This is a genomic window from Magnetospirillum sp. UT-4 (genome assembly GCF_902729435.1).
In the GTDB taxonomy this organism is placed as follows: domain Bacteria; phylum Pseudomonadota; class Alphaproteobacteria; order Rhodospirillales; family Magnetospirillaceae; genus Magnetospirillum.
Map to the genome: position 1 here is coordinate 1 of NZ_CACVCG010000034.1, position 84,463 is coordinate 84,463.

Here is an 84,463-nt window from a genome sequence, read left to right on the forward strand (position 1 = left end):
GGGCTAGGCGTGCCGAAGGATCGCATCAAGTTGCTGACCGGCGCCGAGGCAAGGAAGCTGGACGTCGAGAAGGCGTTGCTGACCTGGCTCAAGCCCCTCGTGGCCGGCGGCAAGTCGGACGTCTACGTCTTCTTCTCGGGGCATGGCCTGGCCTCGGACGACGGGCGGGACCTCTTCCTGCTGCCGTACGACGGCGACCGCTCGCTCCTCGACCGTTCGGCCATCCGCCGCAAGGAGCTGGTGGACGCCATCGTCGGCGCCGGGGCCGCCTCGGCGACCCTGTTCCTCGACACATGCTACTCGGGCGGCACCCGCAGCGGGGAGACGCTGGTGGCATCGGCGAGGCCCGTCCTGCTGGCCGCCAAGGAGGAGGCCGTGCCGGCGAACGTGACGATCCTGACTGCGGCGGCCAACGACCAGCTCTCCAGCACCCTGCCGGCGACCGGGCACGGCCTGTTCAGCTACTACCTGATGCGTGGGCTTGAAGGGGAAGCTTCGGGCGGTGGGCGAAGCCTCACCGCCTCGGACCTGCTGGGCTACCTCTCCTCCCGTATCCCTCCCGAGGCCGCGAAGCTGGTATTTGTCTCGGTAGCAAGACAGATTTGTAGTTCCAGGTTCGGCGCGGCCGGCCAAGATGTCGAGGTGCGGAAATGCCTTTGGTTTCAGACGGTTACACAAAGTCGGAACTGAGCGCCAAGCCTGGAACGTGGGTTCCAAGTTGGGAAGCCGAACTTGGTAGGCGCCTGGAGCTGGTCGCCTGCAGAATCGGGAAGGACAAATCCGTCCAGCTCGCGGGGCGATCATGGAAGCAGCTCCAGCGGTATTTTTCCGGAAACGATGTTCCGGTAAGTGTGCTGAAGTGCTTCGCAAATTCAGTTGGCGCCACGTCGGACTACGTCATTGATGGCGTCATTATTTCCGCGAATGACATAGAAATTGAGCGCTTGCTCATCGACCGAAAGCTACAGCTGCTTCGAGGCATGCGTAGTTCGGTCGACGTTTCCGACACCGAGAACAATCTGTTGTCATACTCACAGGAATTGGTTGGAAGGCTTATTGACCACAGAGACGTTGCTGCGGCAATTGGCGCGCACGGCACCACCATTGGCGTCGCGGCGCCATCGGCCGATGGTGTCCACATCACCGCGCTCGCCATCGACGACGAGCTGCTGGCCCGCATCGGCGAGGAGATCGCCGAGATGTACCGCCAGGAGAACGCCCGCATCGCCCAGCGCCAGATCGCCCGCCTGCAGGCCCGGCTCTACGGCGACCTGGTCGCCGCCTACCCCGACCCGGCCGAGCGCCTGGTCGGCCTGAAGGGGATGATCCAGCAGCTGCGCCGCGATCTCCGCTCACCCGCCCAGGACACTAGCAAACGCCTGGCCTGAGGGTGGTCAGGGCGCTCCCGCGCGGAGGTTACCCGAAAGACATGTCACCCGGCCCTTCGGCCAATATGACGGATGGACATGCATACAACCGAGCGGCACAATTCAGGTTTTTTATTCCCGGTTTGCCGTTGTCGATAGGAGTGGTCCATGGATTGGAAAAAATGGCTCGTTCGCGGAAGCCTCGGATTTCTTGGCGTAATCGTAGTGTTGGCGATGTTCACCAACAGTCAGGCGGACAAGAAGAGACCGCAGGTGAACTTCACCGTGGACGTAAAAACCGACGCAGTCCCTGCGGAATCAATCAAGGCAGCTATTACCGCCTTCGCGGAGAGCTGCCAGCCTCTTACGACGAAACATTGGGAAAATGTGAAGTCCGCGACGGCCGTGGTCGCTCCGGTCCCCGACTTCGCCAAATACCTGTTGGCCAAGGGGTGGACCTATATGATCGAGGTCGAGATCGCTCTGGCCGACAGGACGGACATACCGGTGACGGAAGAGTACGGCGTGCCCGATGGCCATCATCTCTTCTATACCCTTGGCGGCGGTCCCAACCCCGGCTTCTTCGCGGCCAAGGATGTTTCGCAGGCTCTATGCGGGATGCCGGTCAATCAGAAAGGCGTGAAGGCGTTTCGCGACCTGCCGGCGCTGTCGGTGCTTCCCTGACGAACCGCTCTCAGATGGCTCTGAGAGCCTTTCAAGCGGCCGCCCCTTACCCACACGCCCACTCCAACACCATGTGGCGGCCGGCCCGATTTTTGGACTACCCTCCAAAAACGAAGGGCGCCCCGATTTGGAGCGCCCCGCCGCCCGGAACCCTAGGCATATGGCCGTTGTCCCACGATGTCCCGCCCCATCCCGCCTTATCCCGGTTTCCCCCCAACACCAAGTGTCACCTCACAGCTGGGCCGCTCCCAGACCCCGCAGGTCGTCGGCGACGGCAACAGGGTGATTTCGACATGGTGACATCATGGGAGCCCGGAGGTGGTGGCAACGTGGACGCTCACAAGTTCGCGTTAACCAGTAAAGGATATAGGCAATGCATCCCGCTATTGTGCCAGTCCTCACCCTAATCTTAATGGCCATTGTCTCAAATTCGGCATCGGCAAATTGCGTCTGCCGCTGCGTGAACGGCCAGATGCAACCCCTGTGTTCAAACGTGTTTGATATTCCGCCTATTTGCCCGCCGACCGTGTGCGGCATCGTGCCACCCTCCATACAGCCGATCCAGCCTCCGACGGTACCTCCACTCGGAACCAACAACTGCCGGCCGGCTCAAGTCCAAAACCCGTTCACGGGGCAATACGAATGGCGCACGGTGTGCCGGTGAGCATGCAATTGTAGAAGCTTACGCGATGCTAATTGGAGAAACTGGATGGCTACCTGGGTCTTGCTGGCATTTCTTGCGCATCCCGGTACGGGGGCCGCTACTCTGACGGCCGAGTTCTCCTCGCGTCAGACGTGCGAGGCCGCAGCCAAAGCCATGAACGACCGCCACCGGGGGTTTGGATGGTACGTATGTGCCGAAAAATGAACGGGGGAATCAGTGCCATGCCTCATCGGCTATTGGTCTCCTTCATTGCCGTCGTGATGCTTGTGTCCTGTGCTGGACAAGGCACCGGCATCAAGGAAAACCAGGTCGAGAGACCCAAGGATGGCGGGGTGATTTTCTTCACCCAGTCGAGCGACCGACTCCTGATCTCCAGCGGCACCACCACCATCTACATCGACGGCAAATTTGCGGCAGAGGTGGACACCGACCGCTACGCAAAGCTCAACGTGCCCGAGGGCCAGCACACGATCACGGTGTTGTGGAGCGACCATCCGGGGATGACGCTTGGCATCGGAACGGAGAAGGCGTTCACTTTCCGCCCCATGACGATCTTCGTGAAGAACGCTGATATCCATTTTCTCAACGCAGAGTTCAGGGTCAATCTTCCGCCTCTTGGACATTTCCTCCAAATGCAGTCCTACGAGGAGGGCATCAAGCTTGTGTCAAGGCGAAAGGCAGCCGCTGTCGACTCTGCTTTCTTGACGGAGAGCAGCAGGTCGGTCGCCCAGGTCACTGCCACCCCTCTGGCAGGTCTGGATAAACTGAACGAGGCCGCGGCTTCAGCCGACTCCAACTTCCAGTCACCTCAACCGGCGCAGGCACCTTCGGTTAGGTCGGCCAAGTCCGACATCCCTCCGTCGTTCAGTGTTCCGCCGTCACTCTCCACCACCGACCAATCCGTAGCGGTTTCGGGAAAAGTCGCAGGTAGTGGCCGCATCGTTTCGCTAACCGTGGATGGAAGTGACGCTCCAGTAGCCCCGGACGGGATTTTCTCTTTCCGCCGTCAGGTCATGATCGGCCATAGCGAACTCAGGCTGGGGGCGGTCGACGAGTGGGGGCGGAAGGCCGAGGCCACCGTGAAGGTGACCCGCACCGCCGCCGCGTCGAAGTCTGATACTGCCTACGAACCTCTACGTCCTGATATGATCCGCGGCAAGTTGAGGCCCGATGCCTTGGCCTTGATCATCGGCATCGAACGATACGAGTCCGCACCTCCGGCCGAGTTTGCCGAGCGTGACGCGAGAGCCTTCTACGATTATGCGGTCAACTCGTTGGGGATCGCCCCGTCGAGGATCAAGCTCCTCACTGACGACAAAGCTCGCCGCATCAACATCGACAAGGCCCTGCTGACGTGGCTGAAGCCTCAAGTGGTGAAGGGAAAGACGGACGTCTTCGTATTCTATTCGGGGCACGGGCTGGCATCGGACGACGGCCGAGACCTTTACCTGCTTCCGAGCGACGGCGATGGTGCCTTGCTGAACCGAAGTGCCTTGCGACGTAAGGAAGTCATCGACGTCATCGTTGAAGCCGGGGCACGCTCTGCGACCTTATTCCTGGACACCTGCTACTCGGGCGGCACAAGAGGCAAGGAAACCCTGGTAGCGTCGGCCCGGCCGGTCGTTCTCGTGGGCAAGGACGAAGGTGTCCCGCCGAACGTCAGCATCCTTGCGGCCGCCGCCAATGACCAGCTTTCCAGTTCGCTGCCCGCAGTCCGGCACGGACTGTTCTCGTACTTCCTGATGAAGGGATTGGAAGGGGCAGCCGCCGAAGGCAAGAGCATCACTGTCGGCGGATTGGAATCTTTCATCGCCGGCAAGGTCTCCGTCGAGGCGGCTAAGCAAGGTCGGGCACAGACGCCCCAGCTTGTGGGCGACGGAAGCAAGGTGATCGCGACATGGTGAATGGAGCAACCACCTCGGCTGGAGCTTCGACGCTACGCGGCCTCGCTTTGGCCATCGTAACACTCCTGGCGGCGTGCTCGCAGAACAGCAAGCAGCGGAACGACGACTTCTGGGGGAACGCCATGAACGGTGCCGCGGGGGCAGGCGGCATCGGGGGACTCGTCGGTGTCGCAGTCCTGGCCGCGGCGAAGGCCGCCACCGAGCCGTCCGCCCAGGCCTACCCTACCGTACCCTATAGCCCCAGCCCACAGAGAACGCTGCCGGACAAGAATGGGCTCCTTTTCACAAGCATTTATATGGGAAACCTAGACTACGTGCGTGGCCTTCTCCGGGATGGCGCGAACCCAAATACTAGAGACGACAAAGGATGGACTCCCTTGCATGCCGCTGCGGAAGTCGGAAATGCCCAGGCAACTCGTATTCTTCTCGATGCGAATGCAGACGTAACGCAGAAGAACCGTTATGGTGAGAAAGCTGAATCAGTTGCGATCCGCAAAGGGTATATTGAGATTGCGAAGCTGCTGCATGGAGCCGAAAATTCTCTTTCCAGAGAGACTGGTGCTGCGGCTTCAGCCAACTCCAACTTCCAGTCATCTCAACCGGCGGAGGCACCTTCGGTTAGTTCGGCCAAGTCCGACATCCCTCCGTCGTTCAGTGTTCCGCCGTCACTCTCCACCACCGACCAATCCGTAGCGGTTTCTGGAAAAATCGCAGGTAGTGGCCGTATCGTTTCTCTATCCGTGGATGGAAGTGACGCTCCAGTAGCCCCGGACGGGATTTTCTCTTTCCGCCGTCAGGTCATGATCGGCGACAGCGAACTCAGGCTGGCGGCGATCGACGAGTGGGGGCGGAAGGCGGAGGCCACCGTGAAAGTGACCCGCACCGCCGCCGTGTCGAAGTCCGACACCGCCTACGAACCTCTGCACCCCGATAAGGTCCGCGGCAAGCCGCATCCCGATGCGTTGGCGCTCATCATCGGTATTGAACGTTACGAATCGGCTCCACCCGCCGAGTACGGAGCCAATGACGCGCGAATGTTCTATGACTACGCCGTAAATGCTTTGGGCATTCCGCCTCAGCGGATTACACCCCTTATTGACGATAAGGCTCGTCGGATCGATATCGACAAGGCGCTGCTAACGTGGCTGAAGCCACAGGTAGTGAAAGGCAAAACAGACGTCTTCATCTTTTTTTCGGGCCACGGACTTGCGTCGGACGACGGTCGGGATCTCTACCTGCTTCCGAGCGACGGGGATGGTGCCTTGCTGAGCCGAAGTGCAGTGCGACGCAAGGAAATCATCGACATCATCGTTGAAGCCGGGGCACGCTCTGCGACCTTATTCCTGGACACCTGCTACTCGGGCGGCACAAGAGGCAAGGAAACCCTGGTAGCGTCGGCCCGGCCGGTCGTTCTCGTGGGCAAGGACGAAGGTGTCCCGCCGAACGTCAGCATCCTTGCGGCCGCCGCCAATGACCAGCTTTCCAGTTCGCTGCCCGCAGTCCGGCACGGACTGTTCTCGTACTTCCTGATGAAGGGATTGGAAGGGGCAGCCGCCGAAGGCAAGAGCATCACTGTCGGCGGATTGGAATCTTTCATCGCCGGCAAGGTCTCCGTCGAGGCGGCTAAGCAAGGTCGGGCACAGACGCCCCAGCTTGTGGGCGACGGAAGCAAGGTGATCGCGACATGGTAAGGAAATCCATCTCCATCCTAGCCGCCTTGGCGGTGTCGGCTCTCGGCGCTTGCGTGAGCGCCCCCGAGATCAACAGGGCCACCTACGCCATGGATGCGGAGTGGCAGGTAGAGCTGGAGCGGCTTCGCGAGCAGGACGGAAGCAGGACCTACGGTGTGGGACGGGACGAAGCATTCGCAGCAATGCTCCGAGGCGTCCAGTCGCTCGGGCTGACGGTGTTGAGGAAGGACAAGACCTCGGGAACGGTCAAGGCGGTCGGCATCGGCCCCAAGCCGCTCACCGAGGAGGAGTGGGCACAGGCCGAGGCTGTGGACTCCCCGGCGATGCGACGCATCGTCCAGCGGGAGATCGGTCCCCTATCCAGCGCTCTCTTCTACTTGAAGGCCGATGCCTACCAGATGAACTTCACCGTCGTGGTGTCCGGCGACAGCAGGCAGTCGACCATCAGCCTCGATGCCGATATGGAACGGATCGCCCCGGGCATCTCGGGGGTGAGGTGGCCCAAGGCACCCCCGCCGGAAGCTGCCAAGATCGGACTGGCCAAGATTTGGCGGCATATGGAGCGTGAACTCGCCGCGCATCCGGTCAACGCCGGTCGGCCTGTGGCTCCGTCAGTGGTGCCGGTCGCCGCCGCCATGTCGGGGCCGACTTTGTCGATCGCTTCGGAGATCGAGACGAAGGACACGGTGGCGGTCATCTCGGGCTTCGCACGGAACGCGACCGAAATCTCGGTGGACGGCGAGATCGTGCCCATCCAGCCCAACGGCGCGTTCAGCAAGAGGCTTTATGTCCCTGTCGGTGGCAGCGACGTCCGGATCGTGGCCGTCGGGAAGTCCGGTGCGGTGGAGACCCGCCAGGTATCCGTCGTCCGCCGCATCGAGAAGGCCGAAGCGAGCTATGCCAAGCTCGATCCCAGCAAGGTCTCCGCAAAGCCGCGCCCGAACGCCATCGCCCTGATCATCGGGATCGACAAGTACGAGAACGCCCCTCCTGCCGAGTTCGCGGAGAAGGATGCTCGGCTGTTCTACGACTACGCCGTGAATTCGCTGGGCGTCCCACGGGACCGCATCAGGCTCCTGACCGGTTCGGAGGCTCGGAAGCTCGATGTCGAGAAGGCCCTGCTGAACTGGATGCGTCCGCTGATCGCTAGAGGTCAGACGGATGTCTTCATTTTCTTCTCCGGCCACGGATTGGCCTCGGACGACGGCAAGGACCTCTATCTCGTTCCGCACGACGGGGACCCAAGCCTGCTTGCGAGAAGCGCCTTAAGGCGGAAGGAGATCATCGACATCGTTGCCGAGGCCGGTGCGTCGTCCACGACGATGTTCCTGGATGCCTGCTATTCCGGCGGCACCCGCGGCAAGGGCACCCTTGTCGCCGCCGCACGACCGGTTCTTCTCGCCGCGAAGGATCAAGGCGTTCCCGCCAACGTCACCATTATCTCGGCGGCCGCCAACGACCAGCTATCGAGCGCTCTCATCCCAGCCGGACATGGCCTCTTTTCGTATTGGCTGATGAAGGGGCTGGAAGGGGACGCCGCCGGAGGCGGGCGGACCATCACTGCGGCCAAGCTCACGGGATACCTCGCAAAGAAGGTGCCTCCCGAGGCCGCCAAGCTCGGGCGGGTGCAGACGCCTCAACTGATCGGGGACGGCGACCAAATCGTGTCGAGTTGGTAACTTGAGGGGAACGGATCATGCTGAACAGGCTCCTCGCTGTAATGCTCGTCCTGCTGGCTTCTGGCGGTGCCAGTGCTGACACGATCGTTAACGCGCATTCCGTGGCAGTCATCATCGGCAATCGAATCTATGCCAGCGACCAAATCCCGGCAGTGGAGTACGCCCATCGCGACGCGGACGCCATGAAGCGCTATTTGGTCGAGGTGCTGGGGTATCGCACTGACAACGTCATCGATCTACGCGACGCCACCCAATCCCAGTTAGAATCTGTTCTTGGAAACTCACGCACATTCCAGGGCAAGTTGTGGCAGTTCGTTAAGGCGGGACAGTCCGACATCGTGGTTTACTTCTCTGGTCATGGAGCGCCCGGCATGAAAGACCGCAAGGGCTATCTATTGCCGACGGACGCGGATCCGTCCAGGCCAGAGATTAACGGTTATCCAATCGATCTGCTGATGGACAATCTGGCCAAGATTGACGCCAAATCCCGAATTCTATTCATTGACGCGTGCTTCTCCGGCGCCACACCCAAAGGCTCCCTCGTTGCCTCAGCCTCAGCCATCCACATTGTTCCGAAGGCCCCAGTTGCCACCCCCGGCCTTATCGCACTAACGGCCGGCCAAACTGACCAAATCGCCAGCTGGGACGAAAAGAACCATCACGGGCTCTTTACGGAGCATCTCCTGGATGGCCTTTACGGAAGAGCTGATGCGATGCCTTATGGGAACGCTGATGGCAAGGTGACGGCGTTCGAGGTCAAGGCATACTTGGATGATGTGATGACCTACGCTGCGCGACGCGAACACGGACGAATTCAAGTCGCATCACTCTACGCTATGCAGGACACGATACTTGTGTCCCTTCCAAACAGATCGGCTGTCGAGCGCCCTAGACTCCCGAACGACGCTGAACCTCAGGTTGCTGTTCGAGGCACGCCATCTGGCGGGAATTCAACGACTTCCACCGCGATAACAAATGAACGCGTGATGCGAGGTGGTCGCCTCTACGACAATTGGTACAAAGAACTAGCCGTCTCTCGCCCTAACGACCCACATCCTGCCTACCCGTTATCAGGTAAAGCTCCCAAAAATTCATGGAGGTGCCCTGCTTGCCATGGTTGGGACTATACCGGAGAAAGGGCTGTCGGTTTTCAGGGAGTTGTGAATGCGAAAGGCATGAGCGAGCAAGAGATAGTGAGAATTCTGCGTTCGGCCCCGCACTCCTATCCCATAAACCGAATCTCTGACTCGGATTTGTTGGACCTCGCAGCTTTCATATCGCACGGCCAAATTGACATGTCACTTTTCATCGATTTGCAGCAGAACATAGCGCGAGGACGTGCCGAGCTTGGGAAGGCGCGGTACCTTTCTGAGTGTGTCAGTTGCCACGGTGAAGATGGAAAGCAGCTTCCAGGCGCCTTGCCGTTGGGAATGGCGGCGGATTACCCTGCTGCCTTGCTGCATAAAATTGTCTTCGGGCAACCTGGTGAGACAAATCATTCATTCAACCAGGGAGGAGCGGCACACCTGCTGGCCTACATCAGAACTTTACCTCGTTAAGGGTATCAGGATGAGTCGACTGCTGCCTCGCAGGGAGGGATGCCGGAAATGCGACCGACCATCATTGTGGTCATTCTCTCGGCCAACCTGAGGGCCTGCACAGGAGCGCCACTTGCCTTCAGGATCTCGTCGCCGATGCGTATTGGTGATGGCTGCTAGCCCCAATACAGTTCACTTAACGATAACGATGGCGGCGACGATGTCGAATTCAGGCAGCGGCGGGTCGCCTTTCTTCCGGAGATGGTAGCCGCTCATCTGTAAGCGTCCCCTGACGGCTGCCTTGTGGCCGCTGCTCGGATCGGCGAGGAGATAGGCGTAAGGAGGTCCTTATGCCTATGCCAAAGACTATGGAGATTCTGACGTCGGTGGAGCGCCGTCGTCGCTGGACGAATGACGAGAAACGCCAGTTGGTTCTGGCGACATTGGCGCCCGGCGGTTCGGTTGCGTCGGTGGCCCGCGGTCGCGGGGTGTCGGCCAGCCTGCTGTATGCATGGCGGCGGGAGGTGCTGACCGGTGCGGAGCGCCGCCGGTTCGGCTACCGGCGCCTCGGGCTGTTGCTTTTCAGGGAGGGCGTGGTGATGAACCACAAGAAGCTGCTGCGGCTGTACAGCACCAAAGGGCGTGACGATCCACTCTGCATCGGCGAACGACCAGGTGTCATCGACTTTGCCTGCGGCAAAGCACGGGCTGTTTTCGTATTTCCTAATGCGGGGGCTGCAAGGCGAGGCGGACGGCGACGGCGACCGACGAATCACCGACGCCGAACTCCACGATTTCCTCGGTAGGCATGTGCCTTCGTTGGCGGCCATGCAGGGGCGGTCACAAACGCCACAGATGGTCGGAGCCGCTGCGGACCCGCTGGTTGTCTGGTAGTTCAGCGGCCCGGCATCACGTCTGGTGACTCGGGGGAAAGCGTCGGGGCACCCTGCCTAGCGGCAGGAGCGGCCTCTTCGGCCCCCGCAGGCTTCGGAAGCTGCTTCCTGGTCGGGACGACATCCTCGGACCCTGCGGGCACCATGGCCGGTGGCTCCTTGGCCTTAGGCTGGGCCACCTTCGGAGGCTCGGCCGGGGCCTCCGGCTTCGCGATCAGCGGAGCCTTCGGATCGACGGGGCCTGCCTGACGGCCCATGATCAGGACGGCGGCGAGGGCCGCCAGAGCCAAGCCGATGCCGGCGCCAACCAGTTGCCAGCGTAGCCATGATCCCCGAGACGTTGGCATGGCTGCCTGTCGAGGCTGGGCCGAGCCGATGGCGGCGTTGACCAGATCGGCAGGAGCCGCCGTCCTCTCCGCATCGACGGCCTCCAGGTACGCGGCGACGGAAGCAAGGTCATGCAGTGCTTCGGGGGAGGCAGCGAACACGGCGTCGGCTTCGCCTTGCCGTTCCTTGTCGGAGTGCCCGTCCAGTCTGGCGGCCATCATCTTTGGCGTGGCCTCCGACGGCCGTCCGTCACCGCCGACACGGGCCGACAACTCCGCGACCAGCCGGATACGACCCTCGTCTGCCCTGCTTTCCTCGGCCATCAGCCGCTCGATCAGCGAATGCGGTGTGTCGGTCACGGGGGCGTCTCTCCCTTCCACCACATTAGACGGATGCCCGCCAAAGTTTGACGGCAGGATTTCGTTCGAGGGCGTCACGGAGGCGCCCCATGACACGTTGCTTGAGTTTGTATATCTCTTCCACCGGTCGCCCCATCAATCTTGCCACCTCTCGTGCAGGGAGAGGCTCGCCGGAACCGAGGGCAATGCGCATATAAAGCTGTTCCGCATCGGTAAGTGCGCAGCTTGCCTCCCTCAGGGCTTGCGCAGCAGCCTCCAGCGTCAGCTCGTTTTCCTTTTCGATCATCAGGTCTTCCGCGGTTCCTTCCCCCGAAGCGATATCGGTAGCGCCGTCAATGGGAACGCTGACCATTGCGCTCCGCGGCCCATCCGCTGTACCTGTCACGCCAGACTTCTTCCGTCGGGACGCGGTGCGCCGGATGTGGTCGATGGCGAGCCGGTCTACCGCTTGTAGGATGAAGCCCGTGAAGCTTCCCGAGCCGGAATACGACTTGATACGCTTGAAGCCATCGGCAACCAAAGCCAGGCAGATTTCCTGGTAGGCGTCCCGTCTGATTTCGTCAAACTCCGGACCCGGCATCCGACGTCGAAGTATCCTGTCGATATCACGGCGGAAGAAATGTTCGAAGGCAGCCCACGCCTCCTTATGCCTGCCTTCTGAAATTCTTCGCATCAGCCGTTCCGCGAGAAATTCGCGCGCATGCAAGGCGACAAAAGTGTTGATCGAACCGGTGCCGTCGTATTGCCGAAGGCAACGAAACCCATCCGCGCGCAATGCATCGAAAACGGCTGTAAACGCTTCCCTTGCCTCAGGTTCCTCGCAGCAAGCGATTGAACATGCCGTCCAAGTCGTATCAGCCACGCGCTGCACGAACCCCGCCCATGCCTGCGTGGCATCTGTAAGCACCAGACGGACTAATTCGAGGTCTACGGCAGGACGGTCCTTGGGCATGGCTGGAGAACCACGTTGGGGTGCGGACACAACTCAGCTTCGCATTCCGCTGATGATTGCACGCGGCTATTCCGCGCGAAGACGTGCGCCCGTTCCAGACGAAGGCGCGCAGCTTTGATGTGCGACGCCTTTCGCCTGCCGGCCGCCAACTAGGTTGAATGAGGACATGGTTGTGGGTCAAGGCTCCTTGATTTTGGCGGAGGGAGTGGGGCGCCGGCCCGGGTCTGCCACAGCCGCATAGATTATCGGGGGCGCTCCGCACCCGACGAGTTCGTCCCCGCCGGGACGAAGGCCAGAGCGAGGTCGTTCCCTCCGATGCTGTCCCCGCCACAATCGCGGGACCAACGCGGACACCACACCACATTGACCCGCTCCAGCCATCCAAGGCCATGCTGTGGCGGTGACCCCGACCACGTAGAGAACCATGAGCCCGGCGGTGACGTATGCGAGAGGGCTTGACAGGCGCGATTAGAGAACGTCCGGGGACACGCCCCCGGAAGGCACCGGCTTCCCCCAGGTACAACAACAGCATGAGTTCGGTCCCAATTCGCGCGCACATGGGGCGTTTTGGTGTCGTATCGGACCAAGACGACACCACATCGGCACAACATCGCCCCGTCTTGCCCCCTATGTGCCGGTTTTCGTATCAAGTGGAGAAATGTAGGTGGGCGTAGACCTACGGAATGGAATTTAGTGACGAGGTTGTGCCGTAAAACGCCGCTATGGTCGCGCTATCGGGCTGTGTTTGTGGCAACACGTGCCAATGAAGTGCCGTTGTCGCAACAGCGTGTCGATGTCGGGCGTTATCGCCACAATTGCACACCGCAACGCCACGAATGCGTGCCGGTTCTGCGCCGGTAGCCATTAGTTGCAGTACCCACTGCATGGATGGGCGCCGACACGGCCGACCTACCCATTTTTCTCGGAGATGTCGGGCAAATGTGACAGGGACCGGAAGGAAATCCAGCCGCGCCACCAGGCCGGCGAACGAGCCCTTGCCCTGGGCGGCGATGATGCCGAACTCGGCCAGATGGGCGCGGATGGCGCAGATCAGCATGGTCCGCTGCCCTACCAGCAGATCGCGAGCCCGGTGCAGCATCAATGCCGCCTGTTGGTCGGCGGTCTTCACCGCCACGAACTGCATGTGCGGCCTGGTTACCGCCTCGCAGATTGCCGCCGCGTCCGCCGCGTCGTTCTTCTTGCCAAGCTTCACGTAGGGTTTGACGTGCGCCGGCGGCAAAAGCCGGACCTCATGGCCCAGCACCGCGATCTGCCGCGCCCAGTAATGCGAGGTGGCGCAAGCCTCAAGTCCCACCAGGCATGGCGAAATCTTGGCGAAGAACTTCAGCAATTCCGCCCGGCGGAGCTGACGCCGCACCACCACCGCTCCTTCCGCGTCGATCCCGTGCACCTGGAAGACGTTCTTGGCGATGTCCAAACCGATCGTGATAACCTTGTCCATGGACGGCCCCCTCTATGGTCAGTTTCCAACGACCACTGTGGCGCATTGCGACGCCGGGGAGCAGGGGCCGTCCACCCCATCACCGTAATTCATCACCGTAATTCTGGTCTGCCTTTCTTTGGCGGTCAATCCCATCACCTTTGCATCGATCTTTGAGCCCAGCGCTCGGTGTGGCAACTTAAGGGAGCGAAGCTTGCAAGGGGGGCCCCATGGAAGGGCGCATTATTCTAAAATATGACGGTGCCGCCGCGTCTGATGGCGAAATGGATGCCTACGCGGTAGCCGAAGCCATTCGTTCGTTTTCCGACTTCACCCGTGCCCTGGGAGATGGCGTCTACGGGAAAAACTCTCAGACCAAGGTGAGCGTAAAAGCGTTCAAGCAGGGCTCACATGAAATCGAGTTTTATTACCGGATTGCCGAGGCCTCCGCTGTGGTGGTTTCCGCGATGGGCGGAATGCCATCCCCTAGCGATCTCTGGACTTTGGCGAAAGAATGTTTCGCGTTGATCAAGCATCTTGATGGCGAACCGCCAAGACGTGTCCAAAAGGCTGGAGACGGGGCGGTCATGGTGGAAAACAACCATGGAACGATCAACAACTTCGCCGGAGCGACCGTCAATCTCATCATGCAGCCCCGCGTCAGCCGCGCGGCATCCGGTTTCGTAAAGCGTCCGCTCACGACCAGTGCAACGCGCCTCAGTGCCGCCCGCTTCGCGAGGCATGCGCTGCCGCCGGCATCGTCCCGTCGGTCACCTTCCACGCCTTGCGCCACACCCACGCGTCACACTTGGCGATGCGCGGCACGCCGCTGGTGGTGATCGCCGCTCAGCTCGGCCACAGCGATACCCGCATGGTGGAAAAGCACTACGCCCACTTGGCGCCGTCCTACGTGGCAGAGACGATCCGGAAGGGGTTTCCGAGGCTTGGGTTGCTGACTGCGGGGCTATGACTGAAGTATGTGCTTAGGTTTAACTAACAGGTCGTCATAGGAAAAACGAGGGGTTACGGTGACACTGCACTTAATTCAAAGGTCCTCTTTTCCGCCCCCGCCTCCCGAATTGGGAACCATGGAGCCCGGACAAGCGGCCAGCCTCTCCGGCCTGGCGCCCGTCGCGAGACAGTCGGGGCGGTGGACCGGAAAGGCATTCATCCGTGGCGGCCGCGCCAACGTCCGGCAAGCCCTCTACATGCCCGCCTTGGTCGCCATGCGTTTCAATCCGGACCTGAAGGCCAAATACACCCAGCTCGTCGCAGCCGGGAAGCCGCCCAAGGTCGCCATCACCGCAATCATGCGAAAGCTCATCGTCTTGGCAAACGCCCTGCTCAAGGCAGGGCGTCCATGGATGCCAAAAACCGCTTGATCAACACGGATACTCTAGGGGCCGAGCGGCGCACCGCGTTGGAAATGGGGTGCCGTCCAGCACCAAGAAGGGGGGCTTGGCCGCCATGGACTTGACGGGCGCGGGGAGTGTATATACATAACTGTATGGACAAAGGGGTGGCGGTGCATTGGACCTGGGACCCGGTGAAGGCGGACATGAACATGCGCAAGCATGGGGTCAGTTTTGACCTGGCCGCGCGCTCCCTTGGTGATCCGCTCGCGCTGACGCTGCCGGACCCATATGCCGCACAGGAACGATGGCGGACAATCGGCTCGCCGAGTGCTGCCGGAGCCGTGGTCCTCCTTGTCGTCCACACCTGGCCCGATGACGGCGACATTCCGGGCCGCATCATCAGTGCCCGTGTCGCCACCAGCCACGAAAGGCGCGCCTATGAAGAAGGGTAACCCGCAGCCGTTGACGCCCGAATTGCAGGCGGAGCTTGACGCCCTCGCCGCGCGGCAGGACGGCGGGATCGACACCGGCGACATGCCGGAGGTCACCGACTGGAGCGGTGCCATCCGGGGCGCGTTCTTCCGCCCGATCAAGAAGCCGCTGTCGCTCCGCCTGGATGCCGACGTGATCGCCTGGTTCAAGAAGGATGGCGAGGGCTATCAGACCCGCATCAATGCCGCCTTGCGCGAGTACATGGATCGGCATGGCGCGGATCGGCGCTGAAGAGCGAGAAGCAGGATGGAGTTACGGTGCCGCCGCACTCAACTCAGATGTCCGCATACCTTCCACCACCTCCCAAAGCAGCCCCCTCCCGTCCGTCGCTGCGGGGCATCAGCCCGCTCACGCCGGCCGCCTCTGGCAAGCGCCATGACCGGACAACGGCGCCGTCGTATAGTGGGCTCCGTCACCGCCGGAAAAGGCCCGTCCCATGCTGATCCTCATCCACCCCGACGCCGAGTCCGCCTGTGCCACCGCCGCCCGGCTGCTGGCCGAGCTGATCCGGTCGAAGCCGGATGCCGTGCTCGGGCTGGCGGCGGGGGCGACGCCGCTGCCCGCCTATGACCGGGTGGTGGCCGAGGCGGGGCGGGGGCTGGAGTGTTCGCGCCTGACGGTGTTCGGCCTGGACGAGTACGAGGGGGTGTCGCCCGATCATCCCGCCGCCTGCACGCGGGCCATCCTCGACCGCTTCGTGCGGCCGCTGCGGCTGGGGCCGGAGCGGGTGCATCTGCTGGTCGGCGACGGCGGGGCGGAGGCGCGCTGCGCCGCCCACGAGGCGGCCATCCGCGCCGCCGGCGGCATCGACCTGCAGGTGCTGGGGCTGGGGGTCAACGGCCATGTCGGCTTCAACGAGCCCGGCTGCAGCCTGGCCGGGCCGACCCGGCGGGTGGCCTTGAGCGCCCGCACCCGGGCGGTCAACGGGCCGGGTTTCGGCGGACCCGAGGCCATGCCGGCCACCGCGCTGAGCATGGGGCTGGGCACCATCCTGGCGGCCCGGCGCATCCTGCTGATGGCCACTGGCGGGTCCAAGGCCGAGGCGGTGGCTTCCATGGCCGAGGGGCCGGTGACCGCCATGGTCCCGGCCTCGGCGCTGCAGACCCATGCGGCGGTGGTGGCGGTGGTGGACGAGGCGGCCGCCGCCCGCCTGCGCCTCGGCGACGACTACCGCCGGGCGGCGGCGCTGCTGGCGGCCTCGCCCTGGTAATACCTCTGGCGTAGCCCCATATCCTTTTTCGTGTTTCACTCCTGTAGGGAAGGAAGCCGGCCAGAAGGCCGGGGCACGGGAGGAGATGGGCATGGATAACCTGATCGAGCTGGTCGACGGCGCCAACGCGCTGTTCGGGGCGGTGTTCGTCCTCGGCGTGGGGGCCATCCTGGCGGTGGCGGCGGTGCTCTACGTCATCGACGTCACCCAGACCACCCACGCGGTGCGCCGCAATTATCCGGTGATCGGGCGCTTCCGCTATTTCTTCGAATATCTGGGGGAGTTCTTCCGCCAGTATTTCTTCGCCCAGGACCGCGAGGAGATGCCGTTCAACCGCGCCCAGCGGGCCTGGGTCTACCGCGCCGCCAAGAACCTGGACGCCACCGTGGCGTTCGGCTCGACCCGGGCGATCCGCCAGCCGGGCGAGCTGTTGTTCGTCAACGCGCCCTTTCCCACCCTGGACGAGGAGGCGGTGGCGCCGCGCCTGCTGGAGATCGGTTCCGGCTGCCGCAAGCCCTATGTGCAGGATTCCCTCTTCAACATCTCGGCCATGAGCTTCGGCGCCCTGTCGGTGCCGGCGATCCGGGCGCTGTCCATGGGGGCGGCCAAGGCCGGCTGCTGGCTCAACACCGGCGAGGGCGGCTTGAGCCCGCATCACCTGGAGGGCAATTGCGACCTGGTGTACCAGATCGGCACCGCCAAGTACGGCGTGCGCGATCTCGACGGCCGCCTCGACGAGGGCCGGCTGGCCGAGCTGGCCGAGCTGGAATGCGTGCGCATGTTCGAGATCAAGCTGGCCCAGGGCGCCAAGCCGGGCAAGGGCGGCATCCTGCCGGGCAACAAGGTGACCGCCGAGATCGCCGCCATCCGCGGCATCCCGGTGGGCGAGAATTCCATCAGCCCCAACCGCCACCCCGAGATCGACAGCCCCGACGGCCTGCTCGACATGGTCGAGTATGTCCGGGTGGTGACCGGCAAGCCCACCGGCTTCAAGACGGTGATCGGCGATTTCGCCTGGCTGGACGAACTGATGCGGGCCATCCACAAGCGCGGCCGCGCCTCGGCCCCCGACTTCATCACCGTCGATTCCGCCGATGGCGGCAGCGGCGCGGCGCCGCTGGCGCTGATGGACTATGTCGGCCTGCCGATCCAGGAAAGCCTGCCCGGACTGGTCGACGTGCTCACCCGCTGGGACCTGCGCCAGCGGGTGCGGGTGATCGCCTCGGGCAAGCTGGTCACTCCGGCCGAGGTGGCGTGGGCGCTGTGCGCCGGCGCCGACTACGTCAACTCGGCGCGCGGCTTCATGTTCGCGCTGGGCTGCATCCAGGCCATGCAGTGCAACCGCAACACCTGCCCGACCGGCGTCACCACCCACGATCCCCGGCTGCAGCGCGGCCTGGTGCCCGGGGACAAGGCGCAGCGGGTGGCCTCCTACGTCCGCAACATGACCCACGAGGTCGGCATGATCGCCCATTCCTGCGGCGTGCCCGAGCCGCGGGCGCTGAAGCGCAGCCATTGCCGCATCGTCCAGCCCGACGGACGCTCGCGCTCCATGGCCGAGGTGTTCCCCGAGGCGGAGCGGCTGCCGGGGTTGTAGCGCCGACGCTCAGCGGGTCGGCGTGGCGACCAGGCCGAACCAGTATTCCTGGATGGAATGCACGGCGGAGACGAAGGATTCCAGGTCCACCGGCTTGGTCACGTAGCCGGCGGCGCCGAAGTCGTAGGAAGCCTGGATGTCCTTGTCGTTGCGCGAGGTGGTCAGCATCACCACCGGGATGGTCGCCAGCACCTCGTCGGCCTTCAGCGCCTTCAGGACGTCGGGGCCGCGCATGCGCGGCATGTTGATGTCGAGCAGGACCAGGTCGGGCAGGCCGTGGCCCGGTGTGCCGACCCGTTCACGCAGCATCGCCAGGGCGGCGACGCCGTCATGGGCGACGTCGGTGCCGCAGGCGAAACGCCCCTCGGCGATGGCCGCCTTGATCAGCCCCACATCGCCGGGATCGTCGTCGATGATCAGGATGTGGAAAGATGGCGTCTTGCCCGTCCCCATGGCGCTTTCGCTGTGTCCCCGGTTCTGTGCACATAACTTAGGTCAGGGGTACACCCTTCGACAAACGAAAAACCGGTGATCAGGCCATCATCTTCCACCAGCGCCGCGCATCGGCCGCCGTCCATTCCGGGCCGTGGCCCGAGAACAGCAGCGCCTGGTCGGGCAGCAGGCCGAGCAGGCGGGTGATGGAGGCCCACAGCTTCTCCTCGGAGCCGCCGGGCAGGTCGGTGCGGCCGACCCCCTGGCGGAACAGGGTGTCGCCGGTCAGCACGAAGGCGCCGAAATCGTAGCAGACGCCGCCGGGGGTGTGGCCGGGAGTGTGGATCACCCGCACCGCCTGCCCGGCCAGATCGAGGGTCGGTTCGCCGGTGAAGGGGCGGATCTCGGCCGGGCCTTCCTGGGCCTCGCCGGTAAAGGTGCGGTTGAGGTCGCTGGCCCGCGCGATCACCGGGGTTTCATCGGCATGGGCCAGGGTGGCGAGGCCGAAGGCCTTCTCAAGGGGCCGTGCCGCCCCCAGATGGTCGGGATGGCCGTGGGTCAGCCAGATCGCCCTGGGGCTCGCCTTCTGGTCGGACAGGGCGGCCAGGATGCGGTCGAAATCGCCGCCGGGGTCCACCACCACCGTGTCGCCCGATGGACGGTGGCGGACGATGAAACAGTTCTCGTACCAGGGCGGGCTGGTGACCACCACGGTCAGGCTGAGGTCGCCGAACTCTCCGAGGGTATGGACGCTCATGTTGGTGCCTTCCGCGAAATCCTTCGCCACCGGTATAGACCATGGCCGCGGCAACTTCCAGGCGGCGATCTTTACCGGCCGCTAACCGGCAGGGCCGACAATGACGGACTCGGCCACGCCATCGGGGCATCCCATGACCGAACCCAGCGAATCCGGGGAAGCCGCCCCCTTTCCGACGGCGCGCGAGGAAATCGACAGCAGCCTGTTCCGCGTCGAGGTGGAAACCCCGCAGACCCTGTCACCCGCCTTCAAGCTGGCCTTCGAGGACACCGACTTCCTGCTGCGGCCCGATCTGCGGGCGGTGCGCCTGCAACTGGAGCTGCTGAAGCCCGAGCTGATGCAGCAGGAACAGGGCATCCGCTCGACCATCGCCATGTTCGGCTCGGCCCGCATCGCCGACCCCGACACCGCCCAGGCCGCCCTTGCCGGCGCCGAGGCCGAGGCGCGGGCGCGGCCCAAGGACCGCGATGCCGGGCGCCGGCTGGCGGTGGCCCGGCGCATGCTGGCCAATGCCCGCTATTACGAGGAGGCGCGGCGCCTGGCCACCATCGTCACCAGCAATTGCGTCGACGACCATTGTTCGGACCTGGTGGTCAAGACCGGCGGCGGTCCCGGCATCATGGAGGCGGCCAATCGCGGCGCCGCCGAGGCCGGCGGCAAATCCATCGGGCTCAACATCGTGCTGCCGCTGGAGCAGGCGCCCAACCAGTACGTCACCCCGGATCTGTGCTTCCGCTTCCACTACTTCGCCATCCGCAAGATGCACTTCATGATCCGGGTCAAGGCGCTGGTGGTGTTCCCCGGCGGCTTCGGGACGCTGGACGAGCTGTTCGAGGCGCTGACCCTGATCCAGACCGGCAAGATCGAGCCGATTCCGGTGCTGATGTTCGGGCGCGAATACTGGCAGCGCGTCATCAACTTCGACGCCATGGCCATGGAGGGCATGATCGGGCCGAAGGACAAGGACCTGGTCACCTTCGTCGAGACCGCCGAGGAGGCATGGTCGATCATCGCCGATTTCTACGGGATTCCACGGTGATATCGGGTGAATGCCCGATAGGCCGGTCGATCGGACTGGCCTAACCTTTCGGGCAGCCCCGCACACGGACTCCCGGGGGGGAGGGGGCGGCGCGGCGGCGGCGGAACCCTTCCGCCGCTGCCGCGAAATTTCACGCACATGGCGGTATTGCAGGGGGTGGCGCTTTTCCGCCCGCCTTTGCTGGCGTATGATGGGGGCATACGGCAGAAGGAGACAGCCATGTCCCACAACATCCTCTCCGTGATCTCGGCCATGGCCGAAGTGGCGACGGTCACCCACGAGGAGCCGACCACCCGCAAGCCCAAGCGCCCGGTCATCACCATCTCACGCGACTACGGCTCGGGCGGCGACATCATCGCCACCCGGCTGGCCCAGCGCCTCGACATCCCGCTCTACGACGAGCATGTGCTGAAGGAGGTGGCGACGCGGCTGCATGACGACCCGGCAGTGGTCAAGATGCTGGACGAGGGCTTCGGCCGCGCCAAGGACATGTGGCTTTACCGGCTGTTCTCGGGCAAGGACGTCAGCCCCGACAGCTACCGCGACACCCTGGTCAAGGTGGTGATGAGCCTGGGCCGCCTGGGCGGCGTCATCCTGGGCCGCGGCGCCCACGTCATCCTGTCCGAAGCCTGCGCCCTCAGGGTGCGCGTCACCGGCTCGCCGGACGTCTGCGCCCGGCGCATGTTGGGGTCGGGGCACGGCAGCTTCGAAGAGCAGATGGCCAAGGTCAAGGAGGTCAACCACCGACGCGGCAAGTTCGTGTGGGAGGTGTTCAACTCCCGCCTGTCCGACGCCAACCAGTTCGACATCGACATCAACACCGACCGCATGGGCGATTTCGAGGACGTGGTCGAGATGCTGATCGTGATGGCCAACGCCGTCCATTCCGGCCGCGTGCTGAAGTTCTGAGGTCTGGGCTTCCTCCCCCGGCGCGGCCGGGGGAGGACAAAGCCTCAGCCCATCCGCCCCAGCGCCATGCCGCCGCCGGGCGGGCCGGGAAGCTGCGGCGGGGCGCCGGCCATGGCGGCCATCTTCATCAGCTTCTCCATCTCTTCCAGCGCCTTTTCCGACGCCGTGACGATGGGGGCGAAGCCGTTGGGATCGGCCAGCCGTTCCAGCAGCGCCTTGTGATGGGCCAGCATGATCAGCGCCTCCTGGTGGCGGTCGGGCAGCATCGGCTGCATCAGCTTGCGCAGGCGCGTGGGGATGCGCCGGACCAGGCCCATGCGACGGTTGGACAGCACCTTGAAATTCATGACCGAGGTCAGCAGGTCCATGTGCTCGGCCGGTGACAGCACCTCGAACAGGAATTCGACCATCTCGATCTCGCCGTAATCGAGGATCAGGAAGGTCTGGCGGTTGCGCTGCCAGGACGCGATGAAGTCGCGCACCATCACCAGCCGGTCGGCCATCTCGTCGGCGAAGACCAGCGGGTCCAGCATCTTCCACGCCTTGGCCGAGGCCATGGGCAGCTTGCCCGGCATGCCGAAGGCCCGCGACAGCTGCTGCGCCACCGCCAGCAGGGTGCGGCTGGGGCAGTTCACCGTCGAGCGCGGCCAGCACGAATGCAGCAGGTCCTGGGCGGCGAAATCGCTTTCCGGCGGGGCGTCGGCGAGCAGCCGCTCCAGCGCCTCGGTGCTGTTGGGAAGCCCGAGCAGGCCCTTGCGCCGGGGTGCGGACGAGCCGGGCGGCAGGTGGGAATGGAGAACGCTGGTCACCAGGCGCACCAGCCTGGGATCCGCCGTCAATTCGTCGGGATCGGGCTCGGGCTCGGGCTCCGATGGCCGCGGTGTTTCGGCGGGCTTGGCCGGTGCGGCCGGCCCGCCGCCATCGGCAGGCGGCGGCGGCGCCACCTTTGGCCTGGGCGGACGCGGCGGCGGGGCGGTGCGCTGGCCGGGATCGGCATAGTCGGCGACCATCACCGGCATCGGCTCGATGACGGCACCGGCGGGTGCCTCCATCGGCCCCAGCGGTGCCACCCGCACCTCGGCATCGGCCGCCGCCAACGGCAGGCCGGCGGGCTGCGGCGGCTGAGCGGCCGGAGCCTTCGGGGCATGCGGCCTGCGCGGCGGCAGCTTGGCCCGCGCCACCAGCGGGGGAGGGGCGGCGGCAGGCGGAGCCACGGTCGGAGTGGGCAAGGGTGCCGGCTCCGGCTCCGGCTCCGGCTCCGGCTTCGGCTCCGGGGGCGCGGCAGGTTCGGCGGCGACCGCTTCCGGCGCGGGTCCGGCAACCGGTTCCGCCACCGGTTCGGCCACCGGCTCGCGGTCGGCGGGCTCGGCGAGGACGGGTGCGGGGGGCGGCTCCTCGGCTGCCGGTGGCGGCAGGTCGGGCGCGGCGACCGGTTCGGTCGGTGTGGTGGGGCCTTCGGCCGCCGGCGCGGGTGACGGTTGCGGGGCGGCCTCCCCTGACCCGCGGGCGTCGGAAAGGCTGACCTGCAAGGGCGCCCTCGGCCGCCCGGCCCGCTTCGCCTTGGGCGTCGGCTCGGGCGTCGGCTCGGGCGTCGGCTCGGGAGTCGGCTCGGGCGTCGGTTCGGGAGTCGGCTCAGGCGTCGGTTCGGGCGTCGGTTCGGGCGTCGGCTCCGGCGTCGGTTCGGGCGTCGGTTCGGGCGTCGGTTCCGGCGTCGGTTCGGGTGTCGGCTCCGGCGTCGGTTCGGGCGTCGGTTCGGGCGTCGGTTCCGGCGTCGGTTCCGGCGTCGGTTCGGGAGTCGGCTCGGGCGTCGGTTCGGGAGTAGGCTCCGGCGTCGGTTCGGGTGTCGGCTCGGGCTCCGGCTCAGGCTCAGGCTCAGGCTCAGGGAGCGGTACCGGGTCCGGCACCGGTTCGGGCACCGGCTCGGGCGCCCTCTCCAGCATCGGCTCGGGCAGGGGTTCCGGCACCAGGGCCGGCAGGTCTTCCGGCGGCGGGGAGGGGGGTTCCGGCGGGGCGGGCGGCGGTGCCTCCACCAGCTCCGGCTCGGCCTTGGCCAGGGCCTGCAGCAATTCCTGCACGGCGGCGAGGCGGCGCTCGGGCTTCTGCTGCGGCGCCGTCGCGGCCGCAGGTTCTTCTTCCTGCCGCGCCGGCTTGCGGGCGGGCTTGCGGCGTGCCGCGGGCTTGGCCCCGGGCGACAGCGGCACCGCCTCGCCCAGGAAGGCGGCCACCGCCTCGGGCAGGCGCAGCGTGGCGGTAAGGCGTTGCACGGCGCGCAGCTCGGCGGCGCCGAACGGTTCGTCGGCGGCGGCGCCGCCGCCGCTCCACAGGGTATCCTCGAGGTCCGCCAGCAGCCTGGCGGTGATGCCGTCGTCGGCGGCGGAAACGGCGGGCAGGGCCGGCTCCGGCATGGTCGGCAGCGACAGGGCCTGACGCGGCGCCCCGGCCAGCAGGGTATCGACGATGCGCAGTTCGGGCAGCATGTCCTCGGCGCCCTCCACCGACCCGAATTCGTCGGCGTCGAGGGGCTCGGGCTCGGGTTCGCGGCTGGCGGCGGGCAGGTGCAGCGAGGCGGCCTGGACCAGGGCCAGCAGCCCGCCGGGCGAGACATCGCCGATGCCGCCGCCCTCGCCCAGGATGGCGTCCAGCATCTCCTCCAGCCGGCCGGCCGGCAGACCGACGATCTCGGTCGGAAGGAAGGACTTGGCGGGAGGCGGGCTCATGGCGGAAAAGTATCGCACCTGCGCCGGTTACGCCACGGAAGAAATACCGGCCCGAATTGGCTCACCGGGCTGGTCTCGCGTCCCACGCCCGCGCCAGCGCACAGAATTCCTCGACGGTCAATTCCTCGGCCCGGGCGGTGGGTTCTATGGCGGCGGCGGCGAGCAGCGAGTCGGAATCGCCCAGCGTCTTCAGGCTGGAACGCAGCATCTTCCGGCGCTGCCCGAAAGCGGCGGCGGTGATCCGCTCCAGCGCCTCCAGCCGCGCCGGGGCCAGCGGCTCGGTTCGCGGCACCAGCTGCACCACCGTCGAGGTGACGTTGGGCGGCGGCGTGAAGGCGCGCCGGTCGATGTTGAACAGCGGCCGGACCTCGCACAGCCACTGGGTGATCACCGACAGCCGGCCGTAATCGGGAGAGCGCGGCGCCGCCGCCAGACGGTCCACCACCTCCTTCTGGAACATCAGGGTCAGGCTTTCGAAGGCCCGGGCGCGGCGCAGCCAGGCCAGCAGCAGCACCGTCGAGATGTTGTAGGGCAGGTTGGCGACGACGCGCCGCGGCGCCTCGCCCAGCGCTGCCGCATCGACCTCCAGCGCGTCGCCGGCGATGATCTCCATGCGGCCGGGAAAGGCGGCGGCGATCTCGTGTTGGATGGCGACGGCGCGGTCGTCGCGCTCGACCACGATCAGGCGGGCGGCCCCCGCCTCCAGCAAGGCGCGGGTGAGGCCGCCGGGACCGGGGCCGATCTCGATGGTGGTGCCGGTGGCGAGGTCGCCGGCGGCCCGCGCGATGCGGCCGGTGAGGTTCATGTCGAGCAGGAAATGCTGGCCCAGCGACTTGCGCGCCGCCAGCCCGTGGGCGGCGATGACCTCGCGCAGCGGCGGCAGGTCAGCCATGGGCGGCCCGATTGGCGGAGATGGTCGCGGCCATGGCCAGCGCCGCCATCAGGCTGGTCTCGGAGGCGCGGCCGGTGCCGGCGATCTGGAAGGCGGTGCCGTGGTCGGGCGAGGTGCGCACGAACGGCAGGCCCAGGGTGACGTTGACGCCCTCGTCGAAGCCGATGGTCTTGATCGGGATCAGCGCCTGGTCGTGGTACATGCACAGGGCGGCGTCGTAGCCGGCCCGTGCGGCGGCGTGGAACATGGTGTCGGGCGGCAGCGGCCCGAAGGCGTCGATGCCGGCGGCCCGCAAGTCGGCGATGGCGGGGGCGACGATGTCGATCTCCTCGCGGCCCATGGCGCCGTCCTCGCCGGCATGGGGATTGAGCCCGGCCACCGCCAGCCGCGGCCGGGCGATGGCGAAATCGGTCTCCAGCGCGCCGGCGGTGACCCGGCCGGCGGCGACGATGGCGTCGCGGGTCAGGCTGCGCACCGCCTCGGCCAGGGCGACGTGGATGGTGACCGGCACCACCCTGAGCCCGGTGCAGGCCAGCATCATCACCTCGCGCCCCCGGTGGCCGACCAGATCGGCCAGGAACTCGGTATGGCCGGGAAAGGTGAAGCCGCCCTGGTACATCACGCCCTTGTGGATGGGATTGGTCACCACCGCCGCCGCCTCGCCGGCCATGACGTGGCCGACCGCCCGCTCGATGGAGGCGCGCACGGCGCCCGCGTTGGCCGGGTCGGGGCGGCCGGGCTCGACGGGAACCGCCAGCGGCTGCGGCAGCACCGGCAGCGCCCGCGCGAAGGTTGCCGGGGCCTCGGCGGCCGCGGTGATCGCCGCCACCGGCACCGTCAGCCCCAGGCGGTGCGCCAGCGCCCGCAGCCGGTCGGGATCGTCGATCAGGAAGAACGCCGGCACCCCCTCGGCGCGGCGCAGCCAGGCCTTGAGCGCGATGTCGCCGCCGATGCCCGCCGGCTCGCCCATGGTCAGGGCCAGGGGGGCGAGGGATGCGGCAGAGGCCACCGGGCTATATCCGGATGTCGATGAAGGCGCTGCGCCGCAGGTCGCGGATATAGCGCCGCGCCAGCATGTCGAGCCGCTCGTTCTCGATCTGCCGCCGCACCGCCTCGCGCGAGGGGGCGGTGATGGACCCTTCCTGGCGCGAGCAGACCATGAAGACGCGGATGCCGTCGGCGGTGTCGGCGGGCTGGCTGACGATGTTGGGCGGCAGTACCATGGCGGCGTCGAGATCGTCGGGCAGGTCGCCGGCCCGCATCGGCCCGACCTTGTCGGACTTGGCCCCGACCCGCTGCCCGATGGCCTGCAGGTCGTCGCAGGTCTTGGCCGGCCGCGTCAATTCGGCCGCCTGGGCCAGCAATTGCGGCTTGGGCGGGGCGCCCTTGGTCGGGACCGGCAGGACGATGCGGGCGACGGCCACCTCGGCATCCTCGGGCGAGGCGACGGTGCCGGCGATGCGCTGGTTCACCTTGGCGACGATGAAATAGCCGGACGGCGTGCGCAGCAGGCTGGACACCTGGTCCTTGCCCAGGCGGGCCAGTTCGTCCAGCAGTTCCGGCTCGACCATGCCGGCCCCCACCCATCCCATGGAACCGCCATTGGCGGCGGTGGGGGAGCGCGAGAACTGGCGGGCGACGGCCGGAAACGGCGCCCCGTTCCGCATCTGGGCGAGCAAATCCTCGCCGGTCTTGCGCACCTCGTCCTCCTGCGCCGGATTATCGACGGGCAGGAAGATCTCGGCGGCCAGGTATTCGGGCTGGCCCTGGCGTTCGCGCAGGGCTTCCAGGCGGTCGTTGATCTCCTCCTCGCCGATGCGGATCTGCGGCTGCAGGATCCGGCGGGTCAGGCGCAGCCAGGTCAGGTCGGCGGCGATCTGCTCGCGCACCACCTCGGGGGCGATGCCGATCCGGACCAGGGAGCCAATCAGGGCGCCCTTGGGCATGTTGTTCTGCTTTTCCAGCATGGCGATGCCGGACTCGATCTCGGCGCTGGCGAGGACGACCTTCAGCCGCTTGGCCTCCTGCATCTGCAGGCGCTCGTCGATCATCTTGCGTACCACCTGCGGCACCACCTGGCGGCGGACCTCGGGGTTGTCGGGAATGCGCGAGGTGACGATGGCCATGCGCACCCGCGCCTCGACGTCCTTCAGCGAGATCGCCTCGTCGTTGACCACCGCGGCGACCCGGTCGAAATCCTGCGCCGCGGCGGCGAGCGGGGCCAGGCAGGCCAGGGCGAGGCAGAAGGCGGCGGCGAGGCGGAAGGTCATCGGCACTCCCAGGAAGGGCTAGAATACGTTGAGCGGAACATCGCCCAGGGTCTTGAACACCACGTTGAACGTCAGCTCGTAGCCGGCGAGCACATCGGCGTCGTGGACATAGATCTTGCGCAGGTTGGTGAGGAAGGCGAAGCACTCGTCGGAATAGGCCAGGCGCGCCGTCCAGCCCACCGGTCCGGCACCGTCGGTCAGGTCGTAGGCGATCGTGCCGTAAGCCGACCAGTACTGGGTGATGGCCGCCGACAGGCTGGCACCGATGGCGTGGCGGCGGTTGAAGGTCTCGGAGGTCTCGTCCGTCCGCTCGAACATCAGGTAGCTGAGCGACGCCCGCAGCAGCGGCGGGCCGGCGGAGACGGTGGTCTCGTTGCGGCGAAGCTCGAGATTGTCCTTGTCGAGCCTGAACCGGTTGAGAAAGGCCAGGTTGGCGTTGGGCGACACGTCCAGCCGCCCGACATAGTCCGACAGGTTGCCGGCAAAGCCGCTGCCCGGGCCGTAGGTGCTGTCGGCATGGGCGCGCCAGCCCTGGGCCGCCTGGGCGGCGATGTAGCCGCCCCGTGCCGGATACCCGCTCCAGCGCAGGCCGTAGGCGCCGCGCGCGCCGCCCTCGACCCGGTCGAGGCCGGGCATGCGGTCGGCGCGCAGGATGTTGATCTCGTCGGGGTCGAAACCGGCCGAATCCTCGTTCGGGATCTTGGCCGGATTGCCGCCGTTGGGGCTGAACGCCACCATGGCCAGGGGTTCGACCGTCTGGGTGAACGTTGGCGAATTGCGGACGAAGGGCATCCGCCAGTCGGCGGCCACCTGCGGCACGACGCGCCCGGAGGTGCCGGATTCCGCCCCCGCGGTGGTGAAGTCGGATTTGTAGGCGTCGGCCCGCAGCGAGGTGGTCAGCGTGGTGATGTCGCCCGAGCGGCCGATGAAGGGGCGCTGCCAGGCGGTGCGGGTGACCATGCGGGCGGCGTCTGTCCCTTCGGTGCGGGCATAGGCCAGGGTGTCGGCGTCGAAGGTCCAGTAGCCGCCCTTGTCGCCGGGCTGCCCGACATGGCTGTAGACCGCATGGGGCAGGACCAGGGGCGACTGGTCGGGCTCGTCGATGGAGCGCAGGCTCTGGAAGGCGAAGCCCTCGGCCATGGCGTAGTTGGTCCGCCCGAAGCCCTCGACGTAGGGGCGGGTGGTCAGCCAGGGCCGCCGCGCGTTGATGGGGAAATTGTAGAGCGATGTGTAGGTGGCGTCGCTCGCCCGCTGGATCTGGTATCCCGCCCGCCAGGTGCGGTCGAGGTCGAACTTGCCGGTGGCATCGAGGTGACCGCGCAGCTTGCCGGTATGCTTGTCCGAGGTCAGGCTGGCTTCCGACAGCATCTCGCCGTCCATGCCGCGCCAGCGGTGCTCGCCCGCCAGGACCATGCGCTGCAGGATGTTGTTGTTGCTTTCCACCAGACCCGGCGTTTCGGTGGTGGTGGCGCTCGGGAACAGGAAGCGGGGGGTGAAGGTCGCATCCTGGTTGGCGGCGATCGCCCAGTAATAGGGGGTGGTGAGCGAGGCGCCGAGATTGGAGGACAGGCCCGCGGTGGGGACCAGGAAGCCGCTCTTGCGCTTCACCGTCGGATCGGGATGGGACAGGTACGGCGTGTACATCACCGGCACGCCGGCGAATTCGATCCAGGCGTCGCGGTACTCGATGGACTGGTCGGCCTGGTTGTGGATGATCCGCTCCGCCTTGGCTTCCCAAAGCGGGCGGCGGTCGGGCCTCTTGCGGCACGGTTCGCAGGCGGTATAGACGCCCTTGTCGAGATCGGTGCGGTCGCCGCCCACCCGGGTGGCGGTGGCGGCGGCCATGCGCGAATTGTCCGACAGCAGGATGCGGATCTGGCGGGCGACGCCGTCCTTGAAGTCGCCGGTCAGCTCGAAATACTCGGCGGTGACGATGTCGCCGGTGGGCTCCATCAGGGTGATGTTTCCGGCCGCGCTGATGATGTCCTGCTTGAGGTTGTAGCTGACGTTGTCGGCGACCAGGGTGCGTCCGGACTGGACGATCTCGACCCGGCCGACGGCGGTGACGATGCCCAGCTCGCGGTCGTGCACGATCTGATCGGCCGTCAGGTCCACCGGCGGCTCGCCCTCGGGGGCTGGAGCCGCCTTCTTGGCCTTTGCCGCCGGGCGGGCAGGCTGCGGCTCGGCCCCGTCGTCCCCGGCCACATCCGGTCGCGGTGGCGGTTCCGCCGCCGCGGACCGGGTGGCAGGGCGGGACGGCGCGGCCGGGGAGGTCTGGGTGGCGTCCTCGCCCCAGGCGTCGCTCCAGGTTCCGATCTCGGCGGCGCGGGGAAACGGCCCGGCGGCGGGAGCAATGGCGGCGGGTGCCGGGGCGGGAGCGGCCACCGGCAGGGCGCGCGGGCGGGGCGCCGGTGCCGGCACCGTCTGGTCGCCCCAGGCATCGCCCCATCCGCCGATTTCGGCCGGGCGCGGGCCGGCCGGCCCGGCGGCCGGGACCTGTGCGGCGGCAACCGGCGCGGCTGCCGGTGGCGGAGCCGGCGCGCGGGCGGGCGGCGGCGGTGCGACCTCTTCGCCCCAGGCATCGCCCCAACTGCCCAGGTCGCCGGGGGTGGCCGCGGTCGCCGGCCGGACAACCGGCAGCGAAGCGGCCGCCAGGGCGAGGGCCAGAACGGCGGCGGAGGGGCGGCGGAGAACGGTCATGCCCTGGCCCTTGCCGGCAACACCCGGGAAATGCGGCGGCTGCCCGCCAGCACCCAGGTGCCGAAGGCGACGGGCAGCAGCGCCGCCAGATACATCAGCGGGATGAACATCAGGTTGGCGCTGGCCAGGTTGGCCACCCCCAGCGCCGTCGCCTGCAGCGCCACCATCACCCCGACCGCCGACAGGATCGCGACGCCCTGGCCGCGGCGGTCGAAGCCCGAGGCCAGCAGGGCGACCAGCGCCACCATGGCGAAGCCGATATTGTAGAGCGGCGAGGTGACGCGGTTGTGCAGTTCCACCTTGGCCCGCCGGTAGTCGCTTTCGCCCAGTTCGACGATGTCGGCATTGACCAGTTCCCGGATGCTGCGTTCGCGGGCGTCGCGGAACCGCGGCGAATCCGTGCCGGTGGCGGTGGCGAGATCGACGGTGTAGCTGTCGAAATACAGCACCGCCAGCTTGCCGCTGCCGGCCCTCAGTTCCTGGCGGTTGCCGTTGAGCATCAGGACGCGGGGACCCGCCTCGGTGACGACCAGGGCGCCGCGCTCGGCCATCAGGGTGATCGGCTTTTCCGGGGAGCGGCGGTCGTGGACCAGGATGCCGAGCAGTTCGCCCTCGGCGGTGCGGCTGCGCACATAGATGGTCAGGCCGTTGCCGAACTTGTTGAAGGCGCCTTCCTGCAGCAGGACGTTGGTGATGTCGTTGCGGATCGTCCACTGCATTTCGCGGAAGCCTTGCACCGACAACGGAATCGCCCACAACGCCAGAAGGTAGCCGATCAGGGTGGCGATGCCGGCCAGGATCAGGGCCGGCCGGGCGAGCGCCCAGTCGGACAGGCCCGCCGCCCGCAGAACGGTCAGCTCGCGGTCACCGATGAGCTTGTTGTAGGTGAAAAGCACTACAGCGAAAAGGGAAATCGGCACGATGACGACCAGGAAGCTGGGCATCAGGAGCACCGTCAGGGCCAGGAACGTGGCCGCCGAGATGCCCTTGTTGACGATCATCTCGATGAAGCGCAGCGACTGGGTCAGCCACAGGACGCAGGCCAGCGCCAGTGACACCAGCACCAGCCCGACCGTCAACTGCCGCAATACGTAGCGCGTGATCCCCGTCATGGCGGCGGGATTATAGACAGGCCCGGTCAAGCGGACCAACGGGATTCGACGCTTGACCGACGGCCTAGAGCTGGTCCTCGTCGAAAGCCATGATCAGGGTCGAGCCGGCCTCGATCTGGGCCAGCAGCGCGGCGGCGCGCGGCAGCACGGCGTCGCCGTAGAACCGGGCGGTGGCCTGCTTGGCGGCAAGGAAGGGGGAGGCCTCCCTCTTTGCCGCCAGGGCCGCCGCCTTCAGTGCCGCCTCGGCCATCAGCCAGCCGCCGGCGGTGATGCCGAGCAGGTCGAGGAACGGCCGGGCGACGCTTCCCGCCAGGTGGGGATCGCCGCCGTGGCCGTCCAGCAGGTGCCGCGCCGCCGCCTCGGCGGCATCGGCGGCGGCGCCCAGGCGGACCCGCAGGCCGGCCCAGTCCGGCCCTTCCAGCCTGGCCTCGGTGGCGCGGATTTCGGCCATCAGCAGGCCGAAGGCGCGGCCGTCGTCGCGCAGCAGCTTGCGCCCGACCAGATCCATGGCCTGGATGCCGTTGGTGCCCTCGTAGATGGCGGCGACGCGGACGTCGCGCAGGTGCTGGGCGATGCCGGTCTCCTCGATGTAGCCCATCCCGCCGAACACCTGAAGGGCGGTGTCGGCGACTCGGAAGCCGACATCGGTGCACCACGCCTTGACCACCGGGATGAGCAGATCGACCACCGCCTGGGCGCGGGCGCGCGCGGCGGCGTCGGGATGGTGGCGGGCGATATCCAGACGCCCGGCGGCGACATAGGCCAGGGCGCGGGCGGCCTCGGTCAGCGCCTTGTTGGTCAGCAGCATGCGCCGCACGTCGGGGTGGTGGACGATGGCGACGCCGCCCTGCACCCGCTCGCGGGCGAAGGCGGCGGCCTTGGCCGATGCGCGCTCGGCCTGGGCGACGCCTTCCAGGCCGACCGCCAGGCGGGCGTTGTTCATCATGGTGAACATCAGCGCCAGGCCCTTGTTTTCCTCGCCCACCAGCCAGCCGACGGCGCCGTCGCTCTCGCCATAGGCCATGACGCAGGTGGGGCTGGCGTGGATGCCCAGTTTTTCTTCCAGCCGGATGCAGGCGACGTCGTTGCGCGCTCCGGGATTGCCGGCGGCGTCGGGGATCAGCTTGGGGACCAGGAACAGCGTGATGCCCTTGACCCCGGGCGGGGACTCGGGCAGCCGGGCCAGCACCAGATGGACGATGTTGGCGGCCAGGTCGTGGTCGCCCGAGGTGATGAAGATCTTCTGGCCGAAGAGGCGGTAGGTGCCATCGGCCTGCGGCACCGCCCGGGTCTTCAGGGCGCCGACATCCGAGCCGGCCGAGGGCTCGGTCAGGTTCATGGTGCCGGTCCATTCTCCCGACACCAGGCGGGGCAGGTACAGCCGCTTCAGCGCCTCGGAGCCGTGGGCGTGCAGCGCCTCGACCGCCCCCGCGGTCAGCATGGGGGTGAGGGCGAAGCTCATGTTGGCGGCGTGCCACAGCTCCTGCACCGCGATCGCCACTAGCCAGGGCAGGCCCTGGCCGCCGTAATGCGGGTCGAACGGCACCGCGTTCCAGCCGCCCTCGACGAAGCGGCCGTAGGCGGCGCGGAAGCCGTCGGGGGTGACCACGCCGTCCTCGCTCAGGCGGCAGCCCTGGCGGTCGCCGGCATGGTCGAGGGGGGCCAGCACCTCGGCGGCGAAGCGCCCGGCCTCGGCCAGCACGGCGGTGACCAGATCCATTCCGGCCTCGTCGCAGCCGGGCAAGGCGGCGATGTCCGGCAGTCCGGCCAGATGCTCGACGACGAAGGCCATGTCCTGGATCGGCGGGCGAAAGCTGGACATGGCGGCTCTCCCTGCGGGCGGCGAAGCCCGCTCAGGAGACTGGATTTTCCTTTACCCGGTCAAGGGGGCTCAGGGTATGGCGGCCGGAGGGGAGGGGTGCTTGCCCTCGCTGTCCTCGGCGGCCAGTTCCTCCGCCTCCATGCGCTTGCCGCCGGCCAGCAGGAAGACCAGGCCGCCGGGCAGCGCCGTCACCATGCCGACGATGCCGAACAGCACCGACAGCACCAGCGCCGAATGGTCGGCGACCCCGACGAAGCCGAACGCGGTGACCATGGCGGTCTCGCGCACGCCCCAGCCGGCGATGGAGATGGGCAGGGTCATCACCAGGATCACCGGCGGCACCAGCACCAGACAGTCCAGCGGGTCGATGTCGATCTTCAGGCCCGAGGCCAGCAGATAGACGGTCATGGACAGGTTGACGTGGCCGACCAGGGCGACCAGCAGGGTCGACAGGCTCCAGCCGGGATGGAAGAACAGCTTGCGGGTGTCGCCGGCCAGCTGCACCAGCCCGCGCACCAGGCGCCAGCGGTGCAGGCTTTCCGGCAGCTTGTCCAGGGTGGCCAGGGTCAGGATGCCCAGCACGCAGACCGCCAGCAGCACCGGGAACACCCAGACCCCCGGCAGGTCGGGCAGGCGCTCGAGCAGGATCGGCTGGGTCAGGCAGACCAGCAGCACCAGGGCGAACACGGTCATGGCGCGTTCCAGCACCACCGAGTTGACGGCGGTGCCCAGCGACAGGCCCGAGCGGCGCGAGAACCACATGCGCACGGCGTCGCCGCCGACCGCGCCGGGCAGCACCAGCGAGAAGAACACCCCGATGAAGTAGACGGCGAAGGTGCGGCCCCAGGTGAAGACGGCATCCAGCGCCCGCAGCACCATGCCCCAGCGCACCGCGCCCAGCGCGATCTGGGCCTGCATCAGCGCCACCGCGAGCACCGCCATCATGGGGTCGATGGAGGTCGCCTGCTCCCAGGCGTCGGCCAGATCGATCTTGGACAGCACCCAGGCGATCAGGCCGAAGGAAATCCCGCCTTTGAGAATCCAGGGCAACCAGCGCTTCGCCAAAGTCTTCATGTGTCCGCCGCCAGTGAAGTCGCGGCAACCCTTAGCAGGAAACGCCTGGGGTGGGAATAGCCACCCTTACCCTGTCATGCCTGCCTTGTCATGCGCACCGGCACCCGCTTGCGCCCCCAATCGCCCGGCTTGGCTTCGAAGACCCCCGCCAGCCGGGTGCCGCAATCGGGGCAGCACCCGTCGGCGGAAAGATGCCAGGCGGTCAGCTCATGCCAGTCGCGGCCGATGAGACGGGCCCCGCAGGCGTGGCACCAGGTGGTTCCGCCGCTCTCGTCGTGAACGTTGCCCGTATAGACATGCCTCATACCGCTCGCCAAGGCGATCGACCGGGCGCGCGACAGTGTCGAGGATGCCGTGCGGGGCAAGCCGGACATCTTCCAGTCGGGGTGGAAAGCTGTGAAATGTAACGGTACGTCGGGGCCGAGCGACCCGCCCACCCAGCGGCTGAGCGCGTCGATCTCGGCGTCGGAGTCGTTCTCTCCGGGAATGAGCAGCGTGGTGATCTCGAACCATACGTTTGTTTCACTCTTCAAATATTTCAGGGTGTCGAGCACGGGTTCGAGATGGCCCCCGCACAGGCCGTGGTAGAAGGAGTCCGTGAACGCCTTCAAGTCGACATTGGCGGCGTCCATGTGGGCGAAGAACTCGCGCCGCGCTTCCGGCGCGATGTAGCCGGCGGTCACCGCCACGGTCTTGATGCCCAGCGCGTGGCAGGCCTTGGCGGTGTCGACAGCGTATTCGAGAAAGATGACCGGATCGTTGTAGGTGAAGGCCACCGAGCGGCAGCCCAGTTTGGCCGCCGCTTGGGCGATCTGCTCGGGCGAGGCGGCGTCGTTCAGCTTGTCGATCTGCCGCGCCTTGGAAATGTCCCAGTTCTGGCAGAACTTGCAGGTCAGGTTGCAGCCCGCCGTGCCGAAGGACAGGATCGGCGTGCCGGGCAGGAAGTGGTTCAGCGGCTTCTTCTCGATGGGATCGACGCAGAACCCCGACGAGCGGCCGTAGGTGGTGAGCACCATGGCATCGCCGCTGCGGGCGCGGACGAAGCACAGCCCGCGCTGGCCTTCGTTCACTTTGCAGAAGCGGGGGCATACGTCGCACTGGACGCGGCCGTCTTCGAGCCGATGCCAGTACCGTCCGGGGAAATGCGAACCCTGAACCTCGTGCTCCATGGCCGCCAGGGTACGCCGTGCGGGCTATGCCTTCAATGGCCGCATGGCTGCCTCCTCTCCCTCGACGGGCTCTACCACCTTGGGCGCTTTACACCGATGGTCGGGCGCGCCTACCTATGGGGAGGTATCCGAGGAGGCAGGGCCATGACCGCAATCCGTCCCACCGCCGTGGCCGGCATGTTCTATCCCGCCGATGCCGGCGAGCTGATGCGCCAGCTGGAAGCCTGTCTCGCCCCGGCCCGCGCCCGCCGCGCCGCCGATGCCGCACCGCCCAAGGCGCTTATCGCCCCCCATGCCGGCTACGTCTATTCCGGCCCGGTGGCGGCCAGCGCCTATGCCCTGCTCGAGCCGGCCCGGGGTCGCATCGCCCGGGTGGTGCTGATGGGGCCGTCGCACCGGGTGCCGTTCCGCGGCATCGCCGTCAGCGGCGCCGAGGCCTGGGCCAGCCCGCTGGGCACGGTGCCGGTGGATCGCGAGACGTGCGAGCGCCTGAAGGCGCTGCCCATGGTCGGCGAGCTGGACAAGGCGCACGCGCAGGAGCATTCGCTGGAGGTGCACGTCCCCTTCCTGCAGGCGGTGCTGGGCGCGTTCGCCCTGGTGCCGCTGGTTGCCGGCGAGGTCCCGCGCGAGGTGGTGGCGGCGGTGCTGGAGGCCGCCTGGGGCGGACCCGAGACCCTGATCGTCATCTCCACCGACCTGTCCCACTACCTGGACTACGACAGCTGCCGCGCCACCGACGCCGCCACCGTGGCGGCCATCCAGGCCCTCGATCCCGGCCCCCTGAGCGGCAGCCAGGCCTGCGGGCGGATTCCGGTGGGCGGCATGCTCGACCTGGCGCGCCGCCGGCACCTGCGCATCGAGACCCTGGACGTGCGCAATTCCGGCGACACCGCCGGGCCGAAGGACCGGGTGGTGGGCTACGGCGCCTGGGCGCTGTATGAGCCGGAAGCGGCGGACGCGGCGGATCCGGTCCAGGCGCTGGCCCCCAAGCTGCTGTCGCTGGCCCGCGCCTCCATCGAGAGCGGCCTCGCCGCCGGGCGGCCGGCGCCCGCCGATCCCACCCTGCCCCAGCCCGGCGCGGTGTTCGTCACCCTCAAGCGGAACGGCCAGCTGAGGGGCTGCATCGGCTCGCCCACCGCCTGGCGCAGCCTGGGCGAGGACGTGGTCGACAACGCCTTCAAGGCCGCCTTCAAGGACCCCCGCTTCCCGCCGCTGAGGCCCGAGGAATGGGAGGGGCTGACGCTGTCGGTGTCGCTGCTGACTCCGCCGGTGGCCATGGCGTTCCGCGACGAGGCCGATCTGCTGGCGCAGCTGCGCCCCGGTGTCGACGGCCTGATCATCGAGGATGCGGGCCGCCGCGCCCTGTTCCTGCCCAGCGTGTGGGAGCAGTTGCCCGAGCGGCGCCAGTTCCTCGCCCATCTCAAGGCCAAGGCCGGCATGGCGGTGGACCATTTCTCCGCCACCTTCAAGGCCAGCCGGTTCGAAGCGGTGGAAATGAAATCACCGTAAGTTGATGTGGTCCTACCCGTTCGGGCGTGTAGCGGAAATGCAACGCGCATGAACAAATGCTAATTTGCCGGCCGGAAATGCTTCCTTGAGTATCATGGTACTGCCACCTTCGCGCTAGGTTGACCCACAAAGCCACCAGATCAAGCGGCCCAACCAGCGGTCGCATTCGACGGGAGGATGTCAGTATGTCCAGCTCTTTCGGCCGTAAAGCATGGCCGCTCGCCCTCGCCGGTCTCGGCGCCATCGCCGTAGCCCAGGACGCCAGCGCCCATAACGGCATGCTGCCCTATTGCCACGGCGCCATCGATTGCGGCATGGGCGGCGCCGGCGTGGCCCAGGCCCACGACGCCACCAGCACCGCGCTGAACCCGGCCCTGGCCGGGAAGCTGGGCAACGAGGTTTCGATCAACGCCGGTTGGTTCAACACCGAACGCACGATGGATGCCAAGGGCAATCTGGCCAACACGACCAACGGCAAACAGACCAGCCAGCTCGAGAACTATCCCGACGGTTCGCTGGCCGCCAATTTCCGCATCAACGACCAGTTCGCCATCGGCACCGTGCTGTATTCCGGCGGCGGCGGCGAGACCAAGTACGCCAAGTCCCGCCTGGGCGCCGGCGCCGGCGTGACCAACGGCATGTGGGACCGCCAGGTGCGCATCCGCAAGGCCAACTGGGCCACCGGCCTGTCCTACACGCCGTCCAAGGACTCGGCCTACGGCGCCAGCGTCATCCTCGGCTACCAGGACTTCAAGACCGACTTCGCCGCCGCCTCCAACAACAACGGCGTCAACAACGGCAAGATGGAGCTGGACCGCGCCTGGGGCTACGGCATGCGCTTCGGCGGCGCCTGGAACATCGACCAGAATTGGGGCATCGGCGGTTTCGTCCAGACCCCGATCTGGTTCCAGCGTTTCGACAAGTACAAGGACGTCTTCATCGGTCCGATCGACGAGCCGGCCCAGGTCGGCTTCGGCCTGGTCGTGCACGCCACTCCGGAAATTGACCTGCTCGGCGACTTCAAGGCCATCATGTGGGATCAGGTTCGCGCCATCGGCACCGAGCCGGCCCAGGGTGGCTTCGGGTGGCAAATGCAGCCGGTCATCGCTCTGGGTGCCGAGTGGCACGCCTCGCAGTCCTGGACCCTTCGGGCCGGCTGGAATTACGGCGAGTCGCCGATCGACGCCAACCACGTGTTCGCCAACGCCATGTTCCCGGCCATCAACGAGCACCACATCACCGGCGGTGCCACCTACGTCATCAACGAGCGCTGGGAGATTTCCGGTTCGGCCTATTGGTCGCCCGAGAAGAGGCTGGGCGAGCAGGGCACCGGCGACGCCTACAGCACCGGCGGTGCGCGCACCGAGATCACCCACGAGCAGTTCGGCGCCCTGGCCGGCCTGCGCTGGAAGTTCTGATCCTTCTTCCGCCTCGGCGGAGCTTGGCGGCGGCGGTGGCGACACCGCCGCCGTTCCGTTTCCGGCGCCGCTGAATTATCCTGCCGCCATGACTCCCGTTCCCGCCCCGGTCCGCATCGAGCCGCCTGTTCCCGCCGCAATCGCCGAGGCGGCGGCGCTGCTGCGCCACGGCGGGCTGGTGGCCTTCCCCACCGAGACCGTCTACGGCCTGGGCGGCGACGCCACCGCGGACCGCGCGGTGGCCGCCATCTTCGCCGCCAAGGACCGCCCCAGCTTCAACCCGCTGATCGTCCACGTCGCCGAGGCGCACCAGGCCGAGGCGCTGGTCAAGGTGGACGGGCGCGCCCGCCGCCTGATGGCCCGCTTCTGGCCGGGGCCGCTGACCCTGGTGCTGCCGCGCGCCGACCATTCGCCGGTGTCGCTGCTGGCCTCGGCCGGGCTCGACACCATCGCCGTGCGGCTGCCCGACCACGCCGTCGCCCGCGCCCTGATCGCCGCCGCCGGCCGGCCGCTGGCGGCGCCCTCGGCCAACCGCTCCGGCGCCGTCAGCCCGACCCTGGCCGCGCACGTGGCGGAAAGCCTGGGGGCGCGGGTGGCGATGATCCTGGATGGCGGCCCCTGCCGGGTCGGGCTGGAATCCACCGTGCTCGACCTCAGCGGGCCGGTTCCCACCCTGCTGCGGCCCGGCGGCATCGCCCCCGAAGCCATCGAGGCGGTGCTGGGGGAAGAATTGCTTCACCCGGCCGAGGACCCGGCGGCCCCGCGCAGCCCGGGCATGCTGGAAAGCCATTACGCCCCCGGCCTGCCGGTACGCCTGGACGCCCGCTCGCGGCGCGACGGCGAGGCGCTGCTGGCCTTCGGCGCGGCTCCGGCCGATGCCGCGCTCAACCTGTCGCCGGCGGGCGACCTGGAGGAGGCGGCGGCCAACCTGTTCGCCAGCTTGCGCGCTCTCGACCGCCCGGATTTCACCGCCATCGCGGTGATGCCGATCCCGGAGACCGGCCTCGGCCTCGCCATCAACGACCGCCTGCGCCGCGCCGCCGCGCCCCGGAGGGCGGCATGAGCATGCCCCTGGTCGATCGCCTGGCCGCCATCGTCGGCGCCGCCCATGTCCTGACCGAGGCGGCCGACCTCGCCCCCTATCTGGCCGAGGAGCGCGGGCTGTACCACGGCAGCGCGCTGGCGGTGGCGCGGCCCGGGTCCACCGCCGAGGTGGCGGCGGTGGTCGCCGCCTGCGCCGAGGCCGGCGCCGCCGTGGTGCCCCAGGGCGGCAATACCGGCCTGTGCGGCGGCGGCGTGCCCGAGGCGGGGGCGGTGGTGGTCTCCACCGAACGCCTGAACCGCATCCGCGCCATCGACCCGGTGGATTTCACCATCACCGTCGAGGCCGGCTGCGTCCTCGCCGCCATCCAGGACGCCGCCGAGGCTGCCGGCTGCCTGTTCCCGCTGTCGCTGGGGGCCGAGGGCAGCTGCCGCATCGGCGGCAATCTCTCGACCAATGCCGGCGGCGTCGCCGTGCTGCGCTACGGCAACGCCCGCGAGCTGGTGCTGGGCCTCGAGGTGGTGCTGCCCGACGGCCGGGTGTGGAACGGCCTCAAGGCTCTGCGCAAGAACAACACCGGCTACGATCTGAAGCACCTGTTCGTCGGCGCCGAGGGCACCCTGGGCATCATCACCGCCGCGGTGCTGAAGCTGTTTCCCCGCCCGTGCGAGGTCGAGACGGCGCTGGTGGCACTGCCCGATCCGGCATCCGCCCTGGGGCTGCTGGCCGCCGCCCGGCGCGCCTCGGGCGACGCGGTGACCGCCTGCGAGCTGGTGCCGCGCATCGGCCTCGACCTCGGCCTCGCCCATGTCGCCGGATTGCGCGATCCGTTCGAGCGGCCCCATCCCTGGTACCTGCTGCTGGAGCTGTCGTCGTCGCGCCCCGGCGGCCTGCGCACGGCGCTGGAATCGGTGCTGGCCGAGGCGCTGGAGAGCGGCGCCGCATCCGACGCGGTGCTGGCCGAATCGGGCGAGCAGCGCAAGGCGCTGTGGAAGATCCGCGAATCGGTGCCCGAGGCGCAGAAGCGCGAAGGCGGCTCCATCAAGCACGACGTCTCGGTCGCCACCAGCCGGGTGCCGGAATTCATCGCCCGCGCCACCGCCGCCGTCGAGGCCGCCCTGCCCGGCGTGCGGGTGGTGGCCTTCGGGCACCTGGGCGACGGCAACGTCCACTTCAACCTGACCCAGCCGGCGGGGGCGGACAAGGCGGGCTTCCTGGCCGAGTGGGAACGCATGAACCGCATCGTCCACGACATCGTCGCCGCCATGGACGGCTCGGTTTCGGCCGAGCACGGCATCGGCCGGCTCAAGGTGGCCGAGATGGCCCGCTACAAGCAGGACGTGGAGCTGGACCTGATGCGCCGCATCAAGGCGGCGCTGGACCCTGACGGGCGGATGAATCCCGGCAAGGTGCTGCCCCCCTGACCTTTGGGGGATGACCAACGGCTTGCCTCGCGCTGCGCCGCGACTTACCCTGCCGGAAGCAGCAATCCCGGGGTGACGGATGGGGAACACGAAGGCCCCGGCGAAGCAGTCGAGAACGGAAAACCGCGGTGCCGCCGACGAGGGCTCTGCCAAGGAGCGGCTGGGGCGGTCGCAGGAGGCCTATGTCGCTTTCGCCTTCGCCGCCGCCGACCTGCTGCTGGAGATCGACGACCATGGCCGCATCGTCTTCGCCGTTGGCGCCTCCATGGCGCTGGTGGGGCGGCCCGCCCGCCTGCTCGCCGACACGCCGCTCATCGATCTGGTGCGGCCCGACGACCGCAAGCGCCTGGCCAAGGCGTTGAAGCGCATGGCCGGCGGCGCCCGCGTCCGCCACACGCTGCTGACCATCGACTTCCCCAGCGGCGATTCGGTGCCGGTGGCGCTGTCCGGCTATCCCCATCCCGACCGCAACGGCCGGCTGCTGTGCGTGCTCACCCACAGCGGCGGTCTGGTGGCGCCGCCCGACAAGCACGGCGATACCGGCCTGCTGGACGGCGACGGCCTGTCGGCCGCCGCCGAGCAGCTGCTGCGCGAGGGCGACGAGGGCGATTACCGCCTGACCCTGCTCGACCTGCCCGAGATGCAGACCCTGCGCGAGCGGCTGGGGGCCGCCCGTACCGCCGAATTCGTCCAGGAATTCTCGGACTACCTGCGCCGCACCGCGGTGGACGACGCCGCCGCCGAGGTGGGCGAGCACAAGTTCGGTCTGATCCATTCGGCCGCGATCACCTCCGAGGACATCGCCGCGGCGGTGGCCGGCATCGTCGATGCCGTCGCCGGCGAGCCCGTCCCGGTGGTGTCCTCGGTCCACACCATCACCCTGGACACCGCCGGCATGTCGTCGCAGGAGGCGGCGCGCGCCCTGGCCTACACCATCCGCCGCTTCGCCGCCGACGACGAGCAGACCATCGAGGCCATCGTCGACGGCGCCAAGCCCAGCCTGGCCGAGACCATGGCGCAGATGCGCGCGGTCAAGCAGGCCATCGAATGCGGCGACTTCCAGCTGCTGGCCCAGCCCATCGTCGATCTGTGGACCAACAGCGTCCACCACTTCGAATGCCTGCTGCGCTTCAGGGACGGCGGCTCGCCCTACGACACCGTCACCTTCGCCGAGAATCTGGGCCTGGTCGCCGACCTCGACATGGCGGTCTGCCTGCGCGCCGTCGACCTGATGCGGTCCGGCGCCGGCGCCAATCCGTCGCTCAAGTTCGCCGTCAACGTCTCGGGCCGCACCCTGGCCAGCCCCATGGCCGCCGCCCGCATCGTGCGGCTGGTGGAAAGCGTGCCCGACCTGCGCGGCCGGCTGCTGTTCGAGATCACCGAATCGTCGGAAATCCCCGACCTCGCCGCCGCCAACGCGGTGATCCAGGAGATCCGCTCCTACGGCCATCCGGTGGGGGTGGACGATTTCGGCGCCGGCGCCGCCGCCTTCCACTATCTGCGCGCGCTCAAGGTGGATCACGTCAAGATCGACGGCTCCTATGTCCGCGACATGACCACCAACGACAAGAACGGCCCCTTCCTGCGCGCCATCACCCAACTGTGCCGGGAACTCCGGGTCGCCACCATCGCCGAGCAGATCGAGGACGAGGAGACCGCCAACCTGCTGCGCGTCTACAACGTCCGCTACGGCCAGGGCTACTATTTCGGCCGCCCCATGCAGCCGCTGGAGGGCTTCGACCCGGTGGCCGCCTGGGCCGCCGGCGACATCGTGGTCCGCAACGGCCTGCTGTTCTTCGGGGCCAAGGGCGAGGGCGGGAGCGAGGAGCAGGGCGGGTGAGGTCTTCTTTCACGTCATATCGCGGGATATTGATTTTTACCCCGATTAGTTCCGGCGACTACACACTCGTGATGAGTGCGGGGGGGATTGGTGCACTGCCACCGCAATCCGAAGATCAGCACGTCGAGGCTGGTCATGGCGCGGTGCACCAGCACCTTGTCGGTGACCACCTGGAAGAACAGCGGCGAGATCAGGCCGAACAGCTGGATGAAGAAGCTGGCGAGAAGCACCTCGCCGAACAGCCGGCGGTACTTGACCACCGCCGGGATGAACCAGGTGAGGTCGAAGGTGGAGCCCTGGGCCGCCAGCTGCGCCCGGGTGGCGACCAGGATCAGGCGGCCGTCCCAGCGTTCGGCAAGGTCGTCAGCCGAAAGCTCCTCCGGCCTTCCCACCCGCGGGTCCTGGATCAGCGCCTTGCCGTCTGCCACCTTGGCCAGGATGAACCAGCCGCCGTCCCGGTGCCGGGCCAGGCAGGGCAGCGGCGTGCGGGCGAGGCGGGGGAACTCGCTGGAAATGGCCGAGGCCTTGAAGCCGATGGCCTTGGCGTGGCGCAGCAGATCCACCTCGTCGGCCGTCTTGGCCGGATCACCCTGGGCATGGCGCAGCGAGTCGTAATCCGCCGCCTTCTCGAAGAACCGCGCCAGCATGGACAGGCAGGCGAGGCCGGTATCCAGCGCCGGCGCCGCCTCGGCCGCCCCCGTCTGCGCCGAGTCTCCGCTCACCCCTGATCCCCCCCGAGTGGTTTGCACTGCCTGGAAATTAGAACTCGTACAAAACTATAGCGAAAGACATGTCGGTTCTGTGAACTGCGCGCAACGCGCGTTTATGCATGCTGAAAGCACCTTGACTCGGGTGATGACCCGATGCAAGCGTAAAAGGAGGGTTATTTGGAGGCGCCTGGCTCGGCGGACGAGGGGGAATTCACCACAGAGACACAGAGGCACAGAGGTGCCGTTCGCGCGGACGCGCATGCGCCCTCTTGCCGCGCCAATGCCTGCGGGCACCCGAGAGGGGAGAGCCTGGCGAAGCACCTCTGTGCCTCTGTGCCTCTGTGGTGAAAATGTCTTTAAGGGACGGAACCGCATGAACAGCATCGACACCGCGCCGAAGGCCGGCGCCATTCAGGTCCGACTGGCCCGGAGCCAGGACGACATCGCGGCGATGATCGCGCTGGGGCGCCTGCTCCACGCCGAAAGCCGTTTCCATACCCTACCGCTGGACGATGCCCGCATGGCCGAGATCGGCCGCCGCGGCCTGGAGGGCGGCAATCCCGGCCTGCTGATCGCCGAGCATGACGGCCAGGCGGTGGGCATGGCCATCGTGGTGCTGGGCGAGTACTACTTCTCCGCCACCCGCACCGCAACCGTGCAGCTGCTCTACGTCGCCCCCAAGGCCCGCGGCGGCCCGGCGGCGGTGAAGCTGCTGCGCGCCCTCAGGCGCTGGGCCGCCACCAACCACGCCCACGACCTCCACGTCAACGTCACCACCGGCATCGACGCCGCCAGGACCGACCGCTTCCTTCGGAAGATGGGGTTCCGCCAGACGGGGGGGAATTACGTGCTGGAGGGAGTGGGGTGATGGATGGGTGGCGGGCGATCGTGGGACGTCTTACGGGAAGATGGGAAGCCGGTCTCAGTTCTTCACCTTCGCCGGCCGTTGTCTCGGCTTATGCCCGACGACTTATCGCCATAACGGGCCTGGCTTTGGCGTTGATCGTTCCGGGTCTGGCCAACGCGCAAACGCATGAAGACCAGATCGATCCTCAGCGCCTCAAGGACATCGAGGCCGCCGTCGCTCGTTTCGAGCGCTATGTTTTTGCTCCCGGCCAAGACGCCGTCGCCGGCATGATCGGCCGCACGGACGTTTTCTTCGGCTTCCTCGGTTATTCCGGAAGCAGGACAGGCTTCCATCGCCTGATGTTCTTTACCGACCTCCTCACGCCGTGGGCAAACGGACGCTGGCTCCATTTTGAGCCCGAGGTGAAGAGAACCGATGTCCTGCTTTTCATTTCTAACATTCCTTTGGGGGAGCGAGGCATCCGAGACATGCTCCTCAACATGGGGAGCGAATACGTTCCGGGAATGACGCACAAGAAGACGGAATTGTTCGGGGGGGCCTGCACTGCCGCCCGTGTCTACGACCCCGATGGCCAGGTCGTGAAGACGGTGGTCAGCTTGGATGTCAAGTACGCGGTGTTCGCGCCCAAGGGGCCGAAATCCCTGTTGCCCAGCGCCTGCCTAGTGGCCGGGATGTACATGCATATCGGCCTGAACAACATGGCAGCGCTGACGCCGGAAGAGCTCATCGAGCCCTTCAAGCTCGAGGACGTGCCGCGTGGCGTGGTCAGTCTTCTCGGTGCCGCCAATGTGCATCTCTATAGCTCAGGCATCGCCAATGGGACTTCACGAAATGAAGCCAAAGCCAAGGTCAGGGAATTCCTGATCAAAATCGTCATGAGGGAGCGCCTCAACAATGTCCGATAACTCCACCGTCATTTCGGAAATCAATGCGGCGCTTCTGGCAGCCCAGCCGTCATCGAATTACGGTGACAGTGCACTAAATTAGAATTACGGTGACAGTGCACTAAATTAGTTTCATTTGTTCTTCTGTTTCTTTCGAATTACGGTGACAGTGCACTAAATTAGTTTCATTTGTTCTTCTGTTTCTTTCGGCCTTGGCTTTGGTCCCGGCTTGGCGGGTTTGAGGGCGCGATGGGAGATTGCTTCGATTTCGCTGAGGAAGGTGTCGCTGCCGAGCGGCCGGCCGATGGTTTCGGCCTGGCGCAGGCGCATGAGCGCTCCCTCGTCGGCGGGCAGGTCGAGGAAGGTGGCGAAGTCCGGGATGCGGCTCAGGACGGGGACGGCGGCGGTGATGCCGTCGTCGTTGCCGGACAGGTGGGCGTGGACGCTGGACCACGGCCAATCCTGCGGCCGTTCGGCCAGGCCGGCGCGGACGGGATTCAGGGCGATGTAGCGCAACGCCGCCTCCAGGTGGGGTTCGTCCATGACCACGGCGCCGAAGCGGCCCTGCCAAAAGTGGCCGGTGCGTTTCAGGCGGGCGTGGACGTGGCCGGCATAGCGGCGATGCACCGGCGCCAGGGCGCGGCGCAGCCCGTCCTCGTCCGTCGGCACCACGATCAGGTGGACATGGTTGGGCATCAGCACCCAGGCCCACACCTCGACTTCGGCGGCGCGGCAGGACTCGGCCAGCAGGGCGCGATAGAACGCGTAGTCGTCGTCGCCAAAGAATACCTGCGCGCGGCCGTTGCCACGCTGGGTGACGTGGTGCGGCAGGCCGGGAACGACGAGGCGGGCAAGACGGCTCATGCCCCAGTGTGACGGAAAGGGTGGGGGGAGTCAATTGAGTGCACTGTCACCGTAATTGAATTGAGTGCACTGTCACCGTAATTGGTCACCGTAATTGCGTAATTGGCACCGTAATTGGTAATTCCCAAACTGGAGATGGACCAGCCGCTGCAGTTCGTGAACATGCGGGATTAGCAGGCTTCGGCGAACATCGTTCCGGTGCAGCCGCCCCCTTCCTTTCGGGCGCCGAATCGCTACATTGGGACCATCCGATTCAGCAGGAACCTCCAGATATGAAGATCGCCTTCGCCAAGCCCGAACTCCCCGCCGATGGTGCGGTGGTCGTCGCCGTGTTCGAGGGGCGCGCCCTCTCTCCCGCCGCCCGACAGCTCGACGAGCGTTCGGGCGGGGCGCTGTCCCGGGCCATGGCGGCCGGCCGGTTCGAGGGCAAGAAGGACCAGACCCTGACCGTGCTGGCTCCGGCCGGGCTGGCGCTCAATCGGGTGGTGCTGGTCGGCGTCGGCAAGGCCGAGGCGGTCGACACCCAGGGGGCGGAAGGCTTCGGCGGCACTGCCCTGGCGCAGCTGCTGACCTCGGGCGAGGCGGCCATCGCCATCGCCGCCGACTGGGCCGAGGGCACCAAATTGTCGGCGGCCGAGCTGGCCGCCCGCATCGCCTTCGGCGCGCGGCTGCGCGGCTACCGCTTCGACCGCTACTTCACCAAGGAGAAGAAGGAGGACAAGCCGTCGGTCAAGAAGGTGGCGGTGCTCACCGACGCCGCCGCCGGCGCCAAGGCCGCCTTCGCGCCGCTGGACAAGGTCGCCGACGGTGTCTTCCTGACCCGCGACGTGGTCAGCGAGCCGGCCAACGTCATCACCCCCGAGGCGCTGGCCGCCGAGGCATCGAAGCTGTCCGAGCTGGGCGTCGAGGTCGAGGTGCTGGGCGAGAAGCAGATGCGGAAGCTGGGCATGGGCGCCCTGCTGGGCGTCGGCCAGGGCTCCGAGCGCGAAAGCCAGCTGGTGGTCATGCGCTGGACCGGGGCCAGGGACCCGGAGGCGGCGCCGCTGGTGCTGGTGGGCAAGGGGGTGTGCTTCGATTCGGGCGGCATCTCCATCAAGCCCTCGGGCGGCATGGAGGACATGAAGTGGGACATGGCCGGCGCCGGCGCGGTGATCGGCGCCATGAAGGCGCTGGCCGGGCGCAAGGCCAAGGCGAACGTGGTCGGCATCGTCGGCCTGGTCGAGAACATGCCCTCGGGCACGGCGCAGCGGCCGGGCGACGTGGTCACCTCCATGTCCGGCCAGACCGTCGAGGTCCTCAACACCGACGCCGAGGGCCGGCTGGTGCTGTGCGACGCGCTCTGGTACGCCAAGGAACGCTTCAAGCCCAAGGCGATGATCGACCTCGCCACCCTGACCGGCGCCATCATCATCGCGCTGGGCAACGAATATGCCGGCCTGTTCGCCGGCGACGACGCGCTGGCCGAGGCCATCACCGCCGCCGGCAAGGCGGTGGGCGAGCCGGTGTGGCGGATGCCCCTGGGCGAGGCCTACGACAAGCAGCTGAAATCCGACATCGCCGACATGAAGAACATCGGCGGCCGCGAGGGCGGCTCCATCACCGCCGCCCAGTTCCTCAAGCGCTTCGTCGGCGACGTGCCGTGGGCCCATCTGGACATCGCCGGCACCGCCTGGTCCAAGAAGGACACCGCCACCGTGCCCAAGGGCGCCACCGCCTATGGCGTGCGCCTGCTCGACCGGCTGGTCGCCACGCAGTACGAGGACAGGTAGGGGGGTGGCCATGGGGCCTGCGGACGAGCCCCTCGCCCGCTTGCGGGAGAGGGGGCGAGCGCCAGCGAGCCGGGGAGAGGGCGGCGCGCGTCGGCGCGTCCAATCCATGCTGCCGCAAGGCGCCCCTGCCGGTGCGCGCCCTCTCCCTCCCGTCGCTCGCGCGCCGGGCCCCTCCCTCCCCCGCAGGCGGGGGAGGGGTGCATGACCCAGATCGGCTTCTATCACCTGCTGCGACTGCCGCTGGAACAGGCGTTGCCGCGCCTGCTGGAGAAGGCGCTGGCGGCCGGGCTGCGGGTGGTGGTGATGGCCGGCAGTCCGGAACGGGTGGAGCACCTCAACACCCATCTGTGGACGTTCTCGGACGAGAGCTGGCTGCCGCACGGCTCGGCCAGGGACGGCGAGGCGGCGCTGCAGCCGGTGTGGCTCACCGATGCCGACGAGAACCCCAACGGCGCCGGTGTCCTGGTGCTGTGCGACGGCGCCGCGCCGGCGGCGCTGGACGGCTATGCGCGCTGCCTCGACCTGTTCGACGGCAACGACGACGAGGCGGTGGCCTCCGCCCGCCGGCGCTGGAAGGAGTGGAAGGCGGCCGGCCACGAGTTGGTCTATTACCAGCAGACCGAAAGCGGTGGCTGGGAGGAGAAGGCGCGGGGGTAGTGGCCTGCTTATCCCCGAAATCCGCTATACGAATTTCAGAATCACCACACTAGTCCCGCGCCGGCGTCCGGCCCAGGGGCACCACCACCGTGAAGCTGGAGCCCTTGCCCTCGACCGAGCGGACCATCACCGGATGCCTGAGCAGGTCGGCGGTGCGGCGCACCACGCTGAGGCCCAGGCCCAGCCCGCGCTCGCTGCCGCTGCCCTTGTCGCCCAGGCGGGTGAAGTCCTCGAAGATGGTGCCCAGCTTGTCGGTCGGAATGCCGATGCCGGTGTCCACCACCGAAATCGCCAGGCTGCCGGAGCGGGGCCGGCAGCCCAGCAGCACGCCGCCGGCCGGGGTGTAGCGCAGCGCGTTGACCAGCAGGTTGCGCAGCAGGCGTTCCAGCAGCACCGGATCGCTGACGATCCAGGCGTCGGTGGACACCACCTTCAGGCGCAGCCCGCGCGCCGTCGCCTCCGGCTCCAGCTGGTCGGCCAGGCCGGCCAGCATGGGGGCGATGGGGAACGAGCCGACCCGGGGCTCGACCTTGCCGGCCTCCAGCGTCGAGGCGTCGAGCAGGGTCGACAGCAGCGCCTGGGTGGCATCGACGCTCTGGCGCAGCTTCTCCACCACCATGGCGTTGGGGGTATCCTTGAGGCGGGTCGCCAGCACCTCGACGAACATGCCGGCGGCCTGCAGCGGCTGGCGCAGATCGTGGCTGGCGGCGGCGAGGAAGCGGGTCTTGGTGTCGTTGGCGCGCCGCGCCTCCTCGGCCTGGGCCATGGCTTCCTCGGTGCGCAGGCGGACCCGGTCCTCCAGCGCCGTCACCAGCCTGCCCTCGCGCGCCAGGGTGTGCGCCGCCACCTGGGCGAGCCAGGCCAGGGCGGCGATCACCACCAGGCAGGCGCCGGCGGTGAATCGCGCCGCCCGCCACCATTCGGCATAGATGTCCTCGGTCGATAGCCCGTTATAGACGATCAGGCGAAGATCGGGCAGGACCCGGAAGGCGACCAGCCGCTCGATGTCGTCCACCGGCGAGGCGAACACCGACTGGCCGGCGGTCATGCCGGCCCGGGCCATGCGCAGCAGCGGGCTGTCGTCCAGCTTCACCCCGGCCCAGCGGGCGGGATCGGGCTGGCGCAGGATGATGCGGCCGTCCATGTCGACGATGCCGATATTGGCGTCGTGGCTGAGGGCGAGGTCGCGGTAGAAGTCGGTGAAGGTTTCGGCGTCGAAGCCGGCGGCGACGATGCCCCGCATCCGCCCGTCCTGACCGCTGATGCGCCGGCTGAGGTGGAAGGCCTGGGTGTCCCGGGTCTTGGTGTTCACCATGGGGCCGACCACCAGGCGGTCCGGCCCGTCGAGCTGGGCCTGGAAATAGTACCGGTCGATGACGGTGTTGGGCACTGCGGGAAAGGCCACCGACCCCATCAGCACCTCGCCGTCGGCGGCGGCGATCCACAGGGTTCCGGGCTCGGGCAAGGCCAGGCGCAGGCGCCGCAACTCCTCCCAGCGCTCGCGGTCTCCGGCAAGCCCGTCGAGCGACCCGCGCACGGCGAGGTCGGAGACCGAGCCGAGGATGGTGTCGGTTGCCCGGGTCAGGCGCCGCATATGGTCTTCCAGGAAACGGGTGGTGGCGGCGGCGCGGGCGCGGGCGTCGGTCATGGCCTCCTGGCGCAGCTGGTACAGGAACAGGCCGGCGCCGCCGACCACCAGCACCGCGGTCAGCAGCACCAACCCCCACAGGACACGGCGCAGACGTGCCACTTCCCGCGGCGGGGGCAGGCTGGGCTCGGGCTGGTTTTCGCTCACAGCGTCGTACCTACCATGCATTCCGTCGTCCCGGCGCAGGCGGGGACCCAGGGGTGCACCGACAGCGTGTCCGCGACTCCTGGATCCGCCTTCGCGGGGATGACGGATAGGGCCAAATTCACCGTGAACCAAACTAGTTGGTCTTACCGATTTGGCAAAGCCTCATCCGCCGGCCGCGTCCAGCTCCTCGTGCACCTGCAGCCATTCGGCCTCGGTGGCGGCGATGGCGGCTTCGGTGTCGGCGTGCTCCTTGCGCAGGCGCACCGCCTCCTCTGCCGGCTTCTGGTAGAGGGCGGGGTCGGCCAGCTTCGCCTCCAGCGCCGCCTTGGCCGCGCCCAGGGTTTCCAGCCGCTTTTCGGCCGCCTGGGCGCGCTTGCGCAAGGGGGCGAGCTGGGCGCGGGCCTCGGCGGCGGCGCGGCGTTCGTCCTTGCGGCTGGGGGCGGCGCCGCGCTCGGCCCCGTCGCCGCGCCGGGCCTCGCGCGCCCGCTCCAGCAGCAGCGCGCGGTAATCGGCGAGGTCGCCGTCGAACGGCTTGACCCGCCCGTCCTCGACCAGCCACAGCCGGTCGGCCACCAGTTCGACCAGATGCGGGTCGTGGCTGACCAGGATGACCGCGCCCTCATAGGCGTTCAGCGCCGCGACCAGTGCCTCGCGCGAATCGATGTCCAGGTGGTTGGTCGGTTCGTCCAGGATCATCAGGTGGGGGGCGTCGCGGCTCATCAGCGCGAACAGCAGCCGCGCCTTCTCGCCGCCCGACAGGTTGGCGACCTTGACGTCGGCCCGTTCCTGCTCGAAGCCGAAGCGGCCCAGCTGGGCGCGGACCTTGGATTCGGGCGCCTCCTTCATCAAGGCGGCCATGTGGTGGAAGGCGGTGCGCTCCAGGTCCAGTTCCTCGGCCTGGTGCTGGGCGAAATAGCCGATGCGCAGCTTCTGGGCGCGGCGCAGCGCCCCCGACAGCGGCGCCAGCCGCCCCGCCAGCAGCTTGGACAGGGTCGACTTGCCGTTGCCGTTGGCGCCCAGCAGGGCGATGCGGTCCTCCATGTCGATGCGCAGGGACAGGCCCTTCAGGATCGCCGTGTCGCCATAGCCGGCGATGCCGTCGTCGAGGGCGATGATGGGTGGCGACAGCGGCTCGGGGTCGGGGAAGTCGAACACCATCCCCTTCTCCTCGACCACCGACACCACCGGCCCCATGCGTTCCAGCATCTTGACCCGGCTCTGGGCCTGGCGGGCCTTGGTCGCCTTGGCGCGGAAGCGGTCGATGAAGGCCTGGATCTTGCGCCGTTGCTCCAGCTGCTTGGTCTGGGCCTTGGCCGCCAGCTCCAGCTTGGCGGCGCGGGTGCGCTCGAACTCGTCGTAATTGCCGCCGTAAGCCACCAGCCGGCCCTGGTCGATGTGGACGATGCGGCCGCACACCTCGTTCAGCAGCTCGCGGTCGTGGCTGATGACCACCAGGGTGCCGGGATAGGTGGCGAGGTGGCTTTGCAGCCACAGCGTCGCCTCCAGGTCCAGGTGGTTGGTGGGCTCGTCCAGCAGCAGCAGATCGGGACGCACGAACAGCACGGATGCGAGGGCAACGCGCATGCGCCAGCCGCCCGAGAACGACGACACCGGGCGGGCCTGGGCGTCGGCGTCGAAGCCCAGACCGGCCAGGATGGCGGCGGCGCGGGCGGGGGCGGAATGGGCGTCGATGGCGTTCAGGCGCTCGTGCACCTCGGCCAGGCGGTGGGGATCGTGGCTGCCCTCGGACTCGGCCAGCAGGGCGGTGCGCTCGCCGTCGGCGGCCAGCACGCAATCGGTCAGGCTGGCCTCGCCGTCCGGGGCCTCCTGCGCCAGGCGGCCGATGCGGGCGCGCGGGCGCAGCGCGATGTCGCCGCCATCGGCGTGCAGTTCGCCCAGGATCAGCTTGAACAGGGTCGACTTGCCGGCGCCGTTGCGCCCGACCAGGCCGACGCGGGCGCCGGCCGGAATGTGGACGGTGGCGCGGTCGAACAGGGTGCGGCCGCCGTAGCGGAAGACGAGGTCGGTGATGCGCAGCATGGCGATGGGTGCATAACACGGCTGCGCCCGCTCTCCAACGACCCCGTTGCCCTTGATGTGCGTTGGAGTTATAACGCGCCCGCCCCCGTGCGACGGCCGCCGGGATGGGCCGGCGCGTCCCCGCCTCGGGCGAGCGGACCGCGCAGGCGCCGCCAACCGCCGGAAAGGAATTCGACCACATGGCTATCGAACGTACCCTGTCGATCATCAAGCCGGACGCCACCCGGCGCAACCTGACCGGCAAGATCAACGCCCGCTTCGAGGAAGCCGGCCTGCGCATCGTCGCCCAGAAGCGGCTGCGCCTGACCAAGGAACAGGCCGAGGGCTTCTACGCGGTCCACCGCGAGCGCTCGTTCTTCTCGGACCTGGTGTCCTTCATGATGTCCGGCCCGGTGGTGGTGCAGGTTCTGGAAGGCGAGAACGCCGTCGCCAGGAACCGCGAGACCATGGGCGCCACCAACCCGGCCAACGCCGCGCCCGGCACCATCCGCGCCGACTTCGCCGAATCCATCGAGGCCAATTCGGTGCACGGCTCGGATTCGCAGGAAAACGCCGCCATCGAGATCGCCTATTTCTTCTCGCAGTGCGAGATCGTCGGCTAGGCTGACGGCCGGAAAGCACCTGCTTGCGACGCCCCCGCGGCCATCGGCCCGGGGGCGTTTTTTATTGCCGGCACCTAGTAACAATTATTGGGCGACACCACCGCAGGCGGCGCGAGATAGTCTGGTTTGTATTGCTGGATGACCGGCGCTTCGAAAAGCAAAGCGGTTGCTCTTCGGTCATTGCGCTGATACTACAATGCACCTACGGAAGCTGGGGGTTACAGTTCCGGAGAACTCCATTACAACGGTCGGTTGTTGCTTCGGCAGCTTCAGGCCGCGTAGCATTGGTTGGAGAGGCAGGGGCATATGGGACGACCGCTCAAGAAGTCCGCCGTCGCGGTGTCGCGGCGCGCCAGTCGGGGCCGCACGCCATCGGGGCGGCCCAATCCCATCGACGTTCACGTCGGCGGCCGGGTGCGGCTGCGGCGCACGCTGCTGGGGATGAGCCAGGAGAAGTTGGCCGAAGCGCTGGGGCTCACGTTCCAGCAGGTGCAGAAGTACGAACGCGGCGCCAATCGCATCGGCGCCTCACGGTTGTTCGATCTGTCGCGGGTCCTCGACGTGTCGATCACCTATTTCTTCGAGGACATGGACGAGGACACCGTCGCCGCCAGCCCGCGCCACATGGTCCGCGCCACCCAGGACCCGCCCGAGGTGGTGGAATCGGTGATGGTGCGGCGCGAGACGCTGGAACTGGTGCGGGCCTATTACCGCATTTCCGATCCCGAGGTGCGTCGCCGGGTCTACCAGCTGGCCACCGCCCTGGGGCCGGTGGGGGAGAAGGAAGATTAGGTTTCGAATTCGGCGCGGCGTTCGTCGACGCCCTTGGGATCCTGGTGGATGATGACGTCGAACTTGGGGAAGGCCGCCATGATGGCGGTCTCGACATGGTCGGCGATGTCGTGGGCGCGGACCAGCGGCAGGGTGCCGTCCAGTTCCAGATGCAACTGGATGAAGCCCTGCTGGCCCGACAGCCGGGTGCGCAGGTCGTGCACACCCAGGACGTCGGGATGGGCGCGGGCGATCTCCAGGATGCGCTCGCGGTCCTCCTCGGGCAGTTCCTTGTCCATCAGCATGTCGAACGAGTTGGCCAGAATCTGCCAGGCGTTCCAGACCAGGAACACGGAGATGGCGATGGCGAAGATCGGGTCGGCGGCGGTCCAGCCCACGGTCATGGCCAGCAGCAGCGACACGATCACCGATCCGTTGATCAGCACGTCGCCGGTGTAGTGCAGCGAATCGGCCGTGATGGCCACCGAGTCCGTGTGCCGGAGCACGTATTTCTGGAATGCCACCAGGCCGGCGGTCAGCGCGATGGAGAAGACCATCACCGCGATGCCGACCTCGCCGCGCACGACCGGCACCGGATGGGCGAGGCGGTCGCTGGCCTCGACCAGCAGCAGGGCGCTGGACCCGAAGATGAAGGCGGCCTGGCCCAGCCCGGCCAGCGGCTCGGCCTTGCCGTGGCCGAAGCGGTGCTCGCGGTCGGCCGGGGTGAGCGCATGGCGCACCGCCCACAGGTTGATCAGCGAGGCGGCGGCGTCCAGCGCCGAGTCGATCAGGGTGGAGAGCAGCGCCACCGATCCGGTCGCCGCCCAGGCCGCCAGCTTGGCGACGATCAGCGTCGCCGCGGTGGCCACCGCGGCGTAGGTGGCCAGCCGCATCAGGCGATCGGTGTCGGGCGCCGGGGAAGAGGGCGGCGCCGGGGAGGGGGTGGGGTCCATGCCGGGCCTCCTCTCAGGGGAACAGGTGTTCGATCCGCCAGCCTTCGCCGTCGCGCGTGTACACGAACCTGTCGTGCAGGCGGAACGGCCGATCATGCCAGAATTCCAGGCGCTCCGGCACCACCCGGAAGCCGGACCAATGGGGCGGGCGGGGGACCGTGCCGAGGCCGAAGCGGGCGGTGAACTCGGCCACCCGGCGTTCCAGCTCGAAGCGGCCGGTCAGCGGGCGCGACTGGGTAGAGGCCCAGGCGCCGATCTGGCTGGTGCGGGCGCGGGTGGCGAAATAGGCATCGGCCTCGGCCGCGGACACCGGCTGCACCGGGCCATCGACGCGGACCTGGCGCTTCAGGCTCTTCCAGTGGAACAGCAGCGCCGCCCGGGGATTGGCCGCCAGGTCCTCGCCCTTGCGGCTCTCCAGGTTGGTGTAGAACACGAAGCCGCCGGGATCGAAACCCTTCAGCAGCACCATGCGCACGCTGGGGCGGCCGTCCGAATCGGCGGTGGCCAGCGCCATGGCGTTGGGGTCGTTGGGCTCGTGGGCTTCGGCGTCGGCCATCCACTTGCCGAACAGGGCGAAGGGTTCGGGGTCCGGGTTCGACATCGGTGCTGGTCCCGCACGGTGGTTTGGGGTGTTCTATCCTGGGGGGACGCCTGGAAAAAGCCCCAAATCCATGTCATCCTGTCATTTGCCCCGGGAGGGGGCGCAACCCCGGACGAGTAAGGCCATGAACGCATTGAAGAAGCTGATGGTGCCGGTGATGATGGTCGCCGGCCTGGCCGCGTGCTCCAACGACACCGGTCCCAAGCAGACCGGCGGCGCGATCCTGGGCGGCATCGGCGGCGCCGTGGCCGGGGCGCAGTTCGGCAAGGGCACCGGCAATCTGGCGATGACCGCTCTGGGCACCCTGCTCGGCGCCTATGCCGGGTCCGAGGTCGGCAAGTCCCTGGACAAGGCCGACCGCACCTATGCCGGCCAGGCCGAGACCCGCGCCCACAGCGCGCCGGTCGGCCAGGCGATCACCTGGAACAACCCCGATAGCGGCCATGCCGGCTCCTACACCCCGACCCGCGACGGCTACGATCAGGCCGGCAATTACTGTCGCGAGTACCAGAGCACGGTGACCATCGACGGCAAGACCGAGACCGCCTTCGGCACCGCCTGCCGCCAGCCGGACGGCTCGTGGAAGGTCGTGAAGTAGCCGTGAAGGACCCCTATTCGGTGCTGGGCGTGGCCCGCGAGGCCAGCGACGACGAGATCAAGTCGGTCTACCGCAAGCTGGCCCGCAAGCTCCATCCCGACGTCAATCCGGGCGACGCCAAGGCCGAGGAGCGGTTCAAGGAAATCAGCGCCGCCTACGACTTCCTGTCCGACCCCGAGCGGCGCGGCCAGTACGATCGCGGCGAGATCGACGCCACCGGCGCGGCCCGGCGCCGCCAGGGCTGGCGCGCCCATGCCGGCAACGCCCGGGGCACCCGCTCGGGCTCGGGTTTCGGCGCCAGCGCCGAGGACATCCTGGCCGAGATGATGCGGCGCAAGCAGAAGGCCAAGGCCGGCTTCGACCCCGGCGGCTTCGACGGCTGGCACGACGAGCCGCCGCCGGGGCCGAAGCGCAAGGGCGCCGAGGCCCGCCACCCGCTGAGCGTGTCCTTCACCGAGGCGGCGCTGGGCGGCACCCGCCGCGTCACCCTGGTCTCGGGCAAGGCGCTGGACGTGCGCATCCCGGCCGGCACCACCGACGGCCAGAGCCTGCGCCTGAAAGGCCAGGGCCATCCCGGCCTCGGCGGGGCCGAGGCGGGCGACGCCTATGTGGACATCAAGGTCGAGCCGCACCCGTTCTTCACCCGCCGCGACCGCGACGTCCTGCTGGACCTGCCCGTCTCGGTGCAGGAGGCGGTGCTGGGCGCCAAGGTCACCGTGCCCACCCTGGACGGCAAGGTGGTTCTGTCCGTTCCCGCCGCCGCCAATACCGGCACCGTGCTGCGCCTGAAGGGCAAGGGCATCGGCGGCTCCCATCCCGGCGACCTGCTGGTGACGCTGAAGGTGGTGCTGCCGGACGGCGATTCCGAGTTCGCCAAGCTGGTGGAGAAATGGGGGCCGCGCCACGGCTACGACCCCAGGGCCAAGGCGGGGATGGGATAGGGCGGCGAGGCGGAGCGCCTACCGCGCCAGCGGCAGGGTGAAGATGAAGCGCGAGCCCTCGCCCGGCTGTGATTCCGCCCAGATGCGGCCGCCGTGGCGTTCGATGATCTTCTTGGCGATGGCCAGCCCGATGCCGGTGCCGCCGCCATAGGCGTTGCGGGCGTGCAGGCGCTGGAACATCAGGAAGATGCGCTCCAGGTGGTCGTGGTCCATGCCGATGCCGTTGTCGGCGATGGTGACGGCCAGCATGCGGCCGGCCACTTCGGCACTGATGCGGATGTGCGGCGGGCGCGTCGGGTCGCTGTACTTGATGGCGTTGGCGATGATGTTCTGGAACACTCGCACCATCTCGCCCTCGTCGACGGTGACGTTGTGGGACGCGCCGACCAGCTCGACCGTCGCCGCGCTTTCCTCGATGGTCGCCATCAGGTTGGCGGTGGCGTTCTCGACCAGCGTCTCGAGCGCCGCCGGCGCCGCCGGCTCGCCCTGGCGGCCGACCCGCGAGAACTCCAGCAGGTCGAGGATCAGCTTGTCCATGCGCCGCGCGCCGTCGGCGGCGAACTCCATGAATTCGCGCGCCTCGGTATCGAGCTGGTTGCCGACCCGGCGTTCCAGCATGGTGAGGTAGGCGTTGATCATGCGTAGCGGCTCGCGCAGGTCGTGGCTGGCCACATAGGCGAACTGTTCCAGTTCGGCGTTGATGTGGCGCAGGGTGTCCTCGGTCCGCTTCTGGTTGGTGATGTCGCTGAAGACGGCGACGTAGTGGGTGACCCGGCCCTCGAGGTCGCGCACGGTGCTGATGGACAGGAATTCGGGATAGGTCTCCCCCGACCGGCGCCGGTTCCAGATTTCGCCGCGCCAGTTGCCGCTGGCCTCCAGCGTCTTCCACATGTCGCGGTAGAAGCCGTTGTCGTGGCGGCCCGACGACAGCATGCGCGGGGTACGGCCGATCACCTCGGCCGGGGCATAGCCGGTGGTGGCGACGAAGGCGGGGTTGACCGAGACGATGCGCTCCTCGCGGTCGGTGATGAGGATGGCCTCGCCGCTGCTCTCGAACACCCGGGCCGCCAGGCGCAGCTCCTCCTCGGAGCGCTTGCGTTCGGTGATGTTCATGTGGGTGACGATGGCGCCGCCGATGGAGCCGTCCTCGGCCGGGAACGGCGCCATGTGCATCAGGAACCAGCGGATCTCGCGCGGGCTGTGGCAGGGGTACTCGATGGCGTAATGGTCGGCGCGGCCGCTCAGCACGTTGCGCAGGCCCTCGGCCACCGATCTGGCGGTGGCGGCGCCTTCGCCCTCGGAGGCCTCGCAGATGTCCAGGTAGTTGCGACCCAGGCCGCAGCGGTCGGAAACGCCGTTGTTGGATTCGGTGAAACGCCGCCACACGGCGTTGACCAGGACGATGGTGCCGAGGCGATCGACCACCGCGGTCTCGTGCGGCAGCGAGTCGATGTAGACCTGCAGCCGGCGCTCAACCACCTTCATCGGGGTGACGTCGACGAAGGTGACGATGGCGCCGCGGAAGGTGGACTGGCGCGCCCGGTAGGGCATGATCCGGGTCAGCAGGGTCCGCTCGCCCTCGGCCGGCACTTCGCGTTCGCACGGGATGCCGTCCTTCAGCACCTTGCGGACGTTGTCGATGAAGTCGGGGTAGGTGAACCGGGTCGACAGGTCGGTGATGGAACGGCCGATGTCGCGCTCCATCAGGTTGACGGCGTTGCGCGCGCTGGGGCTGAAGCGGCGGACGACGCCGTCGCCGTCCAGCAGGATGATGCCGATCTCGGAGGCCTCGATGATGTTGTCGAGGTCGTCGGTGGTGTGGGTCAGTTCCTCGACCTTCGACGCCAGCTCGGCGTTGACGGTATGCAGTTCCTCGTTGACCGACTGCAGCTCCTCGTTGGAGCTCTGCAGCTCTTCGTTCGAGGCCAGCAGTTCCTCGTTGGCGGCCTGCAATTCCTCGTTGGTGGTCTCCAGCTCCTCGATGAAGGCCTGCTGGCTCTCGCGGTTGGCGCGCAGCTCGGATTCCAGGCCCTGGATGCGCTCCTGCGCCGCCGATTGCAGGTCGAGCAGGCCGACATCCTCGCCGGTATGCTCGATGTGCGGGCGCTCGAAGGCGATCAGCACCAGGCGGTCGCCGTTGACGGCGGTGGTGGGCTGGAAGGTGAGCTGGACGACGTCGTCGCCCTGGCGGTTCATGCGCACCGGCTGGACGTTGATCGGCTTGCCCTCGCGCAGGCAGCGATGGACGCTGGCGGCGACCACGGTGCCGAGGTCGCGGGGCAGGTGGCGGACCACGTTCAGGGTCGCCTCGCCCTCGGGCACCTTCAGGTATTTCTCGACGCCGCCGAAATTGTGGATGATCGCCAACTTGTCGTCGACTAGCACGGTGGGCGGGCAATAGGCCTGCAGCAGGGTGCGGGTGGCGTCGTCGACCATGCTGTCGCGGGTGTCGCGCGGCGTGCCCTGGGCCAGTGCCGGGCGCCGCGAGGGCGCCGGCGAGGACATCTCGTTCAGCGCCGGCAGGCCGGGATTGAGCACCCGGTAGACGCGGGCGCGCGCATCGAGGGCGGTGAAGTCGCTGGCCGCCGCGCCCAGCCCCTCGCTGCCGCCCAGGAACATGGCGCCGCCCGGCCGCAGCGCGAACTGGAAGCGCCGGATGGTCGCCATCTGGAGGTTGGGCTCCAGATAGATCAGCAGGTTGCGGCAGCACACCAGGTCGAGCTTGGTGAACGGCGGATCGCGAATGACGTTGTGGGGGGCGAACACCAGCATGTGGCGCAGCTCGGGCACCACCCGGTAGCCGCTGCCGTTCTGCACCAGATAGCGCTCGCGCAGGGCATCGGGGATGTCGCCGGCCACGCCTTCCGAGAAGACGCCGCTGCCGGCCATGCCGAGGGCGTGCTTGTCCATGTCGGTGGCGAAGATCTTGATGTCGCGGCGGCCGTGGACCCGCATCTCCTCGGCGAACAGCATGGCCACCGAATAGGCTTCCTCGCCGGTGGCGCAGCCGCACACCCAGACCCGCAGCGCGTCGGAGTGGGGGCGCTGCTCGGCCACCAGCGGCGCGATCACCTTGGCCCGCAGCACCTCGAAGGCGGCGGCATCGCGGAAGAACGAGGTGACGCTGACCAGCAGTTCGCGCTGCAGGTTGTCGGCTTCCTGGCGGTCGCCGGCCAGCAGGATGGCGTAGTCCTCGATGCGGTCGAGGTGGTTGAGGCGCATGCGGCGGTCGACCCGGCGCGACAGGGTGCCCTTCTTGTAGCCCGAGAAATCCATGCCGGTCTGGTTCAGCAGCACCGAAACCACCCGGTCGAGATCGGCGGGGAACTTGTGGCGCGCCAGCGAGGTGCCGTCGGCGGCGATGACCCGGCGGACATAGGCGACCAGATGCTCGCCGATCTGCTCGGGCGGCAGGCTGGCGTCGGTGATTCCGGTCTCCAGCGCCGAGCGCGGCATGCCGTCGAAGCCGGAGGTGCGGGGGTCCTGCACCAGCACCACCCCCTCGGCCTCGTGGATGGCGCGCACACCCTTGGTGCCGTCGCTGCCGGTGCCCGACAGGATCACCGCCCCCGACATCCCGCCCTGGTCCTCGGCCAGCGAGTTGAGGAAGACGTCGATGGGGAACACCAGGCCGTCGCGACGGTTCTTTTCGGACAGCTTGAGGGCGCCGCCCTTGATGGTGATCATCTTGCCGGGCGGCAGGATGTAGACGGTCTCGCTCTTGACGCTCATGCCGTCCTCGGCCGAGACCACCTGCATCTTGGTCTTCTTGGCCAGCAGCTCGACCATCAGACTCTTGTGGTCGGGCGAGAGGTGCTGGACCAGCACGAAGGCGATGCCGGTCTTGGCCGGCATGGCCGAGAACATGCGGTCCAATGCCTCGAGCCCGCCGGCCGACGCGCCGACCCCGACCACATAGGGCAGGGTCCCGGCAGTCGGATCGCGGCGGTTGCGCCGCGCCGGTGCCGGCGTTCCTTCGCTGCGCGCGCGTGCCGTCATGGCTCCTTGGCCTTTCTCAATGGCAAGGCAGATATATTTACCCTAAAGTATATGACTTGCGGGCACGACGCTACCCTAAAGGTGATGATATGCACACCGTATTATGCGAATGCGCTCTTCGCACAAAGGAGTCGCCGCCCTTCGATCCAGGGTTGGGTCACCCCGCCAGGGCGGCAAGGAAGAGGCGGCCGTAGCGCTCCAGCTTGGCCTCGCCGATGCCGTGCACGGCACGCATCTCCTCCAGGCTGGCGGGGCGGATGGCGGCCAGTTCGATCAGCGTGCGGTCGGGAAACACCGCATAGGCGGGAATGCCCTGGGCGGTCGCCAATTCGCGGCGCAAGGCCTTCATGGCGGCCAGCAGCGCCGGATCGGCGGCGGCGTCGGACGGCGCGGCGGCGCGGCGATCGCGGCCGCGGCGGCGCGGCTTCAGCACGTCGCTCCTGAGCTCGATTGCGGCCTTGCCCTTCAGCACCGCGACGCCCTGCTCGGTGATGCGCCAGGCGCCGAAGTCGGAGGACAGGTCCTGGGCGATCAGGCCGGCGGCATAGATCTGGCGGAAGATGGCGCGCCACTGGTCGCGCGGGCGATCGGCGCCGACCCCGAAGGTGGGCAGCCGCTCGTGGCCGCGCTGGGTGACGGCGTCGCTGGCGGTGCCGACCAGGATGTTGACCAGGTGCTCGGTGCCGAAGCGCTGGCCGGTGCGCCAGATGGCCGACAGCGCCTTCTGGGCCTCGACGGTGCCGTCGAAGGCCTGGACCTCGCCCAGGCACAGGTCGCAATGACCGCAGGGGGCGCTGTCCTCGCCGAAATAGGCCAGCAGGGTCTGGCGCCGGCAGCGCGGCGCCTCGCACAGGGACAGCAGGGCGTTGAGCTTCTGGCGCTCGATGCGCTTCTGCTCCTCGGGCGCCTGGCCCTCCTCGATCTGCAGCCGGCGCAGGCGGACGTCGCCCATGCCGTACAGGGTCAGGGTCTCGGCCGGCAGGCCGTCGCGGCCGGCGCGGCCGATCTCCTGGTAATAGGCCTCGATGCTCTTGGGCAGGTCGGCATGGGCGACGAAGCGCACGTCGGGCTTGTCGATGCCCATGCCGAAGGCGATGGTCGCCACCATCACCACCCCGTCCTCGCGCAGGAAGGCGTCCTGGGCGGCGGCGCGCTGGCCCTTCTCCAGCCCGGCATGATAGGCCAGCGCCCGGTGCCCGGCTTCGGCCAGCGCCGCCGCCAGCTCCTCGGTGCCGGCGCGGCTGGAGCAATAGACGATGCCCGATTCGCCCTTGCGGCCGGCCAGGAAGGACAGGATCTGGCGCCGCGGCCCGTCCTTGGGCTGCATCGCCAGCAGCAGGTTGGGGCGGTCGAAGCCGCCGACATAGACGAAGGGCTCGGAATCGAACAGGCGCCGGGCAATGTCCGTGCGGGTGGCGGCGTCGGCGGTGGCGGTGAAGGCCAGGGTCTGCACCGGCCCCAGGGCGCGGCGGAGATCGCCGAGGGCCAGGTATTCGGGGCGGAAGTCGTGGCCCCACTGGCTGACGCAATGGGCCTCGTCGATGGCCAGGCAGCGGATGCCGGCGCGGCGCAGCAGCTCGGCGGTGTCGGGACGGGCCAGGCGCTCGGGCGCCAGATACAGCAGCCTCAGCGTGCCGGCGCGCAACGCCTCCATCACCCGCCGGTGCTCGTCGGGATCGTTGCCGGAATTCAGCGCGGCGGCGGCGATGCCGGTGTTGGTCAGCGCCGCCACCTGGTCGCGCATCAGCGCGATCAGCGGCGAGACCACCACCGTCAGCCCGTCGCCGACCAGGGCCGGAAGCTGGTAGCACAGCGACTTGCCGGCCCCCGTCGGCATGATCGCCAGCACGTCGCGGCCGGCCAGCACCGGCCCCAGCACGGCTTCCTGGCCGGGACGGAAGGCATCGAAGCCGAAGACGGATTTGAGGACGGAACGGGCCTGGTCGAGCATGGCGGCCGGAGTTTAGCCGGCCGGGCGGTGCGACGCCAACACCTACGCCTCTTCCGCCACCGCGGGCGGGGGCAAGCCCCAGCTACAGCGCGTCGTGGTTGGTCTCGCCGGTGCGGATGCGCACGACCGAGCTGCATTCGCTGACGAACACCTTGCCGTCGCCCATCTTGCCGGTGCGGGCGGCGGTCATCAGCGCCTCGATGGCGGCGTCGGCGACCTCGCCATCGACGATCAGCTCGAGCTTCACCTTGGGCACGAAATGGGCGACGTACTCGGCGCCGCGATAGATCTCGGTCTGCCCCTTCTGGCGGCCGAAGCCCTTGCATTCGGTGACGGTCATGCCCTGGACGCCGATGGCCTGGAGGGCGTCCTTCACCTCGTCCAGCTTGAACGGCTTGATGATGGCGACGATGTATTTCATGGCTTCCCCCTCGGTAGCGGCGCTCCGCACTGGCGCAAGGCGCCATACGCGAACAGCATTGGCGCAAGGCGCCATACGCAAACAGCATTGGCGCAAGGCGCCATACGCAAACCGCGTGCCGAAGGAAAAGGGCGCGGAATCGCCGCCGCGCCCCGGGTCTCGTGGTTACGATTTGGGCAAAACCGGAAGAAATGCCTTTTTGGTGGGCGCCGTCAGGCCGCCGCCTGGCCGACGTCGAGGGCGTAGCCGGCGGCGCGGACGGTGCGGATGATGTCGTCGTCGTTCTCGCCGTTCAGCGCCTTGCGCAAGCGGCGGATGTGAACGTCGACGGTGCGCGGCTCGACGTAGATGTCGGGTCCCCAGACGGCGTTCAGCAGTTCCTCGCGGCTGAACACGTTGCCGGGATGCTGCATGAAGAACTGCAGCAGGCGGAACTCGGTGGGGCCGAGATGCACCGAGCGGTCGCCGCGGATGACCCGGTGGGCGGCCAGATCCATGGTGATGTCGGCGTATTGCAGCACGCCCTTCTGCGGTGCCGGCTGGACCCGGCGCAGCAGGGCGCGGACGCGGGCCATCAGCTCAGGGAGGCTGAACGGCTTGGTCATGTAGTCGTCGGCGCCGGTATTGAGGCCCCGGATCTTGTCGCCTTCCTCGCCGCGCGCCGTCAGCATGATGATCGGCAGTTCGCGGGTGGTGGGCTTGCGGCGCAGCTGGCGGCAGACCTCGATGCCCGACAGGCTGGGCAGCATCCAGTCCAGCACCACCAGGTCGGGCTTGCGCTCGGACACAACGTGCAGAGCCTCCTCGCCGTCGCCGGCCTCGCAGACGCGGTAGCCTTCCTTTTCCAGGTTGTAGCGCAGCATGGTGACGAGGGCGGCCTCGTCCTCGACGATCAGGATGAGCGGCTTCATGGAATTTCCCTCTCGGCTCCTCGGTCGCTCAATCGGCTTCGATGGTGTTGCCCTTGGGGCGCTCGCCCTTGATCGGCGTGCCCACCACCAGGAAATGCAGGGTCTCGGCGATGTTGGTGGCGTGGTCGCCGATGCGCTCGATGTTCTTGGCCATGAACATCAGGTGGGTGCAGGCGGTGATGGTGCGCGGGTCTTCCATCATGTAGGTGATCAGCTCGCGGAACAGGCCGGTGTACATGTCGTCCACCTCCTCGTCCCGGCTCCACACCCGGATGGCCTTCTCGACGTCGCGCTCGATATAGGCGTCGAGGATGTCCTTGAGGATCTCCTGGACGATGCGGGCGAGATGCAGCACCGCCGCCACCGGCTTGACCGCCGGCAGCTGGTTGAGGATCAGCGACCGCTTGGCGACGTTGGCGGCGTAGTCGGCCACCCGCTCCAGCTCGGAACTGACTTTCAGCGCCGCGACGATCTGGCGCAGGTCGCTGGCCACCGGCTGGCGCAGGGCGAGCAGGCGCACGGTGAAGGCCTGGACCTCCTGCTCCAGCTCGTCGACGCGGGCGTCGCCGGCCACCACCCGGGCGGCGAGGTCGCTGTCGCGCTTTCCCAGCGCCTGCAGCGAGGCGGCGAACTGGGCCTCGGCCATGCCGCCCATGCGCGCCAGGATGTTGGTCAGGTGCGCCAGCTCGTCGTCGTAGGACTTGACCGTATGGTCGTTCATGGCCGTCTGCCTCACTGGTTCCGGATCAGCCGAAGCGGCCGGTGATGTAGCCCTGGGTCAGCGGATGCTGCGGGTTGGTGAAGATCTGTTCGGTGTCGCCCACCTCGACAAGCTCGCCCAGATGGAAGAAGGCGGTGCGCTGGGACACGCGGGCGGCCTGCTGCATCGAGTGGGTGACGATGACGATGGTGAAGTTCTCGCGCAGTTCGTCGATCAGCTCCTCCACCTTGGCGGTGGCGATGGGATCAAGCGCCGAGCAGGGCTCGTCCATCAGGATCACCTCGGGGCTGACGGCGATGGCGCGGGCGATGCACAGGCGCTGCTGCTGGCCGCCGGACAGGCCGGTCCCCGGCTCCTCCAGGCGGTCCTTGACCTCGGCCAGCAGTCCGGCGCGCTCCAGCGAGCTCATCACGACCTCGTCCAGCTCGGCCTGGTCGCGGGCCATGCCGTGGATGCGCGGGCCATAGGCGACGTTGTCGTAGATGGATTTCGGGAAGGGGTTCGGCTTCTGGAACACCATGCCGACGCGGGCGCGCAACTGCACCACGTCCACCTTCTTGTCGTAGACGTCGTCACCGTCCAGAGACAGCGAACCGGTGACCTGACAGTTCTCGATCAGGTCGTTCATGCGGTTGATGCAGCGCAGATAGGTGGACTTGCCGCAGCCCGAGGGACCGATCAGGGCGGTCACCTCGTTGGCGCGGATGTCCAGATCGACGTGCTTGAGCGCATGCTTCTCGCCATAGAAGACGTTGACATCGCGGGAGGAAACCTTGGCCAGACGGCGGTCGGCCAGGGAAGCGGCAGCGGTTTGAGCGGTCATGGATTTCACCAGCGACGTTCGAATTTCTTGCGAAGGAGAATGGCGGCCAGGTTCATCATGCCCAGGAAGAACAGCAGAACCATGATCGCCGCCGAGGTACGCTCGACGAAGGCCCGTTCGGGCGAGTCGGCCCACAGATAGACCTGCACCGGCAGAACCGCAGCCGGGTCCATGGGCGAGGCCGGAATGTCGACGATGAAGGCGACCATGCCGATCATCAGCAGCGGCGCGGTCTCGCCCAGGGCGTGCGCCATGCCCAGGATGGTGCCGGTCAGGATGCCCGGCATGGCCAGCGGCAGCACGTGGTCGGTGACCATCTGCTGCTTCGAGGCGCCCAGGCCCAGTGCCGCCTCGCGGATCGACGGCGGCACCGCCTTCAGCGCGGCGCGGCCGGCGATGATGATGGTGGGCAGGCTGATCAGCGCCAGGACCAGGCCGCCCACCAGGGGCGCCGAGCGGGGCATGCCGAAGAAGTTGAGGAAGATGGCGAGGCCGAGCAGGCCGAACACCACCGAGGGGACCGCGGCGAGGTTGTTGATGTTGACCTCGATGATGTCGGTCCACTTGTTCTTCGGCGCGAACTCCTCGAGGTAGACCGCGGTCGCCACGCCCAGCGGGAAGCACACGATCAGGGTGATGGAGAGCGAGAAGAACGAGCCCACCACCGCGCCCCACAGGCCGGCAAGCTCGGGTTCGCGCGAGTCGCCGGTGGTGAACAGGGTGGTGTTGAAGCCCTTGCGGATGGCGCCCTGGCGCTCCAGGTCCCCGATCCAGCCGAGCTGGCGGTCGGTCAGGCGGTTGCCGTCGGCCCCGGGGGTGCGCGAGATGTGGCCCTTCATGGCCATGTCGATGTCGTCGCCGGCGATCAGCCACACGCTCTGGGTGGTGCCGATCAGGGCGGGATTGGCCGCCAGCATCTTGCGCAGGGTGATGTCGGCGCCCGAGGAGACCAGACCGACCAGTTCGCGCCGCTCGGACCGGCCTTCGACGGTGGGGAACTGCTTGTAGAGCGATTCCTTGATGACCTGGCCGTAATTGGCCCCGGCCAGCGCGTCGGGGCTGCGGTCGTTGCCGATGCCCAGCACCTCGGGGTCGAAGGCGACCTCGACCTTCACCGAGGTCTGCACGAAGGCGGTGAGGCCGTTCGAGAAGATGGTGAAGATCAGGGTGGCGAGGAAGCCCAGGGCCAGCGCGATGGCGGTGATGCCGGCCAGCCTGAAGCGGGTTTCGGCGGCATAGCGGCGCTTCAGGCGGGCGGCCATGGCCGCCGGCGTGCTGCGGACGAGGCTGCTGTTTTCGGCCATTTCCGAGGTCTCAGTCATATTTTTCACGATACTTGTTGACGATGCTGAGGGCGACGACGTTCAGCGCCAGGGTGACGGTGAACAGCACCAGTCCGAGAGCGAAGGCGGCCAGCGTCTTCGGGCTGTCGAACTCCTGGTCGCCGACCAGCAGCGTGACGATCTGGGTGGTGACGGTGGTGACCGCCTCCAGCGGATTGGCGGTGAGGTTGGCGGCCAGGCCGGCCGCCATCACCACGATCATGGTTTCGCCGATGGCCCGGCTCACCGCCAGCAGAACGCCGCCGACGATGCCCGGCAGCGCCGCCGGCAGCACCACCTGCTTGATGGTCTCGGACTTGGTGGCGCCAAGGCCGTAGGAGCCCTCGCGCAGGGAATTGGGAACCGCGGTGATGACGTCGTCGGACAGCGACGACACGAAGGGGATGATCATGATCCCCATCACCATGCCGGCGGCGAGGGCGCTTTCCGAGGCCACCGACAGGCCCATCGAGGCGCCGATTTCGCGGAAGAACGGAGCCACCGTCAACGCGGCGAAGAAGCCGTAGACCACGGTCGGGATGCCGGCCAGGATCTCCAGCAGCGGCTTGACCACCGAGCGGAACTTCGGCGCCGCGTATTCCGACATGTAGATGGCCGACAGCAGCCCCAGCGGCACCGCCACCAGCATGGCGATCCCCGAGATCAGCAGCGTGCCGGTGAACAGCGGGATGGCGCCGAAGGCACCCGAGCTGCCGACCTGGTCGGAGCGGATCGCCATCTGCGGGCTCCACTGGGTGCCGAACAGGAATTCGAAGATCGAGACCGCCTGGAAGAAGCGCAGCGATTCGAACAGCAGCGACAGGACGATGCCGATGGTGGTGAAGATGGCGGCCAGCGACGCCAGCACCAGGAACACCTTGACCACCGATTCGACCCGGTTGCGGGCGCGCAGCTCGACCTCGATGCGCTTGCGGGCGAAGGCCAGCCCGGCCACCGCCAGCGCCAGCGCCAGCGCGGCGACCGAGAGGAACACGGTGTCGCGCACGCCGATATATCCGGCCGCAGCCTGGCCCACCGCATCGGTGCTGGGGACGTGGCCGTAGCGGGCGACGTTGCGGACTTCGTTGTAGACCAGCGCCAGGCGCTCCTCGGACAATCCCTGGAGGTCGGCGGGCAGCGCCGACATCACCGCGGAATGCAGGAGCGACGGCTCCAGCATCAGCCAGGCGGCGATCAGGAACAGCGCCGGCAGGCCACTCCACAGGGCGACGTAATAGCCGTGGTAGCGGGGCAGCGAGTGGAGGAGGCGGGGGTTGTTGCCGGACGCCGCAATGGCCCTGCCGCGACCGAGGCGAAAGCCGAAGGTGGTCAGCGCCAGCAGGACGACCATCAGGATAAGAAGCTGCATGGAAACCGTCTTCCAGAAGCGCCGGGGCGCCGGAACCGCAAGCGGGAAAGGGTGGTGGCCGCCCTCCCTAGGGAAGGCGGCCACCGGGTAGAATTACATCTTCAGGGCTTCGAGGCCATTGATCTTGGCAGCCCATTCCTTGCGCTCGGAATCGGGCATGGGGATCAGACCCTTGTCGGCCAGGTAGCCGGTCTTGCCCCAGGCCTTCTCCGAGGTGTACTCGGCCAGGTATTCCTTGATGCCCGGGATCTGCCCGACATGCGCCTTCTTGGCGTAGACGAACAGCGGACGCGACACCGGATACTTGCTGGCGGCGATGTTGTCGAAGGTCGGGGCGACGCCATCGACCATCGAGCCCTGCAGCTTGTCCGAGTTCTGGTCGAGGAAGCTGTAGCCGAAGATGCCGAAGGCGTTCGGATTGGCGTCCAGCTTCTGCACGATCAGGTTGTCGTTCTCGCCGGCTTCGACGTAGCCGCCGTCCTCGCGGACCGACGAATAGGCCTTCTTGAACGCCTTCTCGTCGGACTTCTTCAGCTCCTTGAGCTCGGGGAAGGTCTCGGCGGCGGCTTCCATCACCAGCTCGACGAAGGCGTCACGGGTGCCCGAGGTCGGCGGCGGGCCCAGCACTTCGATCTTGGCGGCCGGCAGCTTGGGGTCGATCTGGTTCCACATGGTGTAGGGGTTGGGAACCAGCTTGCCGCCCTGCGGGACGTCCTTGGCCAGGGCCAGGAACATCTGCTGGCGGGTGATGTCCATGTGCTTGGCCTTCTTCGAGGCGGCCAGCACGATGCCGTCATAGCCCACCTTCATCTCGACCACGTCGGCGACGCCGTTCTTGGCGCAGGTCTCGAACTCGGACTTCTTGATGGCGCGGGACGCATTGGTCAGGTCCGGATGGTCAGGGCCGACGCCGGCGCAGAACAGCTTGAAGCCGCCGCCGGTGCCGGTCGACTCGACCACGGGAGTCTTGAACTTGCCGGCCTTGCCGAACTGTTCGGCCACCGCGGTGGTGAAGGGGTACACCGTCGACGAACCGACAATGCGGATCTGGTCGCGGGCCTGAGCGGCGCCGGCGAAGGCGACGGTCGCAAGGGCGACGGCCGCGACGGCCAGGGACTTGTTCATCTGCAGTCCTCCAAATTTCGAGCTTAAGTCGATGAAACCGCCGGATACGGTTTCGCGGAGGTACTCTATCGACGCCGTGTTACAGGACGACGATGGTAAGATGAAACATTTATGACAAAGGCCGGGGCCGGGCAAGTGCCGCGGAAAACGGCCGGAAACCGCGCCATGCCTTAGGTTTGCCCCCAGGCGGCGGCGGCATCATGACACCCGGCGCATGACCAGACGACTTGGCCGGTTGTCGCATGCCGGGGCGGGCGCCGGCCGGCTGCCCGCCCCGGGCCAGCGTCAGGCGGCCGCCTTGGAGCCGCGGATGGCGGCGATGTTGGCGGCATAATCCTTGGTCTTGAACACCGCCGAACCGGCCACCAGCACGTTGGCGCCGGCGGCGATCACCTTGTGCGCATTGTCGGCGGTGACACCGCCGTCCACTTCCAGGTCGATGGGGCGGTCGCCGATCATCCGGCGGATGCGGGCGATCTTGTCGAGCTGGCTGTCGATGAAGCTTTGGCCGCCGAAGCCGGGATTGACGCTCATCACCAGCACCAGGTCGAGGCGGTCCATGACGTATTCGAGGATGTGCTCGGGCGTCGCCGGGTTCAGCGACACGCCGGCCTTTTTCCCCAGGCTCTTGATGAGCTGCAGCGAGCGGTCCAGGTGCTTGTCGGCCTCGGCATGGACGACGATGATGTCGGCGCCCGCCTTGGCGTATTCCTCGATATAGGGCTGGGCCGGGTCGATCATCAGGTGGACGTCGAACACCTTCTTGGTCCACGGCCGGATGGCCTTGATGATCGGCGGGCCGAAGGTCAGGTTGGGGACGAAATGCCCGTCCATGACGTCGATGTGGACCCAGTCGCAGCCGGCGTCGTCGATGGCCTTGACCTCTTCCCCCAGGCGGGCGAAGTCGGCGGACAGGATGGACGGGGCGATCAGAACGGACATGGTTAGCCTCCCTCTTGATTATCTTTGGGCCGTCCGGGCCTCATCCTGAGGAGCCGCCAAAGGCGGCGTCTCGAAGGACGAGGCCCGTCGCTTGATGCTCGTGGCCCGCCTCATCCTTCGAGACGCCCCTCGCAGGGGCTCCTCAGGATGAGGCTACTGCCAAATACGCCTCAGCTGATCTTCGGCTCGAGCGCGCCCTTGGCGTACAGGCCGAACATCTCCTCGAGGCCCTTGACCTTGACCTTCGAGGCCATGCCGGCGGCGCCGAACGCCTCGTAGCGGGCCTTGCAGATGCCGACCATGGCGTCCTGGGCGACCTTGTAGTACTTGCGCGGGTCGAACTCCTTGCGGTGCTCGGCCAGGAACTTGCGGATGGCGCCGGTCGAGGCCATGCGCAGGTCGGTGTCGATGTTGACCTTGCGCACGCCGTGCTTGATGCCTTCCACGATCTCCTCGACGGGCACGCCAAAGGTGCTGCCCATGTCGCCGCCGTAATTGTTGATGATCTCCAGCCAGTCCTGCGGCACCGACGAGGAGCCGTGCATCACCAGGTGGGTGTTGGGGATGCGGGCGTGGATTTCCTTGATGCGGTCGATGCGCAGCACCGCGCCGGTCGGCTTGCTGGTGAACTTGTAGGCGCCGTGGCTGGTGCCGATGGCGATGGCCAGGGCGTCGACCTTGGTCAGCTTGACGAACTCGGCGGCCTCGGCCGGGTCGGTCAGCAGCTGGGAATGGTCCAGGGTGCCCTCGGCGCCGATTCCGTCCTCTTCCCCGGCCTGGCCGGTTTCGAGCGAGCCCAGGCAGCCCAGTTCGCCTTCCACCGAGACGCCGCAGGCATGGGCGATGTCGACCACCGAGCGGGTGGTGTTGACGTTGTATTCCCAGTCGGACGGGGTCTTGCCGTCTTCCTTCAGCGAGCCGTCCATCATCACCGACGAGAAGCCGGACTGGATGGCGCGGGCGCACACCGCCGGGCTGGTGCCGTGGTCCTGGTGCATGCACACCGGGATCTGCGGATAGGCTTCCAGGGCGGCCAGGATCAGGTGGCGCAGGAAGGGCTCGCCGGCGTACTTGCGGGCGCCGGCCGAGCCCTGCAGGATCACCGGGCTGTCGGTGGCGGCGGCCGCCTCCATGATCGCCTTGACCTGCTCCATGTTGTTGACGTTGAAGGCGGGCAGGCCGTAGCCGTGCTCGGCGGCGTGGTCGAGCAGCTGACGCAACGAAACGAGAGCCATCGTTCTATCTCCCTATGGGGTTGGCGCAGCGGCTTCGCGGGCAACCGTCACCCCCGGGGCTGGCCCGGGGGGACGCTCAGACCTTGGAAACCGATACGCGGACTATCCTTCTTCTTTCCTACAGCCGCGCCATGGCGGCGTCGGCGACCGCCTGGGCGGTGATGCCGAAATGCTGGTACAGCTTGTCGGCCGGGGCCGAGGCGCCGAAGCCGGACATGCCGATCACCGCGCCGTCGAGACCGACGTACTTCTCCCAGCCGAAAGTGCCCAGCGCCTCGACGGCGACCCGGACGGTGCCCTCACCCAGGACGCTGGCACGATACTCCTTCGACTGCTTGTCGAACAGCTCCCAGCACGGCATCGACACCACCGCGGCGGCGATTCCCTTCTCGGCCAGCAGCTTGCGGGCGTCGAGGGCGAGCGAGACTTCCGAGCCGGTGGCCAGCAGGGTGACCTGACGCTTGCCGTCAGCTTCGACCAGCACATAGGCGCCCTTGGCGGTCTTGTTCTCGTCGGTGTGCTCGGTGCGCACGGTCGGCAGGTTCTGGCGCGACAGGGCGAAGCAGCTGGGGCCCTTGTCGTTGAGCAGCGCCACCTCGTAGGCCTCGGCGGTCTCGACCGGATCGCACGGGCGGAACACCAGGGTGTTGGGGGTGGCGCGCAGGGCGGCGACGGTCTCGATCGGCTGGTGGGTGGGACCGTCCTCGCCGAGACCGATGGAATCGTGGGTCAGCACGAACAGCACCCGCTGCTCCATCAGCGCCGACATGCGCAGCGCCGGCCACAGGTAGTTGGCGAAGATCAGGAAGGTGCCGCCGTAGGGGATGAAGCCGCCGTGCAGCGCCATGCCGTTCATCACCGCGGCCATGCCGTGCTCGCGGATGCCGTAATGGATGTAGCGGCCGCCGAACGCGCCGGCCTTGATGGACGGCTTGCAGGCCTTGGTGTCGGTCAGGTTCGAGTGGGTCAGGTCGGCGGAGCCGCCGATCATCTCGGGGATGGCGGCGGTGACCACCTCCAGCACGTCCTGGCTGGCCTTGCGGGTGGCGATCTTCGGCTGCTCGGCCGAGATCTTCTTCTTGAAGTCGCTGATGGCCTTCTGCCAGCCGTCGGGCAGGCGGCCTTCGTTGGTGCGGTTGAACTCGGCCTTGGCCGCCGCGTCCATCTTGCCAACGCGGCCTTCCCAGGCGGTGCGCTCGCTCTCGCCCCGGGCGCCGGCGGCGCGCCAGGCGGCCAGGATGTGGTCGGGCACCGCGAAGGGCTCGGCCGGCCAGCCGACGGCGGCCCGCGCCGCGGCGATCTCATCGGCGCCCAGCGGCGCGCCGTGGACCTTTTCCGAGTTGCACTTGTTGGGCGCGCCCTTGCCGATGATGGTGCGGCAGGCGATCAGGGTCGGCTTGTCCGACTTGCGGGCGGCCTCGATGGCCTTTTCGATGGCGGCGTAGTCGTGGCCGTCGATCTTGATGGTGTTCCAGCCGGTGGCGGCGAAGCGGGCGCACTGGTCGTCCGAGGTCGACAGCGCGGTGTCGCCGTCGATGCAGATGTGGTTGTCGTCCCACAGCACGATCAGCTTGTTCAGCTTCCAGTGGCCGGCCATGGTGATGGCCTCCTGGCTGATGCCCTCCATCAGGCAGCCGTCACCGGCGATGACGTAGGTGTAGTGATCGACGATGTCCTTGCCGTAGCGGGCGGCCTGCATGGCCTCGGCCAGCGCCATGCCGACGGCGTTGGTGATGCCCTGGCCCAGCGGGCCGGTGGTGGTGTCGGCCATGGCGACGTGGCCGAATTCCGGGTGGCCGGCGGTGTGGTAGCCGAGCTGGCGGAAGTTCTTGATCTGCTCGAGGTCGAGATCGGCGTAGCCGGTCAGGTAGCCCAGCGAATACATCAGCATGGAGCCGTGGCCGGCCGACAGCACGAAGCGGTCGCGGTCGGCCCATTTGGGCGCCTTGGGATCGAACTTCATGAAGCGGGTGTAGAGGACGGCGGCGACGTCGGCCATGCCCATGGGCATGCCGGGATGGCCGGACTTGGCCTTCTCGATGGCGTCCATCGAGAGGAAGCGGATGGCATTGGCCATCTCGGCCAGGGTGGCGGGGGACGTGGAAGCGGTCATCGTCGTCGGTCCTCTCTTTTGGTGTTTATCGTGCGTAATGGCCGAGGGCTGCCTTGACCAGGTGATAGGTGACAAGAAGCTGCGACAGGGCGAGCGGGTGGCTCTGGGCCGGCTCGCCCTTGTCGTCGATGAACTGGCCCAGCGCGGTACGCAGGTGGTGGGCCTCGGGGATCAGGCTCCACAGCAGGTCCTCGACCGCCTTGGCCCGCCGGGCGTCGATGTCGCCGGCGATTTCCAGCACGTCCACCGGCTTGCCGTCGGTGTCGCGCGCCAGGGCCAGGCGGAACCCGCTCTTGGCCCCGGTCTCCAGCACCGGCGACAGGTCCGGGTGGGGCAGGGTGGGGCGCAGCAGGTGGCGGGCGTTGAGGCGGGCGCCGCTTTCCTCGGGATGGTCCTCGGGCGGGTGGAACCGCACCACCATGTCGGCGAAGGTCCGTTGCGGCTGGATGTAGGTGGCGCTGTCATACTGGCGCAGCGCCAGCGAGCGCATCACCTCTTCCGGGGTGTAGCCGCGCTCGGCACAATCGCGCGCCACCTTCCACTTGAGTCGCAGGCGCTCGTCGGGCTCGAGGAACACCTTGACGTCGTAGCAGTCGCGCAAGGCCCGGGTGTGGTAGCCCAGCAGCCCCTCGACGATGACGAATTCCCGCGCCTCCAGGTATTGCGGCGGGGCGAGCACGCCGCGGGCGTGGTCGTAGACCGGCTTCAGCACCGGCTTGCCGTCGCGCAGCAGGGCCAGGTGCTGTTCCAGGATGTCGACATAATTGGCGTCGGGCGACAGCGCGCTGATCTGGCGGGCGCGCCGCTCGTCCCGCGACAGCCGGTGGTAGTCGTCGGTGCGCAGCACGGTGACCCGCTCGGGGCCGAGAATGGCGGCGATGCCCGAGGCCAGGGTGCTCTTGCCGACGGCGGAATCGCCCACCAGGCCAAGGACGATGGGGCGCTGGACGACGCGGTTGCGGGGCATGGGGATGTCCTTCATGGCCCGCGCCGGTGCCAGGAGGTGAGCAACTGGCGCTCTCCCGCCCCGCCGCCGACCATCAGGGTCTGGGTCCGTTCATGGGTGGCGGTGCGTTCGATGCCTTCGAACAGCAGGCCGGTGGTGATGCCGGTGGCACAGAAGGTGACGTCGTCGGAGCGCACCAGATCGTCGACGCTCCACCAGCGGTCGAGGTCCATGCCGGCGGTCTCGACGGCGCGACGCTCGGTGGCCAGCTGGGGGTCGATGCGGGCGCTGAACTCGCCGCCCAGCACCTTGATGGCGCAGGCCGACAGCATGCCCTCGGGGCAGCCGCCGGTGCCCATCAGGGCGTCGATGCCCGAGCCCGGGATGGCCGCCATCAGGGCGCCGGCGACGTCGCCGGCGGGGTAGAGGGCGACGCGGGCGCCGGTGGCGTGGATGCGCTCGACCAGGTCGCGGTGGCGCGGCTTCTCCAGCACGTAGACGGTCAGGTCCTCGACCGGCTTGCCCAGGCACTGGGCCAGCATGGCCATCTTCGCCTCGACCGCGGCGGCCGGGTCGATGCGGCCCTTGGCGGCCGGCGGCGCCACGAACTTCTCCATGTAGAAGGCGGGGCCGGGATCGAACAGGCTGCCGGCCGGGGCCACGGCGATGCAGGCCATGGCGTTGGTCATGCCCTTGGCGAGGAAGCTGGTGCCCTCGACCGGGTCGGCGGCGATGTCCCACAGCGGGATGCGCCCGGGATCGCCGAAGCGCTGGCCGTGATAGAGCTGGCTGGTCTCGGAGCGCGGACCCTCGCCGATCAGCACCTGGCCGTCGAAGCCCAGGGCGGTCAGCTCGGCCTCCATGGCGGCGATGGCGGCGGCGTCGCCCTGCGACTTGTCGCCGCGGCCGATCCAGGCATAGGCCGCGCGCGCGGCAGCCTCGGTCGCCCGGCGCAGATCGTATGCGCAGAGCGACTGGCCTGCACGGACGTCGCGCAGCTCGGTCATTCCCGGAGGCCCTCCCATCGGCTTTGTATCATCTTTTCCTTATACTGGCGGGTAGGTGGGAGCGGCGGAACACCCACCCGGAGGTGCCGCCAAACTCTTGTGGAGGGGCGGCATCCCGCCCGAGCGGGTGGGCATAGACCATGCTGCAGTGCGGTCATTTCCGCTCGGGCAGCATGCGCTGCATGATATCGTCCCTCAGGATGAAGCGGTGGCGCAAGGCGGCGACCACATGGGCCACCAGCACCGCCGCCAGCAGCCAGCCGCCGATGGCGTGGGCGGCCTCGAACACCTCGTGCAGCGCGTCGTCCTTGGCCACCAGGGTGGGCAGCACCGGGCCGAACACCGACACCGGGCGGCCGCCCGACTGCGACATCAGGATGCCGGAGACCGGCAGCGCCACCATCAGGACGTAGAGGCCGAGATGGCCCAGTCTGGCCATGGCCTGTTCCAGCGGCGGCATCGAGCCGGGCAGCTCAGGGGCGGTTGTGGCGGCGCGCCAGCTCAGCCGGACGGCCAGCAGGGCCAGGACCACCACGCCGAAGGCCTTGTGCATTCCGAACACCTGGCCGCGCAGGTCGCCCTTGGGCAGCTCCTCCATGACCAGGCCGACGGCCCAAAGGACAATGATGAGGGCCGCCATAAGCCAGTGCAGGGCGATAATGGCGGCGGGGTAGCGGGCGGGCATGGTCATGGTCGGACCTCCAGGCAGGGTTGCACATGGCCGATACTGTCGCCGGTTGAACCTGAACCGGGCCTGAACCGGGCCTGAACCGCCCGCCCTACCGGCTTTCCCTGCCCTTCAGATAGAACGCCACCGCCTGGGCCCGATTGCCCACCCCCAGCTTGTCGTACAGGTTCTTGAGGTGGAACTTCACGGTGTTCAGCGAGATGTCGAGCTGGCCCGCCATCTGCTGGTTGGTCAGCCCACCCGCCAGGGCGGCCAGCAATTCGCGTTCGCGCGGGGTGAGGCCGGCCAAGGGGTCCGAGGCCAGGCTGGAGACGTCGATGAAGGGGAATACCATGCGCCCGGCGGCCACCGCCTGGATGGTGTCGATCAGCTGCTCGGGCGCCTCGCGCTTCGAGCAGAAGCCGGCCGCCCCCAGGGTCATGGCCTGGCGCGGCACGTCCGGGTTGGGGCTGCCGGTATAGACGATGAGGCGCGGCATGTCGGTCTTGCCGCGCAGCGCCTGCAGCACGCCCCGGCCATCCAGGTAGGGCATTTCCCAGCCGATGATGCCGACGTCGAAGGCCAGCCGCTCGACCGCTTCCAGGAACCGCTCGCCGTCATCGGTGACGGCGACCAGGCAGAACCGCTCGTCGCCGGCGAACAGCTTGACCAGGCTGCTCTGCAACAACGGGTTTTTCTCGGCGATCACGATATCGATCGGTCTCTGTTGGACGCCCATGATGTGGTCTTTCGTTGCCCGGCAGTCCCAATGACCCCACCCGGGAGAAGGTGATAATACCGTGTATCAGAAAAACCGCAAATAAAAAGAGTAGGTTTTTCCCTACCCTTGCACTGCAGCATAACCCCGATTCCGCCCGAAAGCGTGGGAAACCGGGCCTTTGCGCGTTGATGGCGGGGTCATAATTCTATCGGGCGTTCAAGAATCGCCGCCAGCTCGGCGGCCGGCACCGGCGGGCAGAGCACATAGCCCTGGATGCCGTCGCATCCCAACTGGCGCAGCAAAGCCACCTGGTCGCGGGTCTCCACCCCCTCGGCGATGATGCGCCGCTTCAGCGTGCGGCCCATGGAGATGATGGTGCGGACCAGTTCGACGCTGTCGGGGTCGGTGGCGACATCGGCGATGAAGGTGCGGTCGATCTTCACCGAATCGAGCGGGAAACGCTTGATCACCGACAGCGAGGAATAGCCGGTGCCGAAATCGTCCATGGCCAGGCGGATGCCCATGGCCGACAGGCGATTGAGGACGGCGACCGCGTGGTCGGCGTCGTTCATCACCATGCCTTCGGTGATCTCGAATTCCAGCGCCGCGGCGCCGACGCCGTTGCGGGCCAGGGTGCGCTCCACCAGTTCGACGAAGCCGGGGGCGCGCAGCTGGCGCACCGACAGGTTGATGGCGATGCGTGGACGGTTGGCCATGCCGCTGTCCTGCCACGAGCGGTATTGCCGGCAGGCGGCATCGATGGCCCATTCGCCGACCCGCCCCATCAGGCCGGATTCCTCCAGCACCGGGATGAACTTGGCCGGCGGCACGGTGCCCAGCTCGGCGGCCTGCCACCGCAGCAGCGCCTCGACTCCGTCGATGCGGCCGCTGGCCAGGTCCAGCTTGGGCTGGAAGTGCAGCCGCAGCTCGTCGCGCTCCAGCGCCTTCAGCAGGCCGGTCTTGATGGCCAGGCGCTCCTCGACGGCGGCGTTCATGTCGGCGGTGAAGAACTGGAAATTGGCCTTGCCGTGTTCCTTGGCCCGGTACATGGCGGCGTCGGCGTATTTCAGCATGGTCGGCGCGTCGGTGGCGTCGTCGGGAAAGACGGTGATGCCGATGGAGGCCGACACGAAGGCCTCGCGCCCGGCCAGCTCGAAAGGGCGGCGCAGGGAATCGAGGATGCGGCCGGCGACCAGCGGGGCGTGCTGGTAGATTCCCAGATTGGGCATCAGCACGGTGAATTCGTCGCCGCCCAGGCGCGCCACGGTGTCGCCCGAGCGGATGCAGGCGCCCAGGCGCCGCCCCGCCTCCTGCAGCAGCAGGTCGCCCATGTCGTGGCCCAGGGTGTCGTTGACCAGCTTGAAGCCGTCGAGATCGACGAACATCAGCCCGACCATCTGGCGCGAGCGCTCGGCCTGGCTGACCGCCTGGGCCAGGCGGTCGATGAACAGCGCCCGGTTGGGCAGGCCGGTGAGCTGGTCGTGGGTGGCCTGGCGGCGGATGCGCTCCTCGTCCAGCTTGCGCTGGGTGATGTCCGAGAACACCACCACGTATTGCAGCACCTGGCCCTGGTCGTCGCGCAGGGTGGACACGCCGACCCGCTGGGCGAAGGCCTCGCCGTCCTTGCGCCGGCTCCACGCTTCGCCCTGCCAGCGGCCCGCGGTGGTGGCGCTGTCGAACATCAGCATCATCGCCTGGGCTTCGTCGTCGGGCTCGGGCCGGGCCAGCTGCGGCGGCTTGCGGCCCATCACCTCGGAGGTCGACCAGCCGGTGATCTCGGTATAGGCGGGGTTCACGGCGGTGATGCGCAGATCCGGCCCCAGCACCATGATCCCTTCCGAGGCCACCTCGAGCACCCGTGCCGACAGGTCGTTGCGCCGGGCATGCTCGGCCAGGGTGCGGATGCGCTCGTCGAGCAGGGCGACGGCGCCGGCCAGCTGCTCGGCGCCGGCGGGGGCGTGGCCGAGGTCGTGGGCCGCCACCACCATCCGGCCGTCGCCGGCGGCGCGCACCACCACCATGGCGACCAATGCGGAGCCATCGGCGCGACGCAGCTTGAGCGGCATGCCGCCGGCGACGCCGGCAAGGCGGTCGAAATCCACATCGGGGCCGTGGTCGGGATGGATGAATTCGGCGAAAGGCCGCCCGGCCAGATCCGACCAGGGTGCCCCCAGCAGCGCCGCCCCGGCGCTGTTGATCCAGTGGATACGCTCATCGGCGCAGACGCACAGAAGGTCCATGGCCGCTTCGGCCAGAAGCTGGAACTCCAACCCGTCGGCGCTGGCGACCGCGTGCCTTGCCGTCATTCCCCGTGATCCTTAACGGCGCATCACTCCGTCCACCAGCTTAGCCCAAAGGCCGGCGCGGCGAAACAGGCTGCGGACGGGAAGACTCAGTTGAACAGCAGGGAATCGAGGCCGCCCTGGTGCGACTGGCGCGGGCCGAAGGCGGCCTGGGCGACCTTGACCATGGCGGCGGCGCCATGGCCGATATCGGCCTTCACCGGCTCGGCGATGTCGGCCTTCACCGGCTCGGCGATTTCGGCGGCGACGGCGGCGGCCGCCGGCGCGGCGGTTTCGGCCTTGGCGGCCTCGACCACCGCCGGCGCGGTGGCGGCCGGGGCGGGCTCGACGACGGCGGCGGCGTGGACCAGCGGCCGGGACGTCGCCTTCGGCTTGGGATTGTAGACGAAGCCGCTGGTGCGATAGACCCGGTGGCCGAAATCGTTGGCCGGATGGTACCACACCCGCACCTGGCTCCAGTCGCCCTTGGGCGACACGTCCATCACCGGGACCGCCTGGCTGATCTCGCCGCGGCCGCGGCTGCGGGCGGGCGCCCAGTTGGCGTGATCGACCATGATGATGCGGCTGGTCACCACCCGGTTGACCACCGAAACGTGGCCGTGGCGCATGCTGCCCTGGCGGTTGAACACCATGACCGCCCCTTCGCGCGGGGCGGAGCCGCGGTCATAGAGGCCGGCGGCGGCGTTCCACCAACGCCAGGCGTCGCCCTTGAGGGCTATGCCGGAGGCTTCACGGGCGTAGGGTACGCACTGCAGGGCCGAAGCCGGAACCGACGTCGTGACCAACGCCAGCACGGAAGCGAGCAGCAGCAGCAGCGTCCTCATCCCGTTCCCTCCCATTATCGTTTGAAGCGATAGTGTCGATGAAGAAAGTTGATGGCAAGCCTTTTATCTAATTTTTAGTAACTTTCGTGGGGGCATCGGGTGGCCGGAGGGGGGCATTCGGCGCTCACCTTTCGGGGGGGGCTTTCGGAGGCAAGCACCTTGCGGCTATGATCCCGGCCCACGGGACAGCCGGATCGGAGGTGGCGGTGAAGGGGGTGGCAACGGTCGCGGCGGCGCTGCTGGTGATGGGAGCGGCCGTCCAGGCCCCGGCCGCTTCGGCCGAGCGCAAGACCCTGGTGGTGGCGTCGGGCGAGGTGACCGGGACCTATTATCCCGCCGCCGGCGCGCTGTGCCGGGTGGTCAACAAGGAGCGGCCGCACGGCATGTCCTGCGCCGTCACGCCGTCCATGGGGTCGGCCGCCAATGTCGAGGCGCTGCGCAGCGGCGACGCCGACTTCGCCATCCTGCAGTCGCGGGCGGCACAACTGGCGGTGTCCGGCTCGGAGGGTTTCAAGGCGGCGGGGCCGTTCCCCGATCTGCGCGCGGTGATGAGCCTGCACGGCGAATCGGTAGCGGTGGTCGCCCGCCAGGCGGCCGAGATCAAGTCGCTGGCCGACCTCAAGGGCAAGCGGGTGAATGTGGGCCGGACGGGGTCGTTCCAGCGCGCCATGGCCGAGTACACCCTGGAGGCGGCCGGCCTGTCCGAGGGCGATTTCGCCGCCTCGGTGGAGCTGGACCTGGCCGAGGTGGCGTCCGAATTGTGCGAAGGCAACATCGATGCCGCCTTCGTCTCCGGCATCCATCCCATGGCGGAGGTCGAGGCGGCCATCGAGGGCTGCGACGCCCAGCTGGTGCCGGTCAAGGCCAAGCCCATGGAGGTCAACCTGCGCAGGATGGGCTGGCTCAGCCCCGCCACCCTCGGCAAGGGCACCTATGACGGCATCGACGGCGACCTCGCCACCCTGCAGCTCAAGGCGGTGCTGGTGGCCACCACCCGCCTGGCGCCCGACGACGTCCACGACCTGCTGAAGGCGGTCCACGCCAATTTCGGCGCCTTCACCCGCCTGCATCCGGTGCTGAAGGGCCTGGGCAAGGCCGCCACCGCCCGCGACGGCATCGCCATCAAGCTGCATGACGGCGCCGACCGGTTCTACGGCGAGACCCGGCTGAAATAAAGCGCCCGTCACACCTTCTCCACTGTGCCCGTAGCCTCATCCTGAGGAGCCCCCCTTGGGGGGGCGTCTCGAAGGACGAGGCGGGCCAACGACCGGCGATGTGCGACGGGCCGCGCCCTCGAGACGGCCGCGGGCGCGGCCTCCTCAGGGTGAGGCCCGAAGGGGACGGGGGAGACCGCAAACGAAAACGCCGCCGCCCGGTGGGGCGGCGGCGTCGCTTCGGTCGGTGACCGGAAGCCTACTTGAGGGTCTTCAGGTAGTCGATGACCGCCTTGACGTCCTCGGGCTTCTTCAGGCCGGCGAAGGCCATCTTGTTGCCCGGGATGGTGCCCTTGGGGTCGGCCAGGTACTTGGCCAGGGTGGCCTCGTCCCAGGTCAGGCCGGACGCCAGGTGCGGCGCGGAATACTTGAAGCCGGCAACCGCGCCGGCCTTGGTGCCGAACACGCCGGCCAGGGACGGGCCGACGCCGTTCTTGCCGGCCTCGACCTTGTGGCAGGCCTTGCACTGGTTGAAGGCGGCCGGGGCGTCGGCGGCCGAAGCGGCGACGGGGGCGAGCAGCGCGGCGGCAACGGCCAGAACGATCTTCTTCATCATGATCTCCCAGTTGGTCTTCTTCAGGGTTTGGAACCGAACGCGATACCCTCGACGCCGGCCCAAGGCGGCGACCTCGTCGCCGTTCCAGTGTCCAGGGTAGAAAAACTCCGTGGCGGAATTAGGACCGATCCTGCCAAAAACGTGGCCGGCCACCCCGTCCGCGCGCGCATTATCGTGCAGGTTTTCTCATTTCGCAACCGCGGCCCCGCAGGAACGGTGCAGAAATCCGCCGCCTCGCCCCGCCGGGGAGGTTTGAGCCCGCCCGCCGGATGGGGTATGACGCGGGGATGACGATTCCGCTGCCCATCGACCCGCTGCTGCCCGAGCTCGTCCGCACGCTCGGCGATCATTCCGGCCTGGTGCTGCAGGCGCCGCCGGGGGCGGGCAAGACCACGCGGGTGCCGCCGGCGCTGCTGGCGGCGCCGTGGCTGGGTGGCCGCCGCATCGTCATGCTCGAGCCCAGGCGGCTGGCGGCGCGGGCCGCCGCCGCCCGCATGGCCGAGGAGATGGGCGAGGCGGTGGGAGCGACGGTCGGCTACCGCATCCGCTTCGACTCGCGGGTGGGGCCGGAGACCCGCATCGAGGTGGTGACCGAAGGCATCCTCACCCGCATGCTGCAGGACGACCCGTCGCTGCCGGGTGTCGGTGTGGTTCTCTTCGACGAATTCCACGAGCGCTCGCTCAACGCCGATCTCGGCCTCGCTTTGTGCCTGGAATCCCAGGCGGCGCTGCGCGACGATCTCAGGCTGGTGGCGATGTCGGCGACCCTGGATTGCGGCCCGGTGGCGGCGCTGATGGGCGGCGTGCCGGTGCTGGCCAGCGCGGGGCGCGCCTTCCCGGTCGAGACCCGCTTCCTTGCCCGCCCCGAGCCGCGCCGCTTCGCCGACGCGGCGGCCCGCGCGGTGGCCCTGGCGCTGGCCGAATCCGAGGGCGACGTCCTGGTCTTCCTGCCCGGTGCCGGCGAGATCCGCCGCGTCGCCGCGATGCTGGCCGAGATGGACGGGGTGGCGGGCGCGGTGGTGGCGCCGCTCTACGGCGATCTCGGCCAGGCCGAACAGGACCGCGCCATCCGTCCCGATCCCCAGGGCCGGCGCAAGGTGGTGCTGTCCACCGCCATCGCCGAGACCTCGCTGACCATCGACGGCGTGCGGGCGGTGGTGGATTGCGGCCAGATGCGCCTGGCCCGCTTCGATCCCAATTCCGGCATGACCCGGCTGGTGACGCTGCCGGTCAGCCGCGCCTCGGCCGACCAGCGCCGGGGGCGCGCCGGCCGCACCGCGCCGGGGATCTGCTGGCGGCTGTGGTCCGAGGCCGAGGACCGCGCCCTGGCCGCCTTCACGCCCCCTGAGATCGCCGAGGCCGATCTGGCGCCGCTGGCCCTCGACCTCGCCCAGTGGGGGGTGAGGGACGCCAATTCATTGGCCTGGCTCGACCCGCCGCCGGCCGCCGCCCTGGCCAATGCGCGCGAGCTGCTTGGCGAGCTGGGGGCCATCGACCAGGACGGCGCCATCACGTCCCACGGCCGCGCCATGAACCGCCTGGCCATGCACCCCCGCCTCGCCCACATGGTGCTGCGGGCGCGCGGCCTGGGCCTGGCCGGGCTGGCCTGCGACCTCGCCGCGCTGCTGGGCGAGCGGGACGTGCTGAAGGCCGAGCGCGGCAGCCGCGACGGCGATCTGCGCCTGCGCCTGGACGCGCTCAGGGGCGCCGACCGCCTCGATCCCCGCCACGGTCTGGCGGTGGACAAGGGGGCGCTGGCCCGGGTCCGCCAGGCCGCCCGCGACTGGCGCCGCCGGCTGGGCCTGAAGCCGGGCGAGCAGGACGGCTCCACCACCGATTCGGGGGCGATGCTGGCCTTCGCCTATCCCGACCGCATCGCCCGCCGCCGGCCCGGCGCCGAGCCCCGCTACCTCCTGTCGGGCGGCGGCGGCGCCCGCTTCGACACCTACCAGCCGCTGGCCGCCGAGGATTGGCTGGTGGCGGCCGAGCTGGACGGCGACCGCCGCGAGGCCCGCATCTTCGCCGCCGCGCCGCTGACCCTGGCCGAGATCGAGGATCTGTTCGCCGACCAGATCGCCACCGTCGAAAGCGTCGCCTGGAGCGACCGCGACGAGGCGGTGCTGGCCCGCCGCCAGCGCCGGCTGTTCGCCCTGGTGCTGGACGACAAGCCGCTGGAGCGGGCCGCCCCCGAGTCCCTCGCCCAGGCCATGGCCCGGGGCGTGCGCGCCATGGGGCTGGACTGCCTGCCCTGGACCGCCGACTTGGACGAGCTGCGCCGCCGCGTCGCCTTCCTCGCCCGCCTCGACCCCGAGTCCGGCTGGCCCGATCTGTCCGACGCGGCGCTGCTGGACGGGCTGGAGGACTGGCTCGCCCCCTATCTCGCCGGCATCACCCGGCGCGCCCACCTCGCCCGCCTCGACCTCGCCCAGGCGGTGCGGGGGCTGCTGCCCTATGACCTCGCCCGCCGCCTCGACGCGCTGGCCCCCACCCACGTCGCCGTGCCCTCGGGCAGTCGTGTGCGCATCGACTATGCCGGCGACACGCCTGTGCTGGCGGTTCGGCTGCAGGAGATGTTCGGCTGCGCCGACACCCCGCGCATCGCCGGCGGCAAGGTGCCGCTGCTGCTGCACCTGCTGTCCCCGGCGCGGCGCCCGGTCCAGGTCACCGCCGATCTGGCCAGCTTCTGGGCCAATGCCTACAAGGCGGTGAAGGCCGACCTCAAGGGCCAGTACCCCAAGCACTGGTGGCCCGACGACCCCATGCAGGCCGAGCCGACGGCGCGGGCGAAGCCGCGCACAAAATAGGTTTCGCGCCTGCGGCGCGGGCGGGCGAAGCCGCGCACAAAATAGGTTTCGCGCCTGCGGCGCGGGCGGGCGAAGCCGCGCACAAAATAGGTTTCGCGCCTGCGGCGCCTCATTTCCTCGTCATCGCCGGGCTTGACCCACTTCTGTCCGGTTTATT

69 protein-coding genes and 3 pseudogenes are annotated in these 84,463 nt (G+C 68.0%); 33 read left to right on the top strand and 39 right to left on the bottom strand.

Annotated elements, in window-relative coordinates; genetic code table 11:
• The 9 genes and pseudogenes from MTBUT4_RS02755 to MTBUT4_RS19865 all read left to right on the top strand — a co-directional run.
• Positions 1-690 (top strand): caspase family protein (locus MTBUT4_RS02755; protein WP_173978137.1); only part of this gene is annotated, 690 nt, incomplete at its 5' end.
• Between the two features lie 290 nt (positions 691-980).
• A complete protein-coding gene (locus MTBUT4_RS02760) occupies positions 981-1,388 on the top strand; it encodes a hypothetical protein (protein ID WP_173978138.1) in 408 nt (135 codons plus the stop codon).
• A gap of 147 nt (positions 1,389-1,535) precedes the next feature.
• Complete coding sequence (locus MTBUT4_RS02765) at positions 1,536-2,051, top strand: hypothetical protein (protein ID WP_173978139.1); 516 nt, start codon at positions 1,536-1,538, stop codon at positions 2,049-2,051.
• An 885-nt stretch (positions 2,052-2,936) separates the two neighbouring features.
• The gene (locus MTBUT4_RS02770; RefSeq protein ID WP_173978140.1) at positions 2,937-4,619 is read left to right on the top strand and encodes a caspase family protein; all 1,683 of its coding nucleotides are present in this window, start codon (positions 2,937-2,939) and stop codon (positions 4,617-4,619) included.
• Positions 4,620-4,915: 296 nt separating this feature from the next.
• A complete protein-coding gene (locus MTBUT4_RS02775) occupies positions 4,916-6,310 on the top strand; it encodes an ankyrin repeat domain-containing protein (RefSeq protein WP_254434716.1) in 1,395 nt (464 codons plus the stop codon).
• Positions 6,304-7,989 (top strand): caspase family protein, encoded by a 1,686-nt coding sequence (locus tag MTBUT4_RS02780; RefSeq protein WP_173978142.1) that lies wholly within the window; start codon positions 6,304-6,306, stop codon positions 7,987-7,989. The genes MTBUT4_RS02775 and MTBUT4_RS02780 overlap by 7 nt, the downstream gene beginning before the upstream one ends.
• A gap of 17 nt (positions 7,990-8,006) precedes the next feature.
• Positions 8,007-9,548 carry a caspase family protein gene (locus MTBUT4_RS02785; protein ID WP_173978143.1) on the top strand — a complete coding sequence of 514 codons (1,542 nt, stop codon included), beginning with the start codon at positions 8,007-8,009 and terminating at the stop codon, positions 9,546-9,548.
• Positions 9,549-9,895: 347 nt separating this feature from the next.
• A pseudogene (locus tag MTBUT4_RS19860) lies at positions 9,896-10,054 on the top strand (transposase); the annotation flags it as partial.
• Positions 10,055-10,066: 12 nt separating this feature from the next.
• Positions 10,067-10,204, top strand: a pseudogene (locus tag MTBUT4_RS19865) (IS3 family transposase); the annotation flags it as partial.
• A gap of 218 nt (positions 10,205-10,422) precedes the next feature.
• On the opposite strand, the gene MTBUT4_RS02795 reads toward MTBUT4_RS19865, so the two are convergent.
• The 3 genes and pseudogenes from MTBUT4_RS02795 to MTBUT4_RS02805 form a co-directional block, all read right to left on the bottom strand.
• Entirely contained in the window at positions 10,423-11,106 is a 684-nt protein-coding gene (locus MTBUT4_RS02795) for a hypothetical protein (protein WP_173978145.1), read from the bottom strand.
• Between the two features lie 25 nt (positions 11,107-11,131).
• Complete coding sequence (locus tag MTBUT4_RS02800) at positions 11,132-12,058, bottom strand: RNA polymerase sigma factor (RefSeq protein WP_254434709.1); 927 nt, start codon at positions 12,056-12,058, stop codon at positions 11,132-11,134.
• A gap of 964 nt (positions 12,059-13,022) precedes the next feature.
• Positions 13,023-13,520 (bottom strand): annotated as a pseudogene (locus tag MTBUT4_RS02805) (IS110 family transposase); the annotation flags it as partial.
• Positions 13,521-13,729: 209 nt separating this feature from the next.
• Here MTBUT4_RS02805 and MTBUT4_RS19410 point away from each other — a divergent pair.
• From MTBUT4_RS19410 to MTBUT4_RS02835, 7 genes are all read left to right on the top strand, one after another.
• Positions 13,730-14,338 (top strand): hypothetical protein, encoded by a 609-nt coding sequence (locus tag MTBUT4_RS19410; RefSeq protein ID WP_254434710.1) that lies wholly within the window; start codon positions 13,730-13,732, stop codon positions 14,336-14,338.
• Entirely contained in the window at positions 14,284-14,469 is a 186-nt protein-coding gene (locus tag MTBUT4_RS19870; protein ID WP_371737469.1) for a tyrosine-type recombinase/integrase, read from the top strand. Before MTBUT4_RS19410 ends, MTBUT4_RS19870 begins: the two co-directional genes overlap by 55 nt.
• A 118-nt stretch (positions 14,470-14,587) precedes the next feature.
• On the top strand, positions 14,588-14,881 hold the full coding sequence (locus MTBUT4_RS02815; RefSeq protein WP_254434711.1) for a transposase: 294 nt from the start codon (positions 14,588-14,590) through the stop codon (positions 14,879-14,881).
• A 125-nt stretch (positions 14,882-15,006) separates the two neighbouring features.
• Positions 15,007-15,306, top strand: coding sequence for a BrnT family toxin (locus MTBUT4_RS02820; protein WP_256367209.1), 300 nt, complete (start codon positions 15,007-15,009; stop codon positions 15,304-15,306).
• A complete protein-coding gene (locus MTBUT4_RS02825; protein ID WP_173978146.1) occupies positions 15,293-15,577 on the top strand; it encodes a BrnA antitoxin family protein in 285 nt (94 codons plus the stop codon). The genes MTBUT4_RS02820 and MTBUT4_RS02825 overlap by 14 nt, the downstream gene beginning before the upstream one ends.
• Positions 15,578-15,782: 205 nt before the next feature.
• On the top strand, positions 15,783-16,556 hold the full coding sequence (locus tag MTBUT4_RS02830) for a glucosamine-6-phosphate deaminase (protein ID WP_173978147.1): 774 nt from the start codon (positions 15,783-15,785) through the stop codon (positions 16,554-16,556).
• Positions 16,557-16,647: 91 nt separating this feature from the next.
• Positions 16,648-18,153 (top strand): FMN-binding glutamate synthase family protein, encoded by a 1,506-nt coding sequence (locus tag MTBUT4_RS02835; RefSeq protein WP_217424100.1) that lies wholly within the window; start codon positions 16,648-16,650, stop codon positions 18,151-18,153.
• Between the two features lie 9 nt (positions 18,154-18,162).
• On the opposite strand, the gene MTBUT4_RS02840 is transcribed toward MTBUT4_RS02835, so the two are convergent.
• Positions 18,163-18,606, bottom strand: coding sequence for a response regulator (locus tag MTBUT4_RS02840; RefSeq protein ID WP_173978149.1), 444 nt, complete (start codon positions 18,604-18,606; stop codon positions 18,163-18,165).
• 79 nt (positions 18,607-18,685) lie between these two features.
• A complete protein-coding gene (locus MTBUT4_RS02845; RefSeq protein WP_173978150.1) occupies positions 18,686-19,342 on the bottom strand; it encodes an MBL fold metallo-hydrolase in 657 nt (218 codons plus the stop codon).
• 133 nt (positions 19,343-19,475) lie between these two features.
• Between MTBUT4_RS02845 and MTBUT4_RS02850 the strand changes: the two genes are divergently transcribed.
• Complete coding sequence (locus MTBUT4_RS02850) at positions 19,476-20,381, top strand: LOG family protein (RefSeq protein WP_173978151.1); 906 nt, start codon at positions 19,476-19,478, stop codon at positions 20,379-20,381.
• A 219-nt stretch (positions 20,382-20,600) separates the two neighbouring features.
• Positions 20,601-21,290, top strand: a complete 690-nt coding sequence (locus tag MTBUT4_RS02855; RefSeq protein WP_173978152.1) for an AAA family ATPase — start codon at positions 20,601-20,603, stop codon at positions 21,288-21,290.
• Between the two features lie 44 nt (positions 21,291-21,334).
• On the opposite strand, the gene MTBUT4_RS19245 is transcribed toward MTBUT4_RS02855, so the two are convergent.
• The 9 genes from MTBUT4_RS19245 to amrS form a co-directional block, all read right to left on the bottom strand.
• Positions 21,335-24,007, bottom strand: coding sequence for a hypothetical protein (locus MTBUT4_RS19245; protein WP_217424101.1), 2,673 nt, complete (start codon positions 24,005-24,007; stop codon positions 21,335-21,337).
• 61 nt (positions 24,008-24,068) lie between these two features.
• The gene (rsmA, locus tag MTBUT4_RS02865; protein WP_173978153.1) at positions 24,069-24,899 is read right to left on the bottom strand and encodes a 16S rRNA (adenine(1518)-N(6)/adenine(1519)-N(6))-dimethyltransferase RsmA; all 831 of its coding nucleotides are present in this window, start codon (positions 24,897-24,899) and stop codon (positions 24,069-24,071) included.
• On the bottom strand, positions 24,892-25,908 hold the full coding sequence (pdxA, locus tag MTBUT4_RS02870; protein ID WP_371737473.1) for a 4-hydroxythreonine-4-phosphate dehydrogenase PdxA: 1,017 nt from the start codon (positions 25,906-25,908) through the stop codon (positions 24,892-24,894). Before pdxA ends, rsmA begins: the two co-directional genes overlap by 8 nt.
• A gap of 4 nt (positions 25,909-25,912) precedes the next feature.
• Complete coding sequence (locus MTBUT4_RS02875) at positions 25,913-27,169, bottom strand: peptidylprolyl isomerase (protein WP_173978154.1); 1,257 nt, start codon at positions 27,167-27,169, stop codon at positions 25,913-25,915.
• 18 nt (positions 27,170-27,187) lie between these two features.
• Positions 27,188-29,869 carry an LPS-assembly protein LptD gene (locus MTBUT4_RS02880; RefSeq protein WP_173978155.1) on the bottom strand — a complete coding sequence of 894 codons (2,682 nt, stop codon included), beginning with the start codon at positions 29,867-29,869 and terminating at the stop codon, positions 27,188-27,190.
• Positions 29,866-30,981, bottom strand: a complete 1,116-nt coding sequence (gene lptF, locus MTBUT4_RS02885) for an LPS export ABC transporter permease LptF (protein ID WP_173978156.1) — start codon at positions 30,979-30,981, stop codon at positions 29,866-29,868. The genes MTBUT4_RS02880 and lptF overlap by 4 nt, the downstream gene beginning before the upstream one ends.
• Positions 30,982-31,045: 64 nt before the next feature.
• Positions 31,046-32,803, bottom strand: coding sequence for an acyl-CoA dehydrogenase (locus MTBUT4_RS02890; RefSeq protein ID WP_173978157.1), 1,758 nt, complete (start codon positions 32,801-32,803; stop codon positions 31,046-31,048).
• Positions 32,804-32,872: 69 nt separating this feature from the next.
• Positions 32,873-33,877: a lysylphosphatidylglycerol synthase transmembrane domain-containing protein gene (locus MTBUT4_RS02895; protein WP_254434713.1), complete on the bottom strand. Its 1,005-nt coding sequence runs from the start codon at positions 33,875-33,877 to the stop codon at positions 32,873-32,875.
• A gap of 74 nt (positions 33,878-33,951) precedes the next feature.
• Positions 33,952-35,046 (bottom strand): AmmeMemoRadiSam system radical SAM enzyme, encoded by a 1,095-nt coding sequence (gene amrS / locus MTBUT4_RS02900; protein WP_173978158.1) that lies wholly within the window; start codon positions 35,044-35,046, stop codon positions 33,952-33,954.
• A gap of 144 nt (positions 35,047-35,190) precedes the next feature.
• Between amrS and amrB the strand changes: the two genes are divergently transcribed.
• The 5 genes from amrB (at position 35,191) to MTBUT4_RS02925 (ending at position 42,279) form a co-directional block, all read left to right on the top strand.
• A complete protein-coding gene (amrB, locus tag MTBUT4_RS02905) occupies positions 35,191-36,555 on the top strand; it encodes an AmmeMemoRadiSam system protein B (RefSeq protein WP_173978159.1) in 1,365 nt (454 codons plus the stop codon).
• A gap of 185 nt (positions 36,556-36,740) precedes the next feature.
• Positions 36,741-37,973, top strand: a complete 1,233-nt coding sequence (locus MTBUT4_RS02910) for an OmpP1/FadL family transporter (protein ID WP_173978160.1) — start codon at positions 36,741-36,743, stop codon at positions 37,971-37,973.
• 88 nt (positions 37,974-38,061) lie between these two features.
• On the top strand, positions 38,062-39,036 hold the full coding sequence (locus MTBUT4_RS02915) for an L-threonylcarbamoyladenylate synthase (protein WP_173978161.1): 975 nt from the start codon (positions 38,062-38,064) through the stop codon (positions 39,034-39,036).
• A gap of 2 nt (positions 39,037-39,038) precedes the next feature.
• Positions 39,039-40,439, top strand: a complete 1,401-nt coding sequence (locus tag MTBUT4_RS02920; RefSeq protein WP_371737485.1) for an FAD-binding oxidoreductase — start codon at positions 39,039-39,041, stop codon at positions 40,437-40,439.
• A 79-nt stretch (positions 40,440-40,518) separates the two neighbouring features.
• A complete protein-coding gene (locus MTBUT4_RS02925) occupies positions 40,519-42,279 on the top strand; it encodes an EAL domain-containing protein (RefSeq protein ID WP_173978163.1) in 1,761 nt (586 codons plus the stop codon).
• A 14-nt stretch (positions 42,280-42,293) separates the two neighbouring features.
• Here the strand turns inward: MTBUT4_RS02925 and MTBUT4_RS02930 are convergent, their stop codons facing one another.
• Entirely contained in the window at positions 42,294-43,001 is a 708-nt protein-coding gene (locus MTBUT4_RS02930) for a cysteine peptidase family C39 domain-containing protein (protein ID WP_173978164.1), read from the bottom strand.
• A gap of 361 nt (positions 43,002-43,362) precedes the next feature.
• Here MTBUT4_RS02930 and MTBUT4_RS02935 point away from each other — a divergent pair, with 361 nt between their 5' ends.
• Together MTBUT4_RS02935 and MTBUT4_RS02940 are read left to right on the top strand one after the other, a co-directional pair.
• A complete protein-coding gene (locus tag MTBUT4_RS02935) occupies positions 43,363-43,857 on the top strand; it encodes a GNAT family N-acetyltransferase (RefSeq protein ID WP_173978165.1) in 495 nt (164 codons plus the stop codon).
• Entirely contained in the window at positions 43,857-44,762 is a 906-nt protein-coding gene (locus MTBUT4_RS02940) for a hypothetical protein (RefSeq protein WP_173978166.1), read from the top strand. Before MTBUT4_RS02935 ends, MTBUT4_RS02940 begins: the two co-directional genes overlap by 1 nt.
• 153 nt (positions 44,763-44,915) lie before the next feature.
• Here MTBUT4_RS02940 and MTBUT4_RS02945 read toward each other — a convergent pair whose 3' ends face one another.
• A complete protein-coding gene (locus tag MTBUT4_RS02945) occupies positions 44,916-45,605 on the bottom strand; it encodes a transposase (RefSeq protein ID WP_173978167.1) in 690 nt (229 codons plus the stop codon).
• 272 nt (positions 45,606-45,877) lie between these two features.
• Between MTBUT4_RS02945 and MTBUT4_RS02950 the strand changes: the two genes are divergently transcribed.
• Together MTBUT4_RS02950 and MTBUT4_RS02955 are read left to right on the top strand one after the other, a co-directional pair.
• A complete protein-coding gene (locus tag MTBUT4_RS02950; RefSeq protein ID WP_173978168.1) occupies positions 45,878-47,374 on the top strand; it encodes a leucyl aminopeptidase in 1,497 nt (498 codons plus the stop codon).
• 201 nt (positions 47,375-47,575) lie between these two features.
• Complete coding sequence (locus tag MTBUT4_RS02955; protein ID WP_173978169.1) at positions 47,576-48,031, top strand: DNA polymerase III subunit chi; 456 nt, start codon at positions 47,576-47,578, stop codon at positions 48,029-48,031.
• Between the two features lie 49 nt (positions 48,032-48,080).
• Here the strand turns inward: MTBUT4_RS02955 and MTBUT4_RS02960 are convergent, their stop codons facing one another.
• Together MTBUT4_RS02960 and MTBUT4_RS02965 are read right to left on the bottom strand one after the other, a co-directional pair.
• Complete coding sequence (locus MTBUT4_RS02960) at positions 48,081-49,847, bottom strand: ATP-binding protein (RefSeq protein ID WP_173978170.1); 1,767 nt, start codon at positions 49,845-49,847, stop codon at positions 48,081-48,083.
• A 141-nt stretch (positions 49,848-49,988) separates the two neighbouring features.
• The gene (locus MTBUT4_RS02965; RefSeq protein WP_173978171.1) at positions 49,989-51,866 is read right to left on the bottom strand and encodes an ABC-F family ATP-binding cassette domain-containing protein; all 1,878 of its coding nucleotides are present in this window, start codon (positions 51,864-51,866) and stop codon (positions 49,989-49,991) included.
• 179 nt (positions 51,867-52,045) lie between these two features.
• Between MTBUT4_RS02965 and ndk the strand changes: the two genes are divergently transcribed.
• Together ndk and MTBUT4_RS02975 are read left to right on the top strand one after the other, a co-directional pair.
• A complete protein-coding gene (ndk, locus tag MTBUT4_RS02970) occupies positions 52,046-52,468 on the top strand; it encodes a nucleoside-diphosphate kinase (RefSeq protein ID WP_173978172.1) in 423 nt (140 codons plus the stop codon).
• A 306-nt stretch (positions 52,469-52,774) separates the two neighbouring features.
• A complete protein-coding gene (locus MTBUT4_RS02975) occupies positions 52,775-53,260 on the top strand; it encodes a helix-turn-helix domain-containing protein (protein ID WP_173978173.1) in 486 nt (161 codons plus the stop codon).
• Here the strand turns inward: MTBUT4_RS02975 and MTBUT4_RS02980 are convergent.
• Both MTBUT4_RS02980 and pdxH read right to left on the bottom strand, forming a co-directional pair.
• Positions 53,257-54,192: a cation diffusion facilitator family transporter gene (locus MTBUT4_RS02980; protein ID WP_173978174.1), complete on the bottom strand. Its 936-nt coding sequence runs from the start codon at positions 54,190-54,192 to the stop codon at positions 53,257-53,259. The two genes, MTBUT4_RS02975 and MTBUT4_RS02980, sit on opposite strands and share 4 nt — an antisense overlap.
• A gap of 13 nt (positions 54,193-54,205) precedes the next feature.
• Positions 54,206-54,793, bottom strand: coding sequence for a pyridoxamine 5'-phosphate oxidase (gene pdxH, locus MTBUT4_RS02985; RefSeq protein ID WP_173978175.1), 588 nt, complete (start codon positions 54,791-54,793; stop codon positions 54,206-54,208).
• A 124-nt stretch (positions 54,794-54,917) separates the two neighbouring features.
• Between pdxH and MTBUT4_RS02990 the strand changes: the two genes are divergently transcribed.
• Together MTBUT4_RS02990 and MTBUT4_RS02995 are read left to right on the top strand one after the other, a co-directional pair.
• The gene (locus tag MTBUT4_RS02990) at positions 54,918-55,391 is read left to right on the top strand and encodes an RT0821/Lpp0805 family surface protein (protein WP_173978176.1); all 474 of its coding nucleotides are present in this window, start codon (positions 54,918-54,920) and stop codon (positions 55,389-55,391) included.
• Between the two features lie 2 nt (positions 55,392-55,393).
• Entirely contained in the window at positions 55,394-56,332 is a 939-nt protein-coding gene (locus MTBUT4_RS02995) for a DnaJ C-terminal domain-containing protein (protein WP_173978177.1), read from the top strand.
• A gap of 18 nt (positions 56,333-56,350) precedes the next feature.
• Here MTBUT4_RS02995 and MTBUT4_RS03000 read toward each other — a convergent pair whose 3' ends face one another.
• From MTBUT4_RS03000 to MTBUT4_RS03085, 18 genes are all read right to left on the bottom strand, one after another.
• On the bottom strand, positions 56,351-60,331 hold the full coding sequence (locus tag MTBUT4_RS03000; protein WP_173978178.1) for a chemotaxis protein CheB: 3,981 nt from the start codon (positions 60,329-60,331) through the stop codon (positions 56,351-56,353).
• 157 nt (positions 60,332-60,488) lie between these two features.
• Positions 60,489-62,282, bottom strand: a complete 1,794-nt coding sequence (recQ, locus tag MTBUT4_RS03005) for a DNA helicase RecQ (RefSeq protein WP_173978179.1) — start codon at positions 62,280-62,282, stop codon at positions 60,489-60,491.
• 82 nt (positions 62,283-62,364) lie between these two features.
• Entirely contained in the window at positions 62,365-62,703 is a 339-nt protein-coding gene (locus MTBUT4_RS03010; RefSeq protein ID WP_173978180.1) for a P-II family nitrogen regulator, read from the bottom strand.
• Positions 62,704-62,915: 212 nt separating this feature from the next.
• A complete protein-coding gene (gene phoB / locus MTBUT4_RS03015; protein WP_173978181.1) occupies positions 62,916-63,614 on the bottom strand; it encodes a phosphate regulon transcriptional regulator PhoB in 699 nt (232 codons plus the stop codon).
• Positions 63,615-63,642: 28 nt separating this feature from the next.
• The gene (gene phoU / locus MTBUT4_RS03020; RefSeq protein ID WP_173978182.1) at positions 63,643-64,335 is read right to left on the bottom strand and encodes a phosphate signaling complex protein PhoU; all 693 of its coding nucleotides are present in this window, start codon (positions 64,333-64,335) and stop codon (positions 63,643-63,645) included.
• 25 nt (positions 64,336-64,360) lie between these two features.
• Positions 64,361-65,158: a phosphate ABC transporter ATP-binding protein PstB gene (gene pstB, locus MTBUT4_RS03025; protein WP_173978183.1), complete on the bottom strand. Its 798-nt coding sequence runs from the start codon at positions 65,156-65,158 to the stop codon at positions 64,361-64,363.
• 5 nt (positions 65,159-65,163) lie between these two features.
• Positions 65,164-66,462 (bottom strand): phosphate ABC transporter permease PstA, encoded by a 1,299-nt coding sequence (pstA, locus tag MTBUT4_RS03030; protein WP_173978184.1) that lies wholly within the window; start codon positions 66,460-66,462, stop codon positions 65,164-65,166.
• Between the two features lie 10 nt (positions 66,463-66,472).
• Positions 66,473-67,849, bottom strand: a complete 1,377-nt coding sequence (gene pstC, locus MTBUT4_RS03035) for a phosphate ABC transporter permease subunit PstC (protein ID WP_173978185.1) — start codon at positions 67,847-67,849, stop codon at positions 66,473-66,475.
• 93 nt (positions 67,850-67,942) lie between these two features.
• Positions 67,943-68,974, bottom strand: a complete 1,032-nt coding sequence (locus MTBUT4_RS03040; RefSeq protein ID WP_173978186.1) for a PstS family phosphate ABC transporter substrate-binding protein — start codon at positions 68,972-68,974, stop codon at positions 67,943-67,945.
• 285 nt (positions 68,975-69,259) lie between these two features.
• On the bottom strand, positions 69,260-69,916 hold the full coding sequence (gene rpe / locus MTBUT4_RS03045) for a ribulose-phosphate 3-epimerase (RefSeq protein WP_173978187.1): 657 nt from the start codon (positions 69,914-69,916) through the stop codon (positions 69,260-69,262).
• A 170-nt stretch (positions 69,917-70,086) separates the two neighbouring features.
• A complete protein-coding gene (gene fba, locus MTBUT4_RS03050) occupies positions 70,087-71,151 on the bottom strand; it encodes a class II fructose-bisphosphate aldolase (RefSeq protein WP_173978188.1) in 1,065 nt (354 codons plus the stop codon).
• A gap of 118 nt (positions 71,152-71,269) precedes the next feature.
• The gene (gene tkt, locus MTBUT4_RS03055) at positions 71,270-73,264 is read right to left on the bottom strand and encodes a transketolase (protein ID WP_173978189.1); all 1,995 of its coding nucleotides are present in this window, start codon (positions 73,262-73,264) and stop codon (positions 71,270-71,272) included.
• Between the two features lie 25 nt (positions 73,265-73,289).
• Positions 73,290-74,231, bottom strand: coding sequence for a phosphoribulokinase (locus MTBUT4_RS03060; protein ID WP_173978190.1), 942 nt, complete (start codon positions 74,229-74,231; stop codon positions 73,290-73,292).
• An 11-nt stretch (positions 74,232-74,242) separates the two neighbouring features.
• The gene (gene glpX / locus MTBUT4_RS03065) at positions 74,243-75,217 is read right to left on the bottom strand and encodes a class II fructose-bisphosphatase (protein WP_173978191.1); all 975 of its coding nucleotides are present in this window, start codon (positions 75,215-75,217) and stop codon (positions 74,243-74,245) included.
• Between the two features lie 154 nt (positions 75,218-75,371).
• On the bottom strand, positions 75,372-75,908 hold the full coding sequence (locus tag MTBUT4_RS03070; RefSeq protein WP_173978192.1) for a cytochrome b: 537 nt from the start codon (positions 75,906-75,908) through the stop codon (positions 75,372-75,374).
• Between the two features lie 88 nt (positions 75,909-75,996).
• Positions 75,997-76,593 carry a response regulator transcription factor gene (locus MTBUT4_RS03075; RefSeq protein ID WP_254434714.1) on the bottom strand — a complete coding sequence of 199 codons (597 nt, stop codon included), beginning with the start codon at positions 76,591-76,593 and terminating at the stop codon, positions 75,997-75,999.
• 209 nt (positions 76,594-76,802) lie between these two features.
• A complete protein-coding gene (locus MTBUT4_RS03080; RefSeq protein ID WP_173978194.1) occupies positions 76,803-78,911 on the bottom strand; it encodes a bifunctional diguanylate cyclase/phosphodiesterase in 2,109 nt (702 codons plus the stop codon).
• Between the two features lie 86 nt (positions 78,912-78,997).
• Entirely contained in the window at positions 78,998-79,732 is a 735-nt protein-coding gene (locus MTBUT4_RS03085; RefSeq protein ID WP_217424103.1) for a CHAP domain-containing protein, read from the bottom strand.
• A 215-nt stretch (positions 79,733-79,947) separates the two neighbouring features.
• Here MTBUT4_RS03085 and MTBUT4_RS03090 point away from each other — a divergent pair, with 215 nt between their 5' ends.
• Positions 79,948-80,907 (top strand): TAXI family TRAP transporter solute-binding subunit, encoded by a 960-nt coding sequence (locus tag MTBUT4_RS03090; protein WP_254434715.1) that lies wholly within the window; start codon positions 79,948-79,950, stop codon positions 80,905-80,907.
• 238 nt (positions 80,908-81,145) lie between these two features.
• Here the strand turns inward: MTBUT4_RS03090 and MTBUT4_RS03095 are convergent, their stop codons facing one another.
• Entirely contained in the window at positions 81,146-81,499 is a 354-nt protein-coding gene (locus MTBUT4_RS03095) for a cytochrome c family protein (RefSeq protein WP_173978197.1), read from the bottom strand.
• A 290-nt stretch (positions 81,500-81,789) separates the two neighbouring features.
• On the opposite strand from MTBUT4_RS03095, the gene hrpB reads away from it, so the two are divergent.
• Positions 81,790-84,306, top strand: coding sequence for an ATP-dependent helicase HrpB (gene hrpB / locus MTBUT4_RS03100; protein ID WP_173978198.1), 2,517 nt, complete (start codon positions 81,790-81,792; stop codon positions 84,304-84,306).
• The last annotated feature ends 157 nt before the right edge of the window (positions 84,307-84,463 follow it).

What these genes read in the sequence shown, in the direction of transcription:
- MTBUT4_RS02780 (WP_173978142.1), top strand. Translation starts at nt 6,304, where the DNA reads ATGGTAAGGAAATCCATCTCCATCCTAGCCGCCTTGGCGGTGTCGGCT.
- MTBUT4_RS02915 (WP_173978161.1), top strand. Translation starts at nt 38,062, where the DNA reads ATGACTCCCGTTCCCGCCCCGGTCCGCATCGAGCCGCCTGTTCCCGCC.
- MTBUT4_RS02785 (WP_173978143.1), top strand. Translation starts at nt 8,007, where the DNA reads ATGCTGAACAGGCTCCTCGCTGTAATGCTCGTCCTGCTGGCTTCTGGC.
- MTBUT4_RS02895 (WP_254434713.1), bottom strand. Translation starts at nt 33,877, where the DNA reads ATGAAGACTTTGGCGAAGCGCTGGTTGCCCTGGATTCTCAAAGGCGGG.
- MTBUT4_RS02760 (WP_173978138.1), top strand. Translation starts at nt 981, where the DNA reads ATGCGTAGTTCGGTCGACGTTTCCGACACCGAGAACAATCTGTTGTCA.
- pstC (WP_173978185.1), bottom strand. Translation starts at nt 67,849, where the DNA reads ATGCAGCTTCTTATCCTGATGGTCGTCCTGCTGGCGCTGACCACCTTC.
- MTBUT4_RS03080 (WP_173978194.1), bottom strand. Translation starts at nt 78,911, where the DNA reads ATGACGGCAAGGCACGCGGTCGCCAGCGCCGACGGGTTGGAGTTCCAG.
- rsmA (WP_173978153.1), bottom strand. Translation starts at nt 24,899, where the DNA reads ATGGCTGACCTGCCGCCGCTGCGCGAGGTCATCGCCGCCCACGGGCTG.
- amrS (WP_173978158.1), bottom strand. Translation starts at nt 35,046, where the DNA reads ATGGAGCACGAGGTTCAGGGTTCGCATTTCCCCGGACGGTACTGGCAT.
- MTBUT4_RS02925 (WP_173978163.1), top strand. Translation starts at nt 40,519, where the DNA reads ATGGGGAACACGAAGGCCCCGGCGAAGCAGTCGAGAACGGAAAACCGC.
- fba (WP_173978188.1), bottom strand. Translation starts at nt 71,151, where the DNA reads ATGGCTCTCGTTTCGTTGCGTCAGCTGCTCGACCACGCCGCCGAGCAC.
- lptF (WP_173978156.1), bottom strand. Translation starts at nt 30,981, where the DNA reads ATGACGGGGATCACGCGCTACGTATTGCGGCAGTTGACGGTCGGGCTG.
- MTBUT4_RS02980 (WP_173978174.1), bottom strand. Translation starts at nt 54,192, where the DNA reads ATGGACCCCACCCCCTCCCCGGCGCCGCCCTCTTCCCCGGCGCCCGAC.
- recQ (WP_173978179.1), bottom strand. Translation starts at nt 62,282, where the DNA reads ATGCTCGACCAGGCCCGTTCCGTCCTCAAATCCGTCTTCGGCTTCGAT.
- MTBUT4_RS02975 (WP_173978173.1), top strand. Translation starts at nt 52,775, where the DNA reads ATGGGACGACCGCTCAAGAAGTCCGCCGTCGCGGTGTCGCGGCGCGCC.
- MTBUT4_RS02935 (WP_173978165.1), top strand. Translation starts at nt 43,363, where the DNA reads ATGAACAGCATCGACACCGCGCCGAAGGCCGGCGCCATTCAGGTCCGA.
- MTBUT4_RS02835 (WP_217424100.1), top strand. Translation starts at nt 16,648, where the DNA reads ATGGATAACCTGATCGAGCTGGTCGACGGCGCCAACGCGCTGTTCGGG.
- MTBUT4_RS02845 (WP_173978150.1), bottom strand. Translation starts at nt 19,342, where the DNA reads ATGAGCGTCCATACCCTCGGAGAGTTCGGCGACCTCAGCCTGACCGTG.
- MTBUT4_RS02775 (WP_254434716.1), top strand. Translation starts at nt 4,916, where the DNA reads ATGGGAAACCTAGACTACGTGCGTGGCCTTCTCCGGGATGGCGCGAAC.
- pstB (WP_173978183.1), bottom strand. Translation starts at nt 65,158, where the DNA reads ATGACCGCTCAAACCGCTGCCGCTTCCCTGGCCGACCGCCGTCTGGCC.
- MTBUT4_RS02820 (WP_256367209.1), top strand. Translation starts at nt 15,007, where the DNA reads ATGGACAAAGGGGTGGCGGTGCATTGGACCTGGGACCCGGTGAAGGCG.
- MTBUT4_RS02765 (WP_173978139.1), top strand. Translation starts at nt 1,536, where the DNA reads ATGGATTGGAAAAAATGGCTCGTTCGCGGAAGCCTCGGATTTCTTGGC.
- MTBUT4_RS02920 (WP_371737485.1), top strand. Translation starts at nt 39,039, where the DNA reads ATGCCCCTGGTCGATCGCCTGGCCGCCATCGTCGGCGCCGCCCATGTC.
- glpX (WP_173978191.1), bottom strand. Translation starts at nt 75,217, where the DNA reads ATGACCGAGCTGCGCGACGTCCGTGCAGGCCAGTCGCTCTGCGCATAC.
- MTBUT4_RS02945 (WP_173978167.1), bottom strand. Translation starts at nt 45,605, where the DNA reads ATGAGCCGTCTTGCCCGCCTCGTCGTTCCCGGCCTGCCGCACCACGTC.
- MTBUT4_RS03070 (WP_173978192.1), bottom strand. Translation starts at nt 75,908, where the DNA reads ATGACCATGCCCGCCCGCTACCCCGCCGCCATTATCGCCCTGCACTGG.
- MTBUT4_RS02955 (WP_173978169.1), top strand. Translation starts at nt 47,576, where the DNA reads ATGACCCAGATCGGCTTCTATCACCTGCTGCGACTGCCGCTGGAACAG.
- MTBUT4_RS02855 (WP_173978152.1), top strand. Translation starts at nt 20,601, where the DNA reads ATGTCCCACAACATCCTCTCCGTGATCTCGGCCATGGCCGAAGTGGCG.
- MTBUT4_RS02850 (WP_173978151.1), top strand. Translation starts at nt 19,476, where the DNA reads ATGACCGAACCCAGCGAATCCGGGGAAGCCGCCCCCTTTCCGACGGCG.
- MTBUT4_RS02840 (WP_173978149.1), bottom strand. Translation starts at nt 18,606, where the DNA reads ATGGGGACGGGCAAGACGCCATCTTTCCACATCCTGATCATCGACGAC.
- MTBUT4_RS02800 (WP_254434709.1), bottom strand. Translation starts at nt 12,058, where the DNA reads ATGCCCAAGGACCGTCCTGCCGTAGACCTCGAATTAGTCCGTCTGGTG.
- MTBUT4_RS03010 (WP_173978180.1), bottom strand. Translation starts at nt 62,703, where the DNA reads ATGAAATACATCGTCGCCATCATCAAGCCGTTCAAGCTGGACGAGGTG.
- MTBUT4_RS19410 (WP_254434710.1), top strand. Translation starts at nt 13,730, where the DNA reads ATGGAAGGGCGCATTATTCTAAAATATGACGGTGCCGCCGCGTCTGAT.
- rpe (WP_173978187.1), bottom strand. Translation starts at nt 69,916, where the DNA reads ATGTCCGTTCTGATCGCCCCGTCCATCCTGTCCGCCGACTTCGCCCGC.
- MTBUT4_RS02960 (WP_173978170.1), bottom strand. Translation starts at nt 49,847, where the DNA reads ATGCATGGTAGGTACGACGCTGTGAGCGAAAACCAGCCCGAGCCCAGC.
- hrpB (WP_173978198.1), top strand. Translation starts at nt 81,790, where the DNA reads ATGACGATTCCGCTGCCCATCGACCCGCTGCTGCCCGAGCTCGTCCGC.
- ndk (WP_173978172.1), top strand. Translation starts at nt 52,046, where the DNA reads ATGGCTATCGAACGTACCCTGTCGATCATCAAGCCGGACGCCACCCGG.
- pstA (WP_173978184.1), bottom strand. Translation starts at nt 66,462, where the DNA reads ATGGCCGAAAACAGCAGCCTCGTCCGCAGCACGCCGGCGGCCATGGCC.
- amrB (WP_173978159.1), top strand. Translation starts at nt 35,191, where the DNA reads ATGACCGCAATCCGTCCCACCGCCGTGGCCGGCATGTTCTATCCCGCC.
- phoB (WP_173978181.1), bottom strand. Translation starts at nt 63,614, where the DNA reads ATGAAGCCGCTCATCCTGATCGTCGAGGACGAGGCCGCCCTCGTCACC.
- MTBUT4_RS02880 (WP_173978155.1), bottom strand. Translation starts at nt 29,869, where the DNA reads ATGACCGTTCTCCGCCGCCCCTCCGCCGCCGTTCTGGCCCTCGCCCTG.
- pdxH (WP_173978175.1), bottom strand. Translation starts at nt 54,793, where the DNA reads ATGTCGAACCCGGACCCCGAACCCTTCGCCCTGTTCGGCAAGTGGATG.
- MTBUT4_RS02940 (WP_173978166.1), top strand. Translation starts at nt 43,857, where the DNA reads ATGGATGGGTGGCGGGCGATCGTGGGACGTCTTACGGGAAGATGGGAA.
- MTBUT4_RS03060 (WP_173978190.1), bottom strand. Translation starts at nt 74,231, where the DNA reads ATGCCCCGCAACCGCGTCGTCCAGCGCCCCATCGTCCTTGGCCTGGTG.
- phoU (WP_173978182.1), bottom strand. Translation starts at nt 64,335, where the DNA reads ATGAACGACCATACGGTCAAGTCCTACGACGACGAGCTGGCGCACCTG.
- MTBUT4_RS03040 (WP_173978186.1), bottom strand. Translation starts at nt 68,974, where the DNA reads ATGAACAAGTCCCTGGCCGTCGCGGCCGTCGCCCTTGCGACCGTCGCC.
- MTBUT4_RS02990 (WP_173978176.1), top strand. Translation starts at nt 54,918, where the DNA reads ATGAACGCATTGAAGAAGCTGATGGTGCCGGTGATGATGGTCGCCGGC.
- MTBUT4_RS02770 (WP_173978140.1), top strand. Translation starts at nt 2,937, where the DNA reads ATGCCTCATCGGCTATTGGTCTCCTTCATTGCCGTCGTGATGCTTGTG.
- MTBUT4_RS02965 (WP_173978171.1), bottom strand. Translation starts at nt 51,866, where the DNA reads ATGCTGCGCATCACCGACCTCGTCTTCCGCTACGGCGGCCGCACCCTG.
- MTBUT4_RS03095 (WP_173978197.1), bottom strand. Translation starts at nt 81,499, where the DNA reads ATGAAGAAGATCGTTCTGGCCGTTGCCGCCGCGCTGCTCGCCCCCGTC.
- MTBUT4_RS02825 (WP_173978146.1), top strand. Translation starts at nt 15,293, where the DNA reads ATGAAGAAGGGTAACCCGCAGCCGTTGACGCCCGAATTGCAGGCGGAG.
- MTBUT4_RS02950 (WP_173978168.1), top strand. Translation starts at nt 45,878, where the DNA reads ATGAAGATCGCCTTCGCCAAGCCCGAACTCCCCGCCGATGGTGCGGTG.
- MTBUT4_RS02890 (WP_173978157.1), bottom strand. Translation starts at nt 32,803, where the DNA reads ATGTCCAGCTTTCGCCCGCCGATCCAGGACATGGCCTTCGTCGTCGAG.
- MTBUT4_RS02875 (WP_173978154.1), bottom strand. Translation starts at nt 27,169, where the DNA reads ATGACCTTCCGCCTCGCCGCCGCCTTCTGCCTCGCCCTGGCCTGCCTG.
- MTBUT4_RS02910 (WP_173978160.1), top strand. Translation starts at nt 36,741, where the DNA reads ATGTCCAGCTCTTTCGGCCGTAAAGCATGGCCGCTCGCCCTCGCCGGT.
- MTBUT4_RS03000 (WP_173978178.1), bottom strand. Translation starts at nt 60,331, where the DNA reads ATGACGGCACGCGCGCGCAGCGAAGGAACGCCGGCACCGGCGCGGCGC.
- tkt (WP_173978189.1), bottom strand. Translation starts at nt 73,264, where the DNA reads ATGACCGCTTCCACGTCCCCCGCCACCCTGGCCGAGATGGCCAATGCC.
- MTBUT4_RS02815 (WP_254434711.1), top strand. Translation starts at nt 14,588, where the DNA reads ATGGAGCCCGGACAAGCGGCCAGCCTCTCCGGCCTGGCGCCCGTCGCG.
- MTBUT4_RS02830 (WP_173978147.1), top strand. Translation starts at nt 15,783, where the DNA reads ATGCTGATCCTCATCCACCCCGACGCCGAGTCCGCCTGTGCCACCGCC.
- MTBUT4_RS03085 (WP_217424103.1), bottom strand. Translation starts at nt 79,732, where the DNA reads ATGAGGACGCTGCTGCTGCTGCTCGCTTCCGTGCTGGCGTTGGTCACG.
- MTBUT4_RS19245 (WP_217424101.1), bottom strand. Translation starts at nt 24,007, where the DNA reads ATGAGCCCGCCTCCCGCCAAGTCCTTCCTTCCGACCGAGATCGTCGGT.